The 115343-nt window shown below is 53.5% G+C and carries 93 protein-coding genes (1 of these 93 only partly in view); 26 read left to right on the top strand and 67 right to left on the bottom strand.

From position 1 onward, the window contains the following. The 6 genes from NSU01_RS05165 to NSU01_RS05140 all read right to left on the bottom strand — a co-directional run. On the bottom strand, positions 1-904 hold the 5' portion of the coding sequence (locus tag NSU01_RS05165) for a hypothetical protein (RefSeq protein ID WP_076247346.1). 359 nt of this gene lie to the left of the window's left edge; the window shows 904 of its 1263 coding nt (coding positions 1-904); the start codon lies at positions 902-904; its stop codon lies beyond the left edge, outside the window. Positions 905-1532: 628 nt separating this feature from the next. Beyond that, positions 1533-2168: a beta-mannanase gene (locus NSU01_RS05160; RefSeq protein WP_076247343.1), complete on the bottom strand. Its 636-nt coding sequence runs from the start codon at positions 2166-2168 to the stop codon at positions 1533-1535. 35 nt (positions 2169-2203) lie between these two features. Next, positions 2204-3475 (bottom strand): VWA domain-containing protein, encoded by a 1272-nt coding sequence (locus NSU01_RS05155; RefSeq protein WP_076247341.1) that lies wholly within the window; start codon positions 3473-3475, stop codon positions 2204-2206. Between the two features lie 193 nt (positions 3476-3668). Then, positions 3669-6092, bottom strand: a complete 2424-nt coding sequence (locus NSU01_RS05150; protein ID WP_083705691.1) for a transcription initiation factor TFIID — start codon at positions 6090-6092, stop codon at positions 3669-3671. A gap of 4 nt (positions 6093-6096) precedes the next feature. Beyond that, positions 6097-9486 carry a tubulin-like doman-containing protein gene (locus NSU01_RS05145; protein WP_076247339.1) on the bottom strand — a complete coding sequence of 1130 codons (3390 nt, stop codon included), beginning with the start codon at positions 9484-9486 and terminating at the stop codon, positions 6097-6099. 88 nt (positions 9487-9574) lie between these two features. Beyond that, positions 9575-11398 carry a vWA domain-containing protein gene (locus NSU01_RS05140; protein ID WP_083705690.1) on the bottom strand — a complete coding sequence of 608 codons (1824 nt, stop codon included), beginning with the start codon at positions 11396-11398 and terminating at the stop codon, positions 9575-9577. A gap of 242 nt (positions 11399-11640) precedes the next feature. Here NSU01_RS05140 and NSU01_RS05135 point away from each other — a divergent pair, with 242 nt between their 5' ends. From NSU01_RS05135 to NSU01_RS05125, 3 genes are read left to right on the top strand one after another with little or no spacing between them, the layout of a single operon-like run. Then, positions 11641-11793 carry a hypothetical protein gene (locus NSU01_RS05135; protein WP_171720579.1) on the top strand — a complete coding sequence of 51 codons (153 nt, stop codon included), beginning with the start codon at positions 11641-11643 and terminating at the stop codon, positions 11791-11793. Continuing rightward, positions 11786-12709 carry a hypothetical protein gene (locus tag NSU01_RS05130; protein WP_076247337.1) on the top strand — a complete coding sequence of 308 codons (924 nt, stop codon included), beginning with the start codon at positions 11786-11788 and terminating at the stop codon, positions 12707-12709. Before NSU01_RS05135 ends, NSU01_RS05130 begins: the two co-directional genes overlap by 8 nt. 56 nt (positions 12710-12765) lie before the next feature. Continuing rightward, positions 12766-14568: a hypothetical protein gene (locus NSU01_RS05125; RefSeq protein WP_076247334.1), complete on the top strand. Its 1803-nt coding sequence runs from the start codon at positions 12766-12768 to the stop codon at positions 14566-14568. Positions 14569-14686: 118 nt separating this feature from the next. Here NSU01_RS05125 and NSU01_RS05120 read toward each other — a convergent pair whose 3' ends face one another. From NSU01_RS05120 to NSU01_RS05075, 10 genes are all read right to left on the bottom strand, one after another. Beyond that, positions 14687-15019: a hypothetical protein gene (locus NSU01_RS05120; protein WP_039305831.1), complete on the bottom strand. Its 333-nt coding sequence runs from the start codon at positions 15017-15019 to the stop codon at positions 14687-14689. A 98-nt stretch (positions 15020-15117) separates the two neighbouring features. After that, a complete protein-coding gene (gene aroB, locus NSU01_RS05115) occupies positions 15118-16260 on the bottom strand; it encodes a 3-dehydroquinate synthase (RefSeq protein WP_076247331.1) in 1143 nt (380 codons plus the stop codon). 48 nt (positions 16261-16308) lie between these two features. After that, complete coding sequence (locus NSU01_RS05110; protein ID WP_076247328.1) at positions 16309-17058, bottom strand: WecB/TagA/CpsF family glycosyltransferase; 750 nt, start codon at positions 17056-17058, stop codon at positions 16309-16311. Next, positions 17055-17222, bottom strand: a complete 168-nt coding sequence (locus NSU01_RS05105) for a hypothetical protein (RefSeq protein ID WP_179093603.1) — start codon at positions 17220-17222, stop codon at positions 17055-17057. Before NSU01_RS05105 ends, NSU01_RS05110 begins: the two co-directional genes overlap by 4 nt. A gap of 285 nt (positions 17223-17507) precedes the next feature. Further along, a complete protein-coding gene (locus NSU01_RS05100) occupies positions 17508-18950 on the bottom strand; it encodes an MFS transporter (protein WP_076247447.1) in 1443 nt (480 codons plus the stop codon). Continuing rightward, the gene (locus tag NSU01_RS05095; protein WP_042133847.1) at positions 18947-19585 is read right to left on the bottom strand and encodes an isochorismatase family cysteine hydrolase; all 639 of its coding nucleotides are present in this window, start codon (positions 19583-19585) and stop codon (positions 18947-18949) included. Before NSU01_RS05095 ends, NSU01_RS05100 begins: the two co-directional genes overlap by 4 nt. A gap of 52 nt (positions 19586-19637) precedes the next feature. Next, entirely contained in the window at positions 19638-20687 is a 1050-nt protein-coding gene (locus NSU01_RS05090) for an ABC transporter substrate-binding protein (protein WP_076247444.1), read from the bottom strand. Between the two features lie 42 nt (positions 20688-20729). After that, positions 20730-21617 carry an ABC transporter permease gene (locus NSU01_RS05085; RefSeq protein ID WP_076247325.1) on the bottom strand — a complete coding sequence of 296 codons (888 nt, stop codon included), beginning with the start codon at positions 21615-21617 and terminating at the stop codon, positions 20730-20732. A gap of 33 nt (positions 21618-21650) precedes the next feature. Further along, positions 21651-22436, bottom strand: a complete 786-nt coding sequence (locus NSU01_RS05080) for an ABC transporter ATP-binding protein (protein WP_076247323.1) — start codon at positions 22434-22436, stop codon at positions 21651-21653. 125 nt (positions 22437-22561) lie between these two features. Further along, positions 22562-22936 (bottom strand): Na-translocating system protein MpsC family protein, encoded by a 375-nt coding sequence (locus NSU01_RS05075; protein ID WP_179093602.1) that lies wholly within the window; start codon positions 22934-22936, stop codon positions 22562-22564. 285 nt (positions 22937-23221) lie between these two features. Between NSU01_RS05075 and NSU01_RS05070 the strand changes: the two genes are divergently transcribed. Both NSU01_RS05070 and NSU01_RS05065 read left to right on the top strand, forming a co-directional pair. Further along, complete coding sequence (locus NSU01_RS05070; protein ID WP_076247320.1) at positions 23222-24331, top strand: ATP-binding protein; 1110 nt, start codon at positions 23222-23224, stop codon at positions 24329-24331. Positions 24332-24366: 35 nt separating this feature from the next. Next, entirely contained in the window at positions 24367-25068 is a 702-nt protein-coding gene (locus NSU01_RS05065; protein ID WP_076247318.1) for a class I SAM-dependent methyltransferase, read from the top strand. 604 nt (positions 25069-25672) lie between these two features. On the opposite strand, the gene NSU01_RS05060 is transcribed toward NSU01_RS05065, so the two are convergent. The 6 genes from NSU01_RS05060 to NSU01_RS05035 form a co-directional block, all read right to left on the bottom strand. Further along, positions 25673-26179, bottom strand: coding sequence for a hypothetical protein (locus NSU01_RS05060; RefSeq protein ID WP_144026173.1), 507 nt, complete (start codon positions 26177-26179; stop codon positions 25673-25675). An 84-nt stretch (positions 26180-26263) separates the two neighbouring features. Continuing rightward, positions 26264-27187: an ADP-ribosylglycohydrolase family protein gene (locus NSU01_RS05055; RefSeq protein WP_042133835.1), complete on the bottom strand. Its 924-nt coding sequence runs from the start codon at positions 27185-27187 to the stop codon at positions 26264-26266. Further along, positions 27184-27558, bottom strand: a complete 375-nt coding sequence (locus tag NSU01_RS05050) for a hypothetical protein (protein WP_042133833.1) — start codon at positions 27556-27558, stop codon at positions 27184-27186. The genes NSU01_RS05055 and NSU01_RS05050 overlap by 4 nt, the downstream gene beginning before the upstream one ends. After that, positions 27551-28549: a Gfo/Idh/MocA family oxidoreductase gene (locus NSU01_RS05045; RefSeq protein WP_076247175.1), complete on the bottom strand. Its 999-nt coding sequence runs from the start codon at positions 28547-28549 to the stop codon at positions 27551-27553. Before NSU01_RS05045 ends, NSU01_RS05050 begins: the two co-directional genes overlap by 8 nt. A 105-nt stretch (positions 28550-28654) precedes the next feature. Then, positions 28655-28984 carry a nucleoside triphosphate pyrophosphohydrolase gene (locus NSU01_RS05040; RefSeq protein WP_144026174.1) on the bottom strand — a complete coding sequence of 110 codons (330 nt, stop codon included), beginning with the start codon at positions 28982-28984 and terminating at the stop codon, positions 28655-28657. A 668-nt stretch (positions 28985-29652) separates the two neighbouring features. Further along, the gene (locus tag NSU01_RS05035; protein WP_076247180.1) at positions 29653-30369 is read right to left on the bottom strand and encodes a YceI family protein; all 717 of its coding nucleotides are present in this window, start codon (positions 30367-30369) and stop codon (positions 29653-29655) included. A gap of 189 nt (positions 30370-30558) precedes the next feature. On the opposite strand from NSU01_RS05035, the gene NSU01_RS05030 reads away from it, so the two are divergent. The 4 genes from NSU01_RS05030 to NSU01_RS05015 all read left to right on the top strand — a co-directional run bounded on the left by NSU01_RS05030 (position 30559) and on the right by NSU01_RS05015 (position 34410). Next, the gene (locus NSU01_RS05030; RefSeq protein WP_039305880.1) at positions 30559-31239 is read left to right on the top strand and encodes a response regulator transcription factor; all 681 of its coding nucleotides are present in this window, start codon (positions 30559-30561) and stop codon (positions 31237-31239) included. After that, positions 31227-32639, top strand: a complete 1413-nt coding sequence (locus NSU01_RS05025; RefSeq protein ID WP_083705683.1) for a HAMP domain-containing sensor histidine kinase — start codon at positions 31227-31229, stop codon at positions 32637-32639. Before NSU01_RS05030 ends, NSU01_RS05025 begins: the two co-directional genes overlap by 13 nt. 98 nt (positions 32640-32737) lie before the next feature. Next, on the top strand, positions 32738-33232 hold the full coding sequence (locus NSU01_RS05020) for a hypothetical protein (protein WP_076247182.1): 495 nt from the start codon (positions 32738-32740) through the stop codon (positions 33230-33232). Between the two features lie 437 nt (positions 33233-33669). Continuing rightward, on the top strand, positions 33670-34410 hold the full coding sequence (locus tag NSU01_RS05015; protein ID WP_042133820.1) for a hypothetical protein: 741 nt from the start codon (positions 33670-33672) through the stop codon (positions 34408-34410). A gap of 83 nt (positions 34411-34493) precedes the next feature. On the opposite strand, the gene NSU01_RS05010 is transcribed toward NSU01_RS05015, so the two are convergent. After that, a complete protein-coding gene (locus tag NSU01_RS05010; protein ID WP_076247184.1) occupies positions 34494-35396 on the bottom strand; it encodes a DUF6612 family protein in 903 nt (300 codons plus the stop codon). A gap of 208 nt (positions 35397-35604) precedes the next feature. Here NSU01_RS05010 and NSU01_RS05005 point away from each other — a divergent pair, with 208 nt between their 5' ends. Then, on the top strand, positions 35605-37062 hold the full coding sequence (locus NSU01_RS05005; RefSeq protein WP_076247186.1) for an amidase family protein: 1458 nt from the start codon (positions 35605-35607) through the stop codon (positions 37060-37062). A gap of 18 nt (positions 37063-37080) precedes the next feature. Here the strand turns inward: NSU01_RS05005 and NSU01_RS05000 are convergent, their stop codons facing one another. Together NSU01_RS05000 and NSU01_RS04995 are read right to left on the bottom strand one after the other, a co-directional pair. Then, entirely contained in the window at positions 37081-37401 is a 321-nt protein-coding gene (locus NSU01_RS05000) for a YciI family protein (protein WP_052421675.1), read from the bottom strand. Positions 37402-37414: 13 nt separating this feature from the next. Beyond that, entirely contained in the window at positions 37415-37972 is a 558-nt protein-coding gene (locus NSU01_RS04995) for a DUF1273 domain-containing protein (RefSeq protein WP_076247188.1), read from the bottom strand. Positions 37973-38220: 248 nt separating this feature from the next. Here NSU01_RS04995 and NSU01_RS04990 point away from each other — a divergent pair, with 248 nt between their 5' ends. From NSU01_RS04990 to NSU01_RS04975, 4 genes are all read left to right on the top strand, one after another. Further along, entirely contained in the window at positions 38221-38958 is a 738-nt protein-coding gene (locus tag NSU01_RS04990) for a hypothetical protein (protein WP_076247190.1), read from the top strand. A 291-nt stretch (positions 38959-39249) separates the two neighbouring features. Next, the gene (locus NSU01_RS04985; RefSeq protein WP_076247192.1) at positions 39250-40914 is read left to right on the top strand and encodes a spore germination protein; all 1665 of its coding nucleotides are present in this window, start codon (positions 39250-39252) and stop codon (positions 40912-40914) included. Positions 40915-40946: 32 nt separating this feature from the next. Further along, the gene (locus tag NSU01_RS04980) at positions 40947-42050 is read left to right on the top strand and encodes a GerAB/ArcD/ProY family transporter (protein WP_076247194.1); all 1104 of its coding nucleotides are present in this window, start codon (positions 40947-40949) and stop codon (positions 42048-42050) included. After that, complete coding sequence (locus NSU01_RS04975) at positions 42043-43242, top strand: Ger(x)C family spore germination protein (RefSeq protein ID WP_076247196.1); 1200 nt, start codon at positions 42043-42045, stop codon at positions 43240-43242. The genes NSU01_RS04980 and NSU01_RS04975 overlap by 8 nt, the downstream gene beginning before the upstream one ends. Positions 43243-43305: 63 nt before the next feature. Here the strand turns inward: NSU01_RS04975 and NSU01_RS04970 are convergent, their stop codons facing one another. Beyond that, complete coding sequence (locus NSU01_RS04970) at positions 43306-45336, bottom strand: beta-galactosidase (RefSeq protein ID WP_076247199.1); 2031 nt, start codon at positions 45334-45336, stop codon at positions 43306-43308. Between the two features lie 118 nt (positions 45337-45454). On the opposite strand from NSU01_RS04970, the gene NSU01_RS04965 reads away from it, so the two are divergent. Next, positions 45455-46291, top strand: coding sequence for a helix-turn-helix domain-containing protein (locus tag NSU01_RS04965; protein WP_076247201.1), 837 nt, complete (start codon positions 45455-45457; stop codon positions 46289-46291). Positions 46292-47197: 906 nt separating this feature from the next. Here the strand turns inward: NSU01_RS04965 and NSU01_RS04960 are convergent. Continuing rightward, on the bottom strand, positions 47198-48112 hold the full coding sequence (locus NSU01_RS04960; RefSeq protein WP_042133800.1) for a LysR family transcriptional regulator: 915 nt from the start codon (positions 48110-48112) through the stop codon (positions 47198-47200). 150 nt (positions 48113-48262) lie between these two features. Between NSU01_RS04960 and NSU01_RS04955 the strand changes: the two genes are divergently transcribed. Then, entirely contained in the window at positions 48263-48499 is a 237-nt protein-coding gene (locus NSU01_RS04955) for a hypothetical protein (protein ID WP_144026175.1), read from the top strand. A gap of 28 nt (positions 48500-48527) precedes the next feature. On the opposite strand, the gene NSU01_RS04950 is transcribed toward NSU01_RS04955, so the two are convergent. From NSU01_RS04950 to NSU01_RS04935, 4 genes are all read right to left on the bottom strand, one after another. Further along, a complete protein-coding gene (locus NSU01_RS04950; protein ID WP_339302644.1) occupies positions 48528-50540 on the bottom strand; it encodes a beta-galactosidase in 2013 nt (670 codons plus the stop codon). A gap of 214 nt (positions 50541-50754) precedes the next feature. Continuing rightward, entirely contained in the window at positions 50755-52056 is a 1302-nt protein-coding gene (locus NSU01_RS04945) for an ABC transporter substrate-binding protein (RefSeq protein WP_083705686.1), read from the bottom strand. Positions 52057-52114: 58 nt separating this feature from the next. Continuing rightward, a complete protein-coding gene (locus tag NSU01_RS04940) occupies positions 52115-52948 on the bottom strand; it encodes a carbohydrate ABC transporter permease (RefSeq protein ID WP_039305922.1) in 834 nt (277 codons plus the stop codon). Beyond that, entirely contained in the window at positions 52949-53830 is an 882-nt protein-coding gene (locus NSU01_RS04935; protein WP_042133796.1) for a sugar ABC transporter permease, read from the bottom strand. 134 nt (positions 53831-53964) lie between these two features. Here NSU01_RS04935 and NSU01_RS04930 point away from each other — a divergent pair, with 134 nt between their 5' ends. The 3 genes from NSU01_RS04930 (at position 53965) to NSU01_RS04920 (ending at position 57695) form a co-directional block, all read left to right on the top strand. Then, positions 53965-55803 carry a sensor histidine kinase gene (locus NSU01_RS04930; protein WP_076247204.1) on the top strand — a complete coding sequence of 613 codons (1839 nt, stop codon included), beginning with the start codon at positions 53965-53967 and terminating at the stop codon, positions 55801-55803. After that, positions 55800-57461 carry a helix-turn-helix domain-containing protein gene (locus NSU01_RS04925; RefSeq protein ID WP_076247207.1) on the top strand — a complete coding sequence of 554 codons (1662 nt, stop codon included), beginning with the start codon at positions 55800-55802 and terminating at the stop codon, positions 57459-57461. The genes NSU01_RS04930 and NSU01_RS04925 overlap by 4 nt, the downstream gene beginning before the upstream one ends. A 138-nt stretch (positions 57462-57599) precedes the next feature. Then, complete coding sequence (locus tag NSU01_RS04920; RefSeq protein WP_231575287.1) at positions 57600-57695, top strand: YjcZ family sporulation protein; 96 nt, start codon at positions 57600-57602, stop codon at positions 57693-57695. Positions 57696-57747: 52 nt separating this feature from the next. Here the strand turns inward: NSU01_RS04920 and NSU01_RS04915 are convergent, their stop codons facing one another. The 3 genes from NSU01_RS04915 to yicI form a co-directional block, all read right to left on the bottom strand. Continuing rightward, entirely contained in the window at positions 57748-57939 is a 192-nt protein-coding gene (locus NSU01_RS04915; RefSeq protein ID WP_256703998.1) for a hypothetical protein, read from the bottom strand. A 180-nt stretch (positions 57940-58119) separates the two neighbouring features. Then, entirely contained in the window at positions 58120-59295 is a 1176-nt protein-coding gene (locus NSU01_RS04910) for an SGNH/GDSL hydrolase family protein (RefSeq protein WP_076247209.1), read from the bottom strand. A gap of 352 nt (positions 59296-59647) precedes the next feature. Further along, positions 59648-61969 (bottom strand): alpha-xylosidase, encoded by a 2322-nt coding sequence (yicI, locus tag NSU01_RS04905; protein WP_042133790.1) that lies wholly within the window; start codon positions 61967-61969, stop codon positions 59648-59650. Between the two features lie 127 nt (positions 61970-62096). Between yicI and NSU01_RS04900 the strand changes: the two genes are divergently transcribed. The 3 genes from NSU01_RS04900 (at position 62097) to rarD (ending at position 64552) form a co-directional block, all read left to right on the top strand. Then, positions 62097-63014, top strand: a complete 918-nt coding sequence (locus NSU01_RS04900; RefSeq protein WP_076247211.1) for a helix-turn-helix domain-containing protein — start codon at positions 62097-62099, stop codon at positions 63012-63014. Positions 63015-63129: 115 nt separating this feature from the next. After that, positions 63130-63480: a nuclear transport factor 2 family protein gene (locus NSU01_RS04895; protein WP_076247214.1), complete on the top strand. Its 351-nt coding sequence runs from the start codon at positions 63130-63132 to the stop codon at positions 63478-63480. Positions 63481-63673: 193 nt separating this feature from the next. After that, a complete protein-coding gene (gene rarD, locus NSU01_RS04890) occupies positions 63674-64552 on the top strand; it encodes an EamA family transporter RarD (RefSeq protein ID WP_076247216.1) in 879 nt (292 codons plus the stop codon). A gap of 86 nt (positions 64553-64638) precedes the next feature. Here the strand turns inward: rarD and NSU01_RS04885 are convergent, their stop codons facing one another. Then, positions 64639-66723 carry a class I SAM-dependent methyltransferase gene (locus NSU01_RS04885; RefSeq protein ID WP_042133782.1) on the bottom strand — a complete coding sequence of 695 codons (2085 nt, stop codon included), beginning with the start codon at positions 66721-66723 and terminating at the stop codon, positions 64639-64641. A gap of 177 nt (positions 66724-66900) precedes the next feature. After that, complete coding sequence (locus tag NSU01_RS04880) at positions 66901-67743, bottom strand: NAD(P)-dependent oxidoreductase (protein ID WP_076247218.1); 843 nt, start codon at positions 67741-67743, stop codon at positions 66901-66903. Between the two features lie 117 nt (positions 67744-67860). Between NSU01_RS04880 and NSU01_RS04875 the strand changes: the two genes are divergently transcribed. Further along, on the top strand, positions 67861-68694 hold the full coding sequence (locus tag NSU01_RS04875) for a helix-turn-helix transcriptional regulator (protein WP_076247220.1): 834 nt from the start codon (positions 67861-67863) through the stop codon (positions 68692-68694). An 88-nt stretch (positions 68695-68782) separates the two neighbouring features. On the opposite strand, the gene NSU01_RS04870 is transcribed toward NSU01_RS04875, so the two are convergent. From NSU01_RS04870 to NSU01_RS04825, 10 genes are all read right to left on the bottom strand, one after another. Continuing rightward, positions 68783-70717, bottom strand: coding sequence for a cellulase family glycosylhydrolase (locus tag NSU01_RS04870; RefSeq protein WP_076247222.1), 1935 nt, complete (start codon positions 70715-70717; stop codon positions 68783-68785). A gap of 102 nt (positions 70718-70819) precedes the next feature. Further along, positions 70820-71830 (bottom strand): carbohydrate ABC transporter permease, encoded by a 1011-nt coding sequence (locus NSU01_RS04865; protein WP_076247225.1) that lies wholly within the window; start codon positions 71828-71830, stop codon positions 70820-70822. Positions 71831-71854: 24 nt separating this feature from the next. After that, complete coding sequence (locus NSU01_RS04860) at positions 71855-72754, bottom strand: sugar ABC transporter permease (protein WP_039306560.1); 900 nt, start codon at positions 72752-72754, stop codon at positions 71855-71857. Next, positions 72751-75330 (bottom strand): DUF5696 domain-containing protein, encoded by a 2580-nt coding sequence (locus tag NSU01_RS04855; protein WP_076247227.1) that lies wholly within the window; start codon positions 75328-75330, stop codon positions 72751-72753. Before NSU01_RS04855 ends, NSU01_RS04860 begins: the two co-directional genes overlap by 4 nt. 14 nt (positions 75331-75344) lie before the next feature. Continuing rightward, on the bottom strand, positions 75345-75965 hold the full coding sequence (locus tag NSU01_RS04850) for a YIP1 family protein (RefSeq protein WP_042133771.1): 621 nt from the start codon (positions 75963-75965) through the stop codon (positions 75345-75347). Then, a complete protein-coding gene (locus NSU01_RS04845) occupies positions 75946-77454 on the bottom strand; it encodes an NHL repeat-containing protein (protein ID WP_076247229.1) in 1509 nt (502 codons plus the stop codon). Before NSU01_RS04845 ends, NSU01_RS04850 begins: the two co-directional genes overlap by 20 nt. 14 nt (positions 77455-77468) lie before the next feature. Further along, positions 77469-78368: a carbohydrate ABC transporter permease gene (locus tag NSU01_RS04840; protein ID WP_042133769.1), complete on the bottom strand. Its 900-nt coding sequence runs from the start codon at positions 78366-78368 to the stop codon at positions 77469-77471. Positions 78369-78373: 5 nt separating this feature from the next. Then, positions 78374-79246 carry a sugar ABC transporter permease gene (locus NSU01_RS04835; protein ID WP_081970408.1) on the bottom strand — a complete coding sequence of 291 codons (873 nt, stop codon included), beginning with the start codon at positions 79244-79246 and terminating at the stop codon, positions 78374-78376. Between the two features lie 54 nt (positions 79247-79300). Beyond that, entirely contained in the window at positions 79301-82186 is a 2886-nt protein-coding gene (locus NSU01_RS04830; RefSeq protein ID WP_076247303.1) for an extracellular solute-binding protein, read from the bottom strand. Positions 82187-82324: 138 nt separating this feature from the next. Next, entirely contained in the window at positions 82325-83686 is a 1362-nt protein-coding gene (locus NSU01_RS04825) for an extracellular solute-binding protein (RefSeq protein ID WP_076247232.1), read from the bottom strand. Positions 83687-84178: 492 nt separating this feature from the next. Here NSU01_RS04825 and NSU01_RS04820 point away from each other — a divergent pair, with 492 nt between their 5' ends. Then, the gene (locus tag NSU01_RS04820; protein ID WP_076247234.1) at positions 84179-85183 is read left to right on the top strand and encodes a LacI family DNA-binding transcriptional regulator; all 1005 of its coding nucleotides are present in this window, start codon (positions 84179-84181) and stop codon (positions 85181-85183) included. Positions 85184-85709: 526 nt separating this feature from the next. Here the strand turns inward: NSU01_RS04820 and NSU01_RS04815 are convergent. The 8 genes from NSU01_RS04815 to NSU01_RS04780 all read right to left on the bottom strand — a co-directional run bounded on the left by NSU01_RS04815 (position 85710) and on the right by NSU01_RS04780 (position 95607). Continuing rightward, positions 85710-86648 (bottom strand): alpha/beta hydrolase, encoded by a 939-nt coding sequence (locus tag NSU01_RS04815; RefSeq protein ID WP_076247236.1) that lies wholly within the window; start codon positions 86646-86648, stop codon positions 85710-85712. 946 nt (positions 86649-87594) lie between these two features. Continuing rightward, positions 87595-88962: a HAMP domain-containing sensor histidine kinase gene (locus NSU01_RS04810; protein WP_076247239.1), complete on the bottom strand. Its 1368-nt coding sequence runs from the start codon at positions 88960-88962 to the stop codon at positions 87595-87597. Then, positions 88959-89633, bottom strand: coding sequence for a response regulator transcription factor (locus NSU01_RS04805; RefSeq protein ID WP_042133756.1), 675 nt, complete (start codon positions 89631-89633; stop codon positions 88959-88961). The genes NSU01_RS04810 and NSU01_RS04805 overlap by 4 nt, the downstream gene beginning before the upstream one ends. Before the next feature lie 101 nt (positions 89634-89734). Further along, entirely contained in the window at positions 89735-90610 is an 876-nt protein-coding gene (locus NSU01_RS04800) for a radical SAM/SPASM domain-containing protein (RefSeq protein WP_042133754.1), read from the bottom strand. Positions 90611-90667: 57 nt separating this feature from the next. Continuing rightward, entirely contained in the window at positions 90668-91654 is a 987-nt protein-coding gene (locus tag NSU01_RS04795) for a Gfo/Idh/MocA family oxidoreductase (RefSeq protein WP_042133752.1), read from the bottom strand. 314 nt (positions 91655-91968) lie between these two features. Next, positions 91969-92745 carry a glucose 1-dehydrogenase gene (locus NSU01_RS04790; RefSeq protein ID WP_336102344.1) on the bottom strand — a complete coding sequence of 259 codons (777 nt, stop codon included), beginning with the start codon at positions 92743-92745 and terminating at the stop codon, positions 91969-91971. A 75-nt stretch (positions 92746-92820) separates the two neighbouring features. After that, on the bottom strand, positions 92821-93642 hold the full coding sequence (locus NSU01_RS04785; RefSeq protein WP_083705687.1) for an acetoacetate decarboxylase family protein: 822 nt from the start codon (positions 93640-93642) through the stop codon (positions 92821-92823). 24 nt (positions 93643-93666) lie between these two features. After that, a complete protein-coding gene (locus tag NSU01_RS04780; protein ID WP_076247241.1) occupies positions 93667-95607 on the bottom strand; it encodes an NAD(P)/FAD-dependent oxidoreductase in 1941 nt (646 codons plus the stop codon). 119 nt (positions 95608-95726) lie between these two features. On the opposite strand from NSU01_RS04780, the gene NSU01_RS04775 reads away from it, so the two are divergent. Beyond that, a complete protein-coding gene (locus NSU01_RS04775; protein WP_076247244.1) occupies positions 95727-97013 on the top strand; it encodes a helix-turn-helix domain-containing protein in 1287 nt (428 codons plus the stop codon). A 438-nt stretch (positions 97014-97451) separates the two neighbouring features. Here NSU01_RS04775 and thrC read toward each other — a convergent pair whose 3' ends face one another. The 3 genes from thrC to NSU01_RS04760 form a co-directional block, all read right to left on the bottom strand. Beyond that, positions 97452-98840: a threonine synthase gene (gene thrC / locus NSU01_RS04770; protein ID WP_076247246.1), complete on the bottom strand. Its 1389-nt coding sequence runs from the start codon at positions 98838-98840 to the stop codon at positions 97452-97454. A 220-nt stretch (positions 98841-99060) separates the two neighbouring features. Then, the gene (locus tag NSU01_RS04765) at positions 99061-99555 is read right to left on the bottom strand and encodes a CYTH domain-containing protein (RefSeq protein WP_042133743.1); all 495 of its coding nucleotides are present in this window, start codon (positions 99553-99555) and stop codon (positions 99061-99063) included. Between the two features lie 94 nt (positions 99556-99649). Beyond that, complete coding sequence (locus NSU01_RS04760) at positions 99650-100195, bottom strand: hypothetical protein (protein ID WP_042133741.1); 546 nt, start codon at positions 100193-100195, stop codon at positions 99650-99652. Positions 100196-100364: 169 nt separating this feature from the next. On the opposite strand from NSU01_RS04760, the gene NSU01_RS04755 reads away from it, so the two are divergent. Next, a complete protein-coding gene (locus tag NSU01_RS04755) occupies positions 100365-100559 on the top strand; it encodes a hypothetical protein (RefSeq protein WP_076247248.1) in 195 nt (64 codons plus the stop codon). A 904-nt stretch (positions 100560-101463) separates the two neighbouring features. Here the strand turns inward: NSU01_RS04755 and NSU01_RS04750 are convergent. From NSU01_RS04750 to NSU01_RS04705, 10 genes are all read right to left on the bottom strand, one after another. Then, entirely contained in the window at positions 101464-103185 is a 1722-nt protein-coding gene (locus NSU01_RS04750; protein WP_076247252.1) for an adenine deaminase C-terminal domain-containing protein, read from the bottom strand. 22 nt (positions 103186-103207) lie between these two features. Beyond that, a complete protein-coding gene (locus tag NSU01_RS04745; protein WP_042133735.1) occupies positions 103208-104281 on the bottom strand; it encodes an ABC transporter ATP-binding protein in 1074 nt (357 codons plus the stop codon). Positions 104282-104311: 30 nt separating this feature from the next. After that, positions 104312-105100 (bottom strand): ABC transporter permease, encoded by a 789-nt coding sequence (locus NSU01_RS04740; RefSeq protein WP_039310212.1) that lies wholly within the window; start codon positions 105098-105100, stop codon positions 104312-104314. Between the two features lie 4 nt (positions 105101-105104). After that, the gene (locus NSU01_RS04735) at positions 105105-105923 is read right to left on the bottom strand and encodes an ABC transporter permease (RefSeq protein ID WP_039310210.1); all 819 of its coding nucleotides are present in this window, start codon (positions 105921-105923) and stop codon (positions 105105-105107) included. Continuing rightward, positions 105916-106896: a nucleoside hydrolase gene (locus tag NSU01_RS04730; protein WP_076247255.1), complete on the bottom strand. Its 981-nt coding sequence runs from the start codon at positions 106894-106896 to the stop codon at positions 105916-105918. The genes NSU01_RS04735 and NSU01_RS04730 overlap by 8 nt, the downstream gene beginning before the upstream one ends. Before the next feature lie 2 nt (positions 106897-106898). Next, on the bottom strand, positions 106899-107990 hold the full coding sequence (locus tag NSU01_RS04725) for an ABC transporter substrate-binding protein (protein WP_042133730.1): 1092 nt from the start codon (positions 107988-107990) through the stop codon (positions 106899-106901). A gap of 315 nt (positions 107991-108305) precedes the next feature. Next, positions 108306-108650 (bottom strand): hypothetical protein, encoded by a 345-nt coding sequence (locus NSU01_RS04720; RefSeq protein ID WP_039310202.1) that lies wholly within the window; start codon positions 108648-108650, stop codon positions 108306-108308. Positions 108651-109907: 1257 nt separating this feature from the next. Beyond that, on the bottom strand, positions 109908-112061 hold the full coding sequence (locus NSU01_RS04715; RefSeq protein WP_042133728.1) for an alpha-galactosidase: 2154 nt from the start codon (positions 112059-112061) through the stop codon (positions 109908-109910). Positions 112062-112244: 183 nt separating this feature from the next. After that, a complete protein-coding gene (locus NSU01_RS04710) occupies positions 112245-112382 on the bottom strand; it encodes a hypothetical protein (RefSeq protein WP_179093599.1) in 138 nt (45 codons plus the stop codon). Positions 112383-112705: 323 nt separating this feature from the next. Beyond that, positions 112706-115243, bottom strand: coding sequence for a glycoside hydrolase family 2 protein (locus tag NSU01_RS04705; RefSeq protein ID WP_076247258.1), 2538 nt, complete (start codon positions 115241-115243; stop codon positions 112706-112708). Positions 115244-115343: the final 100 nt, after the last annotated feature.

Raw genomic sequence — 115343 nt, 5'->3', positions numbered from 1 at the left:
GAATATTGGTTTTGCTCTTCTCCTGATAAGCGATGAAGTCGCCGAACATGGTCAGCACAACATCACGCGGCTCATCGTACTGCGACACCCACTCGCCCGGACGGTCGCCGAAGTTGATGCGGATTTTCTCGCGGATGGAGCGGATCTGCAGCGGATCGACCATGAACAGAATGCCTGCGGAGTTCTTGATATGCTGGCCGTGCAGGCCCAGATAGTCCTGATCGACCATCCCTTCACCGGCAACATCGAAGAACACCAGCGTCAGCGGGGGCTTGGATTCATCCTTGAACACGAACTGGAAAATGAACGGCTCCTGCATCTTCTCCTTCTGGGTAGAAGCGAGCAGATCTCCCCGCTCGAACAGCGGCTCTTCGTACAGGGTGCGGAATTTGCGGCTGATCTCGGCATTCAGCGGCATACAAGCCGCGTCAAAATGTCCCGCTGTCGTATGCTGCAGCGTATGAATCAGCGAGGTCATATACACCGACTTCCCTACCTGGGAAGCGCCGATAATCGAGATAATATTGCTCGGCACCTTGCCCGCCGTTACAGGCAGCTCATTATGGCAGGACGGACAGAGCCGTCTGCGGGTCAGCACGCCATAGCGGTCGGTGATTCCGGTCAGCACATGGTCCGTATAATGATGGTACTCCTCCGGAATATCCGCCGGGTTCAGAATCGCTTCCATATCGTCTACCGTATCGAGGCCGAAGCGCTCACGGTACTTATTCAGCAGATCATCTTCGCCCAGCGCATAATTCTCGTCATCCTCACGGCTGTGCATGGCCCGGAACACCACTTCCTCCGGCTCAAAGCGGGAGAAGCAGTACGGGCAGACGATGTCATAATACAGCGGCCTTGCCGGGGGCTGATTCTTCTTCATGAAGCGGCTAAAAAAAGACATTTCTCTTCCTCCTCAACGTTTTGTCCGGCAGCTCAGGTAAATGGGCGGCTGACAAAACTGGCTACGAAAGCATAATCTCCAAGTTTTGATGCAGCAGCTCAGGCGAACGAGCGGCTCACAAAACTGGCTTCGAAAGCATAAGCCTAAAGTTTTGCCGCAGCAGTTGCTCAACGAACGAGCTGCTCGCAAAACGGGCTTCGAAAGCATAAGCCTAAAGTTTTGCAGCAGCAGCAGCGGCTCAACGAACGAGCTGCTCGCAAAACGGACAAATTTGCTTCTATATCTGAGCGCAGACGGTCCGCTCGCTTAATTTCTCCGGCCTTACACACTGCACTTCCCCGGCATTCCGTTTGTACGCGGTTCTTGGAGCGCATATAACTGCACTTTGTACAGCTATATTACCGTTTCCGCCCGCTTGCGTCCGAATAGCTGCAGTTCGTGCAACTATACCAGAGCAGAGAGCATGATTAGAGGGGTTCCCCGAGATATAGATGTACAAAATACAATTAAACATCCCGTACGGCAGAAATCTGCCAATTTAGCTGTATGAAATACAGTTATTCCATATCTGGACGTACCCGGCTGAGCTTCTCGCTCCAACTAATATTCCTTACACCCTGCCGGCCGGTCACTCCGGCACCAGCTCGTAATATAAACCGTACTTGCGGCCGTCCGTGAAAAAGATCCGGATGAAGTCGTCTTTGCCGACCTCAATCGGCGGAAGCTGATTTCGTCCGGGGGCGAAATCCTGCACGAACGGGAAAAGCGCCCCGTCCTCCCTGGAGGCCGGATGGCCATCCCGCTTCTTCACGTAGCAGAGTACTTCCTTCGGTACAGGCACCTCAGCGGTGATCGTCATTTGCACAGTTTTCAGCTTGCTGAACAGGCCCTTTTTGTGCTGGACGGAATAATAGATTCTCGCTTTGCCCGCGCTTACCAGTGTCTTGTTGGCACCGTCCCGCTGACGCACCAGCAGCGTCTCCCCGTTCCCGGCCAGCCGGGCATAGATGGTATACGCCACCAGCCCGATCTCATCCAGCCGGTCACGGTAACCGTTATTCGCTTTGTACTCTTCACGTGTGTAGAGCTTCATGCCGGAAGGCGGATGTTCCTCATCCTCCGGTGCCTCCGCAGAGGCTTTATGAATACATACCGCCTGCACGCCATCCGGCCAGCGCCACCGCAGCGTGCAGAACCGGTCTTCCACTCTGGATACCACTTCGGCTATAACCGGTGCACCAGAATCAACCTCGGCGTACTTCATGGCAACATGCTCCTTTCATTAGGTAACCATCAGACTCAGAATCCCTTACTGCCGCGGTTCCGGCGCGGCGGAGGGAAGCCGTCCGCAGGTGCGGCCGCAGCTCCGGCGGCTCTCCCCTTGCGGGACAGGCGTCCTTCCCCTACAGGTACTACATAAGTAAACAATGTAAGAATAGCAACGAGCACCAGCAGTGCCAGCAGGCGGATCATTGGATCTGTAACCGTATCCCCGTTGAGACCGAATTCGAGAATCAGTCCGGCAGCGAGCCCGGATAATGCGCCTCCGAAGCTGAAGCTGCGGGCCAGATGGCGGTTATCGAATATAAGGCCAAGCCCGAGGCCCAGTGCGGTACCAATCAGGATCAACGCAAGAATCCGCACTACAGCATAATAAGGACTGTCTGCTGCCCTATCACTGCGCTCGGTGAGCAGGGTCCGGTCGCCCAGACGGTCATAGATCTGCTGGAATACCTCGCCCAGACGGTTCGCATCTGTAACATCATAATACTGGCCGCCAGTCACGCTGGCGATATCCTGCAGAAGATTGGAGCCGGACGGATCATCCAGGGCAAGCCCGATGGTATTGACCGCAATGCCGCGGTCTACAAATGCGGTCAGCTCCGTTGACGTATCAAACTGGCTGAAGCCGTCAGATAACAGAATGACCATCGCTCCGCGGTCCGCCCCGTCTTCATTGATGACATTCATCGCTTCTGTAAGAGCCCCGCTGATATTCGTTCCGCCCTCGGTAGTCACCAGGCTGCTGATTACATCCGACACCTTCTGGCGGTTCTCCGCCTTCGAGAGCGGGATCAGCGGCTGGACCACGGAAGCCTCATGGCTGAACGTGACCACGGCCACCTTGTTGTCTTCATCCAGCTGCTGCACCAGTGCTCTGGCTGCTTCGTAGCGGCTGTTATTGGGGTCGCTTTCCAGCATGCTGCCGGAATCATCAATGACCATGATGACATTCTTGACCGGCTTGATGCCGCCAAAGTTCAGTTCATACACGAACTCGGTCAGCGTACCTATGCCAAACAGCAGCACCACTGCCAGCGGAAGCATTTTCCATGACGTGCCGAGATAACGTAGCTTCCAGGACTGGCCATTCAGCTTGGGCGAGATCGTCTCGGCAACCACGCTGCCTATCGAGACACAGAGCGCGACAAGGGCAAAATAGATCCCAACCAGTACAATCGGCGGCAGGTCATACGGCCTGCGGTCCAGTAGCAGCTCTCCAAGCACAAAAGCCACACCGCCGCCCAGCAGACTGAAGAGGAGCAGGAGGAGATTGATTTTACGCTGCATTAATATTCATCCTTTCCGGAAAAAACTTAATAATAATGCGCTTGAAGCCGGCGCTGTAGTGCTGGAGTTTCAACTGCAGGGTGAATAGGCTACTAATTCTATTCTGATGCATTCTGTACAACAGATTCCCGGAAAAAGGATCTGAAATTTCATTCTATTGCACTTCCTGCAGCAGAATGAGAGAACATTGTCCTCATCTCATCTCCGGCAATTGCTCCTCAGCAAGACCGTGCAGCTCATAGCCGTTGCCCGCATAGGTCTCATAATATACCTTGCCGTTGCGGTAATAGAGCAGATCCTCCAGGTGGAAGCCGCCCATCAGATTCAGCTTCTCCACTCCGCTCCTGCGCTGCTCATGCACGAAGCCCAAGCGGTAGATGCGGGTGGTCTCGTCGGCACCGAAGGCATAGCGCAGGAATTCGGAGGCACTGTCGCCGAAAAAGTATTTCTCCTCATGCCGGTGCTCCTGCGTATATTCAAACAGGCGGACATTCATTGCCGCCTCCTCTTCGAGACTGCGGTAGAGCTGCTTGAACAGCTCCTCCTTGGAGACAATGTCCCGGTTCTCATAGGCCGCCGCGACATTGGCACGCCGCAGCAGCTCTTCCTCGAACGGAAGCGTGAACGGCCCCGCCGTCAGCAGCTCCCGGTGGCAAATCTCAATCAGCCGCTCAGCTACAGCATCGCGGCCGCGCCGCAGCAGCTCTGAGAGGCTGCCCATAAACCGCTCACTGAAGAAGATATCTCCGCCGCGCCGGGTCTCGATATCCTTCATGACCTCTTCCGTCACGCTGCGGTAATATTCCATGATGTTCTGGTCCACGGTGTCCTTGCTGCGGCCGATGCTGGCAAGGGCCAGGCTATGCAGCTCCTCCTCCAGCGCTTCCATCGCCAGGACCTTGGCTCTGCTGTCCGCATGCAGCTGCTCAAGCGCCGCATCATAGCGGAGGCAGAGGGCAAGCTCGCTTTCGAGCCGGAGAATCTCATATTTCTTACCATATACGGTATCAAATAAATAATGAATGAAATTACGCACAGTCCGTTTATCCAGCAGCGGCACCCGCTGGAACGGCTGGCGTTCTACACTCTCCGCATAGAGCCGTTCCAGCTCCTCCTGCGCAGAGAGCAGTGCCGAACGCAGTCCGCCCATATGCTGGCGCAGGGCATGAAGCACACTCCCTCCGCCCTCTGCCAGCTCAGCGGTCCATTCTGCGAGCTGATAGAAGGTCACCGGCGGAGTTGCCTGCTCCTCGGCGGCCAGAACGCCGGCCCACTCCCGGGCAGGGTCGATGGCCGCAGTCCTTCTTGCGGACACTTCCGCAAAGTTGCTGCGGAAATAGGCCTGCCCGCCTTCGCCGAAGAGCAGCTCCTCGGCTTCGCGCAGCGACAGCGCTCTGAGCTCCGAGTAGGACGGGCGTCCATGGCTCATCAGCCCGGTCATCTCCGCAAGGCCGGTGTCATCCGGCAGCAGTTCCGCCGCGCGGGCACGCAGGGAATCCGCTCCGAGGCCCAGCAGCGCCTGCCGTTCCTTAAGGCTCCGGCTGTTGCCGGCACGCAGCTTCTCAGCCAGGTAATGCAGGGCATGGTAGAGCACCGCCAGTGCAATCTGCCGGTTCGGCCTGCGTACCGCCGAGAAACCGGCCGAAGCATAGCCTTGTCTGCCCGTGCTGCCCCGGATGCCGCTTTTGAAGGTCATATTATTGTAGCCGCCATGCCCGGAAGCATGATCAGCCGCAGGCCGGACACGGTTCTTCAGCAGGCTGATATGGGCAATAATCTCATAATTGTCGTCCATCCCGTGAACGGACATCAGTCCGCGCTCGTTCTTGTCGGAGAGCAGATAGACCAGATCGAACAACGCGGAAGGACCATGGCCCACGGGGATAGACAGCCCTTCCTCCGTAACCAGAAGCGGAGCACTTAAGGCGTAGTCTGCCGCCTGCATCCCGTCCAGCTCACGCAGAAAAGCCAGCCCTACCGAGCTGGAATAGCCAAAGTTATCCCCTTGCTCCCGCTCGTTGATCAGCGCATACAGATCGGTCTGCACCGACTTGAATGACTGGCTGAGGATGGCGCGGGCCAGCAGTGCAACCTCCGGCAGCAGCACATTAAGCGGATCATCGACCCGCGTAACGATGGACAGATGGATGACATCGAACGAAGAATACAGCCGTCCGTAGTCTGCTATGCTGTTGCTTAACTGGCGCAGCGTCCGGTTCATCCCGGCCAGGTACTGGCTGTCCTCATGAAATTCACGGTACAGCTCCCGCCGGACCGTCCGGGGATCACGGCCCGCCGTGTTCGGCAGGGCCATGTGCAACACGCGTTCATGAACGCTGCTGTTACCGCTGCCGATCCATCCCTTGATTCCATCCTTCTCCTGCGTACTGCCGCTGCCGCTGGGAGAACCCGCGTGCAGCGCCATGACACCGCCTGCATTGTCCCATTTGCGCTCGCAGCGCTCCAGCACCGGACCGATGGCCGGGGTCACCTTGTCGCCGAGGAACAGAAACAGAGCAGGGTAATGGATGCTGCTGCGCCCATCCCCCTTGTTATGCTGCGCTTCCTCCTGCGCAGCGTACTGCTCTGAATATTGTAAGGCCTGATCTCTGATCATAGGCTTACTTCAGCTTTCTGCGGATGCTGCCGAGCTTGCCGGTCAGGCTCTTGTAGAAGCCGTACATTTCATCGCCGTTCGCATGCTCTACCCGCTCATATTCCAGGCTGTCGCGCGCCTCCAGGAACGATACATACATCCCTTCCAGCTTATACAGCAGCGGAGTCACATCTTCCGCCGCCGTCATCTCTCCGGCCCGGCGTGCCGCCTTGCGCAGCAGGAGACTGCGGCTTTTCTCATCCAGCGCACGGAAATGGCGGTAGACGGCATACTCCACATAGCTGCGTTCCTTCATCAGGTTCGCGAACGGCTCCCAGGCATCTTCGTCCTCGTCACGGTCATAGACATAGAGCGCACCTTTTTTGGTGATGGTATCGGTGTACAGCGCCTCGATGAACTGGTCGATCCACTTGTCTTCATCCAGATGCTGGTGGACCAGCACTTCGAGTTCCGCTGCCTTGGCCGACAATACGTCGTATTTCGCCAGCTCTTCACGGACACGGGCAATCAGCTGCGGTGAGCGGATCAGGTTCTCCTGGGCCAGTTCACGGTTGATGCTGCCGAAGATGTCCTTAATTCCTTCACGTTCCAGGCCGCCCGAGCGCAGCGCTTTGAGCTCTTCAGCGGCTTTTCTCACTTCGCCCAGATTCGGACGCGAGGAGCCAAGCTGCAGATCATAGCCGCTTAGCATTTTATCCAGATCAAACGGCTTCGTGAAGATGACCGAGAAGCGGCTGCTCGTATTCTCGTCGATGCCTTTCTCGATAATTACACCAGCCTCCAGGGCACGCAAGAAATCCGCACGCACTCTGGCATTATAATCACGGACCCGTGCATTCACGTAGGTATCGCCCCATGACTTCTCCGGAATCGGGGAAGGCAGGTAGGTCCAGTTATCCTTGTCGGTCATCACCAGATGGCGGCCAATTCCTTCCTTGTCCAGGATGGTCCGTTCATAGTTCTCCTCGAACACCCGCAGCGGTGTATATACAAACAGCGGTACTCCGTTACGTGTATTGAGCCAGAAAATCCGGTTCTTAACCTGGCTTTCCTTGATCGTGAACTGCGATTTGCCGAGCGCATTGTTCTGATAATTGCGGATTCCCTTCAGAATACCCGGCGCCTTCACCGGCACGGATACGAAGCCCCAAGACGGGAAGTGCAGACTGCCTGAGCTGTTGCTAAGGTGGAAAATCGGCACCGCATCTTCATCCAGACGTCCGGCGATAATCCGCTCAACGAACTTATCCAGCGGCTCCTCGCGCCCGTATTTCATCACCAGGAAATCTTCCATTGAACGGGTAATGAGATCACCGAACTTGTCGCTGAGGAATTCAGAGATCGAACGGACGATATCAATCTCCTGCTCTTTGACCCAGCGTCCGGAATGCTTCAGCATTTCGCGCGTGAAATCACGGATCAGATCGTCGCCGTCCTTCTGGTCCATCACCTTGGAGATGGTTGCCGAAATATCCGGCACATTGACGATATTCCAATAGTAGGTTTTGTTGCCCTTATGATCAGCCTGCTCTTCGCCATTGATCAGAATGTCGCCATTCTTCTCGAAGATCGAGCTGAGCGCCGTCAGAATCTCTGTGAATACGCCGTAGATCCGGCTGTTCTCTTCATTCAGAAGCTCGTACAGATCCTCGTAGAACTGGATCATCTGCTCGGTGCGCTCCACATCGGCATGCAGCCAGTATTCATTGATCTTGGCTTCGATATAGGCGTTCTTCTTCTTCTCCTTGGAGACAAAAGCGCTGCGCGCATCGCCCAGCTTCTCCTCTGCACTGTCCTGCGCCGTCTCGATATCACGCGGCAGACGGAGCAGGCTCTCCCGCAGCGCTTCAATATACGACTGGATCAGCTTCAGGATACAGAAGCCCTTCTCCGTGTAGAGCAGCCGGGATACATAGAACGGCCCCTGCTCCGGATGCAGGAAGATCCGCTCCAGCTCCTCGCCGAAACGTCCGGTGATTTCACCCGGCAACTGCTTCTTCGCTTTGATGTATTCTTCCCGCGCACGGGCGAGAAAGTTCTGTTCCAGCTCCGTATCCATGCTGACCACCTGGTTCTTGACCACATTGGCATGGCTGAGGCGCTCACTGTTCTGATAGCCGGGCAGCGGCTCAGGCACACGGGACTCGAAGGTCTTGATCATTGTATCGAGATCAATGCCGAGCTTGCGTGCCATCTTCTCCACATCCTCCTGCCCCGGGGCGTGATGGAACATCTTGTCCATCTTGTCGAAGAGGCGGAAGGCCAGATATGTGGTCATTTCCTCAATCGGCAGCACCGCCGAGGAAGCGCCGATAATGTTGTATTCATAATTCGCAGGATACGTCTTGTTCATCTGTGCAATGTTGGTGCGGATGTTGCTGATATAGTCATGGATGGCGAATTCCTCGCCGGAGGCTTTTTCCTCGCTGGCCATGAAGTTGGTGATATTCTCAGCCGTTACATTCATGCAGTAATCATAGGCATTCTCCAGCAGCTTGCCTTCCGTATTCGTCGCCGAGATGAGATGACACAGATTGAACGGCGGCAGCGGCGAATTAACGCTCAGAATATTGCCGTACTGCTGGCGGAACCGTTCTCCCCGGCTGTCCACATTCATCCAGTAATCCAGCTCTTTGAGCGCAGCATAACCGTTCTTGCGGATATACTCGCGGGTGTGCTCGCTGAGGCTCTTGTTCGCCAGATTCACATCCGGGGTGAACAGGTAACCCAGCGTATTCACGCGGTCGATTCCGGCAGCGCCATAGTCACGTTCAATAATCCCCCGGACAATGTAGGCAATATCCAGAAAGGCACCGCTGCCTGTTCCGCCGGACAAGCCGGTTAGCAGGAAAACCATCAGCTTCTTGCTGGTGCCGACCGACAGTGTCTTGATCTTCTTATCAATTGCAGCCACGACCTGATTAATCTTCGTGAACAGCAGCAGTCGTCCGGCCTGGCGCACCCCGGCGGCTCCGTTCATCCCGTCTGTGATACTCAGCTCCGGCGACAGCCAGTCTGTAATGTACGAATCAAGAATGCTGCGGTTCTGCAGCAGTCCGCCGATCTCGGCGTTGGCCAGCAGCACGAATTCATTCTGCGGGTCGAGGCCGATGCCTTTATATTTTTTGCCGCGGTCCTGTTCATTGGTCTCGAACGCCAGGAATTCCACATTGTCGGGCTTATCCCGTTTCTTCTTGGACAATGGATCCTCAGGCAGCTTGAAGCGGCGGTTAATCTGGTATTTCAAGCGCAGCAGGGCATCGATGCCCGTGCCGCCAAGTCCGATAATCAGAATCGGGTTGTCTATGGTGTCCACTCTTATTTTGTCGCTGACGATCCCTCCGCCAAGCGATACATCGAGCTGCTGAATATGTTCTCTTACTACCGGTTTCATAGGTTATCCTCCTAAAAGTTATGCGTAGCACTTCTTCCTGAACATGCTCGTTCAAAATTCACTTCGGAAGCTTACGCTTAGTCTGCTGTTATATCAAATATTCGAGTAATATCGTCTTGTCTACCGTCTGCAGGGAGACCGATACACGGTCACCGCTCTTCATCTCAAGGCCCCGCGAGGTATCGGCGGCACGCCCTGACCGCTCCACGGAGATTCCTTCTCCTCCGCGCAGCATCAGCCGGTCATTGTTCCCCGGAGTGAAGACCAGCTTCTCGCTCTCCTTCAGTTCAGGCGCCAGCTGCAGCAGCTGATGCAATGTGAATTTGCCGCGGAAGCCTGCAAGCTTCTTGTACTGCGGATAGGTCTTCTCTCCGGTATTGCCGTCCAGCACTTCCACAACCAGCTGTCCGACAAAACCGCGGTTTGATCTGCGGCGCAGCAGCCAGAATGCGGCGGCGGCGGCCAGCAGGAGTACAATCCCGCCTATAATATAGTAAAGAGTGTTCGGGGACTTCTGATCCGTAACCGGTTCTTCACCAGTGCCTGCCCCCGTGGCCGGAGGACTTGTAGCCACCGTTCCCGTCTTGGCGTTGATTGTCAGCACATCGCTCTCGCGGTAGAAGCTGCTCTCTTCGGCCCGCACCTTAAGTTCATAGGCATGATTGTCTTTTATTTCAAAAGCACCCTTGAACTCAGCACCTGAATTGTCGAGCGCAATCTCCTCTACAGTCCCCGTATCGACATCCGTAGCCAGCAGCACTGCCTTCATCTCCTGGTACAAGCTGCTCTCTGTAACCTCAGCACCGTTGCTGAACAGATGCGAGGAGATATCGACGGTGTCGCCTTTGCGGTAGGACTGGGAAGGCAGCGCATCGATCTTAAGCTCCAGATCATAGTTGAATACCAGATTAATATCGATCTTGTCCTTCGCCACACCCTTGACCTGGAGCTTCCAGTCTCCCTGCTCCGGCGAGAGCAGCTTGATCAGCGTGTAGGTAGACGACTTGGACAGCAGCACAGCATCCGAGGGAATCGCTACTTCCTTCCCTGACGGATCACTCAGCTTCGCCGTTACAGGCTGCGAGGACATAATTGAAATATTCGCTTCCAGCACACTGCCGTTCGGCACATTGACCGTCACTTCCTGATAATCGCCGTTTGCCGTAATCGACGGCACCGGCACGACCTTCAGCTTCAGATGGCTGGCAAAAATCTCGCTGAGAATCTGCGGAAGATCATCCGCGGAATCCGTTGTGAATGCCTTGCCGCCTGTCTGATCGGACAGATTAGACAGAATATCCTTGTTCAGCTTACCATCCGCATTGAGCCCGATCGTATAGACCGGATACCCCTTCTGCTTCGCAGTTTCTACAGCGGCCTTCAGTTCCTGATCGGACTGGGCCTGCGTAGCGCCGCTGGCTTCATCTAAGTCATTGTTGCCGTCGGCCAGCATCACGATCATCGGCTCATGGCCGGGATCGCTGCCGTTCTCCAGCACCTTCACAGCTTCTTCCATTCCGACCGCTATATCCGTGTAGGGTCCACGGTTCAGCCCGTCGATGAAATCCTTCAAATCCTGTTTGTCCCCGGCAGAGGTGATGCCAAGCAGGGCCTTCTCGCGCTGCACCTTGTCGGTGTAGGCAACGATCCCTACCTTGTCTCCTTGCGTGGACAGCATATCTATGAACATCTTCATCGCTTCATTCGCGATCTTGTTCTTGTCACTCTTGTTCATCGAGTTGCTGACATCAATCAGCAGTACAGCATCAATATGGGACGGCGCGGCAGAAGCAGCACTGGCCGCTGCGCCTCCGAAAGGCAAGACAGCGATGCATAGGATCAGCAGCAATGCAGGAAAAATGCGCTGCAGTCTATTCTTGATCGTTCTGGGGTTACGGTGTGTACGAAGCATAAATAGGGCTCCTCTTGTGTTAAATTCGGCGGATCTGGCAAATCCGGCAGCATAGCTAAATTCTGTAAATAGTATGCCATTATGATATAATTAAACCTTGTAAACATCAACATAGTGACCGCTGGACCGGCACTCCCGTCTGGTAGAATCGCCATCTTGAAGCGGATGGATTATTCTAAGTATACGCCGTGTTCCTGAATATTTGATTAAAAGACCGTAACCAGAGAGAAAGGAAGAGTTCCATGATTACATACGTCATACTCGGAGTAACGTTCCTCTATGCCGTTATTCAGATCTCCTTATACGCTTCACGCCAGCGGAAGCCGCTTACCCGTGAGGACATTGACGAGCGGCTCCTTGCTGCACTGAACGGAGGCGACACTACCCGTGAGTAAGAAGAAACCTGTTACCTTCCGGCCCTTCAAGGCTCCCCGCTATTCTTATGAGAAGCTCCGTATCTGCCGCCGCTGCGGGCGTTACACCGCCCTGGGCGAGGAACGCTGCAGCCGCTGCGGCCGCGCCTCGCTTACTCCCGTGGAGAAGCAGGCGGTATCCATTGCCGGGCGCAAGATGCATACCCGGCTGCTGCTCATCCTCCTGCTGACCCTGGCCTCGGTCTATTTCGGCCAAAGCCTGCAGCAGATGGCGCTAAGCGGTGCAGGCGGCATCGTGATAGCCGGACTGGTCTACTATACGCAGCGGAAAGTACGGCAGAACGAAAATCTGTATGCCCTTAACGAGCTGCTGGGCCGGAACATCCTCAGAATTAAGGAAGATCTGGAGCTTAACCGCCAGGAGGCAGTATCCGTCCTCCGCGAGAATGATGTCCTCGCTTATGAGAAGCTCCGCGAGATCTCCATTCTGCTGCGCGGAGACCGGATCTCCCGCCAGCGTGTTGCCCTGCTCCACGGCTTCCAGCTGCGCAAGGACATGGTTCTGGAGCTGGAACAGCTGCTGCTGAAGGACTTTGAGCCGCTGCTCGCTGAATATATTGGTGAGATCGCCAAGGTCCGGCCCGATTTGATTAAAGACCGCACCCTCCGCTATGTTAAGAACTACGAAGTGCAGATTCTCGAAATGGACAAAGGGCTGGCTATTCTGACTGTCGTTGCCGGGGCAGCGGTACGCCTGAAGCGTTATGCACTGCTCTATTCCGGGCTGATCGGAAGATATGTACAGGAGCTGCCCAAGGACCGCTTCCTGCGCTTATCGCGGCTGATTGCTGCGAACCCCTATGAGCCGTGGAACGGCCTGGATGCCAAGGTGGCGGAAATCCGCGAGCTCAAGTACCGGTGGGACCCTGAAGTATAAGGATGATAGCTGGCAGCACGCGCAATCCTTATATCCGAATAAAGGGGCTATACTATATGACGATCAAACAAGCATTAACCCTGCGGAATATTATGATCATTCTGTGTATCTTCATGCTGGTTCTGCTGGGACAGAAGGCTCTGGGGATAGAGGACAAGATTCAGACCGTGCGTGAGGCTGAGCGGCTGTATGCTGCAGGAGAGCTCATCGCTGCCGAGAGCCAGTACCGGCTGGCAGCGGCAAATACGGCAATCTTATACAAGGAAGAACAGATTAACGCACGGCTTAAAGAGCTCGCTCCCATAACGGCTATACGCAGTAGCCTAAGGGGACTGGTATTAATCCTGGAAGACCAGTTGACGGTCAAGGATTTCACCGGATATATGGAGAGTTATGCCTCCCTGCTCAGCCTGAAGAGCAAGTATATGGTTACGGGAGGACCTTATGAAGTCTATTATCGCCAGCTGTCCGCTGATTCAGGCATTTCGGAGAAGATGACGGCAGGGTTCCGGCAGTTCAAGGAGCAGTTTCTTGCCGGGCTCACGGAGAGCCAGAAGAACGCAGCGAATAACACGACCGGCGCCGGAAGCGCAGAGAGCGTCAAATGGAGCCTGCTGCAAATCCCCGAGGCCTATTACGGCGGGGCCGGGGCCAAGGAAGAATTGCTGGCCGCGAAATTCGAGGCTCATGACACCGCCAGGCTGAAGGCTCTGGCGGCAGCCGGAAGCTTCCAGCCTATGCTGGACAGCGCCTTATCTATGGAAGAGGCTTATCAAAGCCATAGTTATACAGCGGACTGGATTGAGGATCAGGTTCAGGAAAGTACCACACTTATCCTGAACAAGGACCTGGACGGCGATCGTACCGCCGCCTTCGCCGGACACGCTGTTGCCTACCGCAAGTATGCAGAGTCAGCTGGCCTGAAATCTTCCAAAGTGCTGAAGCTGATCGACAGCAGCACCACCAGGCTGCTCCGCGAGGCGGCGCGCCAGGTCCGGGGCGGACAATATGCCGAAGCCATCCGGCTCTACGGGAATCTTAATCCGCTGCAGGACACCTCCGAGGCGGTTGCCGCTGCGACACTCGCCTGGAATACCGCTGAACCTGTGCGGCTACTGCCCGGGGGAGATGTCCAGGGCAGCTATAAACTTACGGCCTCCGTCACCGGACGCTATGGCGCTAAGGTGGCTGTGGCCGGAGTGGGCGCCAGCGGCAGGCTGGTCTACGCCGATATGAGCGATGACGGAACCCTCTCCACCCGCACCGGCGATTTGGTTGCGGATGCGGCTGCGCTGATAGAGCTTACTTTTGACGAGTCATTGTCTGTCTATTCAGAAGTACCTGTAGTTACAGCTATAGGCAGCCGAGAGGACGGGCGCCGTACGTTCACCGCCTACACCATTAGGCCCGAGGGGATCTCGCAGCTGTTCAGCTTTGCCGGCAGCGGCTATGAGCTGATTGCAGAAGACGGCTCCATCCGCGTATCGGATACAGACCTCGCCGACGGTCAAGACGGGCAGACGGCCATTTTCCGCCAGGTGAACGGCGCGTATGAGTTCTCGGAAATATACCGGGAGGTTACGTATACACCTATAGATGCTTCACAGCTGGAGCTTCATCCTTATGAGAAGGTGACTCTCTCGTGCAATATTTACATCGACTCTGCCGGGAGAACGGTCGCCAGCTCGAACGGGCGTTATCTGATCCTTCAAGGCGAAACCGGCGGGGTTACCGGATTAGCTGTCGCCAGCGGCCAGTTCGAGAACGGCTATGAGCATGCGCAGACGGATGCCGGCGAGCAGTATGTACCTGTCTTTATTGTAGATTCGATTGGTAGTTTAAGCATTCAGATGCCCTGATGCCGCTGATGTTCCGGTCATGCCAGAAGACGCAAGAGATGAACGGTGATTCTGCCGTTTGTCTCTTGCGTCTTCTTTTTGGGGGAACCCTAATTCCCAATTCTAACTGCTGACTGGCTTAAGCACGCCCTGCCTTGGCGGTTTGCAGTTTTCTTTTGCGGCCAAATAAGCGTAAATATCGTTTGCGGGTATACAGCACATCCGCCGATGCCGTCAGGGTATCCTTCACCTCAGTGAGCACCGCCTGCGTTTCCTTCACAGCCTGCTTCATCCGCCCAAGCTCTGACTTCACACCTTCCGATCTCGACTTCGCTTCATCCAGCGTCTCCTGCACATTCGTTTTGAACTCATCCACCGGAGCCTTCAGCCCGTCCACCGATTGCTTCACACCGTCCAGCGACTGCTTCAGTCCGTTGATGCTGTTCTTAAATTCCTTCAGCGGGTTGCCCATATCGATTCCTCCTAAATTCCCTTTATCTACATTTACCCAGATTGGAGGGGGTAGCTTCCCGATCGGTTAAAATAAAGTGCAGCACTCTTTAATATGCATCAGTTGCCGCGCATTTCCTCCAGCAGCTCCATGATATCCGCCTCTTCAACCGGAACCGAATAGGAGCCGTCTGCGAAACGTTTCATCTCCCCGATGCCGTCCTGGAAGACGAAGCGGATGCGGCCGCTGCGCACTTTTTTGTCCGTGTACATCTTGTCCACCAGTGCCCTGTTAGCAATAGAATCCGGGATTTCCGTCGGCAAGCCTGCCTTCTTCAGCAGTGAGACTACACGATCAGCCTGCTCAGCCGTCATATATCCATACTTCACACCCAGCCTGGCCTGAATGACAAGCCCAACCGCAACGGCCTCGCCATGCAGCAGCTGGTAGCCGCTGAGCGCCTCAAGCGCCCGGCCTGCCGTATGACCCAGATTCAGAATCTGCCGCAAATTGCTCTCATGCTCATCCTGTTCCACCACTTCGTATTTGATCCGGCAGTTCGTCAGCGCGATATGCCCGCATACGTCCGCATCCAGGATAAGCCCGCCCTGTTCTGAGATGACCCTGCCGATATTCTCCTCCAGGTAACGGAAGAATGTCTCGTCCGCCAGGCAGGCATGCTTGATCGTCTCCGCCAGACCGCTGCGGAACTCACGGGCCGGAAGGGTGCGCCATGCTGCCAGGTCTATGTACACTTTGCGGGGCTGGTGGAACACGCCGATCAGGTTCGTGGCGACAGGTGTATTCACGCCGGTTTTGCCGCCGACAGAGGCATCTGCCGCTGCCAGCAGAGTGGTTGCATAATTCAGGGCAGGGACCCCGCGGCCAAAGGTGCCGGCCAGAAATCCCGCCAGATCCGTTACGGATCCGCCGCCCACGGCAATAATGCAGCAATCCCGCCCGTAGGCCTGGCTTAACAGCTGGTCTTCCAGCAGCGCCTTGGTTTCACGGATTTTGGAGCTCTCACCGGCCGGAAAAGAAAATAAATCCGCCTGGAAGCCGCTTTGCCGCAGCAGCTCCAGTAAGGGACGGCCATACAGCGGCTCGACCGTAGAATCGGTAATAATGGCGAACTTGCTTACATCCGGCAGAAGTCCCTGCTGCAGATCGCGGATCAGGGAACCGAACAGATTCTCACCAATCTCTATATTGTAGGAGTTATCGACTACTTTTTTGAGTACCACTTCAAAGCTTTTAGACATGGGTTCTGCCCCTTTCCTGTTCAACACTCTTCAATTGAATTGTCTCCCTCATTTGCGGATCATCGTCCGGTAGACGAATTTGGGCAGGGCGGATTGTCTGCGCCAGCGTGATTTCTGGCCTTTGGCAACGGGTGCGAACAAGAGCCTGTGGGCCCACTCCAGATTTAGCTTTTTCCAGATGGCCGGTGCCGGCTTCACTTTGCCCGAGATTACGTCCAGACTACCGCCTACGCCAAACACTAGCTTAATCCCGCTAAGCGCCTCCTTATGCTTATACAGCCATTTGTCCGAGTAGGGAGCGCCCATCGCAAGAATGAGAATATCCGGCTTGGCCTGCTGAATACCGGCGATAATTCCTGGCTCCTCGGCTGCCGTAAAGAATCCGTGATGCCTTCCGGCAATCTTCACCTGCGGATAGCGCAGGGCGATTCTCTCCACCGCTTGTCCGCTGGTCACTTCATCCGTCCCAAGGAAATAGAAACTCCAGCCCCGCTCATTCCCCTTCGCAAGCAGGCTCAGCAGCAGATCGTAGCCGGTCACCCGCTCCGGAATGGGATCTCCCTGTCTTCGTGCTGCCATTACAATCCCGATCCCGTCTGGCACGATTAGATCCGCCGAGCAGATGATCTCGCGGAGTCTCCCGTCCGATTGACTGGCCAATGTAATCTCCGGGTTCGCTGTAATCAGGTGAAATAGCCCTCCCTGTCCGCCCCCGATGTGGCTGTCCAATAGCGAGGTTGTCTGTTCAAGCGTCAGCTTGGAGAATGGAACTCCGAGAATGGAAACCTTGTCCTTCATCTTTTCACCTGTCCTTCCCAATCCTGCAGAATGGCCCACTGCACCCGCGGCTCTCCCAGAACCGAATGCATTGAACCGGTATAAACCAGCTTGTTATGTATGCCTGTTGCCTGACACTGATTGAGCGAGCCGCAGTCCACCCGAACGCCCTCAATATCCGCCATCCTCCAAGCCAATGCCGTTCATTGTTAACTTTTATGTAAAGTAGGCTATGAATCTCCAAAAGATAACCATATATTTACACGGGCACTTCCACCATACCAACATCGGTATTTCTTTTCAATGCAGAAAATTACTTTAGCCGGTTATGGCTTCTCCGCATCCGCGGACGCAAAGCTCCGGATGCTCCCGACATGGTCATTTGCCGATGGAACAAATCATTTTAAAGAAGCGGGGCCTCCTTCTTGTTTCAGCACGAAAACCTCTGCCCGGCGGGCAGAGGCTCCTTCTTATTTATAGGGTATATGCAGTTGTTCAGCCCCTTTGCGCTTGCTGTTGTAACGGAAAGAATACAGCTGCCAGACTGAAGAAAGGCCTACGGCGGCTGCACAGACTACGAATACGGCCAGATAGCTCCCGTTCGGACTACCTCTGCCGCCAATCATCAGTCCGCCTGCCGCCGTGCCGAACATCATGCCAATGTTGCGCGACAAGGCAAGCAGGCTGCTGACCCGGCCAAGCTGCGATTTCGCCGCCAGCCCCATAACAATACTTGTGTTAGGTGAAGTAATCATCCCCATTGCGCAGCCGAGCAGCATAACCGGCAGCACCATGGCACTTGTCCTCAGCACAGGTGAGCCGAAGCCCAGCGCCAGCAGCGTGACACTCATCAGCAGCAGTCCGGCCGTAAGGATACCGAGCGGCCCTTTGCGGTCCGCGATGCTCCCGCTGACAGGAGCGGTCACCACCAGCGCCAGCGGATATCCGATCATGATCAGTCCCACCCAGGCTGGCTCGGCCCCCGATAAACGCAGTAGCGAGGGCAAAGCCAGCTGTGCGGCGAAGGCCGCCATATATGTGATAACCGTAATGGCGATGCCGGCGGCAAAGCTCCGGTCAGTGAACAGTCCGGCACCGCTGTCCGCTGGCGGGAATTCACCAAGCGTGCCCCTCTTATCCCTGCTGCGGGAGAAGCGGGCATGTGCCGTATAAGCCGCCGCCATCCCCGCTGAAGCCGCCAGCAGCAGCAGCACGGGCAGAGACAGGAATGAGGAGCGGCCGCCGAGATCGAAGGCGATCATCAGCGAGGAGAGACAGGCCGCAAACCAGGCTGCTCCGGCGAGATCCAGCCTGCCTCCGGCCGTTTCCGTATCCCGGGGAATCAGCCTGTGCGCAAGCACGCCTACGCCCGCCGCCACTACGGCCAGCAGCCAGAAGTTGCTCTCCCAGGTGAACCACTGGATCAGGAAGCCGCCAAGACCGGGACCTGCCATGGAGCCGGCAGCGACGAAGGTGCTCATCAGCCCCAGTGCCCTGCCCCGCTGCCCGGCCGGAAATACAGAGACAATGAGGGCCATATTGGTCGCCTGATACATGGAGGCCCCGGCTCCCTGCATGACTCTGAAGCCAAGCAGCATGGCTTCGTTCTGGGCAAGCGCACAGCCCAGGGCCCCCGCCGCGAAAGCGAACAGGCCCAGATTATGCACCTTACGGCGGCCGAACCTGTCTCCCAGCCGGCCCATTACAGGCAGCAGCACCGAGATAACCAGCAGATAGATACTGACGATCCACTGGGCAGAGGCCACCGGAAACCGCAGATCAGCCGCAATATCGATAAGCGAAATATTGAACATACCGGCAGACAGATTGGACAGAAAGGCCCCGAGGCAGATGACCACCTTGACCGCCGAATGGTTTACGGCTTCCCCGGAAGACCGTACCGGTGAATTCATAATATCCGCTGCAGGGCGGGCTGATTCCACATCTTCCAGCTTTCTTCAATATCTGCGGCTGAAGCCACCACGCCGAAGTAGCCCTTCATGTTCTCCAGCGTCATCTCATGAGCGGCCCGGGAATAGGAGGCACAGGCATCCTGAACCATCACAATCTGATAATCCAGCATGAAACCGTCCCTTGCCGTCGACTCCACGCACACATTGGTACTCACTCCTGTCATAATCAGGGTTTCGATCCGCTGCGAACGCAGCACAGAATCGAGGCGGGTATTGATAAAAGCGCTATACCGGTGTTTATTGACAATAATCTCCTCAGGAAGCGGGGCCACCTCATAGAATTCAGCCCCCCAGCTTCCTCTGCGGCAGACTCCCAGCGAACCGCGACCAGAGCGGGAAGTCCAAACGGGCGAATCGGTCGCCTTTTCATGGAAGGTCTGGATATAGATCACCGGCACGCCCTGTGTTCTCGCTGCCGCGATCAGCCCATGCAGCTGCGGCATCATCTCCCGTACGGCTGACACATCACTTCCGCCAGTGGCGAGTGCTCCTTCCTCATGGCAGTAATCATTCTGCACATCTACTATAATAAGTGCGGTTTTATCAGGCATAATCAGATCGGCAGTTAATTCCATCATCTTCACCTCTTTAGTTTTTGAAGGCCTATGGTACGGTGTTCAGCTTAGCTTATTTCACTGCTGTCTTGTTCACAAACTGCATATCGACCAAATCCTCGTAGGTGTATTCGCCTTTGTAGATTCCGGTCTTAATCATCACGTTCATGTCCTTATCCAGCGCCTCCTCCGAAATGATCCCATCCGGACTCCAGAGCCGATCGGCATACGCCCGGTCAAGCGCAGCTTGTGCCGCTTCATCGGATAGTGTAGGGAATTCAGCCTTCAGGACGCTCATCGCCAGAGCTTTATCCTCCTGGATGGCTTTCAGTGCTTTCACAACGGCGTTAACCGCCTTCTGCACCGTTTCCGGGTCCTTCTCCAGTGTCGACTTCTTCACGCTCAGCACAGAGTAGGCATAGTCGCCCATATCATGGAACTTGTAAAAAGGTTCTTCCCATACCCCCTTGGCGATCCCGTCACTGATCTGCGGCTCGGCGCCGTTCGCAATATCCGCTGCACCCTGCTGAACCATTGCTACCACGGTTGAACCATCCGCCGGCTCGAGCAGCCGCACATCCTTCTGCGGATCAAGCCCCAGCTCCAGAAGCAGATATTGGGTCAGCAGGTTCGGGGTTCCGCCATGCCGTCCGGCATTCAATTTCTTATCCTGCAGGAAGGCTTTCAATTCTTCATCAGAGCTGCCCGCAGGGGCTGTCCCTTTCTTGGCCATCAGGTAAACATTCGCACGGTTAACCACATTGCTGACTGAAACGATCGGGTCGGAGTTGCCGATGTTCGCCAGTGCATTGGATTCCGGTCCGCCGATGACGCCCCAGGCATCCCCGCTGACTACCGAGGTCACATGTGTACCGCCGGCAGCCTGAAGCATTTCAACCTCAAGCCCTTCATCTTCAAAATATCCCTCGCGTTGCGCTACATACAGCGGCAGATAACCTGTGTAATGCAGCGGCTCGGCAATGACCAGCTTCTTGAGTTTTCCCGCTTCGTTGCCGGCAGCGGCGGCTTCAACTTCCGCATTCCCTTTGCTGCTGCATCCGGAGAGCAGGATCATTACGGAGGCAAGCAGGACGGCGGACAGCTTCACTTTGGTTACATTCATCATCAGGTTCTCCCCTTTATCTTATATAGGATTGCTTAGGTCTCAAGCCTTCTTCATCCCGTATCCCTTGGACAGCCATTTCTCCAGCAGGACCACTCCCGCATACATCACCATCGACAGAACGGACAAGACTACAACTCCCACCCAGACGAGATTGATATCAAGGATCGTACCGGCGTAGATCACCATGCGGCCAATCCCGTGGCTGGAAGCAATGAATTCCCCGACAATCGCACCGGCCAGCGAGAGGGCAATATTAATCCGCAGACTGCTGATCATCCAGGGCATCGCCCAGGGAATGACCACCTTGGTAAACACCTGATGGCGTTTCGCGCCCAGCGAATACATCAGCTTCTCCATATCCTTGTCCACACTCTGCACGCCGCTGTGCGCCGACAAGGCGGCAACGACTACCGTCATGGCAAAAGCGAGCGCCACCTTGGAGAAGAATCCGATGCCCAGCAGAATCACCAGCACAGGAGCAAGCGCCAGCTTGGGCATGGCATTGAGCAGGATCAGGAACGGTTCACTGATGCCGGCGAATCTGCGTGACCACCAGAAGGATAGACCGAGCAGCGATCCGATCAGGGTCCCGCCGATGAAGCCCAGAATCGTCGAGCTGGAGGTATAAGCGATATCCTCCAGCAGAGTACCCTGCGTCATCTGTATCCATGTTGTGCTGAGAATCCGTACCGGGCTGCTCCAATAGTATGAATCCATCCAGCCGATCCGCGTAAACAGCTCCCAGCAGAGTACGATCAGCAACCCGACCGTCAGCCGCCCGATTCCAACAATCCGCTGTGTCCGGCGCCTTGCCCCCTCTTCATCCACGATGACGGGTTCCTTCTGCATTTTCTCAGGCTTGACCGAATGGATCGGGGCCGGCTCCAGCTTGTGAATCACATACCCTTTCTTTTGTACACTCTCCATGGTTGTTCTCTCCTTCTGTAAGTTTTGTAAGTTCTACGAGATATGGGCTGCCGGCTCTTCGCCTCCGCCTGACAGCAGGTCCAGCAGATGGGCTTTGAGCTCCATAAATGACGCAGATACCGTATCCTCCTTATGTCTCGGGCGCGGCATATCCACAGAAATCTTGGAGATGATTCTGCCCGGCCGCCCGGAGAAGACATAGATGTCATCAGACAGGTAGATGGCTTCATCAATATCGTGGGTGACGAATAACACCGTCTTGCGGAAATCCTCCCAGATCTCCAGCAGCCAGTTCTGCATGGTCAGCCGGGTCTGGGCATCCAGTGCGCCAAAGGGCTCGTCCAGCAAAATAATATCCCGGTCGTACAGCAGCGTGCGGAGCAGCGCTGCCCGCTGGCGCATGCCTCCGGACAATTCTGCCGGATAATGGCCGCCGAAGCCTTTCAGTCCATAACGGTCCATCAGCGGCTGGGCCCGGGCTACCGCTTCCTTACGCGGCACCCCGCGGATCTCCATGCCCAGAATAATGTTATCCATGATCGTCCTCCAAGGGAGCAGCATGTCCTTCTGCAGCATATATCCGACATATCCGGTCTTTAAGGCGATATCCTCACCATCAGCAAGCACGCGGCCGGTAGACGGCGGAATCAGTCCTGCTATGATATTGAACAATGTGGATTTGCCGCAGCCGCTGGGGCCGATTATACTGACAAATCTGCCTTGCTCTATAGAGAGATTCGTCTCCTGCATGGCGATAATCTCCTGGCCGTCACGGCGGAACCACTTGCTTACACCGGCAATCTCAATCTTTGCTTTCATAGAATCAGCTCCTTATTAGGTTTAATAGCATTTGTAAGCCCGGATAAACAAAAAGCCGCCAGTTTTAGACACAGCCCCAGAGGGCTAATGTCCGAAAACTGACGGCAGGCCGGCTCTCCGGAAGATCAGAGTTCCAACGTAACGTTCAGGTAATGCTCGAGGTCCTTCTCCAAAATTATGATCGTACCGGAATACTCGGTCTCCACATCATAATCTTTAAGAACGGCCTTGATATTCACTTGAAATTCATCCAGAAATGCCTGCTTGATTTCACACTTGAATACTTCATGCAGCACCAGATTAATCTGGCGGCTAGCCGTGGCATCATGGGCATCCAGCACCTTCAGTACGGGCACCCGGCTGTTAATGGATAGAATAATAATCTTGTTCCCCACGAAGTCGACCTTCTGCTGCTTGACGCCGGCGTTAAACAGCTTCTTGTTGATTTCGTTATAAATCCTTAAAATATCCTGTTTCCATTGTCCGGCGGAAGCGATCATTGCGATCACACCTTCATAGCTATTAATAATGTTACATTATGTCACAAGTACGTCAACAACTGCATCATTGTCCACCGCTTATACATCATTATAGATAAAAAGGTAGAGTTGTCAATAAATTTACGTAAGATAAATTAACATGTTAATTAATATTTCGGATTATATGTAATGTTAGTTTACACATAAAAAGATATCATCCTAAATATTTACAAAATAACGCTAATGAATTACAATCATTACGTAACTACGTAATTACATAATTTCGAAAGCAGGTGATCTTCCTTCATGACCCGTGACTTAAGCAGCGAACTGGATACGCTGAAGCAGCAGGTTGCCGAACTTCAGGCGGCCGTCCAGCATTGGAACACTGAGCGGAGAAGCTTGGCAGGCCATGCTGATCCGCCAGAATCTGTGAATTCAGCCGCAGAAGCGGGGCTGCCCGGCGCGGGACGCGGATCTGTATTTTATTCCGGCCATGCCCGTCTTAACGGACAAAGCTACCGCTGGGAGCCCCATGAGCGTCCGATGGAACAGCTGCTCGAAGTGAACAACGAGAAATCAGCCAAAGTACTGGCGGCATTAAGCAACCGGCAACGGCTGGACATTCTGAAATCCGTCATTCAGGAGCCGCTTACGGGCACGGAGCTGGTGGAACGTCTGGGCATGGGCACTACCGGCCAGCTGTATCATCATCTCAAAGCATTGACTGGCGCAGATTTATTAGTGCAGGAGAGCGGAGGCCGTTATGCCTTCCCTTCCCACCGCCTCCTCCCCTTCCTCCTGCTGCTGGCTTCGGTTAGTACTCTAGAGGATACAAGTGACTATATGGACACGATGAGAACGAGAAATAACGCGGGCATTTATCTGGGCCCTGCACAAAATTTCGATGTCCACCATCTGCTGTGGGCTGTTATCGAGAATCCGGTGATGGAGCATGCGGCCGGATATTGCAGCGAAATCGGGATATTCCTGCATGATGACGGGAGTGTCACCGTAACAGACAATGGACGGGGAATTCCGGTAGCGTCTCTACCAAATTCCAACATACCAGCTGCGCAATCCATTCTGACCGATATTCATAGATTTAATGGAGACGGAGCTTTTAAGGTGCCTGGTGCTGAGCAGGGAATCAGCATTGCCGTGGTCAACGCCCTCTCCGGCAGACTTACCGTTGATATCCGGCGCGGCGGCAGAATGTACCGCCAGGAGTATAGGCATGGTGTGCCACAGTCCGGACTGATGACGGTTGGAATCGCGAAGGATACGGGGACAAGTGTGACGTTTAAGCCGGATCAGGAATTTCTGGGCACAGGCTTTGAACAGGCACGGCTGAATGAACACAGTCATGAGCTGATGAAGGCATATCCGGGGCTCTCCATCTTCATTAACAACTAAACCGGGTGAATGAAATGAAAGGAGACTGCTGCTATATGAAACATGAAACGATCTATAGTCATGAGGATACGCTGAAGATGCTTGACTCTCTTTTTCGGGAAGAAGGGCAATGGTGGGATCAGTTCTACGGGGACCGGAATAAAGGGATTCCTTTCTTCAAGGATAGTCCGGATGAGAATTTGGTTGAATACGTAAGTGGCGGGCATATTACACCCGGCAGGGTGCTCGAATTAGGCTGCGGGGGCGGCAGAAATGCGGTTTATCTGGCTCAGCAGGGCTACGCCGTGGATGCCATTGACATCTCTCGGGCAGCGGTAGAATGGGGAAAGGAACGCGCCCGCAAACATCAGGTGGAGGTGAATTTCGCCCGCAGCAATATTTTTGACCTGAGCCTGGAGCGAGGCAGCTACGACCTCATCTATGACAGCGGATGTTTCCATCACATCTACCCCCACCGGAGAGTTACCTTTCTCGAATTGTTGAACAGCACGCTCAAGCCTGGCGGGCATTTCGGACTGGTCTGCTTCGCGGCTGGCGCCATGGGTGCGGAGATCACTGATTGGGAGGTGTACCGGCAGCGGAGCCTCCGGGGTGGATTAGGATTCACCGAAGACAAGCTTAAGAGCTTCTTCAGCGGTTTCGAGCTTATAGAGTTCAGACGCATGCGCCAGATGGATCAGGAGGATGCGCTGTTTGGTGAAGCTTTTCTGTGGACTGCCTTGTTCAGAAAAAATTAACGGAGTACTTGTCCTTTTTCACATCTACTCCATGTCAGGCTTGCCGTAAGTGTACGGCTCATCAACCCTATCGCTGGCACAATGTATTCGGTTTTTCGTATACATTCGGCTCATTTACTCTATCGTCGGCACAATGTACTCGGTTTTTCGTACATTCGGCTCATTTACTCTATCGTCGGCACAATGTATTCGGTTTTTCGCATACATTCCGCTCATCAACCCTATCGTCGGCACAATGTAGTTCGGTTTTTCGTATACATTCGGTTCATTTACCCTATCGCTGGCACATTGTATTCGGTTTTTCGCATACATTCGGCTCATCAACCCTATCATTGGCATATTGTATTCGGTTTTTCGCATACATTCGGCTCATTTACCCTATCGCTGGCACAATGTATTCGGTTTTTCGTATACATTCGGCTCATTTACTCTATCGTCGGCACAATGTACTCGGTTTTTCGCATACATTCGGCTCATTCACTCTATCGTCGGCACAATGTACTCGGTTTTTCGCATATATTCGGCTCATCTCTACCTGTCTTTCTCTTAAGCCCCCGCCGAAAGGATCGCCGTACGTAGGAGTGCCGCTGCTCTCCGCTTCCGACTAACCGGAATTTCTCCGTGACTGTGTACCGGCTTTCCGCCGCAGCAGTGCTGCAATCCACGCTACAAGGATAACCAGTGCGATCCCGCCAGCCAGAATATAAGCATTATAGAACAGGTTGTTGGTATATTGATTGATCCAGCCGAAGCGGAATACGACGGAATCCTCATCTCTGGTGAAACCTCTCAGATGTACTCTCAACGCATCGACATATCCGGTTTCCAGCCAGATGGCGAGCGGCAGCACAATAAGCGCTGAGACGGCAATCAACAGACTTGGTATGCTGAATACGGATTTCATCCGGAATAATCGGTAGAGCACCATGCCCGCACTGCACAAAAGAATAATGCCAAACAGCCATCCCGCCGCAAGCATGATAATTCCCGGATTGCCGTTGCCGGATATCGTTCCGCCGGTTTTATATGTGAATGTCATCCCATCCGTCAATACTACCAGGATGATGTTAATCAGCAGCCATATCAGCAGTTTCCGCCAACCCTTGCCCATATCCATTCTCCCCTTTCCATAATTAAAAAAGGCTGAGTGCCCGTTATAGATGCGCTCAGCCTGCCTCATGCAGCCTATTTCCTTCTATTCCACCCGTTCTGTAAACAACCGGCCGGCGTAGTCACTGATCAGCTCACGCATGGCCAGCTTACTCCGCCATTCTGCCGGTATACCATCCAGCCCGTAATACGCTCCGGCGATCTGGCCGTAGACCGCCCCTGTGGTATCGGCGTCATTGCCCAGATTCACAGCGAGCAGTGCGCCCTCCGCAAAGCTGGAGGATTTGTGAAAAGCCCACAGTGCCGCCTCCAGCGACTCTACTACATATCCCGAGCCTTGGATATCAGGCGGCTCCTTGATCCGGTAGGAGCCATACTTAATATTCAGCATATGCGGCGTCAGGCTGTCTTCATTAAGCCAATCACGGTAAGCCTCCGGAGCCAGCATGTCCTGCTTGCTCCACCCGTGCAGTCCGGCAAGGATGTACGCCGCGAGCAGACGGCAGGCATCCAGACATTCAACTGCGCCATGCGTCGTTCTTGAACTGAGCGCCGCATAGCGGATAGCTTCTGCAGGATTCTCTGCGTAGTACATGACCACCGGCGCAAGCCGCATAATGGAGCCGTTCCCGGCAGAATGAGGATCCTCCGATCCGCTGAACCCTTCGCCGCCGGCTTCGAATTGATGCAGCGCTGCGCGTGTCGCATTGCCGATATCGAAACATTCGCCGGTACTGCTGAGCTCTCCTTCGCGGTACCACTTCACATAACGCTGCATCTGATCCACAGGATCAAATGCCTGCTTCGTAAGCAGACTCTCCGCAAGGCAGAGCGCCATTGACGTATCATCGGTCCACTGTCCCGGCTGGAGACCAAATACCCCGCCGCCGACAATATCCGTAAGCGGCTCAAAGGTTCCGGGTGCTTTGAACTCAGCGGTCGTTCCCAGCGCATCTCCAGCGGCCAGACCCTGCAGGCAGCCCTGGTAGCGGTCAGCATTCAATGTCATTTGGTTTCCCCCTTTTTCCTCCTTCTTACGCTTGCAGCTATACTATTGCTGATTAGAGCGATTACGGAGTACATGATGCCATAGAACAACGCACCGCTTCCGTCAAACAACACGTAGATGGATAACACGAACAGCGGCAACGGCAACAGGCATACCAGCAGGTTGAAACCCAGCTTAAGTCCCGAATCCGCAGCAAGAATCAGCACGGCTGTGGGATTCACCAGAACCAGCAGCAGCAGCCAGCTGCCAAGATCCTCCATTACCCCGGAACCGCCGCTTTGAAAATACGGGATCACCAGAAACAATACAAGATAGACTACAGTGTGAAGCAGAAGCTTGCGGGATAATGGCGTCAGGTTCAGTTTATTCACCGGGATACTTAAGCCCCCATTGTTCACGCACACCGTCCAGCAGCTTAAGAATCGCAACGGACTCATCCAGCGTCATCACCGGGCTTTCCGTCAGCCCTGCCTGGAGACAACGTCCCACTTCCTCAGCTTCAAAAGAATACCCGATCGAAGCACGGTCATCCTCAAAGGTCTCCACCAGCTCCCCGCCGATATACAGCTCAGCCGATTTCGGATTTACCAGCGTGCCTTTGACCACGATATAGCCTTCAGTTCCATAGACATAGGCTTCTTCATGCAGCTTCAGGCGAATCCCGCCGTTCAGGGAAGCCGACTTGCCATCCCCATAAGACAGCAGCAGGGAGAAGTGCTCGTCCACACCAGTCTCGCCGATATGTACGGTGCTGGAGACGGCTTCCGGGTGAGGTCCGAATACCATCGACGCGAAGGAGATGGGATAGATACCGACATCCAGCAGGGCTCCGCCGCCAAGGGCCGGGTTCAGCAGACGCCCCTCCGGATTCCAGTCCGCGCGGAAACCAAGATCCGCTTTGACCAGCCGCACTTCGCCGATGCACTCCGCTGCGAGCCATTCTCTAACCTTGGCATTGGCCGGAATATAGCGGCTCCACATAGCCTCCATCAGGAACAGCTTCTGCTGGCGGGCATACGCCACGATTTCTTCCAATTCTGCACTGTTCACGGTAAAAGGCTTCTCACAGAGCACGGCTTTACCGGCACGCAATGCGAGCAGCGCATTCTCTTTGTGGAACGGATGCGGCGTTCCAATATAAATCGCATCCACTTCAGGATCGCTGACCAATTCCTCGTAGGTGGCATATGCCACAGGGATGCCGTGATTTCGGGCAAACTCATCTGCGCTTTCCTGAGTGCGCGATCCAACCGCATAAGCCACACCATTGCTGGCATGGGCCAAATCTGTAGCGAACTGATGGGCGATCCAGCCTGTGCTGAGAATGCCCCATTTTATCGTGTAAGCGTTATCTTCTGTCATTAGTTAAATCCTCCTCTTAAATGAAACTTAGTCCCTATGATTCTATCAAAATGTGCCTGGTGTGTACATGTTGCCTGCTTCCCGCCGTCCGCCGGGTTAATACTATCAGCCCCTGTTCTCTACCTGCAGCAGCAGAATCCGGTCCTTGAACCCGCCGCGGCGCTCCGCTTTGTCAGCACGGATCTGTTCCAGAATACCGCTGTCCCCGCCATGGGTTACCGCCAAAGCCCGGATGACTTCCAGCAGATCCGCCAGCTCCTCGAGCGCCTGTCCGTCATTGTCCTCCCGTAGATACTCTGCCAGCTCCTCATGCAGCTTCGCACGCAGCTCCCGTATATATTCCTCCTCGTCCATGATTCTTGTCCTGCAGGTTTGCCCGTTCGCCGCAATCAGCGCCGGTATTCCGTCACGCACCAGTTTCGGATAATCAGCCAATTTCATTGTCTCCTTCGGGATGTATTGAATTTATAGACATTTTTATGTACGATCTGCGGATGAATCCAACTACAAATCATAATCCATTGAATCAAACATAATCCATTGAAGCCAGCTCATACTTCAGAGGTGAAGCATTATCACCAGCAGTCACACCAATTTCCCTTTGTTCTGCCGGGCAGTGCCGCCTTCGAAATGGAGGGTGAAGAGTTTGTTCCGGACCCGCAATAGGGCATAGAGATTTCTCCTCTAGTACACCATCAAATGTTCAACAAATCAACTCATCCGCCGGTGAAAAGGACTGAGAATCCTCTATTCCAGTTAATCAGATGTATTTGCTGGCCAAACGGACTCAGAATCCGTTAATTGATGGTTCACACCCTATCGGGCATAAAAAAACAAGATAAGTGATTCTCAGTCCGCTTGAGCTCCATAAAGAGGCTCTTGGAAGAAATAACGGCTTCTAAGTCCGGTTCATTCCATATAAAGATAAAGGCACTATATAGATTGAACCGGGAAAATTCCACTGTGGGGATTAGCCGTGCTGCAGAGAATGTTTGTCTTCCGGCCACTGTTAGGTTTGTATATATATCCGAACCAAAAACTCTCCCCGTCAGCCGCGAATCCGCAGTGACGGGGAGAGCTTCTTATTAAAATCTAATCCTATATTATTTGCTCAGTACAAGCTCCAGGCGGACCTCAAGGTTATTTTCGGTATCCAGCACAATCGAATGCGGATTGCTCATGCCGAAATCTTCAAAGGTAACCATGGTTGTGCCCGACAGCATTAGCTGTCCGCCGCTGTATACGGCCTGCGAGTCAAACGTAACATCCTTCTCTATCCCCTTGACTGTCATCGTACCCTGGAGCTCAACCGGCACCGCTGTGCCCTCCGTCCATTCCGCCGGAAGCTCCGAGAAGGAACTCACGGTAAATGTGGACTCCGGGAACTCCGTCACTGCCAGGAAGTCAGCTCCCTTGACATGCTCGTCCCGCTGGCCGTTGCCGGAATCCAGCGCACTCATCTCTACGGTTCCTTCGCCCGTCATTGAGCTGGCATCCTCCAGGTTCACATTCCAGTTTCCGGTAACGGAAGGGTCTACAAAGTTAACAGTTTCTTTGGAAGTTGTCACGGACCAGTAGACTTTGGACGTATCCGCAATGCTCCAGGCACCGTTCAGCTGCTCTGCCGTAACTGCAGCACCAGTCGCTGCCGCCGCGTTTGCAGTTCCCGTCTCCTGGGTTTCAGTTCCCTGATTCTGCGCAGGAATAACAGATTCGATCTCAACATTATTGCCCAGGCTATTGTTAAGTAACATGAATGCTGTGATGGCTCCTGCGATAACGACTACGGCTGCGATTAAGGCGATTGTTTTCTTCTTCATCTTATTCCCTCCATCCAATTCTCTGTATGCCCTATTAGGCTTGGTTCCCATTCTAACAAAGCAATATGTCGGGAAGAAGTCAAAGCACACCGGCCCGCAGTATGGTAGAATTGTCATAATTTTAACTAACACATAGCCGTAGCCCCGGGAGAAGCATTCCCCGCCGGGCCTGATAAGGAGGCTGAATAGATGAAATCCATTCTGATTGTTGAGGATGAGGAGGCGATTGCCCGGGTGCTCAGTGCTTATCTGCGAAAAGCGGGCTTCCACGTCACCCGTGCCGCCGACGGCCGGAGTGCCCTGGAAGCCTTCGAGGTGGCGCCGCCCTCGCTGATTCTGCTCGATATTATGCTGCCGAACATGGACGGCTTCGAGCTGCTCGGACTGATCCGCGAGAAAAGCAGCTGTCCTGTCATTATGCTCACGGCCAGGGACGGCATCAATGACCGGCTGGCGGGATTGGACGGCGGGGCCGACGACTATATGTCGAAGCCGTTCATTCCCGAGGAGGTTGTCGCCCGCGTGAACGCGGTGCTGCGCCGCCCCTCGCAGTGGTCGGACGGCAGCCGCAAGCGCCATTTCGGCAGCCTGTTCATTGATTACTCTGCGCGCAGTGTGTTCCTGAACGGGGCTGAGGTCAGCCTTAGTCCGCGCGATATGTCCGTGCTGCTGTTCCTGGCCGAACGCCCGAATCAGATCTGCACCCGTGACCAGCTGCTGGAGCATGTATGGGAAATGGATTACGAAGGAAGCGACCGGGCCGTTGATCTGTCCATCAAAAGACTGCGCCAGGCGCTCTCACACTGGCCGGACAGCGAAGGAGAGATCCGTACCCTGAGAGGAACAGGTTATCAATTATGGACAACATGAACAACAGAACAAAGAAACCCACTTCGATCCTCTCCTACTGGACCGTCCGTTACCTGCTGATTATCAGTATCGGGCTGCTGCTGACGGCGCTGGTAACCTTCTGGTGGATTCAGCAGGAAGCGATGAACAACCGGATGCAGACCACCGGCCTGCTGGCCCAGGAGATTGCCGACCGCAGCGTCGGCACGGACGGACAGCTCGCCATCACCCAGGGCCTCGACAAGCTGGTCGAGGACCGCAAGCGGTTCTTCAAGGTAACCATGGAAATGTGCGTGATCATTACCGGACCTTCGGGCGAGCTGCTGTATTCCCAGCCTCCTCTGACGGCTGAAGAGATGCGGCATAAGCTGAATGATACGCTGACGGATTCCCGCAGCCCGGAATTCAAGGCCGCCGCTGCGCAGATCCAGGGAGATCAGGGAACGCTCGGGCAGGTAATCGTCCTGCAGTCCAAACGTTCCCTGCGTCATATCCCGCAGGAAGAGATCACCTTCTTCTCGATCATCATTGTCTTCCTGATCATTTTAAGCTGGCTGACGATCTACCTCTTGTCGATCAAGCTGGCCAAGCCGATTCAGCGGGTCGCTGCCGCTGCTGCACAGATCAGCGGCGGCCAGTATAACATCGTGCTGGAGACCGGAGCCAAGGAGCGGGAAATCCATGAACTGCTGGTATCCTTCCAGGAGATGGCGGGCAAGCTGCAGCAGTTCGAGCAGTCCCGGGCCGTCATGCTGGCCGGAGTGTCCCATGAACTGAAGACCCCGGTCACCTCTATTAAAGGACTGCTTCATGCGGTCCGCGAGGGTGTGGTCGAGGGAGATGAGGCCGGGGAATTCCTCGATATCGCCTTACTCGAAGCCGAGCGGCTGCAGCGCATGGTCGCGGATCTGCTCGACTATAACGCGCTGACAGCGGGCATTGTCGCCGTCCGTCATGATAGGCTGGAGGCCGCTCCGCTGCTGGAGGAAATCCTCTATCAATGGAAGCTGACCCAAGGCGAGGATGTCTGCGAGCCCATCCTTCATCTGCCGGAGAGCCGGCTGTTTCTGCGGGGAGATCCGCTGCGTATCCAGCAGATTATCGTCAATCTGCTGAACAACAGCGTGCAGGCGAAGGCACAGGACCGCAAGCTTCAATTAACGCTGGAGCTTGCGGCCACGCCTCAGGGCAGCGCCGAAATTACGGTGACAGATAACGGATCGGGTATTCATCCGGAGAGCCGGGAGCTGATCTTCGAAGCCTTCTTCCGCAGCACTGCCAAGCAGAGCGTGCTGCGCGGACTCGGGCTAGGCCTGACCTTCAGCAGGCTGCTCGCCGAAGGCATGGGCGGCAGCCTTAAGCTGGGCAGCGCCCCGCAGCAGGGCTGCTCGTTCGTGCTGCGGCTGCCGCTTGCCGGTTGAGCCGGCTTAAGGGCCGTAACAGTTCCGGCAGGCTATATAGTCCACTGCCCGCCGGCATGGTATAATCAACTGACGAAAATGCGAACCGGAGGCTGCATATGCTTACTTTTGAACAGAAATTAGCTATTCTTGATTCCTACCCCCAGCTGGAACGGCGGAATGTCTCGCTTGGGCGGGTGAACTACCACTTCGAGGAGAGCCGGCATGACAAGAAGACCGTCGCTTCCCATCTCCACCCGAACGGCAACGGCTTCGTCTATGCCGGCCTGCTGCGTGGCTATGAGAGTGATGACAAAGGTCTGGTGAACATCAGGGATTATTCGGAAGCTGAACTGCGGGAACTGGTGGATGCTTCGATTACGTCTCTATCCATGTTCATTCCCGATGCCCCTGCTCCGGCCAAAAGAAAGAAAAAAGCGCAGACTGGTACTGAATCTCTATGGAAGAATGAGGATGGCCACACGCTGAGTCTAAGATTCGAGGAAGATCTGTGGTACCTGTATGCAGGCCTCCAGCTGGAGATGGCCTTCGAAACCGTAGAAGAAGCCGAGGAGTATTTGGCGGAAGAGGGATTTGTCCGGGAACAGGAGTAACTTCCTGATTACCCGCCAGCTTTCCTGTAAGGTACATTCAACGCAAAGCCTGTAAACCGCATTTTATCTGCGGAATACAGGCTTTTTAAAATCCTGCCCATAATACAACATTCCCCTCGTAATCCCGGCTATAATCGGAAATTGTTGTACAAAAGGCAGCATTCCTCTTCCCACATAGCATGAAGCGGGACAATTCTTGTATTTCATACAACAATCTGTCCGAACACCCAGGGATTTAGGAAGCTAAGTTGTACTACGTACAACAATTAAGCCCATTAAGCCTAAACCCTATGAAACATAAAAATTCCAGGTTCTCCCGGCAACGAATCCGGTATGGGCGGTTTATGTCTTTGGCAAATTTATAGTATTTATAGGGCAACCCCCTTATACTATAGCCAATGCTATGATTTCCATATTTTTCTTAAGGAGGATGAGCAATGAACAATCCGGAAGGCGGAGCGCCCTTTACGAATCCCGGAGGACCAAATTCAGATAACGGGCAACCGCAGCCCCAGCGCAGAACATCCGGGCAATGGGACAATCTGCTCCAGGATGAACGCGTCAGGCAGGCTAAGCAGGTCAGTAAACAGTACTGGGGATTCTTCTTGAGTGCTCTAACCCGTCCTTACAGTACGATGAAAGAGGTCCAGGCCGCCCAATTATTGAACAGTCTGATTACATTTGGACTGACGGTAATACTGTCAGCACTATATTTTCTCACCTGGTTCATCAAATGGGATATCTCGCCAATCATAGGCCCCGGATTTCTGAAGCCGCTTCTATTAACGGCTGCAGGAATTGCCGTTGGCTGCGGGACTACTTATGCCGCACTCCGGCTGGAGAAAGTCAGCTTTGATCTCAAGCTGCTGATCGCAAGATTCGGCACTCTGCTCGTTCCCGCTGTAGCGCTGCTGGTTCTGGCTATCCTGTCGCTGATCCTCAGCCTGTATTCCTTCTCGGTTCTCCTGCTTATTCTGTCCTTTCTTTTCGTCTTTGTCAGCATCAACACCGTGGCGTTTCAATATCCGCTAAACACCTCCAACCGCGGAATCGATACCCTATACCTGATTGCCACTGCAAACGTTGCAACCGGATATATATTCTACAAGCTGGTAATTTCGGTATTGGCCGGAGCAGCCTACGGACTGTTCAACAGCATGTCCCCCTTTGGCCTGTAAACATGTAATCAGCATTGCCATGACCAAACAGGAGGACCCGGTGTACGGGTCCTCCTGTTCTGCATGATTTATATTGGGGCCTGTTACTGGGTTGCCGGCATTTGAGCCTCCTGCGCCTCCAGAGCTTCCTGCGGAACCTTGATCTCCGTGATCTTGTTATGATCGCTAATGGTTGCCTTCATCTTCATATCCATCGAGACGGTCTGTTCACCGCTGCTCATATCCATGACCAGATTAACATCCGATGAAGTCGGGAAATAAGTCTTCTTGTCCACGGTGTAAGCGATGTTCATGCTCTTGATATTCATCTGCTCCATCATCGCAGTCATCTGGCTGTCTACACTTCCGCTCTGGTTCAGATAGCTCTTCGCCAGATTCTTGACTTCTTCGCCAGATACTTCTGCTGTTATCAGATAATTGTCACCTTCCTCGGTGATTTTCGTCTGGTCAGCAATTTGGTTGAACTGCTCCAGCTGCTTCTCAGGATTTGCAGACTGCTGCATGGCAGCGGTCAACTGCTCAGTCATCGCAGCCGGCATCTTAACCCACTGCCCGTTCGTCAGCGAGAAGAAACCGTCTGCGGTTACATACTGCTCCATCTTCTGTTCTCCCTGGCCTGCCAGAGTCATAACGATCTCCTGATGCATTTCCAGCGGATCTTTAGTATATTCAGCTTTCACTGCCATCTCAATGGCTTGTTCCTGATTGGTTTCGCCCTGCTTAACCACCATATTCTGCTGAATTTGCGAGTTCATGGCGAAGCTCTTCAATTCCGATTGTGCAGCAGCCGTCTTCTGCAGCAGTTCCTCCAGAGCCGGAACGCCGGCGGATGTCTGTTCGGCTGGGGCTGTAGTGGCGGTAGTACCGGCAGCTGCTGCCGGGGCTTCAGAAGCATCAGCAGCCGGCTGAGCCGTTTCATTGTTGCCGCATGCGGTTAAGGCAGCAGACAGAATAACCCCCATGAATAATGCAGTCCATTTTCTCAAGTTGTAATCCTCCTAATCGTTATTGGCAAGATGTGTTAGTGCATGTCAACTATTAACCACGGGAGATACGCCTCTAACATTTCTTTAAGAACTAACATGAACTGTAAGAGTAACCCGGACAGCAAAAACAACACTATGAAGACAGGGAAAACTATGGTTAGATGAAGGAGAAAACCTATAACCTAGAGGGAAAGAAGCGTGAACCCGCATGAGTTTTGAAATCGTAGAGGCTACCCTACCGGAGATTCAGGCCGCTCTGGATTCCGGAGAAATCACTTCCAGACAATTAGTCCTTATGTATCTTGAACGCATTGCAGATCATGACAAAAACGGCCTGACGATCAATTCCGTGCTGGAGATTAATCCGGATGCGCTGTTCATCGCTGAATCCCTGGACGTGGAACGACAGCTTCAGGGGTCCCGGGGACCGCTGCACGGTATACCGGTATTGCTGAAGGACAATATCAACACAGGGGATAAAATGCATACCAGTGCGGGTTCGCTGGCTTTGGCGGATTCTTTTGCGCAGGAGGATGCCTTCATTGTTACCAGGCTGCGCGAAGCCGGGGCGATTCTTATGGGCAAGGCCAACATGACGGAATTCGCCAATTTCATGACGAACGGTATGCCCTCAGGCTTCAGCTCCCGGGGTGGTCAGGTGCTTAACCCTTACAATATCTCCACGCCGACAGGCGGCTCCAGCGCCGGCTCTGCAGTGGCGGTTGCCTGCAATTTCTGCGCCGTGTCCGTAGGAACGGAAACCTCAGGCTCGATCCTCAATCCCGGCAACCTTGGATCGGTCATCGGCATCAAGCCCACTGTGGGAATGATCAGCCGCTCCGGCATTCTTCCGCTCTCCAATACGCAGGATACCGCCGGACCTATGGCGAGAACCGTCCGCGATGCTGTACTTCTGCTGAATGCCCTGCTTGGACAGGACGACAGCGATGCCGCAATGGGTACGAATACAGGCAGACTGCATGCGGATTATACGGTCTTCCTCGATGCAGACGGCCTGAAGGGTGCGCGCATCGGGATTCCGCGGGATTATTATTTCGAGGAGCTTACAGACGAACAGCTCGCGCTGTTCAATGCCTCAGTGGACAGAATGCGCGAGCTCGGGGCGACCATTATTGATCCGGCTGAGATTACAACTGCACGGGAGATCAGCTATTCCTCAGTGGTGCTGAATGAGTTCAAAACCTCACTTAACGCCTATTTGGCAAAACTGGGCCCGGGCGCTCCCATGCGAACCCTGAAGGATATCATTGATTTCAATCATGCCCATCCGGTAGAGACACTGAAGTTCGGGCAAGCCACCCTGCTGGATGCCGAATATACCACCTCCGGCACCCTCACGGAGCCGCAGTATCTGCGTGACCGTGCGACGGATCTGCGGCTCTGCAAGGAACTGGGTATCGATGCCACTATGCGGGAGCATCAGCTGGATGCCCTCTTATTCCCGGCTGACTTCGGCGCACGAATCACGTCAAGAGCCGGTTACCCGTCCATTGTAGTACCGTCCGGCTACACATCGGCTGGCGCTCCCTTTGGAGTAACCTTCTCGGCACGGGCTTATGAGGAACCGGTGCTCATCCGGCTGGCTTATGCCTACGAACAGAATTACAAGGTCCGCAAGGCGCCTTCGCTGCAGAGCTTCATCTAAAATCCTCTTGTAAGCCGCCTAATCGGCGGCTATGCCCATGTGCCTGTTGCCTTCATGGGACAGGCCCCAGGTGCGTAGTTCATAGCTGCGGATACCCGATAGTACATAGGGGTCCCGCCCGGCAATCTCTGCTGCCTCTTCACGGGAAGCGGCGCGGATAATGACCATTCCGCCGGGACTGTCACTGAAGGGCCCGCACAGCACCAGCTGTCCACTGCGCTCCAGCTCCTGCAGATGTCTGACATGCGCCCGGATGATATCCATATCTCTGCGGTCCTGTGCAGTCGGGCTCAGCAATATTACATAACAAATATCCTCTTCAGCCTGCTTTTCACTCAACCTGCTCTCCTCCTCATTCGTAACCGCGCTGGCTCTCTTCGTCGGCAATGTTCTGAATCTCCTCGGCATGCATCAGATAGAGTTCATAATCACCTTCAGCATGCAGCTTCATTGCCCGTTCCTTGGTGAATTTCGCACTGCCTTCCGCAGCATCCTCGTCGTAGAACAGCAGAATCCCGTCGCTTTTGCGGAACAGCAGATCATCTCTCGCCCTGAACTGCCAGCTGCCGTCATAGGGTGCATTACTCACAGCTCCGTAGTAGTCTGCTCCGGCAATAATACGGCGGTATTCATTCTGCTTCTCTTCCTTCCACTTCTCTTCCGGGGCTGCATGGGCTGTAATGATCCCCAGCTTCAGTCCGGGGTATTGCCGTTTCAGCTCAAGCACAACCTCGCAGGCCCATAGATCGACGCCGTATTGGCCGGGAGTGATAACCCACTCCACCCCATCTTCTATCAGCGGAGCGAGCCGGTTGGCGAGCGCTTTTTTGATATAAGGAATCCCCTGATGTTTGCTGTCGTAAATCCCGAGCTCATGCGCACGGTAGCCTGTTACCAGTAAGGTTTTCATGTGCTGCCTCTTTCCTGAACGCTTCATTCCTGTTCTCTGTCAAATCCACTCTATTATGCATTATATAACATTTCACCAAGCGATACTTCCGGGAAAGCTCTGCCTAACTTTAAGCCTGTTTTCAGGAGCGTCTGATATATTGTCCTCCAGGACAGTGTTAAACCTAATCCCAGGCTTTTTATGCCAGCATTATACGACAACAGGCGATGAAGTTTATACACACCATACAGTTTAGGAGGACTATGAATATGAAAAAACATGTGCCTTATATGATGGCCGGCAGCCTGCTTGCTGCGATCCTGCTTGCCGGCTGCAGCTCGGATACAGCTCCGGCGGCGGCAACCTCAGGCGATGCTCAGACAGCCCAGACCCAGAGCGGCAGCAAGGCGGCTCAGCCGGACGGGACTGCCGGGGCAGGCGCGAACCGGATGGACCGGGCCGGAATGAATATCGGCAAAATCAAGAGCATCAGCGGAAACACCATCACAATCTACACCGCTGATATGCCGGCACGGCAGCAGAACGGCGGAGAGGGAACCGCACCGGAGGGCGGGGCAGCGGCTCCCGGCAACGCGGCAGGCGCCCAGGCGGAGGGGCAAGGTACTCCCCCTGAAGGCGGACAGCCCACAGACGGGGGAGGTAAGGACGCTGCGCAGGGCGGCGGACGTCAAGGCGGCGGCATGATGGGTGGCGGCATGATGCAGAACTTCTCCGAAGAGACCACCGATATCACAACCGGAAGTGATACCCAGTATGTATCGGTCACCTTCGACAACGGCGCTCAGACGGAGACAGCACTCTCCCTGTCCGATCTGAAGGCTGACGACATTATCCAGTATACGCTGAAGACGGATACTGCCGAGGCAGAGAAAATCACGCTCAGTACAGGAGGCTTCGGCGGTGGTGGAATGGGCGGCGGCGGACGGGGTCAAGGCAAGGCACCGGCAGGCGATGCCGCGGCAAGCGGCTCGGCTACCGGCAAGTGACGGTAAGAGCCCGCCTCCAGTAGTCCGGTGACCCGGTGTTCGGTAATTCCGGAGGCCATCACGTCAGCCATCTCCCGATTCATACGGACTGTATGGCGTCCGATACCTGGCGGAGAGGCGGCACCCGTCATTCCATTAAATTCTTATCTATAAATAAAAACCGGATGCGCTTCCACATGAGCGCATCCGGTTTTTTATTTATATTTTTCAGAGAAATGACTAAATCGAAGCAAACTTTGGAAAACTTCATTAACACGGATTCTTAATTTCTGCGGCTGGGGGATGATCAGATTGCTTGCTACCATTGTATCCTATATACCCGGCTGGGCAATCTTTGGTCAGGCGGGTGTTGCGCTGCTCATTCCGCTCGTCCTCGGATACCTGTACAAAGCTTTGTACCTGCTGGTAGGGAGCGGGCGGGGACAGTCTGGCTACGGCACCAAGACCGTTCCCCGGTCACAAACACAGTCTGCAGCTGGGGCAAAATCTGGCACACCGGCTTCAATCCCCTTCAGCGGCAACTATACTACCGACCTGCTGGCGGTGAAGAACGCTATCGGTGCCAACAGTGACCTGCATATCCGGGAATTCACGATCGCGAATGGCGGAGGCCGGGGAGCGCTGATCTACGTAGACGGCATGCAGAATGACAGGATTCTTAATATGCGGATTATGCAGTTCCTGATGTACGAGATACCCGCCGGCCCGGTGTCTTCTGCAGAGATTGCCAACCAGCTGCTGCCCTTCAGCCAGCTTAATGAAGCGGACAGTGTGGAGAGCTTCAATAAATCTGTCCTCTTCGGCCACACGGCCCTGCTGATTGAAGGATTGCCCGGTGGTCTGCTGATTGAGCTGCCCGGAGGAGCCAACCGCACGATTGGGGAGCCGGTCTCTGAGGCCCTGCTGCGCGGGCCTAGACTGGGCTTCTCTGAAGTATTAAGCGAGAACACCTCCATGCTCCGGCGCCAGGGCTTCAGTGACCAGCTCGAGATGAAGACCTACCGGGCAGGCAACACCATTCAGCGGGATATAGTCCTGGCCTATATGAAGGATATCGTTAACCCCGAGCTGCTGGAGGAGGTTACGAACCGCATCCGCAAAATCGATATCGATTTCCTCGCCGAATCCGGCTATATCGAGCAGCTGATTGAAGACAACTATCTCAGCCCCTTTCAGCAGGTCCAGGATACTGAACGGCCGGACAGGGTCATTAGCGCCCTCTTGGAGGGACGGATTGCGATTCTGCTGGACGGAACACCGTTCGCACTGATTGTACCGGTTACCTTCAGTATGCTGCTGCAATCGCCGGAGGATTATTATGAGCGGTGGCTTCCCGGCACACTGCTGCGGCTGCTCCGTTTTGCATCGGCCTTCCTGGCGCTGATGGCCCCGTCCCTGTATATCTCGTTCATCTCCTTTCATCCGGGGCTGATACCGACGGAGCTGGCGATCAGCATCATTAAGACCCGGCAGGGTGTGCCTTTTCCTTCATTAATTGAAGTGCTGATTCTGGAAGTCGCCATCGAGATTCTGCGGGAAGCCGGCATCCGGCTGCCGAAGCCGATCGGCCCGGCCATGGGTATCGTCGGCGGTCTGATCATCGGGGATGCTGCAGTTCAGGCGGGCATCGTCAGCCCTTTTCTGGTCATAGTGGTTGCTGTCACGGCTATCTCGTCTTTCGCTATTCCCATGTACAGTGCGGGAATCACACTCCGGCTGCTGCGCTTCGCCGGCATGCTGTTCGCAGCAGTGCTCGGAATGTACGGCACCATTCTATTCTTCCTGCTAATCTGCTGTCATCTCACCAAGCTCAAAAGCTTCGGTGTACCTTATCTGACGCCGGTATCCCCTTTCCGGCTGAGTGATTGGAAAGATCTGTTCCTGCGTGCTCCGATGGCTCTGATGAAACGCAGACCGGTGATGATGAAAACCAAACAGGATAAACGAAAATCATAACCGCGCCTGCGCGCAAGGAGGAAGAGGACTTAATGTTCGTACGCACCGATGATAAAATCACGGCTACACAAGCGGCCGTTTTCTTGAACAATACATTGCTTGGCGCGGGGATTCTTACGCTTCCGCGCAGTGTGAGCGAATCAGTCAAAACCCCTGATTCCTGGATATCTGTCCTGCTAGGCGGAGCCATTGTGATGCTGGTTGTATTCATTATGGTGAAGATCAGCCAGCAGTTCCCGGGCAAAACTGTATTTCAATATGCCGCTCAGATTACAGGCCGGGTATTCGGCGGATGCCTGTGTTTGCTGCTGGTTCTTTATTTCATCATTATTGCCGGCTTTGAAATCCGCACGCTGGCCGAGGTCACCTTGTTTTTTCTGCTGGAGGGAACCCCCATCTGGGCAGTCATCCTTCCTTTTCTCTGGCTCAGCACCTATCTGGTATACGGAGGCATTAACTCTATTGCCCGGGCCTTTACGATTGTGTTCCCGATTAGCATTATGATACTGCTCATTTCCTTTATACTCAGCGTACGGCTGTTTGATATCAACCATCTGCGTCCCTTGCTGGGCAACGGATTGCCTCCTGTATTCGCAGGGATGAAATCCACTGTGCTCGTATTCACCGGTATAGAAGTTACGATGACACTTGTAGCATTCATGGAGAAGCCCAAACTGGCGGTCAAAGCCATGCTTGGAGGCCTCGCGGTCTCGCTGGGGCTCTATTTCCTGACCGTGATCATGGTTATCGGGGGCATTTCCGTTAATTCCGCCATCACCAGTACCTGGCCTACCATCGATCTGATGCGCAGCTTCGAGGTGCCCGGTTTTTTCTTCGAGCGTATGGAATTCCCGTTCATGGTCATCTGGCTGATGCAGATGTTCTGCAACTTCAGCAGCTTCTTTTTCCAGTCCACGCTTGGCATTTCACAGATCTTCAAGATTAAGGTTCATCCGATTATTTATGCCATGGTTCCCGTTCTGTTCCTATCGGCGATGCTGCCCAAATCCATGACCGACCTGTTCGCACTCGGGGATGCCATCGGCAAAATGGGGATTGTTCTGTTCCTGCTGCTGCCTGTGCTGCTCTCGGTTATCTGGCTCATCCGTGTGAAGGGGCTGAAGCAGCATGTGTAGACGGAGATTCTTCCTTATGCTGTGCTGTCTGATGCTTCTCGCCACTCAGACCTCCTGCTGGAGCAGCAAGGAGATTGAAGATCTGGCGTTATACTCCGGCCTGGCTCTGGATGTCGGGGAGCCCACCGTGACGGAGCAGGCGCTGGAGGATCAGGGGGCGACTTATCCCAAACGGAATACAATTACAGCCACCATACAGCTCGTTCCGGCAAATTCCGTAGGAGGGACAGGTCGTCAGAGCAGCAGTAGTAGTAGCAGTGATGCTCCCTATCTGAATGTAACGGGCACAGGAGATTCTTTGCTGGAAATATTCCGCCAGTACTCGCTCCGCCTGGACCGGCCGATTATCGGGCATCACCTTAAGGTTATTGTGGTCACGACCGAGCTGCTTAAGCAGCAGAAAATAAATCAGTTAATGGACTTTGTGCTTCGTGATAATGACATCCGCCCCAGTACGATGGTGTTCTTAAGTCAAGGCCAGGCAGTGGAGACGCTGGTTTCCAAACAAAAAAATCAAATTCCCTCATTTCATATCAGGGATATGATTCATAATCAGAGACGGACAAGCAAGGTGCTGGACCCGGTCATTTTATCCAAAATGGATGCCCTGATGTATTCCAAACGAAGCTTTGCGCTGCAGAACCTGGTGACAGCCAATGGCGAAGTAGAATTCTCGGGTGCCGGTATTATTAAAGGAGATACAGGTCACTGGGTAGGAATGCTGAATCAGGAGGATACCGAATGCCTGTCCTGGCTCACCAACGAGGGCAAGACCGGGGTCATCAAAACCCACGACTGGAACAATCAGCCGATGACCTATGAAATGAAGGCTATGAAAAGTAAAATCACTGCCGTCACCGACGGCGGCAATCTGGCCTTTGACGTTAAAATCACAACGGAAGGAAGGCTCAGCGAAACCTGGAACGCCGAGGAATACCCTTCCGCCACAAAGCACGCACAAAAAGCAGAAAAGCTGTTCAAGGAAAAGCTGGAGCAAATGATGCAGGCGCTGATTCAGAAGCTGCAGTCCGACTACAAGGCCGATGTCGCCGGATTCGGCGACAGGCTCAGTATCCAGAAGCCGGCATTATGGAGAAAGTCAGAGGATCACTGGGATGATGTATTCAGCCGGACCCCCATTCATATCAATGTTGATCTGAAGATTACAGACTTCGGCTCTTTTACCAATTAGAAACGGCAAAATGCCGCCGCCCTAAGGACACGGGCGGCGGCATTGCATTATGAGATATTGAATTTATTGTTTATCCGACAGAATCATTACTCCGCGGCCCGGCACTACAGTGGAACCGCTGCATTTCTTGCCTGTCAGCAGATCTGTCCGCTCGCCGGTGCCGATATCTGCACTAAGCTCCTCTGCGGAATGATTCAGCAGGAACAGGTAGGATACGCCTTCCTTCACCCGCTGAACGGATTCAATGCCTTCCGGCGCATTCACCAGCGGGACAATGCCGTTCTCTGCGCTCACCGTAGCCAGGAATGCGCGCAGGAACGCAGCATCGGGACTGGTGGCTACATAATAGGCTTTGCCTTCGCCGAAGCGGTTCACGGTCAGGGCCGGCATCCCCTTATAGAAGTCAGTGCCGTACTGTGCAAGTACTTCCGCACCTTCGGAATGAATCAGATCGCAGAGCAGACCGCAGGAATAGGAACGGTTAAGCTGACCCCATTCCTGGTTCATCACAATTTCATTGCGCATATCCGGCAGCAGGGCATCAATCTCTTCAGCCCAGATGCCCAGCACCTTGCGCAGCTCGCCAGGGTAGCCTCCAACGGTAACCAGATCGTTCTCGTTAACGATACCGCTGAAATAGGTTGTAATGAACGTTCCGCCCGCTTGAACGAAGGCTTCCACCTTCGCGGCAAACCCCGGTTTGATCATATACATCACCGGTGCGATTACAACCTTGTACTTCGTTAAGTCCTCTTCTACGCCAATCATATCCGCTTCAATATTCTGCTGATACAGTGCATCATAATAGCTGTGAATTTCCTTCACATAATCCAGTGCAACGGTCGGGCCGCTGGATAGATCAAGCGCCCAGCGGTTCTCCCAGTCATAGATAATCCCGATCTGCGCCGCACTGCGCGCATCCAGCAGCTCATCGCCCAGCTGCTCCAGCTCCCGGCCAAGCTCGGCACATTCACGGAATACCCGGGTATGCTCATGTCCGACATGCTCAATGACCGCACCGTGATACTTCTCGCATGCACCGATAGACCGGCGCAGCTGGAAGAACAGCACTGTATCTGCGCCGCGCGCCACCGCCTGATAGCTCCACAGGCGCATCACACCCGGACGCTTCACGGAATTGTAAGGCATCCAGTTCTGCTGGCTTGGTGTCTGCTCCATCAGCATGAACGGCTGGCCGTTCTTCAGCCCGCGCATAAGGTCATGCGTCATAGCTGTATGGCTGACCGGTGTATCCAGCGCCGGATAGTTGTCCCAGGAGATAACATCCATATATTTGGCCCATTCGAAATAGTCCAGCTCCGGATAGAAGCCCATCAGGTTAGTGGTAATGGGAATATTCTTGCTGTGTTCCCTGATTGCGGCATGCTCAAGCTTATAGCATTCCAGCAGGCTGTGGGACATGAATCTGCGGTAATCCAGCGAAATCCCCTGGAAGTTCGTCCGGTTGCCGTTCCACTCTTCACTGAGCTCGTTCGGGACTACGATCTCTTCCCAGTCATAGAAGGTATGGCCCCAGAAACGGGTATTCCAGGCTTTGTTCAGCGCATCAAGTGATCCGTAACGCTCCTTCAGCCAGACGCGGAAGGCCGCTTCAGACTGCTCGGAATAATCATATCCGCCGTATTCATTGGAGATATGCCAGATCAGCAGCGCCGGATGATCCTTGTAGCGTTCCGCCAGCTTGCCAGCCAGCCGTGCAGCATATTCACGGTACACCGGGCTGTTCGGATTAGAGTTATGGCGTCCGCCGAATTTGCGCTTTCTGCCCTGGACATCCACCCGCGTAACCTCTGGATAGCGGTGAGCCATCCAGGCCGGATGCGCCCCGGTTGCAGTAGCCAGACATACATAGGTTCCATTCTTATATAGACGGTCGATTAATTCATCCAGACCGCTGAAATCATACGTATCTTCGGACGGCTGAAGCGTTGCCCAGTTGAACACATTGATCGTAGCGACATCGATCCCTGCAAGCTTGAACATCCGTTCATCCTCTGCCCATACCGGGGCATCCCACTGCTCCGGGTTATAATCTCCACCATACCAGATCTTCGGCAATTTCTCGTTGATCATACTTTGCACATCCTTTATAGTATAAGTATATTCTTATTTTAAGCATTAAAATAAGCGCTTTATATATAAAATAAAAAACCTATCATATAATAATATGGAACTACAGGAGTTGACATTTATGCCAGTTAGCACCGTGCGCAGAATCGTGTTCGCCCAGGAGAGCGGCCAGCAGCTTCCGATTGCCCTGGATAGTATGGGCTATAACCCCGATCAGGAGAAAGTCTCCCGCCCGCAAGGCTATCATACCTATCACTGGCTGCAAACCGCGTACGGTGAAGGCATCATTCATTTCGACAACAAAAAAATAACACTCGCTGAAGGCAGCGGCATTCTGCTGATGCCGGGTATGCCGCACGGCTATGAATCCCTCTCTTCCGAGGTATGGTGCACCTATTATCTCACCTTCGGCGGGACTTCAGCCCGGCATATTCTGGATTCGCTCGCGATGAATACCAATCTTCTGTACCGCTGGGAGAATGAATCACCGCTCCGCCATATGCTGAAGGAGATGCTCGACCGCCATGACACTTCCGGAGACATGTTCAACCTAGGTGAATCGACCGACGCCTACCGTTTCCTGCTGACGCTGAACAAGTACGGGCAGCTGCACAATAACACAGCGATCTCCCGCAATGTGGACAAGCTGCAGCCGCTGCTGAAATGGATGGACAGCCACTACGGCGATCCCGAGGTCGGTCTCTATGATCTCGCTGGCCAGCTCGATGTATCCGGGCGCTATCTGAACAGCCTGTTCCTGCAGACGTTCGGCCTCTCCCCTTATGCCTATTTCGTCCGGCTGCGAATCCGCAAGAGCAAGGAGCTCCTTGTCACCCAGCCTGCGCTTACGGTAAAAGCAATCTCACAGCGCGTCGGCTTCCGCGACGTCAGCCACTTCGTGGCTACGTTCCGCAAGCAGTCGGCGATTACGCCGGAGCAGTTCAGGAAGCTGCATTAATTCTCCCGCCCAATCCGGGACAAGCACTTTGGTTATATGATTTATCTGGCCTGATTTCGGTACCGCATCCCTTCCAGACTGACAGCCCCCAGATTTTCAGTTTCTCCTTACTCTCATAGCGAAAAAAGCTTCTGTCCGGCTTTATACGTCCACGTATCTCCGGCTTCGTCGTATGTCCAGTTCTCTATCTTCCCCATATCCCGCGTCGCAAGTTCAAGTTCAGTGATAGTTGTATTCTGTACAATTAAAAACAGCGAAAAGGTATGCTTGTCTCTTATAACTGTAGTCTGTACAACTATATTTGCCCGATTGGTGAAAATGAAGGTTCAAATGGCCGTTTAATTGTACGAAATACAACTAAACGGATAATCGGTTGTAAATCAGACGATTTAGTTGTACGAAGTGCAATTAAGCATATCTCACCCCATACCGTAATCGGGTCACTGTAAACGATTGGGCGGGACGAATAGGTGCGCCGGGTATAGGCGTAGATGATGACTTTGGTGAGCCTTTCAGGAGGGTAGCTGTCGCGGCCGCCACCGGGAATAGGCAACGTCAAAGAGGGTGTCGTTCAGCCGGTTGACGGCTGCACTCACTATACGAACGAGGTGGTTCAAAGGTGAGTCCCCTGAAAGCTTTCTGTAGGAAAGCTCATTTCGAAAGCATTCGCAGGCTCCGGATTGTCTCCGCTAAGTGAAATGAAAAAAAGTCTGGAGAGCACAGCGCCCCAAACAACGGTCCGTTCGCAGAGCGTCCATCCAAGTGCTCACGTTGATCCTGCTTAAAAACAGAGGGCTATCCCAAAGCCAATATATGGATTTCGGGACAGCCCCAAGAAAGATAAAGGAACACCTTGCCCACAATCTCCAGAAGGATGGACCAGGTACATGCGGTATGCTTCATCTGTCACTTAACAGTTCTGCCGCTGTCCGCCGTCATATCTGCCCCGCTCACCGCTTCAGGCAGCCCTGCCTTAAGCTCCTCTATGAACTCCCGGAAAGCACTCGTCATATAGAGATCGCGCCGCCGGATGAACACCGTCGGGACCTCCGCATACTTCTCCGGGAACGGATAAATGCGGATGCCTTCCGTTACATTCATCCGGGTGAAATAGGATAAAGGCAGCACCGCATAGCCGATTCCCGCTTTCACGCAGCCGAGGAGTCCCTCCATCGTCCCGAATTCCATCACCTTGCCCAGCCGGCCGCCCTCTTCGGCGAGCCATTTCTCCAGCCTGCTCCGGTACAGGCACTCTGAATTCAGCATCAGCAGTGTCTTGTCATGTACAGAGCGGATGCCCTGATAATCCATCGTATCCGGAATGACAAGTCCGATCCGCTCATGGATGAGCAGCTCCTGGACAATCTCCGGATGCTCAACCGGTCCGTCGAGAAAGGCTCCGTGCACGGTATGCTGCAGGACAGAATCAATAAGCTCCCCCGCCCGTCCCACCTGCAGATGAACTTCAACATCAGGGTAACAGACCCGGTAAGCGGATAGGATGGCAGGCAGCCGTACAGCAGCCGTCGTATCCGAGCCGACCGTTATTGAGCCTTTGGGTACCGGCGAATCCAGCACCGCCTGTTTGGCTTCGTCCAGCAGCTTAAGTATCCTGACCGTATATTCCATGAACGTCTGTCCCGCTGAAGTCAGCGTGATCCCCCGGCTATGACGGTAGAAGAGCGGAGTCTTCAGCTCCTGCTCCAATTGCTGAATTCTGGCTGTCACATTCGACTGCACATAGTTTAGGCTTTGGGCTGCTTTAGAGATACTACCTTCTTCAGCAACCGCCTGAAATACTTTAAGAAGACCCATATCCATACCGCATCTCTCCCCCGGATCACCCATCAGCCACAGTGATGGCCACCATCATTTCCCTTCATTATACATGATCCGCTTCGCAGATTATGATGAAAATATAAAAGAAACACTCTGCCTCTGCCGGATGGCACAAACTAATAAGGAGTGATTATGATGGGAAATAAACAATGGAATTTCAAGATCCCCGGGAACCCGGATGGTAAAGAATTAACTATAGATACGAATCAAATCACAACGGTCTATGACCTGCTGGACATGCTCCGGCAAGAAGAGCTTCAGACTCCGCAGAAGGAACAGCAGCCAGGATTGAATCCTCCGCAATCCAGAGCAGTGGTAATCCCCTTGATCTCGCGCATGCTGGACAAGAGACGGCATCCTTCCGCCTGAGTGTCAACACCCCGCCAAGCTTCAGCCTTCAGCCGTGAGTCTCCAGAATTTCTACACCATATGCCGCAAGCTCTACCGGACCAGATATCGGGGTACCGGTAAGAGCGCTGCGGTAGAGCCTGTCTAACCCCACCGTCTGAGACGTCCGGCTGAGATTCAGCAGAAACAGCAGCTCTCCCTTTGATCCTGTGCGTGTGAAGGCCTGCACGCCGTCCGGCAATTCCGGGAACAGCGTTAGTCCCGCATCCGGTGCGATATCACCCAGAAGCTTCATCCAGTAACTCTCCTCCGCATGGGTGCCGATATAATAAACCCTGCCCGCCCCGAAGCGGTTCACCGTAACCGCAGGAGCACCGGCAAAGAAATCATCCTCATACCAGGCGATCGCCTCGGCTCCCTCCGGCCGCAGAATGTCGCACCACTGGCTGCATTCATACCGGGTTCCGTCAGAGCCGCGAAGCAAGTGGACCTCGCCTCCGACCGGATCATATTCCTCCACCGTTACGCCCGCCGCCCGGGAGAAGAGTCCCGGCAGCGGCTGCATCATACAGATGTTGTTCATATTCTTCACACCGCTGCGGCTGGTAAGGATTACTGTACCGCCTCCTGCTGCAAAGTCCTCCAGCAATTGCGCGGCTGCTTCATCATGCAGATACAGGCTTGGGGCAATCACCAGCTTGTACCCCGCTAGCGGCTGCCGCCAGCCGATGATATCACAGCCGATACCATGCCTGGTCAGCGCCCGGTGGTACTGCTTAATGTTCTCATAGTAGTCCAGCCCTTCCGCCTGGGGCTGAATACGCAGCGCCGCCATCTGCTCATGTGAATACAGGATAGCCGCCTGGCTAATAACCCGGGTCCCCTCCAGCAGCGGAGCCAGACCGTTCACCTCGCTGCACAGCTGCGCGAATTCGGCAAATCTCCGCCCGGGCACATTGCTGTGGTCAATCAGCCCGTGCCAGAACTGCTCAGCTCCGGCAGCCGCGCTTCTCCAGCGGAAATGCACCACGGTATCCGCACCTCTGGCAATTGCCTGCCAGCTGTACGCGCGGATGAGCCCCGGATAAGGTGTCCGCCACATCGGGAACCAGCAGCCCGGCGGACCGCTGAGCTGCTCCATGATCCAGAAATTGCGGCGTTTGATGCCCCGGGTCAGATCCAGGGATAACGCCCCGCTGTATGGCGCGGTCGCCTGCTTCTGCGGTGAGGGGTTCGGATAATAGTCGAAGGACGCGACATCAAGATCCTCGGCCAGCCCGTGCATATCCAGCCGCTGCGGATAGCTGTGGAAGTTATGGGTGATGAAGTGCTGCGGGCAGATCGCGCGCAGCACCTCCGTCTGCGTCTTCTGGAAGGCAACCGCCGCCTCCCACTGGAACCGCTGGAAATCCAGCAGCATCGAAGGGTTCTGGAACGGCGAGCCGCCATAAGGAACCGTCAGTTCATCCCAGCTGCTGTACTCCCCGCTCCAGACCACAGTTCCCCACTCTGCATTCACTTGTTCCGTGGTGCCGTACTTCTCCCGGACCCAGCTGCGGAACGCCAGGTTGCAGCTGTCACAATGGCAATCCAGCATGCCGAATTCATTGTCCGTCTGCCAGCCGGTGACAGCAGGATGGCTGCAGTAATGAAGGGCCAGCGCTTCAACAATCCGGGTGCCATACTTACGCAGCGATGCGCTGTTGTAACAGCGGTGTCCGCGCACGCCCGGATGGTACACGCCTCCATCGGCATATACCGGCAGCACATCCGGGTAAGCGGAGGTCAGCCAGCGCGGCGGTGTCGTTGTCGGCGTCCCGATGACAATCTGAATCCCATACGCATGGAACAAGTCCAGCGCCCGGTCCAGCCAGGCGAAATCAAACTTCCCTTCCTCCGGTTCAAGCCGGCTCCAGGCAAACTCCGCGACCCGGACTACTTTGACTCCGGTTTCCTTCATTAGCCCGATATCGCTCTCCCACATAGACTCGTCCCAGTGCTCGGGATAATAGTCCACACCGATCTGCACCTTGCTGTAGTTGTTCAGCTCCATAACCTCCATCAGCTCCCTCTCCTCATTCATGCACAGACACTTTATAAATAGAGTATATCTCAGCCAGCCGCCTGTTTTCTGGATAACCCAAAGGACGCCCCCGCCTCACCTCATATGCTGAGATAGACTGGAGCGTCCTGGCAAATCCACTTTATCCGGGTTAGGTCCCTAGAAGGACTCTCTGTTTAGTATTACATTAGAATGATTTGCTTGCAGGTACTGATTATTTCTTCAGCTTGTCCCAACCCGCCTGCATGCCTTTTTCCCAGCCGGCTTCATCCACTTTGCCCGCGATCAGCTCTTGGATGCTGCTTGCGAATTCTTGAGTTACACCATCAGGGAATTTCGAAGCCTGCAGACCGTAAACTTTACCTTCTTGAACATAGTTCCATACATCGGAACCAAGCTGGCCTACATCTTCAGTTGTTACTGGAATAGTCGACAGGGCAGGGATGAATTTCCACTTTTTAGAGATATATTCTTTACCCATGTCAGAAGTTACGAGCCAGTTCAGGAAGGTTTTAGCTTCTTCCTTAGATCCGGAATCCTTGTTTACGACCAGGTTCGCCGGAACACCTACAGACAGCTTATCGTTCAACTCAGGATCGTCACTGATTGGCATAGGGAACATGCCGATGTTCATGTCAGGCGTAATGTTATCAACCAGCGTCTGCGCCCAGTTTCCTTCTTGCATCATGGCAACTTCGCCATTAGCGAACATAGCCAGGTGCGTGTTGGCATCGGTAGTCAAAGGATTCTTCTGTCCGTATTTCACCGTCAGGTTAAGCAGGTTGCTCCAGTCCTTGAACTTCTCGTTGCCTACGATGGTGGAAGTTCCGGCATTCAGGCCGCTGATGAATTCATCCACATTATCCTGCTGTGCAAAAGCTACGCTGATGCCCTGGATACCCAGCAGCCACCATTCCTGATATGCGTTGCCGAAAGGAATAACGTCGATCGCCTGCAGCTTTTTAGCCGCTTCTTCCAGCTCAGTGATCGTTTTTGGCGTTTCAGTGATACCGGCTTTCGCGAACAGGTCCTTGTTGTATACATAACCGATACCTTCAAGGTTCATCGGCATACCATAGGTTTTACCGTCTCTGGTCATAGGCTCTGCAGCCAAAGGAATCAGATCCTTGACCCAAGGCTGATCGGACAGATCCTCGATCTTGTCTCCCCACAGATCGAATTCAGCGTAACCGCCGTTGGAGAAAATATCTGGAGCGTCGCCGGAAGCGAACTTAGTCTTCAGGGCTGCCGCATAGTCAGCGCCGCCGCCGACAGTCTGGATATCCAGCTTAATGTTAGGATATTCCTTCTCGAACTCAACCTTAAGCTCGTTGAGGCCTTCTACGATTTCGGTTTTGAACTGGAAAATCTTAACCGTTTTCACTTCACCGGAGTTGCCAGCGCTTCCATTTGATGCATTATTTGAAGCGGTATTGTTGTTACCGCCGCATGCTGCAAGCACGACAGACATCAGCATGACGCTGGACAGCATCACTGCAGAGCGTTTTTTCATCATTTTTATTTCCCCCTTGAATAAGTTAACTGCTTAATATGTGGAACGGGAGCCCGGTGAATTAACCCTTCACCGAGCCAGCCGCTATTCCCTCAACAATGTAACGCTGCATGAACAGATAGAAAATCACAATGGGAGCAACCCCGATAGTCAGTGCCGGAAGCGCCATATCCCACTGCTTCGTATACTGCCCGAAGAACGAGAAGGTCGCCAGCGGAATGGTCCGCAGTTCAGGTGCCTGAAGAATCAGCGATGGAAGCAGATAGTCATTCCAGATGCCTAGCGCATTCAGCACGATAATCGTCATCAGCATTGGCTTCAGCAGCGGAAGCACAATCCGGAAGAAGGCCGAGATCGGATTACAGCCATCCACGGTTGCCGCTTCTTCAATTTCCAGCGGCACGGACTTGATGAAGCCGTGGAACAGGAAGATCGCCATCGGAATACTAAGTCCCAGATTGGAAATAATCAGTCCCGTGAAGGAGTTATTCACATGCAGAATGTTAACAACCTTCAGGATCGGAATCATGATGGTCTGGAATGGAACGACCATAGCGGCTACGAACAGCAGCAGCAGAACCTGGTTGAACCGGTTGTTGGCACGCACCATGCGGTAAGCCGCCATTGCGCTGAACAGCGAGATCAGCACCACACTGATGATCGTAACAATCAGCGAGTTGCGGAAGGCTTCGGAGAACCGGGCCAGCTTCCAGGCATTAGTATAGTTCGACCACATGAAGGTCTGCGGCCAGCTGGCCGCATCGCTCAGGATCTCACCGAAGGATTTCACCGAGTTCGCCAGCAGGAAATAGAAAGGAGAGAGGAACAGAAGTGCCAGAAGAATCATAATCACTTCAATTCCGATATTCCATCTGCCTTTTGATTTAGCATTCATTTAAGCTTCTACCTCCTTGCTCTTCGTTACACGGACCTGAATCACTGTGATCAGTGCGACAATCACGAAGAATAACAGCGCTTTTGCCGTACCCAGACCGTAACGGTTGTTCAGGAAGGCTTCATTGTAGATATTCATAGCAACGGATTCCGTCGATTTGAACGGCCCGCCTTTGGTCAGCGACAGGTTCAGGTCGAACATTTTGAAGGACCAGGAAATCGCCAGGAACAAACCGATCGTCACCGCAGGCATAATCAGCGGCACGATAATGTTGCGAAGCACCTGCATCCGGGATGCGCCGTCAATCTCGGCAGCTTCGAGCACTTCTTTGGACACGTTGCTGAGCGAAGCGATGTAGATCACCATCAGATAGCCGGAAGACTGCCAGATGAACACCATAACGATTGCCCAGAAGCCGGTTGTTGCATCCCCGAGCCAAGGAAGGTTGAAGAAGGACCAGCCTGTCATATCGCCCATGGTGGCGAAGCCTTTAATGAAGATGAACTGCCATATAAAACCAAGCAGCAATCCCCCGATCACATTCGGCATGAAGAAAATGGTCCGGAGCATATTGCGTGTCTTCAAAGGTTTAGTCAGCAGATAGGCCAGGAAAAAGCCTACTACATTGGTCAATACCACTCCAAGGACCGTGAATCTTACGGTGAACCAGAAGGATGACCAGAAATCGGGATCATTGGTAAAAATCATTTTAAAGTTCTCAAAGCCGACCCAGCTAACATTACCCGATACGCCGTTCCAGTCTGTGAAGGAATAGTACATCCCCATCAGAAAAGGAATAATCGTGATCAAGGTAAAAAACAACAATGCCGGGCCAACGAAAAATACTTGTTGACCTAATTGGGACAACTTATTGCCGCGCATGTAATGGTCCCCCTTTCTTTTACTCACTCACTTGTTTATGATCTAAACATATTATCTGTTTTTTACAGAGTCCCTTACACCTACGCAAGTGATCTTTAGGGTGTAAAATATTGATCGGATGTGAAGCGAGCCTCATGAAATGGAACAGTATCCGTACCAAATTGATCGTTTTTTTACTCCTGCCAACATTAATCTGTATTATGGCTACTATGTTCGTCAGCTATTCCTATACGACCAACTCCCTCAGAACACGGGCTGTCGATGAGAATAAGAATCTGCTCTATCAGGGCTCCAAGAACATTAACAGTCTGATTGGGGAGATCAACCGTTTGTCACTCAGTGTGTACTCTGACTCGGATTTCTACCGGCTGCTTGAAGCCGGGCATGACGATCTGTCCTCCGACATCGCAATTTACAATTCGCTCAGCTACATCTCCACCTCGCTGCCTAATATCTCACAGGTGTACTTATATGGCGTCAAAGACGGTAAAGCTACACTGATTACCGATAATACGACACCCAAGCGCTGGCTGGGAGACACACCCTACCAGGAATCCAACATTACAGGGAGCTCCCCGGTAAAAGTGCAAAGCACCCATCTAAGCGACGCCTACGGATTAAGTCTGCCACTAACGCAGTTCGTACCGGAGCCTGTTTTTACGATGCACCGCAGAATTGAGCGTATTCCTTCCTCTGAAGCACTCGGCTATCTCTCGATTGATGTCAAGCTCGCAGCTCTTGGTGATATAGTAGACCAGCTATACGACCAGGATCAGGAAAACATCTATCTGGTGGACAGCGCCGGCAAGCTCGTATACGGACCTGACGCCGGCACATTCGGCCAACCGCTGGATGCAGCATGGTACAATAAACAGATGGCTGACAGCATGGTGACCCAAGGGCATTTTGAGCAGGACAACTCTGTGTTCATCTATCAAAAGATCGAAAGCATAGGACTGAGCTGGACGCTTGTCAAGCAAATCCCTGTCTCCTATCTGTTCCGTGAAGCCAAGGAGGCCGCCGGCATTAACCTGCTTCTGCTCTTCGTGCTGATGAGTATGATCATCGCCCTGACGATTCTGATCTCCTTCCGGATCACCGCCCCCATCAAGCAGTTGACCCGGTACATGAATCAGGTGCAGACCGGTAATCTTGAGATTGATATCCGTCCGGCAGGAAAAGATGAGATCGGTGTGGTCACGGAGCATTTCCGCAGTATGATGGACACGATCAACAACCTGATTCTGCGCGAGTACAGGCTGGAGCTGTCGAACAAAACCAATGAGCTGAGGGCGCTGCAGTCGCAGATCAACCCGCATTTCCTGAACAACACCCTTCAGATTATCGGTACACTAGCCCTTGAGCTGAAGGTGCCGCAAATCTATGGTCTGCTCTCGGCACTGGCCAAGATGATGCGCTACAGCATGTACAATGATGAGAAGATTGTGACGATCCAGAATGAACTGGAGCATGTTAAAGCGTATATTGAGCTGCAGAAGGAACGTTTTGAAAACAAGTTCAGTTTCCGCTACGATATGGAAGACTCCTTGCTGCACGCGCTGATGCCCAAAATGATCCTGCAGCCGATTGTGGAGAATTACTTCAAGCATGGGTTCAACCTTGCCCGCACGGACGGATTCATTGAGATTACGGCAGCCAGACTTAGCCCTAGCCGGATGGAGATCAGTATCCGGAACAACGGCCCCTCGATTCCGGCCGTGAAGCTGGAGACGCTGCGCAAGGAGCTGCAGCAGCCCAGAGCTGTTGAAGAGCTCGACATGATAAAGAACTCAGGTCAGGACAGCTACAGCAAACGTGATGCTCCCGGTGCGGGAATCGGCCTGGGTAATGTATTGGCCAGGCTGCGGCTGGTTTGCGGGGATGATGCTTTGCTGACGGTAGATAATCTGGAGACCGGCGGGGTTATCATCCGGCTGGAAATTGAGATATTAGTGGAGAGTGAACGGATATGAAGGCGCTTATTGTGGATGACGAAGCAAGAGTCCGGAAGGCCGTCCGGCTGCTGGTGGACTGGGATGCGCATCAGATTGATGAGATTCTGGAAGCAGGGAACGGCAATGAAGCCATCGGGCTGATCCGCAAGGAGAAGCCGGCGCTGGTGATTATGGATATGATGATGGAGTCAGGCAGCGGCGTTGAGCTGATGACCTGGGTGGATGAATTCGCAGGCAACACCAAATTCATTGTTGTCAGCGGGCATGATGATTTCGACTTCGTGCGCCAGACCGTCCGCCACGGCGGCATTGACTATATTCTTAAGCCGATCGAAGCGGATATGATTAATAACGCAGTGTCCAAGGCGGTAGCAGCCTGGCGCTCCGAAGAAGAGGAGCGCAGCCACCGTCAGCTCCAGAGCCTCCGGCTGAATGAGATCAAGCCGATCTACGGGGAGAAGCTGCTCTCCGCGCTGATTGATGATAAGGTCAATGCCGAGGCCTCGCTGCGCAGGCTGACCGGTGACGGAATCATTCCGCAGAGTATACAGGCTGCACGGCTGATCCTTCTGCAGACGGACAGCGGCAACAATCCGCTGCTTAAACGTTTCGGGGGAGACAGTGAGCTGATGTACTACGCCATCGTGAACATCTGCAATGAATTCCTGCAGCTGCAGCGTAAGGGCGTTGCCTTCCGGTACTGGGGCGGTCCGCCGGAGATTGCCATCATTCTCTGGGATCTGGAGGAGTCTGTTATCGAGCTGATCAGCCGGATTAATCAGGGGATCTACCGTACCCTGCAGTTCCGTATGCATTTCGGAATCAGCACCGCAGGCGCGTTCCCGGGACAGCTGCCGGCACAGCGCACGGAAGCCGCCGAAGCCCTGCTGCGGCGGAACCTGTTACGGCATGAGGATTATTGCCATTTCTCCCCGGGTGCGGGAGCCGGCGGCATGCCGGCAGACAGCCGGGAATCCGGCAACACGGAGACGGAGGCACCGCTGAACTTCGCCGATGTCCAGGAGGACTGGCGGATGGCGGTCATCAGCGGCACAGCAGAAGCTCTATCCGCTGCCGCGCAGCACTGGACCCACGAGCTCAGCCGCCGGGGTGTCGTTACCCCGCAAATGCTGAATTCGTGGAAGGCCGATGCTCTCCTGTTCCGTTCGCGGCTGGTCCGGGAAGCGCTGGGGAACCAGTCGGACAGTGTGCTGGCCGAGCTTGAGCAGGCTGATCTGCTGAGTCCTTCACCGCCGCCAAGCGGTTATTCCTTCTCCCTGTTCGCCTGGCGCGACTGGTCCTTTGCACTGATGCAGCAGCTGTCCCAGACGCTCTCGGCCAGACACATGAAAGAGCGGAACCCGATGACGGAGATCGTTAAATATATTGAGCAGAACTACCCGTCTGACCTCTCCCTGCAGGAGGTTGCCGGCAAATTCTATGTCAGCCGCGAGTATATTTCACGCAAATTCAAACAGGAATACGGCATCAACTTCTCCGACTACATCGGCAGCGTCCGCATTGAGAAGGCCAAGCTGCTGATGCAGAATCCCAACCTGAAGCTGGCGCAGATCTCGGAGATGGTCGGCTTCCATGACGTCAAATATTTCAGCAAGGTGTTCAAGAAGCAGGTCGGCTGCTCACCGAAGGATTTCCGGGGGCAGGCGGAGCATTGAATGCATTGAAGACATTATCCATTTCCGCTTCTATTTCTTACCCGGCTCTGAGCTTTAAATTGGCCGATGGTCTATACCCGAATGACCAAAAGTGCATATCATGGTTCTGAAAGATGATACTGTGAGGGAGGTAAGACGATGAGCGGTTGCGGAAATGTCGGTGGACTTTTTACTTCTACCACTACAATCTTAGTCCTTTACATTCTGCTGGTGATCATTCTCAAAACATTCTAACCAATCATAAAAAAAGATAAGGACCTGCTTACGCAGGCTCTTATCTTTTGAGTTAAGACAATAAAACTATAACCAGCAATTCGAACAGTACCAGGGTCAGGATGGCTTCATCGCTGCTTCCGAAGGCGCGTCCTGCTCCATGATGATTCTGTACCCCCATGTATAACAATCCTCTATCGCTGCCGAGAATTCTCCCAGTAACGACCTGGCCGTCAATCGTCTGCACCCGGACAATCTGGTTCACATGTTGTCTGCATACACTGTGCAAGTGATGCCGAACAGACTTTAGACTCTGAATATAATTTTGATCTGCTTGATACAGCACTTTGGGCTGCATTGGTACTCCCGCTTGAATGCTCACTACAGGCACACTACCCTTCTGATAAAGTACTACATAGTATGCCTAGTGCATTCAAGAAGTTCGTTACAATTGTTTCCCGTACCACTCCAGAAAAGCATCCGCCACTGCCTTGCCGGCGGTGCCGTTCGGATGCGGATCGAACTCATCGCTCATATACTCCGGCTTGATTCTATGATCTGCCGGAGCAGGTACAGACAGCACTGCGGCAATGTCGAACACGCGGTCTACACCGGCCGGAGGGTTCGCCAGGATCGTCTCATTTACGCTGCGCCAGTATCCTTCCCGTTCCCCTTCGAAATTGAACGGCGGCACGGTGCTGAGAATCACGGCAGTCTCAGGCCGCGCCTTCTTGACCGCGGAGATAATATGCGTGAGGTCTGCCAGCAGCTCCGCCCCCGAGCGTTGCCCGATATCCAGATCATTCACCCCAAGCACGATCAGTACTTCATCGCCCTGCTGCGCCTTGTGCAGCCAGGCTCCATCGGTGGCGACATCATAGGCCCGGCCCCAGCCGGAGCCGATATTCCACAACCCGCAGTCTGTCCCCAATCCTTCGGCAATTTTTGCCGCCCAGTAGGAATACTCATCCTTCGCGGTCCGCACTCCCTGCGTAATCGAATCTCCCAGGAAGACCAGCTTCTTCGTTACATCCTTCTTGTACCCCATGAAGCTTGGCAATACCTGCAGCTTGTCCGATTCGGTGAACGCTTCAGCTGTCTCCTGAGCAGCCAGATTGCCCGGCGCATCGTAGCCGGAGACCAGCATGCCCTCCACGTTGAAGGGGATCGACTTGCCGGCAGCTGCCGTCTTCAGCGTCCAGGTGAAGGCCAGGTAATGCCCTTCCGGCAGCTCCAGCAGCGCTTCATCGCTCCAGAACTGCTCGCCCGGAGCAACGTTCCGCGAGGCTTCGCCACCGAAGGTTACCGGAACCTGTGATCCCGGTACAACAGTACCGTCCGGCACGGCTCCGCCATCGGCCACATATGCCGCTTCAATGCTCCACTCCCCGCCCGGTTCACTGGCAGCTGCCTCCTCTCCCAGGTTCCATGTGGAGTCTACAGCATTGCTGTGCCAGAACTTCAGCGTCAGGCTGCCAGTCTCGCGCAGGCGGACATAGGTCCGGTACGTGTGGGTGAACGGCTCGGGCGAGTTCATAATATGATTAGCGGCTGCGGATACTGCCGTTGCTGAAGTGAATTCAGACTGGCTGTACACTCCTGTATTAACTTTATTGTTCATAGCATTCTATTCTCCTATCGTTGCTGACAAAAATGAGATTATTAGTGCGTTCACAGCTTACCTGTAATAAATGGAAAAAGGCAATAATGTTGTACGTTCTACAACTTCCATGCATGAATAACAGGCTGTTTGAGAGAATTGTTGTACGAAATACATGAATTCCCCCGCAAAGCAGCCGAGAGAAGGAGAAATGCTGCATTGCATACAACAATTCCGGATTTGGATCGATAATAAGTGGAAAATGTTGTATTCCGTGCAAGATTACCGCTGTTTAATCCTCAAAAAACTCTCTGATACACCGGGGACGAATGTCCCCTGTCATCAGAGAGCTTGAGTATAAGGCGGTATAAGCTTATTTCAGTGTAATAGTGAACGATACGGATTTGGCTCCGGCGTTTACTTTCACTGTAGTTTCATCTGCTTGTTCAGCACCTTCTACAGAAGCGATAGCGCCGAGATCCTTCACAGCCAAGGTGAATGCTTTGCCACTGCCTTCTGCAGTTACAGTTATGGTATTGCCGCTGCGTGCAGCTTCCACCTTCAGCTCAGGGGCGCCGTTGATGTCGCGTACGGTTGCAGTTGTAGCCTTGCCATCCTCCAGGGAGTACAAGCCAAACTTCACGCCTTCGGCAAAATCATAATCCGGGCGGCTGTCTTCGCTGCCCACGGCAAGCAGAGAGTTCTGGCGTACGAACAGCGGCAGGCTGAAGAAGTCATGCTTTTCTTTGCGCCATGATCCGCCCACTACGGTCTCACCGTTCAGGAGATGCGTCCAGCGTCCAGCCGGCAGATAGTATTTCACTTCGCCGTTCTCCTGGAAGATCGGAGCCACGAGCAGGGAATCGCCCAGCATGTACTGGCGGTCCAGCACTTCGCAGGTTGGATCTTCCGGGAATTCCATCACCATCGCCCGCATCGAAGCCCAGCCCTGTTCATGCGCCTGTCCGGCTACATCATACAGGTAAGGCATCAGGCTGCACTTAAGCTTGGTGAAGAAGCGGGTAACATCAACGGCTTCATCATCGTAAGCCCAAGGCACACGGTACGAGGTGCTGCCGTGCAGACGGCTGTGGCTGGAGAGCAGGCCGAAGGCCAGCCAGCGCTTGAAGACATGCGCCGGAGCAGTGTTCTCGAAGCCGCCGATGTCATGGCTCCAGAAGCCGAAGCCGGACAGGCCGAGCGACAGGCCGCCGCGCAGGCTTTCTGCCATGGATTCATAGTCAGCGTAGCAGTCGCCGCCCCAGTGAACCGGGAACTGCTGTCCGCCGGCGGTTGCCGAACGTGCGAACACGGCTGCTTCGCCTTTGCCAAGCTTCTCTTCCAGTACTTCAAAGACAACCTTGTTATACAATTGTGTGTAGTAGTTGTGCATTTTGTGCGGATCGGAGCCGTCGAAGTACACAACATCCGTTGGAATGCGCTCGCCGAAGTCGGTCTTGAAGCTGTCTACGCCCATGTCCACCAGATCACGCAGGTAACCTGCATACCATTCACAAGCCGCAGGGTTCGTGAAGTCCACGAGTCCCATGCCCGCTTGCCACAGATCCGTCTGGTAAACGTCGCCGCTCGGTTTTTTGAGCAGATAGCCGTTCTTCTTGCCTTCTTCAAAGAGCGGTGAACGCTGTCCGATGTAGGAGTTGATCCAGACGCAGATCTTAAGCCCTTTCTCATGCAGGCGTTTCAGCATACCCACAGGGTCCGGGAACACACGGGAATCCCACTGGAAATCGGTCCATTGGTATTCGCGCATCCAGAAGCAGTCGAAGTGGAAGACATGCAGCGGCAGATCGCGCTCAGCCATACCTTCTACGAAGGAGTTAACCGTAGCTTCATCGTAGTCCGTAGTGAACGAAGTGGTCAGCCACAGACCGAAGGTCCATGCCGGTGGAAGCGCAGGCTTGCCGGTCAGGGAAGTATATTTAGTAATAACTTCTTTGATAGTCGGCCCTTCGATAACGAAGTATTCCAGGCTCTCTCCAGCTACGCTGAATTGGGCTTTCTTCACCTTCTCCGAAGCGATTTCATACGACACCAGTTCAGGCTGGTTCACGAATACGCCGTAGCCTTTGCTGGTAACATAGAATGGAACGTTCTTGTAAGCCTGCTCGGAGCTTGTACCGCCGTCTTTGTTCCACAGGTCAACTACCTGGCCGTTCTTCACAAAAGCAGTGAAGCGTTCACCCAAACCATACACGAATTCGCCGATGCCGATATCCAGCTCCTCACGCATGAACGTGTTGCCGTCCTGATCAGTGATATAGGCCATCGATTTGTAACCACTGCCTGTAATGCGCTCGTCGCCGCGGTAGAAGTCTACCGACCAGTGAGTTCCCTTGTTGATGACCACGCGGAGTCCGCCGCTGATCAGCACGGTCTGTGCTTCAGTTTCTTCGATTTGAACGTGGTCGCCAGTTCCCTGGGTCAATTCAAAAGAAGGACCGCGGTCGATAACGCCGTCATTATGAATAATCTTAATCCCAACCACACCCGGAAGCGGGGAATGGAATTTTACGGTAAGCAGTGTGGAGTTAAGTGTTGCTGCACGTCCTGTAATCGGAGTTGTCTGCGTAATTGCTGTCAGACCTTCTGCAGTTTTTTCCACCGCATAGTTCTGAACTGCACCATTGATTGTGATTCCGTCGCGAACCAGCCAAAGGCCGTCTGTAAATTTCATGTGTGCACTTGCCACCCTTCAATTTGGTGTTTATAGTTGCATTATAACGATAACAAAATCACAAAACTACTATAATATAGCTTATTTATAACACTATTTTGATGTTTTTCCCACAAGGAGGGCTTTAATGGACCGCACATCGCAGCGATTGCTCAAAGAAGACCGTGAACACGGGGATGTTATGTTTCCCTTGGCCGCCTATTGGATAGAGCTCCCGGCCGGAGCCCCTGTCCTGGATACCCACTGGCATGAGGAAGCGGAGTTCTTCCTGCTGCTTGAAGGCGAGATTCTCTTTCAGGTGGATACGGATTATTTCACGCTCCGCCCCGGCGAAGCCGTCTTTATTGAATCCGGTGATATTCATGCCGCCTATGCGGCTCTGGACACTCCCTGCCGGTTCTGCGCCCTTGTCTTTCACCCCGATCTCCTGGCCAGCGCCCAATATGATACCATCCAGCAGACTGTAATTCTGCCGCTTCAGGAGAAACGCCAGAGCTTTCCGCGTCACATCACCTCCTCCGTGCCTTGGCAAGGGGAGCTTCTGCTGCACCTGGAGCGGATGATGGAGGCATATGATAATAAAATGCCCGGATTCGAGTCCTTTATGAAAGGAACTTTGCTGATCATGCTCTCACAGATTGCGCCGCCGGGACGTTCGGTGAACTACAGCCAGTCGGCAGGCGCGGATACCACGAAGATCGACCGGCTGAAGAAGGTCATCCTCTATATCCAGGACAACTATCAGGAGCCGATCCGCACGCGCGATCTGTCCGAACTGATTCCGATGAGTGAGGGACAGTTCTGCCGGTTCTTCAAAAGCATGACCCGCAAGACGCCCGTCGATTATATCAACTCCTACCGGATCCGCCAGGCCGCAGCCCTGCTGCAGCAGAGTGACCGCAAAATCTCCGATATCGCCATGGATGTCGGCTTCGACAACGTCAGCTACTTCATTAAAGTCTTCCGCAAAGCGATGAACTGCTCGCCTTCCGAATTCCGCAAGGATGCTATTCCGGGAGCCGGTCAGGGCCAGCTTTATCCGTAAGATCAGCTCCGTACAGATTACATAGTCTGCTTACCGATGCCCGGATACGTTTAAGTTACGTGTAAGGGTGGAGCCATGCCGCTTCCGCTACTCTACTTACAGGAGGCAGATCACCATGAATCAACATGTCACTATGCCGAGTGAGGTACAGGAGTTCTACAATGCCATTAACCAATATCAGCCTGAGGCCTTTATTGAATTGTTCACTCCCGGCGCCAGCGTTAAGGATAACGGTAAAGAGATTGCGGGCAGGGAGGCTATACAGGCCTGGGGAGAATCAGAGCTGTTCTCTGCCAAGGTCCGCTATACGATCATGGAAATAGAAGAATCCGGGGAGTCCGTCGCTGTGACAGCAGAGATGGAAGGGGAATTTAACAAGAACCGCGTTCCCGCTCCGCAGCTGTTCAGACACGAGTTCAAGGTGCAGGGCGGTAAAATCAGCTTACTTAACATCACGCTTAAGTAGCGATACAGATTTCATTAATAATGTGAAGGGGCCGCAGTCGCGCGGCTCCTTTTTGTCGTTCGACACAGAGCATTTCGTCTATCGTGCTTACGGAGCGAAGCTCAGCTAAATACAGGATGCGGAATGCCTGATATAATGAACGGATTGAACCTAATATTTCCATTCTTTTGATTCTTCGGGCAGGGGTGTCATTATGAAAAAAGGCATTATTTATGCCGTTCTATCCTATCTCATCTGGGGGTTTCTGCCGCTCTACTGGCGGCTGTTCCAGGCTATGCCCGCATGGGAAATACTTGGGCACCGGATTGTGTGGGCTTTCGTTTTTGTAGCTGTACTGGTTACGTGCTCGCGGCAGTGGGGGCGGCTGAGGACTATCTTTTCAAGCACCAAAAGCACCGTAGCAGTTGTCCTCTGCTCCTTCTTCATCAGCATGAACTGGTTCCTGTTCATCTGGGCCGTGAACAATAATCACGTGTTGGAGACCAGCCTCGGCTACTACATGAATCCTCTCATCAGCGTTCTATTTGCGGTCATCTTCCTCAAGGAGAAGCTGTCAGCGTGGCAATGGGCGTCTATTCTTCTGGCAGGCACCGGTGTGGGGATTATGGCTGTCCAGTACGGGCAGGTTCCATGGGTGGCAATTGCGCTGGCGGTAACGTTCTCCCTGTATGGTCTGGCCAAAAAGCTTGCAGGGCTCGATGTTCTGCTCGGCCTGACCGGGGAAACACTGATGGCCATGCCAGTTGCGCTGGGCTATCTGATCTACATTCAGTCGCAGGGCACAGGAACGTTCGCTTCGCTGTCTCCCCTGCTGATGATCGTCCTGCTGCTGTCCGGAGCCGCTACGGCGATGCCGTTGTTCTGGTTCGCCAAGTCTATGCAGCTGCTCCCGCTCTCCATGGTCGGCTTCATCCAGTACATCTCGCCGACGACGAGTATGCTGCTGGCAGTATACCTGCTTGGTGAGCCCTTCTCGCAAGGAAGGCTGGTCAGCTTCTCCTTCATCTGGGTTGCCCTGATTGTCTACAGTGTGGCCGGCTTCAGGAAATCCAGGCTGCCGGCCACCAACTGATCGGTCAGTTTATCGAAAAAGGGCATTACCAGCGCCGGACACGGCTGTGGTAATGCCCCTTTTATGTTCCACTCAAGCGCCCGGCTTCAGCCCGCCTTACGGATTACAATGAAGCAGGTGCTGTCCGGCAGTGCGGCCGCCTGCCCGCTCTCATCCATCACCACGACCCGATCCTGCAGCGCCTCCGTATACCCTTCCTGCAGGTAATGGCGGAAGACTTCGATCTTCGCCTGATCACCAAGCGTCTGCTCAATGAACGCGGCATATTGCGCCGGTGTAAAGTATCCGAACTGCTCCTGTACCTCATGTATATAGGCTTCCTCGCCCCAGGTATACGTGTACAGAAACTCCATCGCATCATTCACCGGCATGAGGACCTCCCGGAAGCCAAGCTGCTCATACCGGATACTCCGGCCGGCAAAATCCTTCGCATACCGCTCCAGCCACGCCATTCCGTCATCCTCCAGGAACCGCACTCTCCGCTGCTGATCCTCCGGCTCACTCATAATACCGTCGCGGATAATAATGACTCCGCCGTCCGCCAGCACCCCGAAAGCGCTGGTTAACGCAGCAGCAACCGTCCCGTGATTGAACTTCTTCCCGTCCAGCGGGACATAGGAATACAGCTCATGCAGGATGGAGGAGAAAATCACTGTGTCGACCGTCCCCGCCTCCACGTAATCCTTCAGGTTCAGCGCATCGCCCTGGAGCACCTCCCAGCGGTGGTCTTCCCGCTGCTTGCGCTGCCGCAACGCTTCAATGACATTGCTGGAGATATCGATACCCACCGGAATCACGTCCGGCATCCGCTGCTCGATCAGATCCAGCAGCACCCCGCCGCCCGGCCCGATGTCCAGCACCTTGCGGCCGGTGACGTAATCCAGAATAACCGCCTTATAATCTGCCGTATCATTCATCTGGCTTAAATACGTATCCTCGTTATGGAAGCGGTCGAACGCATCCCGGCGCAGATCGAACAGATCGAACAGCAGCAGCACCGCCCGTTCATACAGCGCCGACTTCTCGGCCTCTATGCAGAATTCAATCAGCTTCTCAGCCGCCGGGGAGAATTCGAAGTTGAAGAACAGCGTGTCGGGCAAATGCTCCTTCCGCAGCAGCCGGTGCAACAGATGCGGATTGCCGGAAGGCTGCTCCCCGCTGTAGATCTCAGTCCAGTCCAGCTCAGACAAGTATTTCTCAATGATCCGTTTCTTGTACACGTTGATCTTCTTGCTGCCCTTGTAGTCATAATAAATGCTATTCATCACCGCTTCGAAGCTGATATGGTTCAGAGCGGACAAATCACTGCTAGCGGAGAGGCTTACTACTTTGAGGAACTGCTCCAGCGAGAAGGTCTGCAGTGCTGATTCCACATACCAGAAGGTGACAGGCTGCAGCGGCTCCAGTACAGCAGGATTGAAGCCCTCCTGCACAAGACTGCTCCACTCCGTCTCATAATCCTCGCCCTGAGCGATGGATCCGGAGCGCATTCTCCGCAGGCGCTCCTTCATCGGGACTTCAGCATGCAGATTCCCTGAGGAGATTGCAGCAATCAGCTCCATCACCTGAGGGCGAACCTCCTGCCACAGCTCCGGGGCTACGGCAGAGATAATGCAGTGATTCAGCGCGAACAGCAGCCGCTCCAGCTCATCTGCGGTCAGCAGCCCCTGCTCCACCAGTCCGGATAACGGAAGATTGACCGAAGGCGGAACCTCGCCGCGGATCTGCTGCCCGATCAGCCCGTGGGTTTCGATCAGCCGGTGCACGATCAGCCGCTTATCCTCAGAGGCTGCGTCCTCCCGGTCATCCTCTGCATAACGCAAGTACAGCTGTGCCGAACCAATATTATGCACAAATATATTAATGCCTTCTTCCTGCCAGCTCCTGCGCTGCCGGATCGTACCGCCCTTGGCAGTCTCCGACCAGATCAGCGTCTCTTCAGCCAATTCCCTGATCCAGTAGGATAGCGGCAGACTGTCCAGTACGCGCAGGCTGCGCTCTACGTAATCCAGCACCGGACTCTGCTGCTCCAGTTCCCCCAGCGACTCTACCCGTTCGAGGTTCACAATCGTCTGCTCGGCCTGAACGATATATTCCAGCCACAAACAGCCTTCACCGGGGAGTCTTCCTTCTTCGCGGTATGTTTCAATAGCCTGCAATGATTTCAGCATTTGCCTGCCTCCCTATGTAATAACGATCTCTATACAATAGCCCTGCTGGCTGCGGTTGAATCAGAAATACACTGTTCATATAACAAACCGCAAGCTTCTGAAGAGAAGCCTGCGGTCAAGAAAATGCACTACTATTGTATATTGTATACCAGATTGCCGGGAGAAGATAAATCCAATTTAAAGTGCACCTGCATCCCTAGCCGTATAGAATGACGGGAAAATCGGGCGGTAATGTAATTCGTCTCTGATCCGGGTGGTATCAATGACACCCTCCCATGGATTGAATTCCTGCTGCTGCGCTTCCGGGGAGGTTTCAAAATGATGCAGCTTCTGCAGCTCCGCAATGGAGATCGGTGCGTCGTCGCCGACGTTGTAGATCCGGCCATCTATCCCGTCTGCGGAAGCTGCGAGCAGCAGGGCCTGACCTACATCGGCATGGTGCGCCATATGCATTCTTTTCGCCGGATTCCAATTGCCTGCGAGCGGCAGAAATTCCGTGATATGCGGGTCCCGCTCACCGTAGACAAAAGGCAGCCTTACAATGCGCAGGCCTAATCCCTGATCATGATGAAGCTGCAGCAGCGCTGCCTCAGCCTTGGCTTTGGACTGCGGATAAGCAAACGCAGGCTTCAGCTCGTCATCCTCCTGACTGGGTCCCGCGTTACTTCCGGAGCCGTAGACATTATTAGTACTGGCAAAAACAAACCTTGGCCCCCCCGCCTCCAGCACTGCCTTGGCCAGAGCGATGCTGCCATCGAAATTGGATATCCAGGTGGTATTCTCGTCTACACCGCGGAACTGAGCTGCCAGATGAAATACAACATCAATCCCCCGGAGAGCCTCCACATAATGGTCCGACTGCAGAAGCTCGCCTTCTACAATCTCAGCCCCCAGCTGCTTAAGCCCCTCTGCCTTGGCAGCATCCCTAATCAACAGCTTAACGTGATGACCGCGCTGCAGCAGACGCGGAACAAAACGGCTTCCTACTTTACCAGTGGCTCCAGTTACAAATATGTTCATAGTTCAAATCCTCCTAAGTTTATAGATGCTATACTGGCAGTATAATAGAATGTGTAACTGGCATCCTTCCTGTGTTTATCGTAGGACTGTCAGTGTCAGGATAAGGAGGAGTTCAACATGGAAGAGGTTTCTTCCAGGATGCCGTTAGGAGAATTTCTGCGTTCGCGCCGGGAACGTCTGACTCTTGAAGAAGCCGGGTTAGTCTCTTATGGAAGACGGCGGACTCCGGGGCTCCGCCGGGAAGAAGTGGCCCAGCTTGCCCACATCGGAACCTCATGGTACACCTCTCTGGAGCAGGGAAGAAGTATCAATCCTTCAGAGGATGTACTGAATAACATAGCAGAGGCGCTGCGGCTGACTGAAGACGAACGTCACCATCTTCATCTTCTTGCCAGACCTGTGCAGCAGCAGGCCGTAGAAGATCAGCAACTGAATACAGGCCTGGAACGGATGATTAAGGCCCTGGAGCCGAATCCGGCCTTCGTAATCGGGAGAAGCTGGGATTTGCTGTTATGGAATCAGGCAGCGGAGCTGGTTTTCGGCTTTCCTTCATTCTCAGAGGGTGAGCAGGAGCGTCCCAACTGGATGCGGCTGTTATTGACGGGCGGGAAACGAAGAATGAATCCAGAGGACTGGGAGAGTAAAGCAGAAGTCATCGTTGCACGCTTTCGTGCGGATTACGCACATTTTCCTAATGACCCGAGGTTCAAGGAGCTTATCGGGGAATTTATGCAGAGCAGCCCGCTGTTCCGCGAGAAATGGCCGCTGCATGATGTTCAGGTTGTAACGGACTGCCACAAACAGTGGAATGCGCCAGGCATCGGGGAGCTGGAGTTCGAACATATGACCCTACAGCCCCAGGGCCATCCGGATCTGAAGCTGATGATTTATACAGCTACTGCCGAAACAGCTGCGCGTCTGCAAAGTCAAATGAACACCAGCGAACATTAATCATGCATTTATGGGTTCAAAAATAACAGCAGCAAACGAGGACATGCTTCCCCGTCCACGGTTGCTGCTGTTTCCTTATCCGCTAAGCCTATCTTCTACCCACTCTCCGCCAGTACATGGCCGCTGCCGATACAACGATCAGCGCCGATACAGCGAGCAGGATCATCAAGGTTTTGCTGCCGCCTTGGCTGGCTTCCTCTGGCTGGACAGCTTCAGCAGAATTCTCCACTGAAGTTGCTGCTGCAGTATCTGTTGGTGCCGGTTCAGCGGATTCCGCCAGTACTTCTACAGCTTGACTATCCGCTTCTTCCCCTGCCAGCGTTGCCGCCTTTTCTGCATCCTCTACAGAGACACCAACGATTTGACTGCCGGTCTTGGTGAGCGTATACGGGATGACTGCACCGCTGCGGAAATGCATCCTCAGCTGCACTTCCCCATCCTTGACTTCTTTCCAGAATTCATCCGTGAATTTGATTTCTCCGGTAATATAGTCCGGATAGAAGGCTTTGTAGTACTCCTTGAAGGGCGTCCAGTCATTAGGTCCGGCATTGCCGCCAGATGTATAGACAGCCTCCAGTGTTGCCAGGCTGTCCCCGTTGAACCAGGCCGGGATCGTATATATCCCCTCCGGAGCCTGCGCACTGATGAAGCTGGGCGTGTCGTAATAAATAATGTCTATTCTCCAGTCAGCACCCGCGCTGAATCTGGCAGTTAGCACTGCATTAATACCGTACTTCTGCGTAACAAGTTTCTGCAGCAGCCCGGCATTGAGGATAAGGTTATCTCCATCAAGCTCATAATCCGTTCCTTTTACAAGCACTTGTTCCTGATTAAGCAGCGCCGTGAACGTGTTGCCGTTCAAATTCAGGGGAATGGCGGTATCCTTCATTTCCGCATCCTTTAGAATATAGACCGAATCCGTCTCCGCATTGGAGGAACGGCCTTTCCAGCCCTGCTTCATCACCTGATGAAGCTCCTCGTCTACCCACTTGAGCGTGCGCCGGTCGAAATGCTGCCCGTTGTCCCATAACATCAGCGGCATTTTTTTCTCATAGGCATAGTAGGTAACATATTCAAAAAACTTCAGAATCTCACCATGCTGGACCGTACTCAGCGATTTATCGAACCCGAGCAGGCCGAATTCCCCGACGATTACGGGAATGCCTTTGGCCGTGAAGGTCTCATAAGCCCGGTCAAACGCCTGAATCAGATCCTCCCTGGCCGTGGTATCGAACGTGGTCGAGCCCCCAAGGTTCACACTGAACGCATAATAACCATAGTAATGGAACGTTGCTATTAGTCTATCGTCATTTAATTTCTTGATAGTCTCGGCTAATGCATCCAGTCTGGCCTGGGTAGGGGCAGCAGTGAGCGTAGAAAGTACAAGCGGCCGTTGCTTGTTGTTCTCTCCGGAATGACGGACGATATGATGAAAGGACACATTTAATTCATCCAGCATGGCGAAATACTGCGGGCTGTCCTTGCTCCAGTCGTCGGAGAACCGCGGCTCATTCAGACTCTCGAACATCAGGCTGTCCGGATAATTCTTGAAATGCCCGGCAATCTGTGTCCAGGCGGCATTGAATCTGGCCAGCACCTCATCATGCTCCGCTGCCATGTTCATCACCCAGTTACTGTCATGATGAAGATTAATAATCACATGAAGGTTCGCAGCCAGCGACCAGTCAACCACCTCCTGAATCCGGGCCATGAAGTCCTGCCGGATTGCATAATCAGGAGCATCGCCCATCCGGTGCTTCCAGGTAACCGGGATACGGATGCTCTTATAGCCCTCCGCCGCCAGCTGCCCGATGAAGGCCTCGGTCACGGCCGGGTTCCCCCATGAAGTTTCGTCCCCGGAGGCCTCGAAGGTATTCCCCAGGTTCCAGCCCGGTCCGAGCGATTCTACATAAGCCTGCAGGGCACTCTTCTTCTCTTGGGATTCCGCCTGCGCAGGAACTGCCGTCACCATGACAGCCAGCAGCAGTATACAGGTAATGAAGAATGAGCGTTTCAGCTTCATCTCAGGCTCCCTTCCTAATCACTTCTAAAATATACGAGCTCATTCAACTGCTGCTTAATTCGTCCTCGTCCCTCAGATTTAGCAGCTCATCCTTCGTCTGGATCAGCCGATAATTCCGCTGCGTTCCACACTCTCTACGAAGTAACGCTGCACCACCATATACAAGGTAATCAGCGGAAGAATCGCCAGCAGGATGCCGGTATCGATAATCATCGCTACATGATTGGGGTCTGCCTTGACACCCGATCCCCCGCCTACCCCCAGCAGTCCCGGCAGCAGGGCATTGGCCTGCGCGGCCAGCGAGCTGACCTTCGTAGGCATAAGTGCAATTTCACTCATGAACAGCGAGGTGAAGAAGGTATCGTTATACTGCCAGACGAAGCAGAACAGGATCACCGTAATCATCGGCGAGACCGCATTGGGCAGCATGATCCGCAGGAATGTCTTCACTCCCCCTGCACCGTCAATCAGCGCCGCTTCCTCAATCTCCTTCGGCATCCCCTTGAAGAACTGGCGGAAAATATAAATGAACAACCCCGCCTTAAGTCCGATGGCTGTCGCGGATGTAATCATTGAAGGCCAATACGTATTCAGCAGATTTATGCCGCTTTTCCCAGTAATCAAATGAATAATCCCCATAATGTCAAAGCTTCTGAAATGCAGGTACATCGGCACCATCAGCGTGCTGGTAGGGACAAGCAGGGTCAGAATGACTAGCGCGAACAGGATGTTGCTTCCCGGAAAGCTGAACCGGGCGAAGCCGTAACCGGCCAAAGCGCAGGAAGCCGTGGTCAGCACCGTAGTCACTACGACGAAGAGCAGCGTATTCCCCAGCAGCGGGAAGTAGTCCAGAATCTGCATCGCCATTCTGATGTTATCCATAGTGTAGTGGACCGGAATCATATAAATCGTCGGATTGTAGATATCCGCTTTATCCTTGAAGGCGATCGAGAACTTCATAAGCAGCGGGTAAATAATGATGAAGGAGATCCCGATGACCAGCGCATAGCGGAACAGTGCGTATAGAAGATCCACTGCTTTGCCTTTTAGCTTATGGACTCTATGGTGATTCGCCTCCCTATGAGCAGGCTGAACAGATTGAGGAGCTTGCATAGCCATATCCTCCTTTGCGATTCATCAATTGTAATGCACTCTTTTGGACAGCACGTATCCTACAATAATCAGGACGATGCTAATAATTAACGTATAGATCCACGACATGGCCGCACTGAGACCAAAGTTCTGGGTGGTGAACGCGGTGGTGAAGATCATTTGCGTTACTTTGCTGCCCGTGAAGGAATCAATAATGGTGTAGATCACATTGGTCAGGATAAGCGGGCTTACCAGCGGGAAGGTGATTTTCCAAAAGGATTCATAAGCGGTCGCCCCTTCAATCTTCGCTACCTCGTACATCGCCCCCGGCACAGACTGCAGCGCGGCCAGGAAGATTAGAATCTGTACACCCGAGCTTGTAATAATCTCGTAGATCCGCAGGATAGCATCCACAATGTAATCCACGAACGAGAGCGGCAGACCGATATCACTCAGAATCATCACCATAGACATGACATTGTACTGTGAGCCGGATTGACCGAGTTCATTCACAGCCGTGGCATCCCCCACCAGATTGATCAGTCCGGAAGCTTCTGCCGCCGATATCGCATTCGAAGCCAGAATAACCGGCAGGAAGAATATCGCACGGGCCAGAACTCTCCCCCGGAATTTCTGATTCAGCAGCGTTGCCGAGAACAGGCTGAAGAACAGGATCATCGGAACGTTAAGCACCATATCCCTGACGGATTCGGTGAGTACGCGGTTGAAGGTGGCATCTACAAACAACGCATTGTTGAAATTAGACCAGCCCACCCAGTCCAGTGTGAACCCGGTCGGATCGACATTTAATTTGCTGAAGCTGAATTTGATGGACTGAATGAGCGGAGCCGCGAACATGAATACGAATCCAAGCAGCCACGGCGTAATAAAGGCGATTCCCAGCCAAGAGCGCTTGTGATTTAAGCTGAGCTTGCTCCCCCTCATGACTGCCCACCTTCTATCCCATATTGTCCGGCTCCGACAGTGAAGCCGTGTACGGAGACTGGCATGTCTGTGTAATTTACATAGATTGAAATCCCGTTGCTGTACTGCACCTCCACAACACCCTCCTGATGACGTATGTGATTCACAATCTGCGCGTTCTGTACCGGAGAGAGCACTTTACTGACTTCCTTGTACAGCGAAACCGCCTGACCGTACCAATCCTGATAACTTGTGGCATACATGTCGTCAAAATGAGTGTATTTCAGCTTGGAGGACGGCTCATACGACCAGGAGAAATGCGGCGCAGCCCCAAGCTCAATAGAGCGGAGCAGCTGCACCTTGAGATCCTGCTCATCGTTCAGATTCACCGGCGTCCCCGTATAGCTGATGTAACCATGGACAACCATTTCATAGAACGGGATTTCTTCATCCGTCAGCACGAAGCCGCTGGAGGCTGTTGGCACATTGATCAGATGATCCGAGTAAGGCCATGCATACGCATTGCCTCCGGCGACCATCGTCTGGCCTATGCTCTGATCCAGCTTGCCCAGCTGCTCCTCTACAATTTGTTTGGCCGTCTCCCGCTGAATGACCCGGCTGACCCTGAAATCCGAGCTGAGCACACTGCCGAGATCCCGCAAGGATACGCCGTTGAACCCATAAGCTTTATACTTGCTCATGAATGTGTCTACATAATAGGGCAGCTTGGCCGGGGACAACAGATAGTAGCTTCCTAGCGTCATATCCATCCGGTTCAAGGCCCGGTTGTACGGATAGAGCTCCGCTTCTTCCCGGGTCACGAACCGCGAGGCATCGGAGGAAGGCGTGAAGCCGCCATCATCGTGATAAATCTTCTGGAAGGCCACATCCGGGAATAACATACCTCCTGCCTGTTCCAGCTGCTCTGATAATTCAAGAAGCTCCGCTTTGCTGCCGAGAACACTTTCCGTCTTCAGCTTATCCGGTGTAGCGTGATTCACACCTTTGGCAGACCAGCCGGCATAGCGCATAAGCAGCCGGTCAACACCATCCTGCTTCAATTGCTCTGCAATCTGCGCCGCCTGTCCGAAGGTGGTCATGGCAATCTCGGACCGGTAAGGGACGCCGAGGAACGACTTCTGCTTGTCAACCGCCCCCAGCATATCGAGATACAAGGGAATATCCTGCCCGGCTTCCAGGGGCTGCAGCACCTGCTCCGCCGCCAGCTTATTCCGGTACAGCTCAGCCATTCCTGAATAATTGGCTTTATCTTTACCGAGGAAGCTGTAGCGGACCTCAATATCGCCTTTGTAAATCTCATCATTTAACAGCTGGATTTCCTGAATGGTAGAACCCGTATACAGCTCAAGCTCATCCTCCCCCCGCAGGGTGTAGCTGCTGTGGATGAAGTTGTAGGAGTTCTTCTTGCCGCTGATATCTGCGGCAATGCTGGCTATGGCATCGCCTTTCTCGATCACGGCAAACCATGCGGCATCCTCTGTTTTCAGGCCAAAGACCGGCATTCTGGCACTCTCGCTGACCTGCCCGCGTCTATAGCTGTTATCATTCGGGTCCGGGCCGTATACACGCTGTACATACTGCTCTTCCTTCACTTTTCCGTTATTCAGATAGATCAGGCTGCCGGAGCCGTCCGGAACGAACATGTAGCCGTCGCTCTGCTGATCCGCAGCTCCGAACATATTCAGCAGCTCCAGGCTGCGAATCTGATATTCACCGCTCTCCTTGACCTGGTTCACAGGAATAGTTACTACCAGCGACCCTGCATCCAGCCGGTATTCCAGCGGAATGATGAAGTTCGGCTTGCTTGCTCCGGAGCCGCCCTCCACTCCGTTCTCCTTATTATCGAAGGCCAGATCTTCCGCAGAATAACCGGATTTGTTGAAGGCCGCAGTCATTTTGCTCAGCACCAGCGGCTTCGAGACCTGGGCATCAATGCGTTCCAGAACTTCCGGGTCACCTTCTTTCGGATAATAACGCTGCCCTACATACTTGGCGCTGGACGCATCCAGATTAGCCTGGACCTTCTCTTCCATTCTTGTCTTGCTGATGAACTTAGGCAGCGCATCAATCCCGATCGATGTATCTCCAATCGTATATACAATCCGCAGCCCGTTCTTAATGCTCTCAGCAGTGAATTGTTTGCTGCTGATACTCTGGGCGAAGTTCGTATAGGATTCAAGCGTCCCTATAGAGTCGCGGAACAGTACGTTCAGCTGCGAGGACAGCAGCTCCTTCTCGAATCCCGAAGCCAGGGTATCCTGCCCGCGGCCCGACGGATTGCTGTACCAGATCTGACCATGGCTTTTATCCTTCACGGCAATTTCCGTTGTCTCAGGATTGAAGTATAAGGACAGCTCAGATTCATCTGCTGCAAGCTGCATGCCCGGTATACCCCCGGACGAATCCGGCAGTGCGGTGAACCCGGTTCCGGCCTCCAGCTCATCTGTTACTTCCATATAGGCCGAGGCTTCCACCGCCTTCACTCCGCGTGAGGAGAAGAATACGGCAGAACCGGCAAGAATAAGCATGACTGCGGCACAGGCGAGCACCGCGACCAGCATTTTACGATTTTTCACAGGTGCGGCCTCCTTTACGTACGGAAAATTAATTCCCGGTAAATGTTAACGAAGAATTCTATAATCTGCTGAAGCATGCTTAATACGAGCGTCCCCAGAAACACGACAATTCCCATGACAATAACCGTGAGCAGCATCGTGACTATGGTTTTGAGCACGGTATATTGATGAACGGTCATAATGCCGACGAATAATAACGCGACGAACCATATGGAGGATATCGTCATCATCAGATAATAGAAGGCTGTTTCTTCCTCCGCCATAAACCGGCTGGCCAGGATCATCGGCACATAAATGATTACAATCGGAACTAGCGCATAGGCTGTAGCCATCATAATTTCTTTGAATTTGCCTTCCCCGTCCATGAGTGTGGTGATCGCCCAGTTGGAGAGGCACCACAGGAAGAAGGGAAAGATAATCGTGAACAATTGCGTGATGCTGTTCAGATGCCGGGGGTCGTTATAATTCACCAGGAAACCCGCAAACTGATCCTTCAGGATCATCGAAATCACGACCAGCAGCAGAATCGTCAACGCGACCCGGACCTTCCCTTTGCCTTCGTACTTCATATCCCAAAAGCTGTCAAACGGATGCACAATGAGGTGCAGCGGGAATTTAATGAAATCCTGCCTCATGGGCGTTCCCCTCCTTAAGGTTTGGCGAAGCCTGCCTGGACGCGGTTAACCGCCGCTTCCTTCTCCAGAAGCTGAAGAGCTTATAAGACAGCCAAGCCAGCACCAGGATCATTACCGCTGTCAGGAAGGTTCCGAAATGCTCCTGCATGACTTCTCTCCGGTACCGTTTGAAGGCTACTGAATACCCGTCACGGTCCATTCCGAGCTTGAAATATTTAAGCGCCTCTTTGTTGTTTTTGTCCATCAGCAAGGACTTGCCAATGCCGATATACGCGATATCGTAGTTGGAGTTCAGCTTCAGGACTTCCCTCCATACCGGCACAGCGAGCGTATCTTCACCATTGTAGTGATACCCCACCGCTTCATTGACGCTTGTGCCGAACCGGGTCGGCCTGAACACGACAATGTTGCCTTTCCCCCGGTCCAGTACGAGCTGGTTCCCTTGGGAGAACTCTACCGCTACCGGTATTTTGAAGGTCCCGGTCTGGTTGCCTTTGCCTCCGTAGACATAGAGAAGATCACCTTCATCGTTATACGTGAACACCTTGCCCTGATTGGCATCAAGCGCACTGTACATCCCGTTCCCCAGCACTTTAATATCTGTGAACTTGGACGGTCCATCCGCCCTCCGGTACCGGATATCGCCTTTAATGTCGAAATATCCGAACCGCTTCAGTACATCCTCCCCGGAGGGATTCAGCCGTTTGATCGGCTCCTGCGAGCCCGGATCAATATTCGTCGCATAGAGGAAACCTTTGGCATCCACATCAACATTGGAGAATTCTGTAGGCACAAACAGCGCCATCTGGGCTTTCTGCGCTTTGGTCGAGACCAGCCGCCACAAATATTCGGCATAATCACGCTGCACTTTGTTCGTGCCGACGTAGCCGATAAATTCACCGTTCTTATCAAACTGCATGATCCCTTCGAAGATCCCTTTAGCGATGACATAGACACGTTTAGCCTGATCCACAGTCACTTTCACGGGAATAAACTTGAAGTCTGCCGGCAAAATATCAGACGCCGGCTTCTCCACCATGCCGAGCAGCTCCCCTTCCGGGGACAGGATCACCACACGCCCGTTATCCGTATCGGCAACATACAAATTGCCGTCTTCCGTAATGTACAATCCGGATGGATTCTTGAATGTATCCTCCGTGCCCAGATTATCGAATCCGGTAATGACCTTAACGACCTTCCAGTCCGGGTCCAGGCAAATAATCCGCCCGTTCCCGCTGTCGGCTATATAGATCAGTCCGCTTGCCGCCACGGCCATGTCGCCGGGTTCCCGGAAATCACCTACCCCCAGATCCTTGCCGGACAGGGTCCGGTCAGGGATATACGCCGCAGGAGCGGGCACCGCTTCTTCCCAATAGTTATAGTTGTAGCTCTCATAAGGCGCAGATTCTGCATACGCCGGCGCGGGAGCTGCATACACAATCAGCAGGGATGCCGCCATAAGTGACAGCAGCCATTTTTTTGCGATCAACTGCGTTCCCCCCCTTAATCCTTCATTCCCGAAGTTGCCATGGTCTCTATAATCCGGCTCTGCGAGAACACAAACAGCGTGATCGGCACGCTCATCAGAATGAGGGCCACCGCTGCCGCCGGACCGGAACGGGCAATCCCCCCTGCAACCACCTGGCCCGCTGCAAAGTGCAGTGATTTCAGCTGTTCACTGTAGATGAACCCGTTGCCGTCACTGCCCCAGAGAATCTGGAATAACAGAATGATGAGCGTCAGCCAGGCCGGCTTGACGTTAGGCATCACGATCGACCAGAAAATGCGGTATTCACTCGCCCCGTCAATTTTGGCCGCTTCCAGCAGCACATCGGGAATCTGCTCCATGAATTGCTTCATCAGATAGAGCCCCAGTGAATAGGCAAAGGCCGGTATGATAACTGCCCAGTACGTATCGATGAGGCCCAGCCAGGACATGATCATATAGTTTGGCATAGCCGTCACCGCCGGTGTGAACATCAGCGAGAGGACAACGATGCTGAACAGTGCTTTTTTGCCGGGAAAATGATGTTTGGCCAGAGGGTACGCTGCCGCCGAAGCCAGCAGGACATGCCCGATAATCCCAGCACCGGTAATGAACACCGTGTTGAAAATATACCGGGAAAACGGCACCCATGAATTCCCCAGCAGGTTGAACAGATCGATAAAGTTGTTCATCGTCGGGTGCCGGACAAACAGGGTCGGCGGGAAGATGAAGATTTCGTCCAGCGGCTTGAACGCATTATTAATCGCATACACCAGCGGCAAAATCATAAACGCCCCGAATACAGTAAGCAGGGCAAATAAAGAGAAGGTGCCCCAGGCAGAGCGGTTCACCCGCTTCTTGGGCATCCGTAAAGGCCGGTTTAACCGTTTGGAACCTATTTGAAAGGGGGTATTCATGTCTTCTATTCACCCACCTTTCTAAGAAGCTTCTGCACCACCAGGTTGGTGCCTACCATGATGAAGAACAATACAGTAGCAATCGCTGAAGCATAGCCCATCTCGAACCTTGTGGTGCCAAAGTCGATCAGGTGCGTCACGATGGTCTCCGCTGCATAGTTCACGCTCGGGAACCCGGCCAGGGCAATCGAAACATCAGCTACGGCGAACGCGGTCGTAATCTGGATGACAGCACCGAACATCAGCTGCGGGCGCATGGAAGGCAAGGTGATATACCAGAGCTCCTGCCAGCGGTTCTTGATTCCGTCCACGGCTCCCGCTTCGTATAAGGTTCCATCCACGGTCTGCAGTCCGGCAATGAAGGTCAGGAAGCCCGTTCCCAGACTGAGCCATAACTGGACCAGGATGATGATCGGCATAATATAGCCTTCTGTCTTCAGCCACTGGATCGGTTCCAGAATGAAGCCGAACTTCAGCAGCAACCCGTTCATGATCCCGTACCGGTCCCCGGAGAAGATCATCAGCCAGATGAAATAGACATTTCCCGAGATGGACGGGGCATAGAACACGAGCGTCATTACAGCTCTAAGCTTCGGTGACAGCTCATTGATGATCCAGGCGAACACGAAACAGGCGATATAGCTTATCGGACCTGTAATTACTGCGAACAGCAGTGTGTTCTTGAGGGCAATCAGGAATACATCATCCTCCAAAAAAAGACGCGTGTAGTTCTGCCACCCAATGAACTTCGGAAATTCCAGCATATTGAAATATGTGAAGCTAAGTACAACCGAGACCAATACCGGCAGCACCGTAAATACGGCGAACAACAGCATATACGGCGCCATCAGAATGTACGAATGCTTATTCGCTCTCATCTGCTGCCATTTCAGGCTCCACCAAGTTTGCACGCTTGACTCTCCCCCTTACCGCTATAGACCAAACTCTTTGCGTTTGGTGGTGATTTCGTCCTGAATATACTGGACATAGTCCATGATGGATTCCCTGGCTTCCACACCGCCGACCACTGTTTTGTAAAAAGCATTAAACAAATGCCGGCCTGTGAAATATCCGCCCGGAACCTCAGGAACCCCTTCCGCCCATTCGAACTGGGCTTTCAGATTCTCGTAATCGGCGATCGGCCAAGGCAAGCTGTCCAGCGCTTTGATATTCGCTGTCGGATAACGTGCGGCAGCACCCATCAAGCCTTCCATCTCACGCCCGAACACCGTCTGGGTCTGTTCACTCGTCCACCACTTCATGAATTCCCAGGACGCATCCTTGTCCTTTGCTTTATCCAGCATTACGACTGCACTGCCGCCACTGGAGACTGTGCGGTCCAGCGTACCGTCTTCCTTCACGGTTCCGGGGATCGGCACGAAGCCCCACATGCCCCTGATCTCCGGAGCAAAGACAGACAGCTGGTTGTATAAGGTATAATCCGCGATGCCGATCGGCATTTCACCTGTACGGAAACGGTTGGCAAAGTCATATTCGCGTTCCAGCTTGTAATCGGTATAGAATTCGCTCCATTGCTTGAAGGTCTCGATTCCGGTACGCGAATCCAGATCTGACGCTTTGCCGCCATCGCGGTAGAATTGCCCGCCATTCTGGAACAGCAGTGCGGCAAACATCGAGTTCGGCGGGATGTTCTGTCCCTGCACTGCCGATTGGACCACTACGGGCAGGCCAAACTGCATATGATTCTTGCTGAGCACCGCGAGCAGTGTGGATACCTCATCCCAGGTCTGCGGAACCTCAAGCTCCAGCTCCTGCAGAATGTCCTTGCGGTAGAAGAGCATATTGAAAGTCTGGGTCTCAGGCAGGGCATAGACACCGCTGTCATACCGGTAAGGCAGCACCGCACTCTCGCGGAAACGTGTGCTCACTTCCCCGAAATCCGCAAACTGCGTCAGATCTGCCGCCGCATTGCGCATTGCAAAGTTAACCGGCAGATCATTGCCGATCTGCATTGCCACATCCGGCCCTTGTCCGGCCAGGGTCGCCGGAAGCAGCGTGGTCATGTTGACCAGCTTCAGATTGACATTAATCCCGGTGGCTGCGGTGAACGTCTCATCGATCATCGCCTTCATCGTATTGGCCTGATCCCGTCCGCTGCCGATCCATACGGTTACCGACTTCTGGTCATCCTCATCCGACACATTGCCGATCTGGTTGTAGTCGGTGAAGAAGGACGTGAAGAAGGACGCCGTCTCATGCTTCAGCTTCGCGCCGAAGCCCATCCCTTTCTTCGAGAGCTTCTGATCAGGTGAAGCTATGTAGAGCGCATCCACTTCAAGCGGCTGCTCTCTTGCCGTCTGGACCCAGGTGCCGAGTCCGCCGGTATTCGTCTTGTAGGCGGTAAGTCTTTTGGGGACCGTATCCGGGTCCTCAATCATCTCGTCCAGCTGCTCGGCCATCGTCTTGAGCAGCGCTTCCTGATCACTGGATTGTCCGGATAAACGGACCAGTTCCTTCGCAATCCCCTTCAGGCGGTCGCGCTCCGCAGCGAATACCTCCAGGAGGCCCGGAATCTTCCGGTCCAGCTGGTAATCCCGGTACTCATCCGGCTTCGTTCCGGTAATCATCAGAATCTTGCGGTACATGGAGTTGAGATTGTACAGGCTGTTCTCTACCTCACGGATGAGCGGGGCGAACTCGCCAAGGCTAACCTCAAGCCTTACGACATGCTTCCCTTGTTCGAGCTTGTATAGATAGGGCTCATTGCCGCCCATAATGTCCAGCCGATAAGAGCTTTTATACCGGAAAGGAACCTTGGCCATTTCCGCAAACGGGACGGTACCATCAATGGTCAGCTTCCGGGTTGAATAGATTCCCCGCACATAATTCTGCTGCGTCTTGAAGGCCAGCTTATAGAATCCGGTCTCAGGCACATTCACTTCCCATTCGATCCACTGACCCGGTATCCGCCAGTTCAGCCCGCCAATCGTGTTAATTTTGATTACAGAAGAACTGTACGGAGTCACTGCCGGGCTCGAACGCTCATTCAGCGGGTACAACGTCGGGGAGGATTTCGCCGTTGCGTCTTCTGCCTGAACGGTCAGGAGCTGGCCGCTTACGGCCTGCATGCCTTCGGAGTCCCATGCTTTCTTCGCTTCTTCGTACGGCAACGGTGCACTTTGCCTGAACAGCTTCAGCTGCTTAATCAGTACAGGTTCTCTTGAAGATTCCAGCGTTAGCGTATGTGTGCCGGCGCTGAAATAAAATAAAAACGGCTCATTCTCATAACCGTCGGAGTCCTGAAACGCCTTCTCGCTCCAGACCGGCCGCTCCACCTGCCTTGGCCGCAGGTCGTTGCCCTGGTTGTCCTGGACCAGCTGATCAGACTGATTATCCCAAATCCGGTCAAACTGCAGGAACGCCGCCTCCTTGAAAGGGAGCTGCCCGTCAATATAGAAGGCGCGCTCAATAGCCGAACTTTTCCCTTCGACGGGATAGTACAGCATCGACAGGTTATAGAAGCCGGCTTCCTTAATTTGAACAGTCCACTCGGCCTTGCCGGTTTCACCGGTTAACAGCGCTTCACCGGCCATACCTTCGTAATCGGACCACTTCTCGAAGCCGCCGCCTTCTACACGGCTATAGTCAGCCGCCTCCAGAATAATTTCCTGATCAGGTCTGGGAGCGTCCTTATGTTCAGCCAGATAGGCAACGTATTTATTCCCGGTATTCACCGCAATCCCGGAGGTAACGCCGGGAACCTGCTCTTCTGCAGAGACAGCCTTCTTCGTGCCAGTCTCCGCCTGTACATTCAAGCCTGCCGGAAGCATGATCAGCAATGCTACAGCAGCAAGCATTATATTCTTGGCTATTTTGGATTGACGCTTTTTATCTGTCACCAGAAGTCCTCCTTACAAGCGGAAATCTTATATCCATACAATAGGGGGAGTCACCAAGACATCCCCCCGTTGTTATGACGATCCGGAACCCTCCTATTACTTGCCTAGCTTAGCAATGGAAGCTTCTGCTTCCGGCTTATACTTCTCGGCAGTCGCAGTAACCGATTGATTGTCTACAATAATGTCCTTCATATAACCGTAAGTCGGATATTCCGGGTAAGCGGTTTCAAGCAGGATCTGGCCTGTGTTATTGATATGTTCATGCATCATAGCGACATCTTCTTCATGTGCGTAGATACTTTCCAGCCATTCCTGGCTAGGGAAATCACCGGTTTGTGTAATATCATAGGTATCTTCAAAAGCCTGATAGACCGCCTGCGGATCTTTCACACCTTTGGGAACGAAGAATGCATTCTTGCCGTTATCGGCATAGGTAACTTCAGGCGATCCGGAAGGTCCGTTCGGGAAAGGAACCACACCGAAATCGAAGGTCAGATCGCCCAGGTTCCAGATCGGAGCCGGGAACATCGCTACATCGCCATCCTTGAAGGTATTGAATTCGTCATAGCCGACTTTGTCTGCGCCTTTGACTTTGACTACGTTCTCTACGTTGTATAGACGGTTAATGAATTCAGCCGCCTCAATAACCTTCGGATCAGTCAGACCCTGAGTGCTTGTTGCTTCATCCACCAGCTTGCCGCCGTTGGCAGCGGAGAAGTTGCGCAGCATATCGATTGCCCAGCCCGAGAAGCCGTAAGTATCGATTTTGCCGTCATTGTCCGTATCCTTGGTGGCCTGCTTGGCAACTTCAACGAACTTCTCCCAATTCCATTGTCCGCTGGCATACAGCTCCTGCAGGTCAGGAAGCCCCAGCTTCTTGAACAAATCACGGTTGTAGTGAATACCGGCTCCCCCAACGCCAGGTTCAGCGAAGGCATAGTCCTCATTAGCAATTTTAGGCGCCTTCACCAGCAGATTAGCCTCGTTGTTGATATTGGAAGCCGCTGTTGTATATTCGCTTACTTTCATCAGCTGTCCCTTGAGGATCGCAGGCCAGGCCGAGTTGTACTCCATAATTACGATATCAGCAAAAGGTTCACCCGTAAGCGCGGTTGCCGTGAATTTGGGCATGAATTCTTCGAAGGGAACATTTACAAATTCGAACTTGCAGTTGTACTTTTGCTCCACTTCAGTAATCTTGGCCAGACGTTCCTTCTCGGATGCGGAATTGCCCGCAGGCTTCAGATCCCACCAGGCCGCTACCTTAATTACACGTCCGCCCATATCAACAGGTGCTGCCGTCGGTTCCGCTGTTGCTTCTGCCACTGCCTCTGTAGCAGCAGGCTCAGCCGTCGCATTTGCCTTGGTATTATTGGCTGCATTGTTGCCGCCGCTGCAGGCTGTAAGTAAAAAAACAAAACACAATAATAAAACTGAATACCCCTTTATCTTTCTCATCCGTCAAACCTCCCATGATAATTGATAAATGATGAATACGTCAGTACTGCCACATCTCTTATAAAGCGCTTACAATGCTGGTTAAAAAAATAACAAAAGCCCATTTACCTTTGTTTGTTTTTCACACCGCCCCTATTTGTTATTGTTTATTTGTTTTTCTTAGCATAACAAATATTACCACCGGGCAGGAAGATGGTCAATAATATTTTATTAAAAATCCTTATTTTAACATAATAAAGGCTTGTTTACGTGGGAAAACCGCTTATCTCTTGTTGAAGTCGTACAACAGTGTTATCTTTATCATAACAAAATAACATTATATAAAAACAAAAAGATAATATAAAACTATAATCATAATAACAGATAGATTCATAGGCAAAACCATTTTCAGAAAACTAAAAAAAACAAGTGTTAGTCTACTCTTCTTCATGTAAAATTGGAATGTAGTTCTTCTGAAGAGACTAAATAAACTGACTAAAGTAGGATGATTTCATGCGGCGTAAAGTAACTATCCAATCCATAGCAGATTTTACGGGGCTATCTAAATTTGCAGTGTCACGGGCATTATCCGGCAAACCCGGTGTAAGCACACAGACCAGAGATATGATTTTCAAAGCCGCAGGGCAGCTCGGATACTTTAAAGACTCAACCGCTGCGCAGCCTCCGGGTGAGCTTATTGATCTGGATGCCCGCAAATGGTCGGGAACCATTCTGATCTTATTTCCCAACATCCGCTACCAGAATCCGGACTCCTTATATTGGGGCCCGCTGTTCAACGGCATCTCTACCCGGCTGGATCAGCGGGGCATTAATGTGCTAACGCTGACAGAGCCCAAAGATGATTCAATGTTCTCGCTCCTCAATCCCGAGGCCATCATGGGGGTCATTACAGTCGGCTCCATTTCCACACCGATTCTGGCAGAGATCAGGAGTCTCGGCATTCCGGTCATGATGGTGGATCACTACGATCCCAGCTTTCCGTGCGATTCTATCTTTACCGATAATCTGTCCTGCATGAGAGAACTGATGAACCTTGTCATCAAAAAGGGCTACCGCAACTACCAGTTCCTCGGCAACATCCGTGATGCCCAGAGCTTCTATGAACGGTTCCTGGTCTTCCGGGCCTCACTTGAGGATAACGAGATCGAACTTAAGCAGAACCCTTCCCTTAACGGGCCGGAAATTGATAATTTCCGGGAAACCTTCACTGCGGCTGTTACCGAACACGGTCTGCCCGAGGTTTTTGTATGTGCTAATGATATCTACGCTTTGTTCGCCCTGGAGACGATGGAGATTATGGGTATGCCCGTTCCTGACAATCTGGTGTTTACCGGTTTCGATAATACGCACCCCAACCTGCCGTTCCTGGCAACCGTTAATGTAAACAAGCAGCTGCTCGGTACAAGAGCTGTAGATCATATGCTGTGGAGAATCCTGAATCCGGGTACAAGCTATGAGAAGATCCTGATTCAGGCAGATCTTATTGTCAGGGACTGAGGAAGGTAAGCCGGGCGTATGTTGCCGAACATAATTACTACGGGTAAATCAAGAGGGAGCTTAGCGGCTGCGCATGGAGCTAGCCATTCTACCACTGGAACTTCGGCGGGGCCTCATGGCCCATCCAGCTGTGAAACGGACTGAGATTCCTCTATCCTGCACGATCTGGGGATATTGCGGGGGATTCGGACTGAGATTCCGCTAAGTCTCCTAATCATCCTCCTTTTAAGCTCAAAAGAACAACATAACGGAATCTCAGTCCGTTTCAGCCTTATTATGAGGTTTTTTGGAGAAATAAGGGAATCTCAGTCCGCTCAGACCTCCATCTAAAGGTGGTAATGATATATGGCTGCTTCAGACTTTTCATGACATTGAAGCCTATAAAGAGAAGCTTGCCAGGTTTCTTAATCCCGTAAATAATCAACTAAGCTAACTACAACTAAAATCACAAAACAGCGGCAATCCAGGACCTGTTGTCCCGGGCTGCCGCTGTTTCTGTTTACCAGAATTTAGCGCAAAGCTTCTATTATTTAATCTGTTCCATGAACGCCTTATAATCCTGAACGATCTCTTTAGACAGGGTGTGGTGTAGGTAATGCTCCCCTTCAAGCGGGATCAGTTTGCCGTGCACAGAATCCTTCACTTGCCCTTCATGCAGCGTCTGCCAGCCATCAACATCTGTATTATTAGCCTGTATGAAGAGGAGCAGCGGGAGCTCCTTAGGGAATGCCAAAGCCTGAGCCGCTGTAAAGTTATCATTGAAATGTTTCATTTCATTCATAGTAGTATCGTTGCTGGAGTTTTTATTCGAGATCATTTTCATCTGCTGCTTGATCTGATCATCATATGGCAGTCCGGCATACGGGTCACCGCTCAGCTTCTTGAGCATTCTCATCAGACCTGAGTTGTCCAGAAACTTAAACAGTCCGATGGGCATTTCAGCATCCATCCCGCCTTGTGTCGGCACACTGCTGTCGATTCCGACAAAAGCAGTCACTTCGTCTGTGTACTTGTTCACATAATCCAGTCCGTATATGCCGGCAATGGAATGCCCCATCAGCGTGTAACGGTTAATACCCAGCTGCTGCAATGCCTCATGAATTTCACTGGCAATATTATCGTTAGTCCGTTCCTTATCGGTTCCATCACTTAATCCATAGCCGAACGGCTCAACCGCTACTACCGTGTAATGCGGAGACAGCTCATCGATCAGAGGTTTGAAATCCAGTGCCGGAGCGCCCGTGCCATAACCAGGCAGCAGCACCACAGTTTCCTCGCCCGTCCCTTGAATCAGTACATTCATCTTTTTGCCGTCTACAGGCACCAGCTGGCCGTAAGACTCAATTTTCCCCTGCTCCGATTTGCTGCTGATAATATTCACTACAAACACAACAGCTAAAAAAAGCACTATGGCGATCATTATGGCCGCAATAGATTTAAGCGTAACCCTAAGCCATTTTTTCATTATACATGCACCTGTCCTTATCGTTTGATTAAGATCCTTACGAACCAATAAGGTAAGCTTACACAATGAAGATGTACTCCCCGTGACGGCAATATGAACTGAATATGAACAGCTGCATACAAGTGGAAACGGCTACGCCGTCCTATAAGGACGGGGTGTTTCAGCGAGCAATAGAAGGATAAGTTACCGTGCGAAACATATAAATTCTTATATTTGAACAAAATCACCTTTATGGGTGAATCAGGGGCACTTCTGACCCTCATTTCCTCTTGCCGCTCACTTTCGGCAGATTCAGGGGCACTTCTGACCCTCATTCCCGCTTGCCGCCCACTTTCGGCGGATTCAGGGGTACTTCTGACCCTCATTCCTGCTTGCCGCCCACTTTCGGCGGATTCAGAGGGATTTATCCCTTTAATTTCCCCGTGCCGCCCACTTTCGGCGAATTCAGAGGGATTTATCCCTTTAATTTACCCATGCCGCTCACTTTCGGCAGATTCAGAGGGATTTATCCCTTTAATTTCTCCATGTCGCCCACTTTCGGCGGAATCAGAGGGATTTATCCCTTAAATTTCCCCATGCCGCTCACTTTCGGCGGATTTAGAGGGATTTATCCCTTTAATTTCCCCGTGCCGCCCACTTTCGGTGGATTTAGAGGGATTTATCCCTTTAATTTCCCCATGCCGCTCACTTACGGCGGAACCAGAGGGATTTATCCCTTTAATTTACCCATGCCGCTCACTTTCGGCGGAATCAGTGGAATTCCGGTCACAAGCACTAATTCGTCCTCTATAGACGGTTCCTGCTCCAAATTCCAATGTAACTTATCCACAATATTATGCACATATTATCCACAATAGACGAGTAGCATGATTTTCCAGTCAATGAAAAAAAGCTGAGGCAACCTGCACAAGCCAAAGCTTGAGCAGGTTGCCTCAGCATGAACAGACTAATCCGCCGGTGCAGATACCGGCAGGGTGACAATGAAGCTCGCGCCCCGTCCCGGCTCACTCTCCACCCGGATATCACCTTGATGGAGCAAGACGATTTGCTTAACAATGGCCAGTCCCATACCGCTTCCGTTATACTGGCGGCTGTGGGAACGGTCGGCCTTGAAGAACCGTTCGAAGATCCGCTTCTGGTCCTCAGGCAAGATCCCGATGCCCGTGTCGGATATCCGCACGGTCACGTTCTTATAATCTTGCTTAATACTGACGCTGATCACACCGCCATCCCTGGAGAATTTGATGCTGTTCCCAAGCAGATTCGTCCACACCTGATTGAATTGATCATGGTCAGCCGTCAGCCGGACGGCCTTCAGATGAAGCTCGAAGCTGATGCTGCGGGCCGACCATTGCGGCTGGAGTGCCACGATCACCCGTCTGATCTGTTCATCCAGGCTGAACGTGGTGAGCTGGAGCTGCTGTGACTGCGATTCAAGCAGACTCAGCTTCAGCAGACTGTCGCTCATCTTGGACATCCGCTCCGCTTCGCTGATGATAATATCCAGATAACGGTTCCGCTCGCCCTCCGGGATATTCATCTGCTTAAGCGCCAGCGCATACCCGGATATGGAGGTCAGCGGTGACTGAACCTCATGCGACACATTGGTGACGAATTCCCTGCGCATCTGCTCCAGTTGCTGCAGATCACGCATCATCTCTTCGAAGCTGCGCGCCAAAGTACCAAGCTCACCCTTCTGCTTAATATTCAGCTTCACATTGAAGTCTCCGGCTGCGATCCGCCGGGTCGCGGTGGTCAGCTTTTTGATCGGCCGGACGAGGAACATAGCAGCCACCAGAATCACAAGACTTCCTGATCCTAGCGAATAGAGCGAAAAGTTCAGAAGCCATTTCAGCAAAAAAGGGGTGGACGGGGGACCGGTGGATTCTACAAACAGCGCTTTCGTTCCTGCATCCGTCGGGAGCGGCAGCCCCAGAAGAATAGTGGATACCCTGCTCGGATTGACTTGAACAATGTCCCCGGCCAATACTTGCCTCACTTGCTCCATAGTCACTCTAGCCGGCTTATTTCCGTTAAGCTCCCCGTAAGACTGAAACTGGCCTGTCTCTTCATAAATACGGATATGGTAGGATGAGAGCTGGTTTATTCCGCGTACGAACGCATCCGCTTCTGCCAGCGGAAAGGTGTCGTAGATCCGGACGATGTCCTTCCCGAAGTGCAACAAAGGGATTTGCATATTCTCGTTCAATTTATCCCGGAATAGCCAAGTGGCCATAAAAAAGGAGATGACCGTACCCCCGATTACGGAGACCAGGAAGGTCAGGACAACCCGGGTATATAAGGATTTGATCATTCGGTAACCTCAAGCCGGTAGCCCAGCCCGCGCACAGTCTCGATGCGAAAATCAGGTGTAGCCGTAAACCGTTCCCGCAGCCGCTTGATATGCACATCTACCGTCCGGTCATCCCCGGGATAATCAATTCCCCAGATCTGATCGATCAGCTGCTCACGCGTATAGACTTGTCCGGGTGTCCCGGCAAGCTTGTACAGCAGTTCGAACTCCTTGAGCGGCAGCGACAGCGATTCCGTCCCGCTGATTACCTTGTAAGTCTGCCGGTCAAGGGTAGTGTTGCCGATCCGGATCATCTGTGCGCTGCCAATCCGGTACCGTTTGAGCAGCGCCCTGACGCGGACCGTCAGCTCCAGCGGATCGAACGGCTTGGTCAGATAATCATCCGTGCCCAGCTCGAACCCCTTCACCTTCTCCCATGTCTCGCCTCTGGCCGTCAGCATCAGCAGCGGAAGATCGGGATCGGCTTTTCTAAGCTCCTTACATAGCGTCCAGCCGTCCATCACCGGCATCATAATATCGAGCACGACAAGATCGACATGCTCTCTGGCATAGACCTCCAGTGCTTCCTTGCCGTCCGCGGCTTCAGCTGTTGTGTATCCATCATTACGCAGAAATAGGCAGACGAGTTCGCGGATGTTCGCATCGTCGTCTGCAACAAGTATAGTAGGCATCCGTTCCCTCTTTTCGCATTGTCCGGCCTGTAATGATATTCAGAAATAAGCTTAACTTCCCCTGCGGCAGCTTCCTGTATTCACCAGCACCCGCTAACCCGCTAAGTTCCGAACCGCTGCCGGTACCCGCATTTGCGGCACAGCTCCTCGACTGCCTCCCGGCGGGAGAAGCCATAGAACAGGTTGTTCGCCCGCTCACCCTCAACAATCTCGGAGAACGGCTTCTCGTGAATGTTGCCAAGGTTGATTACCCCTTCGCCATCGAGGCAGCACGGCACAACCGTGCCGTCCACCAGCACCGCCGCCTGGCTGCGCAGCGCATGGCAGAAGCCCTTGCCGTCGTCCTCCGGCTCGTGCAGAGCCGGCCATCTGAACTCGTGGTCCTGGTTCAGATAGACACGCGGGGCAATCTTCACCCCGCTGCCGGGGACAACCTTCTCTTCGATCCGGAAGTCGAGCCCGAAGGCCTCCTCCAGCAGAGCGAGCGTCTCGCGGTTGCGGCTTTTCTCCAGATTCGTCCGGTTGTCCTCCGTCAGGTTCCACAGCCGGAACGAGACAATGACGCCCTGGGCAGAGATCTCCCGGACGAAACTGATAATCTCCGACACATAACCTTCGCGGTTCTCGGAGCCCGCATGGCCGTCGAAGCTGTGCAGCGAGAAGTTCATCTGCCGCAATGCCGGCTTGCCCAGCAGCTTCGGCCCCGCCTTATGGATCAGCGTGCCGTTGGTCGTGATGTTGACCTTGAAGCCTTTGGCATGCGCTGCATCCAGCAGCTCGCCGAGCTTCGGATGGAGCAGCGGCTCGCCTTTGACATGCAGGTAGATATGATTGCTATGCGGTTTAATCTCATCGAGTATGGTATTGAACGTCTCCAGCTTCATGAAATTCTTCTGCCGCTCGGTTGGCGGACAGAAGCTGCAGGCCAGGTTGCAGACGCTTGTAATCTCGATGTATACCTTTTTGAAAGTCTTCAAGTTCCGCTCCCCTTTTCCAGTCGTACATCCTAATTCAGGCCGTACATGCCCGTACAGCTATAGATCCGAGGCGTAGCGCAGGCCGATCTGGCTTCTTGCTTCCTCCATCAGCTCGGCAACCGCCAATGAATTGGCATGACTGTTAGTTCCGCTCTCCCGCTGGCCGCTCTTCAAGAGATGAATGAACTCCTGAATCTCATAATACATCGGCTCGAACACCTGCGGCAGCGTAAGCTCTTCGATGGTGCCGTCACGGTAATGGATTTTGACCTGATAGGGCTGGTTGATCTTGTCGATGACCATCGTCCCGTTCTCACCCTGAATCTCAGCCGGCAGATAAGAGTCGGCGATCTTGGAATGCATGACCACGGCATCCATATCCGGATAACGCATTACCATACTGCCTTCGCCGTCCACTCCGGAGGAGAGCATCATGCCCACTGCCTTCACCGAGTCCGGCTTGCCGAACAACGCCACCATGGGATACAGGCAATAGATGCCCAGGTCCATCAGCGAGCCGTTCGAATATTCCGGATTGAAGGCGTTCAGCACCGTGCCCTGGCGGTAAGCATCGTATCTCGATGAGTATTGACAATAACCGGCGAAATATCGCCGCACTTGACCCAGCTTATATAAATTATCCCGGATTACGCCAAAATTCGGCATAAAGGTTGATTTCATCGCTTCCATCAGCAGCACATCATTGCTGCGCGCCGCGTTAATCATTGCCTTCAGCTCTGTGCTGTTAGAGGCAGCCGGCTTCTCGCAAATGACATGCTTGCCATGGTTCAGACAGATTAAGGACTGCTCCGCATGCATCGAATTGGGGCTGGCGATATAGACCGCGTCCACCTCTGCGCCGGATACCATCTCCTCCAGATCCGTATAGATCGAAGCTCCTGCATATTTTGCGGCAAAAGCCCGTCCCTTCTCCTCTGTACGGGAATACACGGCTGTGAGGATAAATTCCTCATTCTCCAGTCCGGCTTGAACGAAGCGGTCAGTAATCCAGTTAGTGCCTACGACCCCGAAACGAATTGTCATGAATGATCCCGTCCTTTTTTATAAATATAAGACTATATATCCGAACACAATTAAATATCCTTCTATTTACCGCCGAGCCTATCCCATCCTTACTCAGGACAGCAGAAGGGTTTCAGCATGTCATACTGATCTATAACTGCTATTTTCTCATTCCGTGGTAGGTATGTCCACTTTTCAGCCGTAATTTCCGACAAATTCCGCTAGATTCCGCTTGTGAAAAAAAGCACCTGCATAAATGCAGGCGCTTCGTCTAATATGCAATGTTTATGCAGTGTTTATGCAATCTTTTATACAGCTTCTATACGATGCAGCTTCTATACAATCGTCCAGCCGCCGTCTACAAACAGAGTCTGACCGGTAGTGTAGCTGGAGGCATCCGAGGCAAAATACAGCACCGCCCCGTTCAGCTCCCCCGGATTGCCGGGCCGGCCCATCGGACAGACCGCGTTGTACATCCGCAGCGCCTGCTCGGTGAACAATGTGTTCTCCGTCATCTCGCTATGGAACAGGCTGGGGCCGATCGCATTCACAGTAATGCCGTGCTTGGCATACGTAGCCGCCACACCCCGGGTCAGGTGGATCACTCCGCCTTTGGCCGCATTGTAGGAATGGGTAGGAATCGAAGCCGATGCCGTGAGGCCCAGCATGGAGGCGGTATTGATGATTTTGCCGTATTTGCGTTCCTTCATGTGGCGGATGACATGCTTCGACATCAGGAAGACACCCTTCAGATCCGTATCGAGAACGCGGTCCCAGGCTTCTTCCTCCAGCGCATCAATCGGCACAGAGTCCACCACACCGGCGTTGTTCACCAGAATATCAATTTGGCCAAAAGTCTCCATCACCTTAGAGACTGCGGCGATAATCTCATCTTCTTTTCTAACATCACATTCAACAGGGATAATCCGCCGCTCCGGATATTTGGCGCGAAGCTCTTCGGCCACTGCTGACAGCTTGTCGTATCGTCTGGCCAGTATGGCCACATCCGCACCCTGATCAGCCAGCATGTCAGCGAACTGCACACCGATTCCGCTGGACGCACCGGCAATAATGGCTGTCTTGCCTGTTAAATCAAAAAGGTTGATCATCATAATCCTCCTCAAATTTGTCAGATTAGGCTATAACCATGAATGTCTCCGTCTTTGTACCTGCACCAATGTTTCCTTTTATAAAGAGCTCTCCGCAGTCTCAGGCTGCAGCTTGTTCTCCCACCAGTCCCAGCGGAGATAGCAGTAGGGCAGGAACTCCATCGGATGGAGCGGTTCCAGCACCTTACCCTTCTCCAGCACATTGGTACTGACGGTATAGACGGCTCCCAGCATCTTAACGACTTCAAGCTCACTCCACGGATCATGCGGGGATTCCTGGAACATAACCGATGCTTCCGCAGCTTTATACACCTTGACGTCGCTGACCAGACGCTGGGTCACGAGGATTGGCATAAGGTCGAACCCGTTTCCGTCCACCGCATTGGAATATTTGATATTGTACAGCGGGATGTCCTTGCCGTAGAATTGCTCCAGAATCCCTTCAGCTTCAGGATCATTGAAGACTTCACCCATTTGAGCGTGTATGCTGAAAAAATCAATCCCCTGCCGGCCGATCGAGCCGCTGATGGAGTCACCTTCTACCTGCATGCGGACATCCGCCATCTTCTTCGGCAGCCCGCACACCTCACGGCCCATCGCCATGCCAATGTCGCTGGTGATCGGCATCGACAGGCAATAGTTGCCCAGCTCCCCGTTGTAATCGGCCAGCACGAACAATCCGGCTTCACGGTAAGGCGGACAGAAATTCGTTGCCGGGTAATCGGCTATAAAGGCATTCACCAGCGGCCGGCCCGCAGGCTTCAGCGGCTTCGGCAGCAGCCGTTCAATAATCTCCGGCTTCGTCTCCCAGTAGACCGTCAGCATCTCCGCATCATAAAAGGTCGTCGGTTTGCCTCCGTACTGCCGGATATCGGCCAGGCTTTTCACAAAACTCCCCATACATGATCCCTCCTCGAATTGGTATTACTTCAGCACATAAGCGGTCTCGAAGCCGGACTGGATGGCCTGGCCAATTCTGCCCGGCTTCGCGGCGTCGCCAAGCACCTTCACCTGCGGCATCGCCCGCTTAAGCTCATCCACGAAACCGCGTTCCGGCTTAACACCGATGGACAGAACTACGGCATCGGTATCCTGAACGGAAATATCACCCGTTGATACATTCTCCAGCACTACAGCACCCTCCCGCACCTCCACCAGCTTCGTTGAGGCCAGCAGCTGTACACCGTTCTTCTTCAGCCGGGTGACGATATCGATCAGGTTCGGCAGATAGGCATCGGGTCCGACCCTTGGCTGCATCTCCACCACAGTGACCTGATTCCCCTGTTCAGCCAGATATTCCGCCGTCTCCAGACCTGTCATTCCTGATCCAATTACCACAGCCCGCTTATCCCTGATTACTGCCGCCCCGCTGAGCACATCCACCACTGTGCTGACATGCTCACCAGTCACTCCGGGGATTGCCGGAACAATTGGCCGGGCCCCGGCAGCTACGAATACCGCGTACGGGTCAAGCGCCTGCAGCTCCTCCAGCGTTGGCTTCTCTGACAGCCGCACATCCACATGCAGCTGTTCCAGCTGATGCTCCATGCTGTCCAGGAACCAGTTCAGCTTCTCCTTCAGCGGCGGACGGCTGCCCAGCTCCACACTGCCGCCCAGCACATCGCGCGCTTCGAACAGTACAGGCTTGAACTTCCGCTGCGCCAGAACCCGCGCCGCCTCCATGCCTGCCGGTCCGCCGCCGACCACAGCCACGACTCTGCCGTCTCCGTCCTGCTCCGGCTCAGGGAATTCCAGCTCCCGGCCTGCCCTGGCATTGACCGCACACTTGATCACCTTGCACTCCATCACTTCCTGGATGCAATACAGGCAGGAGATACAGGTTCTGATCTCTGCCTCCCGGCCTTCCGCCGCCTTATTGCCCCACTGCGGATCAGCCAGCAATGCTCTGCCAAGCGCCACGAAATCGGTATTGCCTTCTTCCAGCAGACTCTCGGCAAAGTCCGGTTTGCGGATCACATCACAGGCGATGACCGGAATCTGCACGGCCCGCTTCATTGCGGCGGCAAGATGCTTCTTCCAGCCCTGCGGATAGGAGATCGGCTCGATAATCGTATTCGACGACTCATAAGTGCCGGCGCTTACATTAATGCAGTCCACACCGAGCTTCTCCAGCTGCTGCGCGGTAAGCAGCGCTTCTTCGAGCGTAATCCCGCCCGGCACGAATTCATCCCCGTCAATCCGCACAGAGACCGGGAAGCCTGCTCCGCAGGTCTTCTTGATCCCCTGCACAATCTCGCACAGGAACCGCATCCGGCCTTCCAGTGCTCCGCCGTATTTGTCGGTCCGCAGATTGGTCAGCGGGCTGAGAAATTGACCGATCAGATAGCCGTGGGCGCCGTGAATTTCAACCCCGTCGATTCCTGCCAGCTGGGCAATGTACGCCCCGAAGACGAATTTGCCCACCAGCACTTCCACTTCCTCTGTCGCCAGCTCCCGGGGCATTTCACCGATGGCTGAGGACATGACTGCACTCGGGGCGACAATCTGCTTGCCGCCGATCAGTCGGCCATGATTCTGCCGGCCCGGATGCTGGAGTTGTAGGAATATCCGGCTGTCATGGCGGTGTACAGCCCTGGCCAGCTTTTCCAGGCGGGGAACATACAGCAGATCGCTTGCGTTCAGCTGATTGGGTGTGCCCACTCCCGTCTCGTTGTCTACACGGGTAATTTCCGTAATAATCAGACCGCAGCCCCCTGCAGCACGTTCTTCATAGTAAGCAATCATCTCATCCGAGGCTTCGCCGCTGGCCGCAGCCAGTGATGTGCCCATAGCAGGCATCACAATCCGGTTCTTCAGCTCAAGGCGTCCTATTCTTCCTGCTGCAAACAGTTTCTCGTATTTCATCTGCTCAGCACCTCCACCCTTAGTGTAAGTCCGCCGAGACTTTGTGAATATATTTACAAGCGCCAAAAATCACTTCTTTATAGTGCACAGTGCACTATGATAATAAGGGGGCGATACCAATGGATATTTCCTTAAATGAACCGCAGCGTGACAGACTCGAAACCGAGCATTTCACCGCAGCCTTATTCACGGCATACATCTCAGGGGCCGGCCTTGCCGGCATTGTACAGACAGCTGCAGGACTGCTGCACAATCCCGTGATTGTTTTTGACGCTAGCTTCAGAATTGTCGCCCATTCCGGGCGTGAGGATATCGATGATTACATCTGGAGCGAGAACATCCGCAAGGGGTACTGCTCTTATGATTTCATTGCGGCTGTAAACAGAATGGAGAGTGTCCGGCGGGGCAAGCAGAGCGATGCTTCCTACGAAGTGGCCTGTGAAGAAACCTCCAACACCAAGCTGATCTCCAAAATAAAAGTAGGCGGCAAACCAATCGGCAATGTGCTGCTCCTGGGCTGCAAACATCCCTTTCGGCCCATAGACAGTGAACTGCTGTCCCTCACCGCCACCGTGCTTGCCGAAGAAATGGGCAAGAGCAGCTACTACCGGAACGCCAAGAATATAAAAGTAGAGGATATCATCTGCGGGCTGCTGGAGCTGCAGCTGCAGGACAGCAATACCCTTCAGGAGCGGCTGCAGTCAGCTGACTTAAGGCTCGGGAAGGACCTGCTTGTGCTGCTGTTCGATCTGACCGGATACGTCGATTCGGGGCGTTATGATGACTATTTAAGAGAGCGCTTGCAACTTTTATTTCCCGGCAGTCCCTGCGCCTATTATGAGGGACGGATTGTGCTGATTCATAACGGCAGCCTCTCCCGGGAGCTCGCCTTCGGGCCGCTGCAGGAATTCCTCGGCCAGACCGGAGTCAGTCTGGGAATCAGCAGCATATTCTCCAGTCTCAATCAGTGCAGACTGCACTATCTTCAGGCGCAGAGCGCTATCCGGATCGGCCGGATTCTCTGCCCGGAACGCCAATTGACCTATTATGCCGATGTCCAGCTCTACGAGCTGCTGCCTGCAGAGGTGCTGTCAGGCGGGGAGCAGCGCTACCGCCATCCGGAGCTCCGGAAGCTGAAGGAATACGATGCCGCCCATCAGTCCAGCCTGTACCACACCTTCTACATCTATCTCAAGCATAACCGCAATATGCAGCTCGCTTCCGAAGAGCTGTACATTCACCGGAATACCCTCCGGTACAAGCTCGACCAGATCAGCAGACTGCTGGAGACCGGCTTCAGCGATTCTGAGAAAATGCTCGCCTACTACGTTTCCTACAAAATCGCCGATTTCTGCGAGAAGGCCCGGGAGCAGCAAGCGCAGCAGGAGGCGCTGCCTTTGCGGTAAGGGAAGGCCCGGTATATTGGCCGGGTGGCGAGGAGCTGCTGCTAACTCTGGCTTGATGGGCGGGGCGCTGCCAATGCTGGCTTGACAGGCGGCGAAGGCTGCCAAGCAAGTTTGCTGGGCGGTGCGCTCTGCTGCTAACTCTGGCTTGATGGGCGATGCGCTTACCCTTACTCATACACACGCACACTCTTACCCATCCCCCTCCTCTTACTCATACACACGCCCACGCTCTTACTCAGCCAGGAAGCTGCCTGGCCGGATTTCATAACTATATAGAGTCTCCCCGAGACTAGCCGCAGCATTGATGCAGCGCGGCGGCTATAGCACTATTCGTTACAAGACACTAAGCACAGAACATAAACAGCCCCCGCTCCAGAAGAGCGGGGGCTGTACTATCCCTATTCAGGGAGCGGGACCTGTATAGACCCCCGAACCTTTTTAACCGTAAAAAGCCTGCAGCTGGCGCACAATCTCCGCCTTATCATGATCGACCACAACCTGATGCTGCGGTAGCTCGAACAGGGCAGCAATCTGCGCCGGGAATTCCTGCTTGATGCCGGTCAGGGCAATCGCCTCGTCGAACTTGGCCGGATGCGCTGTCGCGAAGGCGATGCTTGTCTCACCCGGGGCGCTGAATTTCTCGTAAGCCGCAACCCCGCATGCCGTATGCGGGTCCAGCAGATAGCCGGATTCCTGCTCGTATTTGCTGATCGTCGCAAGGCATTCCGCATTCTTGACACCCAGCGCCGAGAAGTCGGCCTGCACCCGGGCAAACAGTTCGCCGTCAACCGTGATGGCGCCCTCACTCTGCAACGCAGCCATATATCCGGACAGCTTCACTGTATCCTCACCGAGCAAATAATACAGATAACGCTCGAAGTTGCTTGCTACCTGGATATCCATTGACGGGCTGTAGGTGCCCGTGAAGCTGCCCGGTTTGTATTCGCCGGTTAACACGAACCGTTCGAGAATGTTGTTCTCATTGGTGGCGATGATCAGCTTGTGGATCGGCAGCCCCATTTTCTGCGCCAGGAAGCCTGAGAAAATATTGCCGAAGTTCCCCGAAGGCACGCTGATATTCACCTTCTTCTTGTCACTCTCCGGAAGCTGCAGGTAGGCATAGAAATAATAGACCGTCTGCGCCAGAATACGCACGAAGTTGATCGAGTTGATCGCCCGCAGGTGATACCGTCCCTTGAAGTCGAGGTCGGCGAACAGCTCCTTGATGATCTTCTGGCAATCGTCGAAGTTACCCTCTACGGACAGGTTCAGCACGTTGCTGTCATCCACGGTCGTCATTTGCAGCTCCTGCACCTTGCTGACCTTGCCATGCGGATGGAGAATACAGATTTTGATGCCTTCCTTGCCGCGTACGCCCTGGATTGCAGCCGCTCCGGTATCGCCCGAGGTTGCGCCGAGAATATGGATAATTTCGCCCCGTACCTTGGCAATATAGGAATACAGCTCACCCATGAACTGCAGCGCCACATCCTTGAAGGCAAACGTAGGCCCGTGGAACAGCTCCAGCACATACAGGGAGTCGTTTACTTTGTGCAGCGGCGTGACTTCCGGAGCGCGGAAATTGCCGTAGCTGGTGTAGACCATTTCTTTCAAGTCATCATAGGGAATTTCATCATTGGTATAGTAGGAGAAAATCTCAAGGAACAGCTCCTGGAAGCTGAGGCTTCTCCATTCTTCAAGCTTTTCAGGGGAAACCTTAGGAATCTGAAAAGGCACCATCAACCCGCCATCATCCGCCAGCCCCATCAGAACCGTGTCAATAAAGCCTCTTGCTTCCACCTTGCCTCTTGTACTTACATACTCCATACCCGCCTCATCCTCCTGAACCCCTCTTTATTTAACCTGCTGATATTAACTGACCATATAACAATACTCGCCATCATTATTAAGTTCGGCTTATATGGTGCTTAATTTTACTTTACATAGTAACACGTTTACGCGTTAAAGTCCGTTAATTATTGGCGTTATTTTTAAAATAAAGCGAAGTTTCGCCCGTATCCTATTCACCGCATTATGCCTATGGACACTATTTGTTCTGCAGCTGCTTCCAGACGGTTTTGTTGCTGTACTTCTTCTCTGTGCTGACATCCTGGCCGAACCATTCCGGGGCGATGAAGCTCTCCGCTTCCTCCAGCGAATCGAATTCAACCTCCAGCACCGTAAGCTCCAGCTGAGTATAGAGATCAATCTCCACCGTTGTGCCGTTCCATACGCCTGTGATGCGGGTTTTGACCAGTGCTACAGCTTTCACAGCCTCGATCATCTGATTATATAAACCTGCCGAAATGGAATATTCGATCTCTTGGCGGCTGATGCCTTTGCCATCCTTGAACGTATGTGTATAAGAAACTTCGCCCGTATCCAGGTCGGTAATTTTGCGTACCCGCAGCTCCTGCCCGTCCTCAATCGCTAAATACGTCTGGTCAATGCTGTGCCGGGTGAGCACCTTCAGCTGTCCTTCTTCAATAAGCCGCTCCGGGTATTCCGGCAGCAGGAATTTGCGTTCAATCTCCATAGCCATGCTGTTTCTCTCCTCTGTGTACGAGCCTAATGTTACATATTATTTATCATCATAGGGGCGGGTCCTACGCAAGTCAACCGGAAGCGGCGGATTCTCACGGAAACAGGCGGTCGATCGACCCGATGTCATAATCGTTGATGATTTTAAAAGATCCGCTGCTGTACTTGTCTCGCCGGGAGGAGTCACCGATTGAGATATACTTGGCGTCATCCACTCTAATCGAGAATCGGTAGTATTTGTTCACATCGATATGAATCCAGTAGCTTCTGGTGAAATCATGGGAAGCATAAGAGCTTCTTAACTTCACGCCGGCAAAAGCATTCATGATCCCCGCGATTTCTGCCGGATCGGTCACCGTGACCACGACGTCATCAGCCGTTTCCGGCAAAGACCGGGTAATTTCTATCGAGGTGATATCCTGCAGGCTGATGCGGCTGGACACCCTTGCCTCGAAAGAGGTGAACATCTGTACAATCGTACCTACGTGATAAACCGCAAGCCCCAATAGGAAAATAATCAGGAAGACCCGGCCCAGCGTAAGCTTCTTCCGCTTTTCCGGCTTCCCCCGCCTTCCAGGCCCTCCCCGCTCTCCCGGCTGCTCCACATTCTCCGGCCCGTTCAACCGTTCCGTCTCCGTCACTCCAAGCACCTCCTCCGAAATCAAGCATTGCTTCCATTATATACAATATTGGTTACAGTAAAAACCTCGCTTGCCAGCTATGTATGCTAAAACCCGCTCTTGCCCGGGTGTACAGGTACAAAACCGCTCGTTGGGCAAATGCGGGTGGATGTTAGCGGAAGCATAAAGTATGGGTGAGGGATTGGCGGGAGCTGCGGCTTGCGAGAGCTGCGGCTTAGCGGGACGGCGGGGATTGCCGGATTTGGCGGGACTTGGCGGGATTGGCGGCTTGCGAGAGCGGGGGCTTGGCGGGATTGGCGGCTTGCGAGAGCGGGGGCTTGGCGGGACGGCGGGACTTGCTAAGGCTTTGCCACTCCTCGACTAGTAAGAGGACTGAGATTCCGTTATTTGGTCAGATCAGGCGAAATCACTGGCCAATCGGACTGAGATTCCGCTATGTGTTCCGAAATCCCTCATTTTAAGCCCGAAGTCACAAGATAACGGAATCTCAGTCCGCTTCACTCCACCGGCGATCCCACTAAGGCCCACTTTCGGCAGATTCAGGGGCACTTTTGCTCCTCACCCCTGCCCGCAACCCACTTTCGGCGGATTCAGGGGCACTTTTGCCCCTCGTTCCCGCCTGACGCCCACTTTCGGCGGATTCAGGGGCACTTTTGCCCCTCATTCTCGCCCGCCGCCCACTTTCGGCGGATTCAGGGGCACTTTTGCCCCTCATTCTCGCCCGCCGCCCACTTTCGGCGGATTTAGGGGCACTAATGCACCTCGTTCCCGCCTGACGCCCACTTCCGGCGAACTTCATTCCTCTCTCCAGCCCACTTCCCGCGGATTCAAAGGGACTTATCCCTTTCATTCTTCCATACAACCCACTTCTAGCGGATTTAGTGGGATTTATCCCTTTCATTCTTCCATACAGCCCACTTCTAGCGGATTTAGTGGGATTTATCCCTTTCATTCCTCCATACAGCCCACTTCTAGCAGATTTAGTGGGATTTATCCCTTTCATTCCTCCATACAGCCCACTTCTAGCAGATTTAGTGGGATTTATCCCTTTCATTCTTCCATACAGCCCACTTCTAGCAGATTTAGTGGGATTTATCCCTTTCATTCTTCCATACAGCCCACTTCAGGCGGTGAATACAGAGGTACTGCTGAATAACAAAGAAGGGCATCCCATCGGGACACCCTTCTCCTCCAGCTCTTCCGCCAGCTCCCCCGCTAGCCCCTCTGCCAACTCTTACGCCTAATCACGCTGCAATCCCCAGCTCCCCTTACTCGTCCCCAAGCGGGAACAGCAGCGGTACTACCTTACCGGCACCGACATCAATCAGGCCGTGGTCCGTTATCTTCAGCGCCGGGCTGACCGGCAGCGAGTGGGTGCTGATGGACATAATCGGGTTGTAGTGATTGTAGCCCAGCGATTCCATCGCCGTGCGCAGCGCCAGCACCTGTTCCGCAGTCTCGGCCAGCGGCGCTTCGGTCAGGATGCCGCCGACCGGCAGCGCCAGCAGCGCGAGCACCTCGCCGCCGCAGGCGACGCAGAAGCCGCCCTGCTCCGCAATCACTGTATTGGCGGCCAGTACCATGTCCGCCGCATTATGTCCGACAACCAGCAGATTATGGTTGTCGTGTGAATACGTAGTCGCGACCGCGCCGCGCTTGATCGTGTCTCCGCCGATCAGGCCATAGGCACGGTTGCCGTTCTTGCCGTACCGCTCAAAGGTCGCGATGAGACCGCAGCCGGTCTCCTCCCATTGCAGCAGGCCGTCCTTCACTCCGGCCTCCACATGCTTCTCCTCGGTAAACGTGGACACGTTGTTGACCATCATCACGCGGGCGCCGTAGCGGCCGTCCGGTAGCGCAGCAGGCACCGTGAAGTCAGCCTCCGCCAGCGGCTCCAGCTGCACACTCTTATAGAAGTGAGCCGGGAACTGCGGCCCACTCACGACCTGTGCCTGCGGCTGCTTGCGGTCATAGACCTGCAAGCCCCGCTTGTACACCGCCTCAATGGCGAAGCTGTCGAGGTCGGACAGCAGGAGGTAATCGGCGGTTTTGTTCGGTGCGATTACGCCGCGGTCATCCAGCTTCATCCGCCGCGCCGGGGTGAACGTAGCCGCATAGACTGCGTCCTCCGGCGTCATGCCCATGGCGATGGCTTTGCGGACCAGGTGATCCAGATGGCCGGTCTGCACCAGCGAATCGGTCATGACATCATCCGTCACGAAGCAGAAATGCTCACTGACCGGATGACCGATCAGATACTCCACGACTTCAGGTGTCATCGATTTCTCCTGGATCTCGATGAACATTCCGGCTGCGATCCGTGCGGTCAGCCCCTCGATACTCTGGTGGGTATGATCGGAATCAATCCCCGCATAGATCAGGCGGTGCAGATCGAGGTCCAGCAGCTTCGGCGTATGCCCTTCAATGACCAGGCCCGGATAGCGGCTGCGGACATGCTGGAGGATGCGGTTGCTTTTCCCCTCAGGATCACGGATCACATCCACAAAGTTCATGACCTCGCCCAGGCAGATCATCCGCTGCGTCTCCATCAGCTCGTCGATATCAGAGATCTCAATGGAGCCTCCCGTAGTCTCCAGCGGAGTTGCCGGCACCGAGCTCGGAATCGCATAGAACATGTCCACCTGGCAATCCCGGCTGGCCCGGATCATCTCATGGACGCCCTCTACCCCGAACACATTGGCCATCTCATGCGGCTCGGGAACAATCGTGGTTACCCCGTGCTGCAGAATACCGTAGGAGAACGTCTCCGGTGTAATCATCGTGCTCTCAATATGCAGATGAATATCGATGAGGCCGGGCACCAGATACTGCCCCTTAGCATCAATGATCTCGGCAGCCACAAACGTCTCTGCACCAAGAGGACCTACGTAGAGAAAACGTCCTTCCTTAACGGCCACATTCGCCGTCTCGAATCTTTTATAGTAACTGTTGTAGACCTTAGCGTTCAGTATAAGTTGATCTGTATTCATCGTGTATGCTCCTTATGACGCGCTACTGCACCAGCACCAGCTTCTCTTTTGGAAAATAAACCGTGACCTGCTGTCCCTGAATGAACGGCTGCTCCATCTCCTGATTGACCGTGAATACCCCAAGCTCAGTCTCTACCTGATACTGGTAGCTGCGGCCGAGATACGTGCTGACCTGCACTTTACCGGTCAAAACATTCCCCTCCATGCCTGTGCCCGTATCCGCCACGCCGCCGCCAAGCAACTGCAGATCGTCAGGGCGAATCGCACCCAGCAGCCCGGTATTTCCCTCGCCGCCCGGCCGCTTAGCCGCCTGGAATTTCAGCTCACCACGGCTCAGCTCAATATCCGAACCTTCATCATTCCGTCCGTCAAAAGCAATAAAGTTCCCGAACCCGATAAACCGGGCCACAAATTCACTGGCCGGATATTTGAAGATGTTCGCCGGATGATCCAGCTGCTCGATCTTGCCGTTATTCATAACGGCGACCTGATCGGAGATCGAGAAGCATTCCTCCTGGTCATGGGAGACGTAGACGGTGGTGATGCCGAGCTCCTGCTGGATACGGCGGATCTCCACCCGCATGTTGACCCGCAGGTTGGCATCGAGATTGCTCAGCGGCTCATCGAACAGCAGCAGATCCGGCTCGATGACAAGCGCCCGGGCAATCGCTACCCGCTGGCGCTGACCGCCGGACAGGGCGCCCGGCAGTCTGGATTCAAAACCGCCCAGGCTGACCGTCTCCAGCATCCGGTTCACCCGCTTTTTGACCTCCGCTTCCTTCAGCTTGCGCAGCCGCAGGCCGAACGCCACATTGTCAAACACCGACAGATGCGGGAACAGCGCATAGCTCTGGAACACGAAGCCGAAATTCCGCTTTTCCACCGGAACCTTGGTATAATCCTTGCCGGAGAACATGAAATTCCCTGCCTCGGCATTCAGGAAGCCGGCGATCAGCCGCAGTGTGGTTGTTTTACCGCAGCCGCTGGGTCCGAGCAGGGAGAGCAGCTGGCCTTTTTGCAGCGACAGGTTGAAATCCTCTAAGATCAAACGGTTGTCATAAGCAACCGATACATGTTCAAGACTGAGTAGTGACATTGCTCTAGGCCCCCATTATCATTGAATAGGTTATCGTTTGGTGAAATAGGCGAAGCCCATCAGCCGCTCGATGATGAACATCAGCGCTGCCGTGAGCACCATCAGAATGACCGAAATCGCGGCAATCGTGGGATCGAAGTAATTTTGCACATAGGTCAGCATTTGAATCGGCAGGGTACTGATCCCCGGGCCTGTCATGAACACGGAAATATCCACATTATTGAACGACTCCAGGAAAGCGATCAGAATAGCCGCCAGAATTCCTGACCGGATGTTGGGCAGCACGACTTTGAAGAAAGTGTATACTCGGGTCGCCCCCAGGCTCTGCGCCGCCTCTTCTACCGCGAAATCGAAATTCTCCAGACTCGAAGCAATCACCCGGATAATAAAAGGCAGCATAATCACCGTATGTCCGATCAGCAGCCCCGCCACAATCGGCAGATTATACACCACAATCAGATAACGCAGCAGTGTGAAGCCCAGCACAATCCCGGGAATCAGCACCGGCGACAGGAATACCGCATTCAGCGTGTCCCGCCCGCGGAACCGGTAACGGCTCAGCGCGTAAGCCGCAGGCACACCCAGCAGGAGCGCCAGCAGATTGCCGAGCAGCGAGATGACAATGGAAGTCCTGAAGGTCTCCATGAAGGCGCTGACCTCAAAGATGTTCTTGTACCACTTCAGCGAAAAGCCCTCCGGGGGGAATTTCAGGACCGTGCCCGGCTCAAAGGAAGTAATGGAGATGATCACGAGCGGACCCAGCAGAAAAATAAAGACCAGCAGCGTGTACAGGGACAGCATGCGGTTACCTTCCTTCATATTCTCACCCCTTCGGATTCAGGCGGTTAGCCCAGGCATTCATCAGCCCAACCACCACAAATGTAATAACAATCATAATTACCGCAATCACCGAAGCCGCCTGCCAATCATTCAGCGTCATGGCATTCTGATACAGGAAGGTGGAGACCACCCGTTCCTTACCGCCGAGCAGCGCCGGCGTGGTATACGCCGTGAGACTGCCGACGAAGACCAGAATCCCGCCGATGATCAGTCCCGGCACGGTCAGCGGGAAGGTGATTTTGCGGAACGCCGCAAACGGGGAAGCGCCCAGACTGCGCGCCGCCCGGACCAGCTCATGGTCCAGATTCTCCATCACGCCGAGCAGCGTAATAATAATCAGCGGCAGGAACAGATGCACCAGCCCGATCATCATCGCGGTCGGCGTATACAGAATGTCGAGCGGCTTCGCGATCAATCCGGTGTTCACCAGGAACGAGTTGATCAGCCCTTTTTTGCCGAGAATAATCATCCAGCTGAACGAGCGCACAACGGGACTGGTCAGCAGCGGAAAAATCGACAGCGCAAGCAGAAGGCTCTTCTTACGCGCGCTGGCCCGCGAGATATAATAAGCCGCCGGATACCCGAGCACCATGCAGACCAGCGTAGTCACCACACTTACCCGGAGCGTAGTCAGCAGGATGCGGTTAAAGTACCCGTCGCGGAAAAAATACAAATACCCTTCCAGCGTCAGCTTTCCGTCCTGCACAAAGGTGGAGGCAATGGTCAGCGTGATCGGGACCAGCATGAAGGCCGCCAGGAATAAGAGGCCCGGCAGCAGGAGAAGCAGCACTCTTTTATTCATTCTCATGACTCCCGTCCTTCTTCGGTTCTTGATTCAAGCTATTCAGGCTATTAATGAAGTACTCCAGAAAAGCCGGCGCGTCCACCTCCAGACAGACGCCGGCATTGGCCGGCTTGTTCAGCCTGTTCTGGAAATCGCAGACCGTCTGCCCGTCGCATAGCTCGCTGCGGGTTTCCACGTCCACGTAATACTTCTGCACATTAACAAACTCCCGGTTCAGCGCCACACCTACCGCCAGCGGATCATGCAGCGCACAGGCCTGCACACCGTTACGTTCAAAATAGCGCGTACGGTAGTCCGCCGTACTCTGCTCCACATATTCGCGAACCGCCGGAATACGCAGCTTCGCGATATCCTCCGCGCTAAGCAGCGCCCGGCGGGTTACATCCAGCCCGACCAGCGTCAGCTGCGGGAAGCCCGCAGCCAGCACCAGCTTGGCCGCCTCCGGATCGACATACATGTTGTATTCCGCGGTCGGCGTGATGTTGCCGAAGCCCTGCACCACACCACCCATCACAATCACTTCGGCGGCATGCTGCGTAAGCTCCGGACATTTGTGCAGCGCGCGCGCCAGATTGGTCAGCGGCGCGGTCATAATCAGCGTGACCTCACCGGAATGCGCCAGCACCTGGCGGATGATGAAGTCCTCCGCCCGCTCTGCTTCCGCCCGCTTGGTTACCGTCATGCCGCGCAGTGCACCGCCGATGCCGTCCGAGCCGTGCACACGGTGCTCGAACACGGTATCACGGACAAGCGGCTTGTCCGCTCCGCGAAAGACCGGAATCTGCCCGGATACGCCGAGCAGCTCCAGAATTTTGCAGGTATTCAGGGTCGCCTGATCCAGCGAAACGTTGCCGCTGACTGTGGTAATCCCCAGAATATCGAACTGTCCGCTCGTGACGGCCAGCATAATTGCCAGCGCGTCATCCACCCCTGTATCTACATCGAGAATGACTTTTTTACGTCCAGTCATCCTTAGCCGCCAATCTCACGGTTGAAGCGGTCTGTCCACACGGAGATATGCTCGTTCACGAAGGACATGTCCAGCTTGCGCAGCTTGCTGATTACCTCTGCACCGTACGTTACCCCTACTGCTTCTTCATCCGTTAGCACAACCTCTGTGTTTACCGGGGAATCGACTTTGGCTTTGGCCGATTTCTCCTGCACTTCCTGGCTCAGCTGCCAGTTGATGAACTCTTCGGCAAGCTCTTTATTGTCACTGCCTTTGACCACGTTGACCGTATTCATTACGGCATAAGCACCTTCAGACGGTGCAACGAACTTGGCATCCGGCACGGCTGCCTGGAGATCCTTGAAGTACATTTCCATAATCGGACCGCCGGCAATTTCCTCCTGGCCGAACATATTTACATACTCCGAAGTCTGGGAGTAATATTTGACCACATTGCTGTCCAGCTCCTTCAGCTTCGTGAAGGCTCCGTCTTCATTGAACTCTGTACCGCCCGACACGAGCGATGCCGCATCCACAATCATTGGACCCGCTGTGGCAGTAATCGCCGGCAGCGCCAGGTTCTTGTCGAACTTACTCCACATATCTGCCCATGAACCGACTTCTCCTTCAACAAGTGCCGGGTTATAGGCAATTCCGAGACGCCCAACGGTGTACGCCGGACCATATTCTTCGCCGAGCGGCGCTTTGGCGATATCATAGATCTTATCGATGTTCGGAATATTGCTGCGGTCAATCGTTTCGAACAGACCTTCATTGATAGCCTGCTGCGCATAATAGTCAGACAGATAGACTACATCGACATCGGAGCTGCCCTGACGGATTTTGTTCAGGCGCTCGGCGTTGTTGCCGATCTCGACGACGATTTTGACATTATGCTCTTTCTCAAATGGAGCGTAGACGGATTCCTTGAAGAAGTCCTCCGAGAATCCCCAGGTTGAGACCACTAATTCCGTTGGCGCACCCCCAGATGTTGCTTCCGGTGTAGCTGCATTGTCCGTACCGGCGCCGTTTGTCGCAGCGGTATTGTTGTTGCCGCAAGCGGCAAGCAGAGAAGTCAAAGCAAGAGCAAGGCCTGTAGTCATTAATTTATTCATTAGTAAATAACCTCCCAAATGTAATTAAATATGCGGTACAATTCCAGCGGTCATCCTATACAAACGGCATGTTCTGTCAGTCTTCCATTAAGCAATCGGCAGCAGACAACGGATCAGCAGCACCCCCTGTTGGTAATAAAAACTTGGTTTGCCTTATTTTTTCACAAAAAAAAGAAAAGCATTCTTGTAGGAACAAGAACACCTTTCTTTGTATAAACAAAGGAAAGAGCTACCCCGTTATAGAAGGACGGTCTTCGCTTAAGATAGATCAAAAGCAAAAATCCGTGATATTCAAAATTCATTGACTGAAATGCTTCATTCACCGGCCAATATCATATTGGTAAAAGCCCATCCGGTTGGTGCATCATAATCCCTCAGCAGAACCTCAATCGTTAAGCCCATCTCTGCTTCAAGCCGTTCTTTGAATCTCTTCTTAAACAGCAGTGACATCCGGAAGTCCACTTCCTGCTTAAGCTCCGGCGCCTCCCCTTCCAGGGCGGTCGACCGTGGAGACCTGCGGTGCTTGGCGTGAAAGGTAATGACCCGCTGATCGACAGTAACGCGGAGCAGGGTCGTCCCGAAACCAAACAATTCCTTGGAGATCTCATTGTAGATCTGGCACATCTTCTTCTTCTGCTCGCTGTTTTCCAGTTCTGCCATGAAACCACCTTCGAAAACAGAATATCGTACATTCACATCGATAATAATTGCTATTATACATAATTCTAGCTTTTCCGGCAAGAAAAAAGCTGAATATAACATGAAAGTAACGCCAAACCCGAACGATGCCTGGCTTAACAGTGATGTAAAATGAACTGAAATCCTCCGGATCGACACCCCATTACCACCGGACTCACACGGGACTCACACCAAATGTTTTACTGGAATTGGATTGCAGCAGTTCGCTGCTAGACCAGCGTTCCAGCTCTACTCCAGCTCTGTTCTAACTGTATTTCGTACAACTAAAACGATCATTTATCGCGCTGCGGGCGTTTTAATTGCATTTTGTACAGTTAAAAATCCCCAAATTCCGCAAAAGAAGTGCTTCCGCTATTTTTAAGTGTACAGAATACAGTTAACCCGGGAATCCGGTCCAATTTCCGCTCTTTAGTTGCAGAAAATACAATTAACCGCTTACGCTGCATATGGGTTACTCCAAATAAACTGGCAAGCGCTGGCTTCCACAGAAAGGTACATGTTCAAGTTTCAATTCCAATCTATCGGAGGATGATTAGCCCGACTCAGCCGCGGTTCTCGGGAAATAAGGTTCAGCCTGTTTACAGTTAACCTGCTTAATTCCAGATCCAACCGGAAGCTTACAAAAACCATCAAATAACGGCAAAGGGAGTATTGTTGCTAATAGTACTTCGTCTGGCTACGACTGCCAATGCTGCTACATCCGGCTACGTCTGCTATTGCTGCTTCATCTGTTTCATCTGGCTACTGCTGCTACGTCTGCTTCATCTGCTACATCTGCTACATCTGCTTCATCTGGCTACTGCTGCTACGTCTGCTACTTCTGCTTCTGCTGCTTCTGCTTCATCTACTACAGCTACTACTGCTACATTTGCTACTTCTGGCAACGTCTGCTACTACGTCTGCTTCATCTGCTACTACTGCTACTACTGCTACGTCTGCTTCATCTGCTACTGCTGCTACATTTGCTACTTCTGGCTACGACTGCTAATGCTGCTACGTCTGCTACTGCTGCTACATTTGCTACTTCTGGCCACGTCTGCTACTACGTCTGCTTCATCTGCTAATGCTACCTCATCTGCTACATCCGGCTACGTCTGCTACTTCTGCTACGTCCCCTTCGCCGCATCCCTAATTATTCACATGCTACAGCTTTCTATACAGAATAGGGGAAGCCAAGGTTTCCCCGGCTTCCCCTATTCCCTATGATCTGCCTGTTGTTTATCCTTCAGCCTTCAGGTGGTAGCAGCCGCTCACGAAGTCCCGCTGGACCTCCGGCAGCAGCAGACCGGCCTGCATCAGGCAGTCCCCGCCGTAGACTTCGCCGCTGCCTTCAATACGGTAGTCGAGGTCCGGGTTCAGGCCCCCGAGCAGGAGCATCCGGCGCGGCGGGTGCGGCATGGCCAGTACCCGGAAGTAATAGACCAGCGCCTCGCGCTGATCATCCGAGACGAACATCCAGGCCGTATCATTGCCCTCGAACGGGCTCTCCAGCCGGTACAGATTGCCCTGCTGCACCAGGCTGCGGATTTCCTTATAATTCGCCACCTGCGCCTTTGCCAGCTCCTTCTCCTCCGGAGTGAACTTCGTCAGATCGAGCTCATAACCGAAGTTGCCGGACATAGCTACATCTCCCCGGAAGGACAGCGGCGTGAACCGGCCCACCTGATGATTCGGCACCGCAGAGACATGTGCTCCCATCGAGCTGGCCGGATAGACTAGGCTGGTTCCATACTGAATCTTCAGGCGTTCTACCGCATCGGTATCATCGCTGGTCCAGGTCTGCGGCATATAGTAGAGCATGCCGGGATCGAAACGGCCGCCCCCGCTGCAGCAGCTCTCGAACAATATATGGGGGAATGCCGACGTCAGCCGTTCAAGCAGTTCGTACAGCCCGAGTACATAACGGTGCGCAGTTTCTTCCTGCCGGTCTGCCGGAAGCTGCGCCGAGCCGATCTCGGTCAGACAGCGGTTCATATCCCATTTAATGTAGGTTACCGGAACTGAAGAGAAGATACGGCTAAGCGACTCGAAAATATACTGCCGTACCTCAGCCCTTGTATAATCCAGTACCAGCTGCCAGCGGGCTTCACTGCGGCGGCGGCCCGGCACATGCAGACACCAGTCCGGGTGACTGCGGTACAGATCGCTATCAGGCGAGATCATCTCCGGCTCAACCCACAGGCCGAATTTGAGCCCATGGCCGTTCACCCGCTGCGCCAGGTCAGCCAACCCGCCTGGCAGCTTGCGCAGATCCTCTACCCAGTCACCCAGCGAGGAATTATCCGCATCCCGTTTGCCGAACCAGCCGTCGTCCAGCACGAACAGCTCAATGCCGAGCTTCGCCCCTTCGGCGGCAATCGCCTCCAGCTTGTCGGTGTTGAAGTCGAAATAAGTGGCTTCCCAGTTATTGACCAGAATCGGACGCTCTTTGTCCCTGTACTGTCCTCGGCAGAGACGGGTCCGGTATAGACGGTGATACGTTCTCGACATCTCTCCGATCCCCTGTCCCGAGTAGACCATAACCGCTTCCGGGGTCTGGAAATGCCCGCCGGGCTCCAGCTTCCAGGAGAAATCGAAGGAATTCAGACCGATGGTAAACCGGGTGGTTCCGAAGGGATCTACCTCTGTCTCAGCTTCAAAGTTGCCGCTGTATACCAGGGAGAAGCCGAACACCTCGCCTTGGTTCTCATCGGCTCCGGCCTTGGCCAATGCAGCAAACGGATTATGCTGATGGCTGCTCATTCCCCGGCGGCTCTGGATCGCAGAGTTGCCCTGCTCCAGGCGTCTGCGGGTAATCTGGGCCTCCCGCGACCAGGCACCGGACAGGTAGATCATATCCATGTCAGCCGCCGGGAAATCCACAGAGGCACTAAGGGCGCGCTGCAGCTGCAGCGTATCCGGGCCGTCATTGGAGAACTCCACGGAACGCGCTATGACATTCCGTTCCTTATATACCGTATATCGCAGCTTCACGGTCAGCTTGGCGTAATCATCCTTCAGAATAAGCTCAAGCGTATCTGCTTCCTCCGGCGATTCTACATACACGGAAGGCAATCCGGCAAGCTCCGGTTTGCCTTCCGTCACGCGGTACCCGCTGTAGCGCAGCTCAGTGACCCGTGTTCCATCCTCAAGTTTGGCCTGATAGGCAGGAACGCGGAAATCCCCGGTTCCATATTGCGGATATTCCTGCGGCAGCCGGTCCAGCGAGCCATGGGCCACCGGCAGGAGCAAACCGTCCAGATTGCTGCCCTCACGCAGCCGCCCTCCCCAATAGAGATGCGCTGGATAACCATTCACCAGTCCGATCACATAACTCATCCCTGTGCTCTGCAGGTGGAATATCCCCTTGTCTTCCTGAACCCATATCGCCATGGTCCTGACTCCTTCTCTCCTAAGGATTAATTATCTGCAACCTGCAACCTATAGCTACAACCTGCAGCTTACTATCTAATATCTAATATTTAATATCTAATATCTGCCATTTACTATTTGTTTCAGCCTACAACACGCACGAACCTCCGCCTCTCACCTAACGATAAGCCGAACTCCGCCCAGTCACCCACCGATAACCCTAAGCTTCGGCGGTCTTACCGGTCTTCGGCGGTGATCTACTTCTACTACCGCTACTACTTCTACTGCTGCCACTCTTACTTCTGCTACTTCCGCTGCTTCCACTTCCACGTTCTCCAGCATTCTTTGTTCTTCACCAAGCCCCGCCTGCTTCTACGAGACAAGTCCAAGCGGAATGGAGAGCCGTTATTTCGCTGAAAATGCCACTTTTTCCTTCCAAGCGGACTCAGAAGCCCCTATTGCACCGCTTCAGCGTCCAAACGGCCTTCTGAGCGGGAATTAAGGTCTTCTGAGTCCGCAAGACTGGAAATAATGCTTTATTTCAAACAATAAGGTCTTGTCAGTCCGCAAGCCTGCCCGCTTCCCTAAAGTAGCAACGGCCATCCCGTCCATCAAGGGACGGAATCCGATTCAGCGTGAAGGATTGCGTAGCACCCGCTTTATATTTAGATATAATCCGCCATCGAGCGGACCACCAGCCCCGTTGGAGCCGCCGGCGTGAAGTCCGCCTCACCGCTTCCGCTGAGCGCAAACTCTATCGTCTTCGGCTCGCCCGGAAGCAGATCGAAGAAGTTGTCGGAGAAGATACCCTCTTCTTCTACGGTCAGATGCACACCTCTAGCCAGCACATCGCTGCTGAGCGTGAAGCTCTTCCCGGCGCTGCCCGGCACTTCCGTCACTGTAATTACCGGCTTGCTCAGCGGAATATCCTTGGCCGCCGCGAAGTAATGCTCCCCCCGCTCCAGCACCTGTCCGCCTTCCAGCAGGGAAGCCACCAGCAGCACTTGTGCCGGATCACGGCCTTCCAGCAATTCAGCAACCGGCAGCGTGAATACCACCGCTGCCGAATCCGCAGCCAGCGTTACCGGCTGCGACCATTCCCGCAGCAGCGCGCCGCTGAAGTCATGAAGCCGGATCACCAGCTCGCCGTCCAGCGCCTGACGCCGGTCGGAGACAGCGTGAACCTTGAGCGTATCCCCGTCCGTACCGTCAATGGACAGCAGCACATCCTTGAAGGACTTGCGCACGGTATATTGCAGCGCCTTCCAGCGTCCGTAATAATCCATACCCGCCCAGGAAGCTACCGGCCAGCAGTCATTCATCTGCCAGTACAGCGTGCCCATGCAATAAGGCTTGTTCCGGCGATGGCTCTCAATCGCGATGCGGATCGCTTCCGCCTGAAGCACCTGGCTCATGTACAAGAAGCCTCTGAAGTCCTTAGGCTGCGGCAGGTACATATCCATGTATTCCTTGATCAGCTGATTACCCCGTCCGTTCTTCTGATGGGCCAGCATCACCTTGGACTCCAGCTCCATATCCGCTTCTTCTGCATAGCTGAGCACCGACTTCAGCTCCGGGAAGGATTGGAAGCCATATTCACTCATGAAGCGGCCAACCTTAAGGTTATAGTTCTCAAATGGCTCGATTCCGTGCCATACTCCCCAGTAGTGAATATCGCCTTCGCCCATAATCCGCGTAGCATGCTGATCCTGACCGCGGGTAAGCTCACGCAGCGGTGAGGAAGGCCAATAATCCACACCCGGATGATTCGCGGCAACAGCCTCAGGCAGAATCTTGTGGAAGATTTCTTCATACGCGGCCCATAAGGTCTCACGGATATCAGCACTCAGCTTCTCCTTCCAGCCCCAGCCCATATTCTCCTCGAATTGCGACCAGGCCGAATCAATCTCATTGTTCCCGCACCATACAGCAATAGAAGGATGATTCCGCAATCTGCGGACATTATATACCGCTTCCTCACGGATATTGTTCAGGAACGGCTCGTCCCCCGGGTACATGCTGCACGCGAACATGAAGTCCTGCCAGACCAGCAGGCCGTACTCATCACACAGCCGGTAGAAAACTTCCTCTTCATAGAATCCGCCGCCCCACACACGCAGCATATTCATATTGGATTCCACCGCCGTAGCAATCTCATGGCGGTAACGTTCTTCCGTAACCTCAGTTATGAAGCTATCATTGGGAATATGATTCGATCCTTTAGCGAAGACCGGCACACCATTCAGCTCAAAATGGAACGAAGCCCCGCGCTCATCGGGCTTACGGACCAGCTTAATTTCCCGCAGTCCGGTCGTAACCTCCGACACGGCCACAGCTTCTTCTCCCTCCAGCAGCTCTGCACGGAATTGGTACAGCTCAGGTAGACCCAGCCCGTTACACCACCACAGGCGCGGCGTATCGATGACCAGCTCCAGCTCCACCACCTGATTGCCCGGAACCAGCGAAGCTGCCTTCATCCATTCCTGCCCTTCAGCTGTTACCCGCAGCATACCGCTCCAAGCTTCCGGAGCATCCACTTCAACTACAGCTGTCAGCCGCGCTTCCTGTGCATTCACCGCATTCTGGCGGATGTACAGATCCTTAATGACCGCAATGTCCCGGCCCTCCAGCACGGCTTCACGCCAGATGCCGCTGGTCAGGAATCTTGGGCCCCAGTCCCATCCATAGTGGTACGGCGCTTTGCGGGCAAACACACTGATCCGCTGCTCCTGAAGCCCGCCGAGCTCGGACTGGTCATTCGGTGCAGGCAGATCATAGCCCAGCTGTGCCAGCTTCGGCAGATCCTCGGTCACCACCGAGCGGAATACGATGCGGATCTCATTCTCCCCAGCCTGCAGAAGGCCCTTCACATTCACGGTCCAGGAGCGGAACATATTATCTGCGGACAGAGCATGCACATTGTTCACATATACATCTGCATACGTGTCCAGTCCGGCGAATACCAGCTCCGTAACCGCCAGTGTCTGCCATTTCTCTTCTAATGTAAGTACGGTTCTATATTCCCAGTTCTTCTTGTCGATCCATTGCAGGTCATGTTCATTGGTTCCATAAAAGGGCTGATCTATAACTCCATTCCGGAGCAGATCCGTATGTACCGTTCCCGGTACGGCCGCCGGAAGCCAGGCTTCATCTCCACAGGCTCTAAATTCCCAGTTCGTCAGGTTGATGTGCAGCTGTTTCATAAGTCCTCCTAAAAGTTTTGTGAGCGTACACTTCCCTGAGATTGCTTCGTACAGAACCCGCATCGGAAGTATACACTTTAAGTTTTAATAGCATAAGCTT

This window comes from Paenibacillus sp. FSL H8-0259 (assembly GCF_037963255.1).
GTDB lineage: Bacteria > Bacillota > Bacilli > Paenibacillales > Paenibacillaceae > Paenibacillus_AQ > Paenibacillus_AQ phytohabitans.
The sequence above is the reverse complement of the archived record's forward strand: the minus strand, read 5'-3'. Positions and strand labels throughout refer to the sequence as shown.

Coding starts and splice junctions, on each gene's coding strand:
- NSU01_RS05160 (WP_076247343.1), bottom strand. CDS start 2,168: ATGAAGTACGCCGAGGTTGATTCTGGTGCACCGGTTATAGCCGAAGTG.
- NSU01_RS05155 (WP_076247341.1), bottom strand. CDS start 3,475: ATGCAGCGTAAAATCAATCTCCTCCTGCTCCTCTTCAGTCTGCTGGGC.
- NSU01_RS05150 (WP_083705691.1), bottom strand. CDS start 6,092: ATGATCAGAGATCAGGCCTTACAATATTCAGAGCAGTACGCTGCGCAG.
- NSU01_RS05145 (WP_076247339.1), bottom strand. CDS start 9,486: ATGAAACCGGTAGTAAGAGAACATATTCAGCAGCTCGATGTATCGCTT.
- NSU01_RS05140 (WP_083705690.1), bottom strand. CDS start 11,398: ATGCTTCGTACACACCGTAACCCCAGAACGATCAAGAATAGACTGCAG.
- NSU01_RS05135 (WP_171720579.1), top strand. CDS start 11,641: ATGATTACATACGTCATACTCGGAGTAACGTTCCTCTATGCCGTTATT.
- NSU01_RS05125 (WP_076247334.1), top strand. CDS start 12,766: ATGACGATCAAACAAGCATTAACCCTGCGGAATATTATGATCATTCTG.
- NSU01_RS05120 (WP_039305831.1), bottom strand. CDS start 15,019: ATGGGCAACCCGCTGAAGGAATTTAAGAACAGCATCAACGGACTGAAG.
- aroB (WP_076247331.1), bottom strand. CDS start 16,260: ATGTCTAAAAGCTTTGAAGTGGTACTCAAAAAAGTAGTCGATAACTCC.
- NSU01_RS05110 (WP_076247328.1), bottom strand. CDS start 17,058: ATGAAGGACAAGGTTTCCATTCTCGGAGTTCCATTCTCCAAGCTGACG.
- NSU01_RS05105 (WP_179093603.1), bottom strand. CDS start 17,222: ATGGCGGATATTGAGGGCGTTCGGGTGGACTGCGGCTCGCTCAATCAG.
- NSU01_RS05100 (WP_076247447.1), bottom strand. CDS start 18,950: ATGAATTCACCGGTACGGTCTTCCGGGGAAGCCGTAAACCATTCGGCG.
- NSU01_RS05095 (WP_042133847.1), bottom strand. CDS start 19,585: ATGGAATTAACTGCCGATCTGATTATGCCTGATAAAACCGCACTTATT.
- NSU01_RS05090 (WP_076247444.1), bottom strand. CDS start 20,687: ATGAATGTAACCAAAGTGAAGCTGTCCGCCGTCCTGCTTGCCTCCGTA.
- NSU01_RS05085 (WP_076247325.1), bottom strand. CDS start 21,617: ATGGAGAGTGTACAAAAGAAAGGGTATGTGATTCACAAGCTGGAGCCG.
- NSU01_RS05080 (WP_076247323.1), bottom strand. CDS start 22,436: ATGAAAGCAAAGATTGAGATTGCCGGTGTAAGCAAGTGGTTCCGCCGT.
- NSU01_RS05075 (WP_179093602.1), bottom strand. CDS start 22,936: ATGATCGCTTCCGCCGGACAATGGAAACAGGATATTTTAAGGATTTAT.
- NSU01_RS05070 (WP_076247320.1), top strand. CDS start 23,222: ATGACCCGTGACTTAAGCAGCGAACTGGATACGCTGAAGCAGCAGGTT.
- NSU01_RS05065 (WP_076247318.1), top strand. CDS start 24,367: ATGAAACATGAAACGATCTATAGTCATGAGGATACGCTGAAGATGCTT.
- NSU01_RS05060 (WP_144026173.1), bottom strand. CDS start 26,179: ATGGGCAAGGGTTGGCGGAAACTGCTGATATGGCTGCTGATTAACATC.
- NSU01_RS05055 (WP_042133835.1), bottom strand. CDS start 27,187: ATGACATTGAATGCTGACCGCTACCAGGGCTGCCTGCAGGGTCTGGCC.
- NSU01_RS05045 (WP_076247175.1), bottom strand. CDS start 28,549: ATGACAGAAGATAACGCTTACACGATAAAATGGGGCATTCTCAGCACA.
- NSU01_RS05035 (WP_076247180.1), bottom strand. CDS start 30,369: ATGAAGAAGAAAACAATCGCCTTAATCGCAGCCGTAGTCGTTATCGCA.
- NSU01_RS05030 (WP_039305880.1), top strand. CDS start 30,559: ATGAAATCCATTCTGATTGTTGAGGATGAGGAGGCGATTGCCCGGGTG.
- NSU01_RS05025 (WP_083705683.1), top strand. CDS start 31,227: ATGGACAACATGAACAACAGAACAAAGAAACCCACTTCGATCCTCTCC.
- NSU01_RS05020 (WP_076247182.1), top strand. CDS start 32,738: ATGCTTACTTTTGAACAGAAATTAGCTATTCTTGATTCCTACCCCCAG.
- NSU01_RS05015 (WP_042133820.1), top strand. CDS start 33,670: ATGAACAATCCGGAAGGCGGAGCGCCCTTTACGAATCCCGGAGGACCA.
- NSU01_RS05005 (WP_076247186.1), top strand. CDS start 35,605: ATGAGTTTTGAAATCGTAGAGGCTACCCTACCGGAGATTCAGGCCGCT.
- NSU01_RS04995 (WP_076247188.1), bottom strand. CDS start 37,972: ATGAAAACCTTACTGGTAACAGGCTACCGTGCGCATGAGCTCGGGATT.
- NSU01_RS04990 (WP_076247190.1), top strand. CDS start 38,221: ATGAAAAAACATGTGCCTTATATGATGGCCGGCAGCCTGCTTGCTGCG.
- NSU01_RS04980 (WP_076247194.1), top strand. CDS start 40,947: ATGTTCGTACGCACCGATGATAAAATCACGGCTACACAAGCGGCCGTT.
- NSU01_RS04975 (WP_076247196.1), top strand. CDS start 42,043: ATGTGTAGACGGAGATTCTTCCTTATGCTGTGCTGTCTGATGCTTCTC.
- NSU01_RS04970 (WP_076247199.1), bottom strand. CDS start 45,336: ATGATCAACGAGAAATTGCCGAAGATCTGGTATGGTGGAGATTATAAC.
- NSU01_RS04965 (WP_076247201.1), top strand. CDS start 45,455: ATGCCAGTTAGCACCGTGCGCAGAATCGTGTTCGCCCAGGAGAGCGGC.
- NSU01_RS04960 (WP_042133800.1), bottom strand. CDS start 48,112: ATGGATATGGGTCTTCTTAAAGTATTTCAGGCGGTTGCTGAAGAAGGT.
- NSU01_RS04955 (WP_144026175.1), top strand. CDS start 48,263: ATGATGGGAAATAAACAATGGAATTTCAAGATCCCCGGGAACCCGGAT.
- NSU01_RS04950 (WP_339302644.1), bottom strand. CDS start 50,540: ATGGAGGTTATGGAGCTGAACAACTACAGCAAGGTGCAGATCGGTGTG.
- NSU01_RS04945 (WP_083705686.1), bottom strand. CDS start 52,056: ATGATGAAAAAACGCTCTGCAGTGATGCTGTCCAGCGTCATGCTGATG.
- NSU01_RS04940 (WP_039305922.1), bottom strand. CDS start 52,948: ATGAATGCTAAATCAAAAGGCAGATGGAATATCGGAATTGAAGTGATT.
- NSU01_RS04935 (WP_042133796.1), bottom strand. CDS start 53,830: ATGCGCGGCAATAAGTTGTCCCAATTAGGTCAACAAGTATTTTTCGTT.
- NSU01_RS04930 (WP_076247204.1), top strand. CDS start 53,965: ATGAAATGGAACAGTATCCGTACCAAATTGATCGTTTTTTTACTCCTG.
- NSU01_RS04925 (WP_076247207.1), top strand. CDS start 55,800: ATGAAGGCGCTTATTGTGGATGACGAAGCAAGAGTCCGGAAGGCCGTC.
- NSU01_RS04920 (WP_231575287.1), top strand. CDS start 57,600: ATGAGCGGTTGCGGAAATGTCGGTGGACTTTTTACTTCTACCACTACA.
- NSU01_RS04910 (WP_076247209.1), bottom strand. CDS start 59,295: ATGAACAATAAAGTTAATACAGGAGTGTACAGCCAGTCTGAATTCACT.
- yicI (WP_042133790.1), bottom strand. CDS start 61,969: ATGAAATTTACAGACGGCCTTTGGCTGGTTCGCGACGGAATCACAATC.
- NSU01_RS04900 (WP_076247211.1), top strand. CDS start 62,097: ATGGACCGCACATCGCAGCGATTGCTCAAAGAAGACCGTGAACACGGG.
- NSU01_RS04895 (WP_076247214.1), top strand. CDS start 63,130: ATGAATCAACATGTCACTATGCCGAGTGAGGTACAGGAGTTCTACAAT.
- rarD (WP_076247216.1), top strand. CDS start 63,674: ATGAAAAAAGGCATTATTTATGCCGTTCTATCCTATCTCATCTGGGGG.
- NSU01_RS04885 (WP_042133782.1), bottom strand. CDS start 66,723: ATGCTGAAATCATTGCAGGCTATTGAAACATACCGCGAAGAAGGAAGA.
- NSU01_RS04880 (WP_076247218.1), bottom strand. CDS start 67,743: ATGAACATATTTGTAACTGGAGCCACTGGTAAAGTAGGAAGCCGTTTT.
- NSU01_RS04875 (WP_076247220.1), top strand. CDS start 67,861: ATGGAAGAGGTTTCTTCCAGGATGCCGTTAGGAGAATTTCTGCGTTCG.
- NSU01_RS04870 (WP_076247222.1), bottom strand. CDS start 70,717: ATGAAGCTGAAACGCTCATTCTTCATTACCTGTATACTGCTGCTGGCT.
- NSU01_RS04865 (WP_076247225.1), bottom strand. CDS start 71,830: ATGCAAGCTCCTCAATCTGTTCAGCCTGCTCATAGGGAGGCGAATCAC.
- NSU01_RS04860 (WP_039306560.1), bottom strand. CDS start 72,754: ATGAGGGGGAGCAAGCTCAGCTTAAATCACAAGCGCTCTTGGCTGGGA.
- NSU01_RS04850 (WP_042133771.1), bottom strand. CDS start 75,965: ATGAGGCAGGATTTCATTAAATTCCCGCTGCACCTCATTGTGCATCCG.
- NSU01_RS04840 (WP_042133769.1), bottom strand. CDS start 78,368: ATGAATACCCCCTTTCAAATAGGTTCCAAACGGTTAAACCGGCCTTTA.
- NSU01_RS04835 (WP_081970408.1), bottom strand. CDS start 79,246: ATGAGAGCGAATAAGCATTCGTACATTCTGATGGCGCCGTATATGCTG.
- NSU01_RS04830 (WP_076247303.1), bottom strand. CDS start 82,186: ATGCTTGCTGCTGTAGCATTGCTGATCATGCTTCCGGCAGGCTTGAAT.
- NSU01_RS04825 (WP_076247232.1), bottom strand. CDS start 83,686: ATGAGAAAGATAAAGGGGTATTCAGTTTTATTATTGTGTTTTGTTTTT.
- NSU01_RS04820 (WP_076247234.1), top strand. CDS start 84,179: ATGCGGCGTAAAGTAACTATCCAATCCATAGCAGATTTTACGGGGCTA.
- NSU01_RS04815 (WP_076247236.1), bottom strand. CDS start 86,648: ATGAAAAAATGGCTTAGGGTTACGCTTAAATCTATTGCGGCCATAATG.
- NSU01_RS04810 (WP_076247239.1), bottom strand. CDS start 88,962: ATGATCAAATCCTTATATACCCGGGTTGTCCTGACCTTCCTGGTCTCC.
- NSU01_RS04805 (WP_042133756.1), bottom strand. CDS start 89,633: ATGCCTACTATACTTGTTGCAGACGACGATGCGAACATCCGCGAACTC.
- NSU01_RS04795 (WP_042133752.1), bottom strand. CDS start 91,654: ATGACAATTCGTTTCGGGGTCGTAGGCACTAACTGGATTACTGACCGC.
- NSU01_RS04790 (WP_336102344.1), bottom strand. CDS start 92,745: ATGATGATCAACCTTTTTGATTTAACAGGCAAGACAGCCATTATTGCC.
- NSU01_RS04785 (WP_083705687.1), bottom strand. CDS start 93,642: ATGGGGAGTTTTGTGAAAAGCCTGGCCGATATCCGGCAGTACGGAGGC.
- NSU01_RS04780 (WP_076247241.1), bottom strand. CDS start 95,607: ATGAAATACGAGAAACTGTTTGCAGCAGGAAGAATAGGACGCCTTGAG.
- NSU01_RS04775 (WP_076247244.1), top strand. CDS start 95,727: ATGGATATTTCCTTAAATGAACCGCAGCGTGACAGACTCGAAACCGAG.
- thrC (WP_076247246.1), bottom strand. CDS start 98,840: ATGGAGTATGTAAGTACAAGAGGCAAGGTGGAAGCAAGAGGCTTTATT.
- NSU01_RS04765 (WP_042133743.1), bottom strand. CDS start 99,555: ATGGCTATGGAGATTGAACGCAAATTCCTGCTGCCGGAATACCCGGAG.
- NSU01_RS04755 (WP_076247248.1), top strand. CDS start 100,365: ATGGGTGAGGGATTGGCGGGAGCTGCGGCTTGCGAGAGCTGCGGCTTA.
- NSU01_RS04750 (WP_076247252.1), bottom strand. CDS start 103,185: ATGAATACAGATCAACTTATACTGAACGCTAAGGTCTACAACAGTTAC.
- NSU01_RS04745 (WP_042133735.1), bottom strand. CDS start 104,281: ATGTCACTACTCAGTCTTGAACATGTATCGGTTGCTTATGACAACCGT.
- NSU01_RS04740 (WP_039310212.1), bottom strand. CDS start 105,100: ATGAAGGAAGGTAACCGCATGCTGTCCCTGTACACGCTGCTGGTCTTT.
- NSU01_RS04735 (WP_039310210.1), bottom strand. CDS start 105,923: ATGAATAAAAGAGTGCTGCTTCTCCTGCTGCCGGGCCTCTTATTCCTG.
- NSU01_RS04730 (WP_076247255.1), bottom strand. CDS start 106,896: ATGACTGGACGTAAAAAAGTCATTCTCGATGTAGATACAGGGGTGGAT.
- NSU01_RS04725 (WP_042133730.1), bottom strand. CDS start 107,990: ATGAATAAATTAATGACTACAGGCCTTGCTCTTGCTTTGACTTCTCTG.
- NSU01_RS04720 (WP_039310202.1), bottom strand. CDS start 108,650: ATGGCAGAACTGGAAAACAGCGAGCAGAAGAAGAAGATGTGCCAGATC.
- NSU01_RS04715 (WP_042133728.1), bottom strand. CDS start 112,061: ATGGCGATATGGGTTCAGGAAGACAAGGGGATATTCCACCTGCAGAGC.
- NSU01_RS04710 (WP_179093599.1), bottom strand. CDS start 112,382: ATGCTGGAGAACGTGGAAGTGGAAGCAGCGGAAGTAGCAGAAGTAAGA.
- NSU01_RS04705 (WP_076247258.1), bottom strand. CDS start 115,243: ATGAAACAGCTGCACATCAACCTGACGAACTGGGAATTTAGAGCCTGT.